Raw genomic sequence first — 113,629 nt, forward strand, 5'->3', positions numbered from 1 at the left:
TTCATCGCCTCTCGCCCCGAGCTGCTCCACATCCGCACCCGGCGTCGCTCACCCGGCCAGAACGGCGTGCGGGAACGGGCATTCGGATCGCTGAAGTACGAGCACCTCTACCGGATGGAGATCGACGACGGGCAGACCCTCGCCGCCGAGGCCGAGCGCTACCGGCACGTGTTCAACCACATCCGCCCCCACGAGGCACTCGGCATGCAACGACCGATCGAGATCCACCAGCAAGATCAACAAGCACAACTTTCATCCAAGAAAACTGAGCCAGATTCTTGACGCGGGACAGCCACGAAACAGACCATCGAACGTCGCCAACGCAAGCTCCTCGAAGCCCACTACAACGACGCGATCCCCATCGACATGCTCCGAGCCGAACAGAAACGCCTCGACACCGAACTGTCCGCCACCAACCGCAGCCTCAGCAACCTCACCGCCGATATTGCCGAAGCCGACGAACTCATCGCGATCGCCCTCGACATCGCCCAGCACGCCGGAAACACCTATCGGCAAGCCTCCGAACACATCCGCCGCATGTTCAACCAGCTCCTCTTCGACAAGCTCCTCGTCACCACCGACGACAACGGTCAGCACCACGTCGAGGCAACCTCCCGGGCGCCATTCGACGTCATCTACAGCCCAGACACCCGAGCACTCGTCCACGAGGCACGACACACACAGCACGACGCCACCCCCGACGGCACGGGGCAAACGAAAAAGCCCGCCGAAACCGACGGGCCCTCCCTGGACATACTGTCCGATCAGTTCATTGCTCATGTCGAGGGTTCGAGTAAGAGCATCATGGTGGAGCTGACGGGACTCGAACCCGTGACCCCCACACTGCCAGTGTGGTGCGCTACCAGCTGCGCCACAGCCCCTTGCTGGTGGTCATACCGTACAGCACGCCGCTTTCGGTGATCTCGCCGGGGGCCTCGAAATGCGCCGAGGTGGCATCCGGGGCGATCGCGACGTGCGCGTGCCGCGCTCCTTTGTGCCGAGGCGGCATCCGGGGCGGCGATGACGGGCGTGGGGGCTTTGCACCGAGGCGGCGTCCGACCGCGATCACGACGGCCGGGGCCAGTGTCGCCCGACGTGCTGCTCGATGGCGTCGTTGAGCCGGCGCAGCAGCTCGGCGAACGTCGCGCGGTCGGTCTCGCTCCAATCCGCGATGAGCCCGGCAAGCGCGGCGCGGCTGGCCTCCCGCTCCTCGCGCAGCGTGCGCTCCCCGTGGTCGGTGATCTGGTACTTGCGCGCCAACCCGCCCGCAGGGTCGGGGATCCGGACCGCGTAGTTCTCCCGCAGCAGAGCCGCGGTCTGCCGGTTGAGCGTCGACGCATCCAGGCCGGTCACCGCCGTCAGCTCCCGGATGCTCGACGGCCCACGCGCCTGCAGGATGCTCAGCAGGCTGTACGCGCTGTGGTCGAGCACCCCGCCGGTGCGCCGCGTCCGACCGGGCAGGCCGGCCAGATGACGGCCGAAAATCATCGACTCGTACTCGATCACCGCGATCGCTTTGTCGTCCACGTCACAGAGCATAGAGCGATGTGCATCATGCACGAGTTGTGTATCATGCACATGTTTGCGCCAGGCACTGTCGCCCGTGGCGATCTCACCACTTCCGTCCTTGCGAGGAGCTTCGTGTCCGAGCCTGCGTTCGTGCGTGCGCGCAAGTCGGTACGCCCGAATGTGCTCGTCGGCCTGCTTGCGGTGACGGGCACCGTCGTGGCGATGATGCAGACCCTCGTGGTGCCGCTGGTCGCTTCGCTTCCCAAGATCTTTCACGCACCGGCCAGCGACACGTCCTGGATCATCACCATCACGCTGCTCGTGGGCGCCGTGTCGACCCCCGTCGCGGGCAAGCTCGCCGACATGTACGGCAAGAAGCGGATGCTGCTGGCGTGCCTGATTCCGCTCATCATGGGCTCGGTGCTGTGCGCACTGGCCACCACCGTGCCGGTGATGGTGGCGGGCCGGGGCTTGCAGGGGATGGCCATGGGCATCATCCCGCTGGGCATCTCGATGCTGCACGACCTGCTGCCGGAGGACCGTCGCCCCGCCGCGATCTCGCTGATGAGCTCCTCGCTCGGCATCGGCGGCGCGATCGGCCTGCCGTTCTCCGCGGCGGTCGCCCAGTTCGCCTCGTGGCGGATGCTGCTGTGGCTGATCGTGGCGTTCGCCGCGGTGATGTTCGTGCTCGTCGCCTGGCTGGTCCCGCCACCGTCCAGGGGAATCGACCGCCGTCGGTTCGACTTCGTCGGAGCGGTCGGCCTCGGCTGCGGCCTCATCGCGCTCCTGCTGCCGATCTCCCGGGGCGCCGAGTGGGGCTGGACGTCCACGCTGGTGGTCGGCCTGTTCGCCGCCGCGGTGGTCATCCTGCTGGTGTGGGCCTGGTGGGAGCTGCGCGCCTCCGCGCCGCTGGTGGACCTGCGCGCCACGGGCAAGCCGGTCGTCCTGCTGACCAACCTGACGTCCATCCTGGTCGGCTTCGCCATGTACAGCCAGATGCTGATCATTCCGCAGCTGCTGCAGATGCCCGCCGCGACCGGCTACGGGCAGGGTTTGAGCATGCTCGCCATGGGCTTGTGGATCGCGCCGGGCGGGTTGGCCATGTCCATCATGTCGCCCGTCGGCGCGCGCATCACCAAGCGATTCGGCCCGAAGATCACGCTCGCCATCGGCGCCACCGTTCTGGCCGTCGCCTACGCGACACTGGCGCTCGTCATGAGCTCGTTGGCCGGCCTGGTGATCGGCGCGTTCGTCGCCAGCTGCGGTGTGGGGCTCGCCTACGGCGCCATGCCCACCCTGATCCTCGGCGCGGTGCCTGCGCACGAGAAGGCGTCGGCGAACGGCCTGAACACTCTCATGCGCTCGATCGGCACGTCGACGTCATCGGCGGTCATCGGTGTCGTGCTGGCGAACCTCACCATCAGCGTGGGCGGCTACCAGGTGCCGAGCGCAACCGGGTTCCTGGTGAGTTTCCTGATCGGATGCGGTGTCGCCGCTCTCGCTGCGGTGCTTGCGTTGGTGATCCCGGCACGGAAGCCGACCCGCCGTCGCGTCGAGGGCGCCCTGCCCGAGGAGAGCCAACTCGCGGCGGCCTGAGCTCAGCCCAGCCGGTCCAGCCAGCCCGGTTCACTGACGTCGATGCGCCCGTCCGGGCCGATCACGGTCGGGGTGACGAACTCGGGGATTTCCTTGCGTGCGGTCGCGAACGACTGGTCCAGCTCACGGTGGTAGGTCCGCTTGGCGACGCAGTCGGCGAACTTCCCGCCCAGCCCCAGCTTGCTGCCCAGCTCGGTCAACTGACCCTTGTCCCAGCCGCGCTTGCCTTCCTCCGGTTGGTTGGCGAACAGGCTGTCGTGGAACGGGGTGAACTTGCCTTCGTCGGCCGCGCACAGCGCCGCGTTGGCCGCGTCCATCGAGTAGCCGGGCGGATCGGACGCCTCTACGAGCATCGGCACCATGTGCCGGCGGACCCGCAGCTCGCCTGCCTGCACCCGATCGGCGATCTTCTTCCCGTCCCGCTCGTGGAACTGGCCGCACGCCGGACAAAGGAAATCGGCATAGATGTCGATGGTGATCGGCGCCTTCGCGTCCCCGACCACCACCACGGCGCCGTCGCGTGACTCGGGCACCTCGTCGCTGCGGACCACCGGGATCGCGCGGCCCTCGGTGGCGTTCTTGTCCGCGTAGTACCAGAGCGCAGCGAGAACGATCAGCGCGACGGCCGCCGCAACCGCGGTGATGGTCAAGGCGACTTTGCGAACTCGGGCTCGGTCGGGCTGGGGTGGTGCGCCGGTGGCGGACTTGCGTGTCCGAGTGGCTTGGGTCGCCCGCTGCGCGGCCAGCTCCCGCCGCCTGCGGCGTTCGGCTCGTTCGGCTCCGCCCATCGTCTTCGTTCGCTCCTGTCGATCGTGACCGACGTCGACATTCCTGCCGCCGTGGCACCCGAGATGCTCAGTAACCCGGTCGAGGCTCATCTAGGCTATGGGGCCGCGCGTGTGGGCTGTGTGGGAGGTGCAGTGCGGCGTTCCGGGGCGTTGGCGGCAGTGGCCGTGCTGATCTGCACGGCGCTGTCCGGTTGCACGCCCTCCGCTGCGGAGGACTCCGTGGTGACCAAGGCGGCGGACACCGGGACGCTGGTCATCGGCACGCGCTTCACCCAGCCAGGCCTGTCCGAACGCACGCTGGACGGCCGCTTCGTCGGCTTCGACATCGACGTGGGCCGGTTCGTCGCCGCCGAGCTCGGCGTGGACCCGGACGACATCACGTGGCGCGACGTGGTGGCCGCCGAGCGCGAGGAAGTGCTCACCTCGGGCGCGGTCGACATGGTGATCAGCACGTTCTCCATCACGGCGGAGCGCAAGAAGAACGTGCTGTTCGCCGGGCCGTACTTCGTCACCGGCCAGTCGCTCATGGTGCGGAAGAAGACCACCGACATCACCGGGCCGAGCTCGCTGGACGGCAAGAAGCTCTGCTCGGTGACCGGCACGACGTCGGCAGAGGAAGTCAAGGCGCGCTTCGCCAAGCGGGTCACATTGGTCGAGTACCCGCGCGAGCCGGACTGTGTGACCGCGCTGCTCGCCGGCCTGGTCGACGCGGTCACCACCGATGAAGCGATCCTGGCCGGCTACGTCGCCGAGCACCCCGAGCTGCTGAAGATCGTCGGCAAGCAGTTCTCCGTCGAGCGCTACGGCATCGGCCTGCCGAAGGGCGACGTCGACGGGCGGCGCGCGGTCAACGCCGCGCTGCAGGAGATGATCGACACCGGCGAGTGGCGGGCGTCGGTGCAGAAGCACTTCGGCGGCAGCGGCATCCGTGTGTCCAACCCGCCGCCGATCACCGAGCGTTGATCAGTCCGCGTTCTCCAGGCGGTTGAGCACGTCCTCCCGGATGCGCTGCTGGTTCTGCCTGACCACGTCGGTGACGAACTCGTCCACGCGCGGGTCGGCCAACACCTCGAGCACGACGCGCAGCGTCGTCTCGATCATGGCGCGCGTGATGCGATCGGAGAACGGCAGCATGGCCAGCCGCCCGGTGGTCGGATCCTCGTTGAGCTTCTCGACCACCAGCTGCTCGAGCTCGTCGGAGTTCTCCCGCAGTGCCGCGGCCAGGCCGAGCGGGATGTTGCCGGTCTCGACCACCTTGACCACTTCGTCGAGCACCATCAGAATCACCGGGCGCTTGATGGCCTCCACCACCGGATCGGTGAGTTGATCGACCAACCGGTTGGTGAAGCGCTCGCCGAACACCCGGTAGACGAGCCGCGCGACCCGGACCGCGACGACGATGACCCGCAGCAGCCGGAAGCTGCGCACCGCCGGGTTGGCGATCGGGATCATCCCGATCACCTCGTACCAGTGGCTGAGCGGATACATCGGCTGCCAGCCGGTTTTGCGCCAGCGCCAGACGAACTCCACCGCGAAGATCGCGCAAATGGTCGTGTCGACCACGAACACCCAGGTGGCGCCGGCGTTGGTTCGGTCGATCACCGTGACGTAGAGCAGCAGGCCGACGGACAGCACGGACAGCACGAGCATCGCGACGTCGACGAAGTCCAGCGGCCGTTCCCACACGGCTTGCGACCGCTTGCGCTTGTCCGCCGTGCGGGTCCGCCGGATCTTGGCTTCCTGCTCGTCGGCGGCCGTGGCCGCCGGATCGGACTCGGTGGCGGTCATGACGCAACCACTTCCGCCAGGCCGGTGCGGCGGTGACGCGTCGCGAGTGCACGGAGCGGCCGGTGTGTCATGAGCCACAGCCTATTGCCGCTTCGGTCGATCAGCGCGCAGAACGAACGGCCGGACGCGAGGTCCGAGGTGGGACTGGCGGGCCGGGCGAGGTGGTACGGACAGGCATGGTTCAGCGCCGGCATGACAACGACCCGCCGCTGGGGGTGGGGGGAAAAGCGGCGGGTCGTTGGGGGTGGTGCGGGATGTTGGTCTGCGGTTGTGCGGGGACGCTCGGTCAGTTCACGTCGAGCGTGCCGGACTTCGAGCCGGTCGTCGGGTCGGGCTCCTCGTCCGGGGCCACGCTGGACGAGCTCTCCGGTGCCGAGGTGGTGCCCAGTACGCCACCCAGCAGGCCGGTCACGCCCTCGACCGTCTTGCCGAGGGTGTCGGTGACACCGCCGACGAGGCCGCCGACCGGGTTGCGCGGCTTCGGCTTGCTCTGTGGCGGCTGCTGCGGCTGGGTCTCCTTCGGCGGGGAGGTCGGCTCCGGGGCCTCCGGCGCCGGCTGCGTGGTGCCGGTGTCCCCGTCCGCCTGGCCGCCGGGCTGCTGACCCTGCGCGGTGTCCGGCGCCTGATGCGAGCCGGCCGCGCCGGTCTTCGGGGCCGGGGCGCCTCCGCCACCGGGCTGCTGCGTGGCGCTGCCCGGGGTGGCGCCGCCCTGGTGGGACTGGTCCACGTCCTGTCGGCCCGCTGCGGGGGCGGGCGTCTTCTCGCTGCTGGCCCGCTTCAACTGCGTGGAGCTGGGGGCGGTGCTGCCGCCATCGGCGGGCGACGTACCCGCCTGGGTACCGTCACCGCCCGGCGCTGCCGAGTTGGACGTGGGTGCCGAGCCGCTCGGGCTCAGCGCGATCAGACCGGCGATGGTCAGACCGGACAAGGCGGCGACGCCGGCCATCGCGGCGACCTTGTGCCCGCGCTTGTTCGCGGGGCGCTCCTCGTCCTCGGGGCTCGGCAGCTCCTGCGGAGCGGCGGCGAGCGTCTCACCTTCGTCGACCAGTCCGTCGATGCGGACTCCCTCACGGCGCAACAGGTCGGTGACCGGGGTGAGCGCCTGTGGGCGCCGTTCGGGCGCAGCCCACGGGTAGTCCTCGGTGGGGGTGCGCTCGCGGTCGATCAGTTCGGCGACCGTGACGTAGTCGCGTCGGGGCATATCGGGCGGGGTGTCCGACACGGTGAAAACCTCTCTCCGGGCCGTCGGGGGCCGACCCAGTGGCTGTTACCGTTTCGTTGCTTCGTCCGCGGCGATACTACTCGTCTGGGTGAAAGACGGAAGAGGTTTGGGGAACAATTCTCTACGCAAGGTCGTCGTAGCTGTCCGTGCACACCCTCATTGAGACGAGTTGATCTCTCTTCGCGCGAGGCCGTACGCGGACAGTTACCAAAGAATCTTCGCCGCACTTGTTGTTGTGCCGGAGCTTTTCCGGCCAAGCAAGATCATCTTCGGATGACGCCCGGACGCGGTCTCGGGCCGGAGCGCCGACGGCTCAGCGCAGACCGAGCCGCCGGAGCACGTCACGAGCCATCGTGAAACGCATCACTCTCGCCAGCATCTTGCTCTTCACCGGCGAGTACGGGTACCACGTCGGCTCGGAGCGGGGCGCCACCCGCGCGCTCACGATGGACTGCGGACGGCAGTACTTCCGGATGCCTGCCGCGCCCCCGTTGCGGAAGCCCACTCCGGACTGTTTCCACCCCGCCTGCGGGACGGGCAGGGCGAACAGGTTGGTGAACATGTCGTTGATGTTCACCGAACCCGCCTCCAGCCGCCGGGCCACCTGCTCGGCGCGTGCGGTGTTCGTGCTCCAGACTGTCGCCGACAGTCCGTAGCTGGAGTCGTTGGCCAGGCGCACCGCTTCGTCGACGTCGTCCACCTTCATGATCGGCAGCGTCGGACCGAAGGTCTCTTCGCGCATGCACGTCATGCCGTGGTGCACGTCGACCAGTACCGTCGGCTCGTAGAACGTGCCGCCTTCCGCGCGCTTGCCGCCGGTGAGCGCTTTGGCGCCGTTGTTCAACGCATCCTCGACATGCCGCTCCACGACGGCCAGTTGGTTCTCGTTGGCCAGCGACCCCACGTCGAAGCGGTAGCTCTGGTCATCCCGCCCCTGACGGAGCGTCCGCACCTTGTCGACGACCTTCGCCACGAAGTCGTCGTAGACCGGCGCGAGGACGTAGACGCGTTCGACCGACGTGCACATCTGGCCCGAGTTGCACATGGCGCCCCACACCGCGGCGTTGGCGGCTCGGTCGACGTCGGCGTCGTCCAGCACCAGCATGGCGTCCTTGCCGCCGAGTTCCAGGCTGAACGGGACGAGCCGCTCGGCCGCCCGGGCGCCGATGATCCGTCCGGTCCGGGTCGAGCCGGTGAACTGCACGTAGTCGACGTTGTCCACCACGGCCGCGCCCGTCGGCCCGTGCCCGGTCACGCAGGCGAACACCGGCGGGGCGCCGATCTCCGCCCAACCCGCGACGGCTTGTCTGGTCACCAGCGGGGTGAACTCGGACGGCTTCACCATGACGGCGGCCCCTGCCGCCAGCGCGGGCACGCCGTCCATCAGCGCCAACGCCAGCGGAAAGTTCCACGGCGTGATGATCCCGACCAGCGGATACGGCCGCAGCAGCACCTGCGACCGCTTGGTCATCGTGATCGCGTTGTGTGGCCGCGGCGTCTCCTCGGCGAGGAACCGGGCGCCGTTCTTGGTGTAGTAGTTGATCACCTCGACGACGTACGGGACCTCGATGGTCGCCTCGAACCACGGCTTGCCGGTCTCCGACTGCAGCGTCTTGCCCAGCGCGGTTTCGTTGTCCAGCAGCCAGTCGCGGTAACGCCGCAGCCAGCGGGCCCGACCGGGGAAACCGATCGCTTCCCACTCGGTTTGCGCTTCGCGCAACTCCTGCGCCGTGGCGGCAACGTCGTGCGGGCCCTGCTCGGGCACCTCCGCGAGGGGCGTGCCGTCGGCGGGCGATCGAACGGTGAACATCGCGGTCATGACGACTGCTCCTGGCCGGCGATGCGCTGGTGGTACCGGGCCCGGGCGACCGGGTCGGACTCGGTGAACATGACGTCGAGCTTCATCCAGCGGCCCAGCGCGAATTTCGCGCGCGTGGGCAGCAGGGACATCGAGGCCAGCATGACCCCGGCGGATTTCGGCACGACGACCTTCGGGCGGTCGTGCACCACCGCGTCGACCACGGCCGCGGCGACATCCTCCGGGTTCACGGTGGTGAGGCGCTCCATCGAGCGGGGGACGTTCGCCCCTGCGGACAGCTCGGTGCGCACCACCGCGGGCAGCACCATCGAGATGCCGACCGGGCCGTCGTGCAGCTCGCCCCACAGCGCTTCGGTGAAGCCGACGACGCCGTGCTTGGTGGCGCAGTAGGTCGCCAGCCCGGGATAACCGGTCACGCCGGCCAGCGAGGCGATGTTGACCAGGTGCCCGCTGCCGCGCTGCAGAAACCTGGTGACCGCAAGCTTGCTGCCGGTGATCACACCGCGCAGGTTGATGTCGAGCTGCCGGTCGGTCATCCGCTCGGCTTCGTCGACGTGCAGGCCGGTCGGCATGATCCCGGCGTTGTTCACCAGCACGTCGACCGGCGCGTCGAACGCGGCGTCCGCTTCGTCGAGGAACCGGGCGAACGAGTCGCGGTCGGTGACGTCCAGCGGCAGCCCGGTGACCTGTGCGCCCGGCCGGGCACCCAGTTCGACCGCGGTCTTGCTCGCCAGTTCGTCGTCGATGTCACCGATGACGACCGCGGCGCCCTGGTCCAGGAAGGCCGCTGCGGTGGCCTTGCCGATGCCCCGCGCGCCCCCGGTGATCGCGACTACCTTGCCCGCAAGTGAAACCGTCCTGGAAGCCATGGCCTCTCCTTCGTCCCGACAACCCGCACACCGGTCGAGTATGAGCCGCATCACGCCGACCGAGCTTGAGCTGACCGGCCAGATCGCCTCGGTGGTGTTGTACGTTCTGGCCCAAACACCCGTCGTCGTGCGAAGGGGATCGGTATGCGCGAACTAGCCCGCCCGGAAGCCGACGTGCAGGCGTGGATCGAGACCTTCGCCGGCGACATGCTCAAGGTCGACGAACTCGAGGCGCTGGTCGGGCAGCTCAACCGGGAACTGCTCAACGAAGTGCCGCAGCTGGCCGAAGAGCCGGACGTGCTGCGCGATCTGCAGGCGAGCACCGGGGCGTTGATCGCGCACCTGTTGGCCGAGATGGCCAAAGACCCGGCGAGCGAGTTCGAGTTCCCGCCACCCGCGGTGGAATTCGCGCGCACGCTGGCCCGGCACGGGCACGACGTCGGGCAGTTGATGCGGCTGTACCGGATCGGGCAGCGCGTGTTCTGGCGCAAGGTGATGCACAGCGTCGCCGACCAGATCGACGACGGCGACCTGCGGATGCGGGTGCTGACGTTCCTGTGGGAGCAGTCCAGCCGGGTGCTCGACCACAACCTCGACGTCCTGGCCGCCGCGCACGGGGAGGAATCCGAGCGGCGGATGCGCGGCGCACTGGCTCGCCGGACCGAGACGGTGCAGGCCATCCTGCGCGGTGACCAGCTGTCCGCCGACGAGGCCACGGTTCGGCTCGGCCACAACGTGCGCCGCTGGCAGACCGCCCTGGTGGTGTGGGCGGGCGACGCAGGCGGGATCGACACCAGCGAGCGTCTCGAGTCGGTCGCCGTCGAAGCGGCCGCCGCGGTGGACGCGCCCCGGCCGCTGACCATTCGCGCCGACGCCCACACCGTGTGGGCATGGTTGGCCACCGGGCCCGCCCCCACGCTCGCCGCCATCGGGGAGATCGCCGCTCTGCGGGTCGACCGGGGCCTCCGCATCGCGGTCGGCATGCCTGCGCTCGGTGTGCCGGGCCTGCGGAGCAGTCACCGCGAAGCGCTCCGGGCGCAACGTGTGGTCACCCGCCTCGCGGACCCACCGCAAGTGACGCTCTACACCGACGTCGAGGTGCTGAGCTGCCTGTCCGAGGACGAAGAAGCCATGCGTGCACTCGTTCGACGGGAGCTGGGCCAGCTCGCCCGGCCCGGCGTGCTGGAGGCACGGCTCCGGCAGACCGCGCTGGCTTACCTGCGGGTGGGCGGCAGCGCCCGCCGCGCGGCCACCGAGCTCGGGCTGCACAAGAACACCGTGCTGTACCGGTTGCGGCAGATCGAGCAGGTGCTCGGCAGGTCGCTGACCGAGCGGAGGTTGCCGACCGAACTGGCGCTGATGCTCGCCGAGGCCTACCAAGGCCGCGTCCTCACCGGTTGATCAGCCGATACCATTCCCCGAGTGACCAGGCAGCTCAAGGACCCGGCAGCACGGCAGCGGATCGTCGACGCGGCATGGCGGCTGGTGTCGTCGAACGGTGTGTCGGCGGCGACGATGCGCGCCATCGCACTGGAGGCCGGCGTGTCGACCGGCGCGGTCACCCATTACTTCGACGACAAGGCCGAAGTGATGACCGCGGTGATCCGGGCCAACACCAAGCGGATCGCCCGCCGGGTCAACGAGGCCAGGCACGGCAAGCGCGGGCTCGCCGCGGTGGAGGCGGTGGCCGAGACACTGCTGCCGCTGGACGACGAGATGCAGGAGTGCTGGATGGTGCTCATCTCGTTCTGGGGCCATCCCGCCGCGGCCCGGTTCCTCAAGGAAGAAGGCTCGTCGCTGGGGTTCGAGGCGATCCGGCAGGTGATCACCACGCTCCTGGAGCAGGCCGCCGACCAGGGCGAGCTGCCGTCCGACGTGGACGTGAAGCACGAGGCGGAGCGCATCGTGGCGTTGCTGTGCGGCATCGGCCTCATCGCCGGTGGTTTCGAGGAGTCGCGCGAGTCGAGCCGCAGGCGAGCCCGGCGCATGCTCGACGAGCTGATCGCCGACATGCGAGCCTGACATGCCTGGCACGGTGGTGATCACTGGAGGCAGTCGCGGAATCGGGGCGGCGACCGCGATGCTGGCCGCCCGACGTGGCTGGCACGTGGCGTTGAGCTACCGCGAACGACCGGACGCCGCCCGCCAGGTCGTGCAGCGTTGCGAACAGGCCGGCGTGCGGGCGCTGGCGGTCCAGGCGGACGTCGCGGATGCCGACGACGTCCAGCGTTTGTTCGACACCGTAGGAGACGAACTCGGGGCGCCGAACGCGCTGGTGAACAACGCAGGCATCGTCGGCCCCCGGCAGCGGCTCGAGGACTTCGCCACCGAGCGCATCGAGCGGGTCGTAGCCGTCAACCTCGTCGGCACGATTCTGTGTACGCGGGCAGCCGTGCGGCGGATGTCCGTGCGGCACGGCGGGTCGGGCGGCGCGATCGTCAATGTGTCATCCCGCGCCGCCGTGCTGGGTAGTGCCAACGAGTACGTCGACTACGCGGCCGCGAAGGCGGGTGTCGACACGCTCACGGTCGGCTTGTCGCGTGAGCTCGCCGAGGACGGCATCCGCGTCAATGCGGTCCGGCCAGGCTTGATCGACACCGAGATCCACGCGCCGGGGCGCCTCGAGCGGCTCAGCCGCACGTCGCCGCTGGGCAGGCCGGGAAAGGCGGAAGAGGTCGCGGCCGCGATCCTGTGGCTGCTGTCCGACGAGGCCAGCTACACCACGGGCGCGCTGGTCGACGTCGGCGGCGGCTGGTGAGCGGGGCCGCTCGGCACTGAGGCCCCGCGGTGGTTGGTGGGCGGCTCTGATCGGCGCAGAGATCGGTGGCCGGTGGCGCTCCGCTGATCGCTGAGGCCCCGCGGTGACCGGCGGGCGCCTGCACTGATCGCTGAGTCCATCGGTCCTGGTGGTCAAGGACCTTTCTCCCTGCCGCGCACGGGCTACGTACTCCCATCCTGAGTACCTCACACGCAGCACGAATGACTCAGCGATGACGCCGACGAATGCCCTTCCCGACGCGGCGGCGCCCACCACGGACGTGGGCGCGCGGCGACGGCTGGGCATGCTCGCGCTGGCCACTGTGGGCTTCGCGGTGAATTTCTGGGCGTGGTCGCTGCTGTCCCCGCTGGGGCCGCTGCTCAAGGACATGCTGACCCTCAGCGCGTTCGAGCAGGCCCTGGTCGTCGCCGTACCGGTGATCGTCGGCTCGCTCGGCCGCATCCCGGTCGGCGCGCTGACCGACCGGTTCGGCGGGCGGGTGATGTTTTGTGCGATGAGCGCGTTGACCGTCCTGCCGGTCCTGTTCATCGGCCTCGGCGGCTACCGGTCCCTGACCGGACTGCTGGTCGGTGGCTTCTTCCTCGGCATCGGTGGAGCCGTGTTCGCGGTCGGCATCCCGTTCGTATCGGCCTGGTTCCCGCCGTCCCGGCGCGGCCTCGCGCTCGGCGTGTACGGAGCAGGCATGGGCGGGACGGCGGTCGGCGCGCTGACCACCGTGCATCTGGTCGAAGGCTGGGGGATGGCCACGCCGTTCCTGCTCACCGCAGGCATGCTGGCGCTGTTTGCCCTGCTCGCAGCCCTGTTCTTGCGAGACGCACCGGGTCGCTCGATTCCGCGCGAACCGTTCCTGCGGTGGCTGTCCGGCACGCTCCGGCTGACTGTGACATGGCAAGCCTCGGTTCTCTACGCGGTCCTCTTCGGCGGCTACGTCGCGTTCTCCGTCTACCTGCCCGCCTACCTCGGCACCGCCTACGACCTGCCCCAGGCGGACGCGTCGGGCCGGATGGCCGGGTTCGTCGTTCTCGCCGTCGTGATGCGGCCGATCGGCGGCTGGTTGTCGGACGCCTTCGGTCCCGTCCGTGTCCTCGTCGCCGCGCTGCTGGTGGTCGCCGCAGGAGCCGTCGCGCAGTCGTTCACGCCCCCACTGATGCCGCTGGGGACGATCGCCTTCCTCGGCATGGCTGCCGCGTTGGGGACCGGGTCCGGTGCGGTGTTCGCGCTGGTCGCGTTGCTGGCGCCGGCGAACAGGGTCGGTTCGGTCACGGGCGTCGTCGGGGCAGCGGGCGGACTCGGTGGGTTCGTGCCTCCGCTGCTCATGGGCGGCCTCTACGGCGCTTTCGGTTCGTACGCGCTAGGGCTGGCGGCACTGGCCGTCGTCGCTCTTGGACTGTTACTACTGACGATCACTGCCGTGCGTCGCGCGGTGCAGGCACGTCAACGATGACGGAGGGAGCCGGTCGATGACCATGGAGTCCGACCTGACCGATGCGCTGATCCGCACCCGCAGGTTCTTCACTCGCGCGAAGGTCTCCGACGACTTGCGGGTGGTGGAGAAGACGGGTGGGCGGCAGGCCGATGCCTTCTACCGCGACCGATGGAGCCACGACAAGGTCGTCCGTTCCACGCACGGCGTCAACTGCACCGGCTCGTGCTCGTGGAAGGTCTACGTCAAGGACGGGATCATCACCTGGGAGTCGCAGCAGACGGACTATCCGTCGGTCGGTCCGGATCGGCCGGAGTACGAGCCGCGCGGGTGTCCACGGGGAGCGGCGTTCTCCTGGTACACCTACTCGCCGACGCGGGTCAGGTACCCGTACGTTCGCGGTGTCCTGCTCGAGATGTATCGCGAGGCGAAGGCCCGCACCGGCGACCCTGTTCTGGCCTGGGCCGACATCGTTTCCGACCCGCGGCGTGCGCGGCAGTACAAATCCGCACGCGGCAGGGGTGGTCTGGTCCGCGCGTCCTGGGACGAGGCGTGCGAACTCATCGCCGCAGCTCACGTGCACACGATCAAGACGTTCGGCCCGGACCGGGTGGCTGGTTTCTCCCCGATCCCGGCGATGTCGATCGTGTCGCACGCATCCGGCGCGCGGTTCGTGTCGCTGCTCGGCGGCGTGATGCTGTCCTTCTACGACTGGTACGCCGACCTGCCGGTGGCCTCGCCCCAGGTGTTCGGTGACCAGACGGACGTGCCGGAGTCGGGGGACTGGTGGGACGCCGGATACCTGATCATGTGGGGCTCGAACGTCCCGGTGACCCGAACCCCGGACGCGCACTGGATGACCGAGGCGCGGTACCGCGGGCAGAAGGTGGTCGTCGTCTCGCCGGACTACGCCGACAACACCAAGTTCGCCGACGAATGGTTGCCCGCCAAGCCGGGCACCGACGGCGCGCTCGCGATGGCCATGGGCCACGTCGTCCTGCGTGAATTCTTCGTCGACCGGCAGGTCCCGTACTTCGCCGAGTACGTCAAGCAGTTCACCGACCTGCCGTTCCTGATCAGGCTGGACCACGACGGCGACGGTTACCGGCCGGGCAAGTTCCTCACCGCCGCCGACCTCGGCGAGGAGTCCGAGCACGCGGAGTTCAAAACGGTCGTCTGCGATGCGGACGGTGAACCACGAGTCCCGAACGGTTCGCTCGGGTTCCGGTACGGAGAGCAGGGCGCGGGACGCTGGAACCTCGAGCTGGATGACATCGACCCACAGCTGAGCCTGTACGGCAGCGAGCCGGTCGAGGTGCAGCTACGGCGCTTCGACACCGACGGCGAACTGCAGCGCGGCGTCCCGGCCCGGCGGATAGGCAAGTACCTGGTCACCACGGTGTTCGACCTGCTGCTGGCGCAGTACGGTGTGCATCGCGCGGGCCTGCCGGGGAAGTGGCCGACCGGATACGACGACCCTGAGCCGTACACGCCGGCCTGGCAGGAACCGATCACCGGAGTGCCCGCGCGAGCCGCTGCCCGCGTCGCGCGCGAGTTCGCGACCAACGCCGAGCAGTCCCGCGGGCGCTCGATGATCCTGATGGGGGCGGGCACCAACCACTGGTTCCACTCCGACACGATCTACCGCGCGTTCCTCGCGCTGACCACGCTCACCGGTTGCCAAGGCGTCAACGGCGGCGGCTGGGCACACTACGTCGGCCAGGAGAAGTGCCGCCCGCTCACCGGATGGTCGCAACTGGCCTTCGGGCTGGACTGGGTACGGCCGCCGCGGCAGATGATCCAGACCGCGTACTGGTACCTGCACACCGACCAGTTCCGCTACGACCAGGTGCCCGCCGGGGCCCTCGCCGGGCTGCGAGCCGACAGTCCGCTGGCGAACAAGACCACGGCGGACCTCATCGCCCAAGCCGCCCGGCTCGGCTGGATGCCGTCGTATCCGACGTTCGACCGCAACCCGCTCGATCTCGCCGACGAAGCGGAGGCGTCCGGTCTGCCGGTCGCGGACTACGTCGTCGGCGAGCTGCGGGCCGATCGGTTGCGCTTCGCCTGCGAGGACCCCGACGCGCCGGAGAACTTCCCCCGCGTGCTGTCGGTATGGCGCGCCAACCTGCTCGGCTCGTCGGCGAAAGGCAGCGAGTACTTCCTCAAGCACTTGCTCGGTACCGATTCGTCGCTGCGGGCCGGGGAAGCGCCGGAGAGCGTGCGGCCCCGGGACGTGACGTGGCGGGACGAAGCGCCGATCGGCAAGCTCGACCTCCTGCTCACGCTCGACTTCCGGATGACGTCCACGACGATGTTGTCCGACGTCGTGCTCCCCGCGGCCACCTGGTACGAGAAGCACGACCTGAACACCACGGACATGCACCCGTTCGTTCATTCGTTCAACCCCGCGATCGCGCCGCCCTGGCAGACCCGCACCGACTGGGCCGCGTTCGGCGCCATCGCGCGAGCATTCAGCAAGCTCGCGAAGCGCCACCTCGGCGTCCGCCGGGATGTCGTCGCCACCCCGCTGCTGCACGACACCCCGGACGAGCTGGCCACCCCGCGCGGCGTCGTCCGCGACTGGCGAGCCGGGGAGTGCGAGCCGATCCCCGGAGTGACGATGCCCAGGCTGACCGTGGTCGAGCGCGACTACGGCGCCATCGGCGACAAATGGGCGGCACTCGGCCCGCTGGCCGACACCGCGGGCGCCACCACCAAAGGTGTCACGTTCGACCTCACCCGCGAAGTCGACTACCTGCGCCGTAAGAACGGCGCCGTCCGCGGCGGCCCAGCGGACGGACGGCCTTCGCTGGCGCGCGAGCTGCACGCATGCGAGGCGGTCCTGGCGTTGTCCGGCACGACCAACGGACGCCTGGCGACGCAGGGCTTCCACACGCTCGAGCAGCGCACCGGCACCCAGCTGGCCGACCTGGCCGCCGAACACGAAGGCAAGCGGATCACCTTCGCCGACACTCAGGCCGCCCCGACCCCGGTCATCACCTCGCCGGAGTGGTCCGGTTCGGAGAGCGGCGGCCGCCGGTACTCGCCGTTCACGATCAACACCGAGCGCCGCAAGCCGTGGCACACGCTCACCGGCAGGCAGCACTTCTATCTCGACCACGACTGGATCGCCGAACTCGGCGAGCAGCTGCCGGTGTTCCGACCACCGTTGGACATGACCGCGCTGTTCACCGAACCGCCCATCGGCGACGTCTCCGAGCTCGGCCTCGCGGTGCGCTACCTGACACCCCACTCGAAGTGGTCGATCCACTCCGAGTATCAGGACAACCTGTTCATGCTCAGCCTGTCCCGCGGTGGGCCGACCATCTGGCTGTCCACTGTGGACGCGGCCAAGATCGGCGTGGCGGACAACGACTGGATCGAGGCGGTCAACCGCAACGGCGTGGTGGTCGCCCGCGCCGTCGTCTCCCACCGCATGCCGGAGGGCACGGTGTTCATGTATCACGCCCAGGACCGGCTCATCGACGTGCCGCGCAGCGAGACATCGGGCAAGCGCGGTGGCATCCACAACGCGCTGACCAGGTTGCTGATCAAACCGTCGCACCTGATCGGCGGCTACGCGCAGCTGTCGTTCGCGTTCAACTACCTCGGACCGACCGGCAACCAACGCGACGAGGTCACCATCATTCGTCGCCGCGCCCAGGAGGTGCAGTACTGATGCGGGTAATGGCGCAGATGGCCATGGTGATGAACCTGGACAAGTGCATCGGGTGTCACACCTGCAGCGTGACCTGCAAACAGGCCTGGACGAACCGCTCCGGGGTCGAATACGTCTGGTTCAACAACGTCGAGACCCGGCCGGGGCAAGGCTATCCGCGCCGCTACGAGGACCAGGAACGCTGGCGCGGCGGCTGGGAGCTGACCAAGCGCGGCAAGCTGCGGCTCAAAGGCGGCGGCCGGGTCCGCAAGCTGCTCACCATCTTCGCCAATCCGAAGCTGCCCGGCATCGACGAGTACTACGAGCCGTGGACCTACGACTACGAGAGCCTGACCAACGCGCCGCTGCAGGAACACAGCCCGGTCGCCCGGCCGAAATCGCTGATCCGCAAGGGCAAGGACACCAAGATCACCTGGTCGGCCAACTGGGACGACGACCTGGGCGGCTCGGCCGAACACGGCGAGCAGGACCCGATCGTGCAGAAGATCGGCGACAAGGTTCGCTTCGAGTTCGAGCGGACGTTCATGTTCTATCTGCCGCGCATCTGCGAGCACTGCCTCAACCCGTCGTGCGCGGCGTCCTGCCCCTCTGGCGCGATCTACAAGCGCAGCGAGGACGGCATCGTGCTGGTCGACCAGGACCGTTGTCGCGGGTGGCGGATGTGCGTGTCCGGGTGCCCGTACAAGAAGGTCTACTTCAACCACCGCACCGGCAAGGCGGAGAAGTGCACGTTCTGTTTTCCGCGTGTCGAGGTCGGGCTGCCCACCGTGTGCGCGGAGACGTGCGTCGGGCGGCTGCGCTACATCGGCCTGGTCCTCTACGACGTGGATCGGGTTTCGGAAGCGGCGGCGACGCCGGACGAACAGGATCTGTACGACGCCCAGCGCGCGGTCTTCCTGGACCCGCACGACCCCGAAGTGGTGCGGGCAGCCGAGCGTGACGGCATCCCGTTCGACTGGATCGAGGCCGCGCAGCGCTCGCCCATCTACCCGCTGATCAACACCTACCGGGTCGCGCTGCCGCTGCATCCGGAATACCGCACGCTGCCGATGGTCTGGTACGTGCCACCGCTGTCCCCGGTGGTCGACGTCGTCCGGGACACCGGCCACGACGGCGAGGACCACGGCAACTTGTTCGCCGCCATCGAGGCGCTGCGCATTCCGGTCGAGTACCTCGCCGAACTGTTCACCGCAGGCGACGTGGCACCGGTCAACGGCGTCCTTCGGCGGCTGGCGGCGATGCGGTCGTACATGCGCGACATCAACCTCGGCCGCGAGCCCCGTGCCGAGATCCCGGCCACAGTGGGGATGACCGAAGAACAGATGTACGACATGTACCGGCTGCTCGCCCTGGCCAAGTACGACGAGCGGTACGTCATCCCACCCGCGCACGCCGAACAGGCGCACGGACTCGAGGAGCTGGCCACCGAATGCAGCCTGGACTACGAAGGCGGGCCGGGCATGATCGGTTCCGGTCCGTTCGGCGAATCGTCCGGCGGGCCGTCGCCCATCGCGGTGGAGAACTTCCGCATGCTCCGCGACCGGCAGCACGCCGACACGCCTGCCGCGCCGGTCGACAAGGGCAGCCGCGTCAACCTGTTGAACTGGGACGGCAAGGGGATGCCCGACGGGCTGTTCCCCCCGCGAAGGGACCGGTCATGATGACCTCGGCCGAGGAACGGACACGGGCGTGGCAGATCCAGTCCTTGCTCCTCAGTTATCCGGATCAGCATTTGCTGAACCGTCGGCCGCTGTTGCATGCGGCCGTCGCTACGTTGCCGAAACGCATCGCCGGCCCGCTGGAGCGCTTCCTCGACAGCCTGGACCGGACACCGTTGCCGAAGCTCGCGGCCGACTATGTCGCCACGTTCGACCATCACAAGCGCTTCAGTCTGTTCCTGACGTACTTCACCTACGGCGACACCCGCAAGCGTGGGATGGCGCTGCTGCGGTTCAAGCACGCTTACACCGCCGCCGGCCTGGACCTCGCCGGTGATGAGCTGCCCGATCATCTCGCCGTCGTGCTGGAATTCGCCTCCTGCGCCCCGGAGGCCGGTCGGCGCCTGCTCGTCGAACACCGAGCCGGGCTCGAGCTGCTCCGGCTCGGCTTGCACGAGGCTCGATCGCCGTGGGCAGACGTCATCGACTCCGTGACGGCCACACTGCCCGCGTTGACCAGGCGGGACCGGACAGCTGTCGCCCGCTTGGCGGCGACCGGTCCGGAGCAGGAGCAGGTCGGCCTCGATCCGTACGGGCGCGCGATCGCAAGGGGGAGCGCATGACACTCAGCCCCGTGGACGTGATCTTGTGGGTGGCTCTGCCGTACGTGTCCATCGCGATCTTCATCGGCGGCCACATCTGGCGCTACCGCTACGACAAGTTCGGCTGGACCACCCGCTCGTCGCAGCTGTACGAGAAGCGGCTGCTCAGGCTGGGCAGCCCGCTGTTCCATTTCGGGATTCTGTTCGTGGCCATCGGCCACGTCGTCGGCGTGTTGGTGCCCGCATCGTGGGTGGCAGCCCTCGGCATCGGCGAAGATCTCTACCATGTTCTGGCGGTCGCGGTCGGCGCCATCGCCGGGTTCTGCACGCTGACCGGTGCGGCCATTCTGATCTATCGGCGGCGCACCGTCGGGCCGGTGTTCTCGGCCACCACGGTCAACGACAAGATCATGTATCTGCTGCTGACGGCGACCATCGTGCTCGGCCTCGGCACGACGGTGCTGGGCAACCTCACCGGCACCCCGCACGACTACCGGGCAACCGTCTCGCCGTGGTTCCGGTCGATCTTCGCGCTCCAGCCGGACACCGAGCTCATCCTGGCCGCACCGCTCGGGTTCCAGTTGCACGTGCTGGCGGCATGGGTGCTGTTCGCTTTCTGGCCGTTCAGCCGCCTGGTGCACGTGTTCTCGTTCCCGGTCGGCTACCTGGCGCGACCGTACATCGTCTATCGCAGCCGTGACCCCGAACCGCGTAAGCCGCGGCGAGGCTGGGAACGCATCGGTTGACCTGGGACACGGCAGGGCAGGGGCGTGACTCGGCCGTGCGGAACGGTGGGCAGCCGTAGGGCGGTGTGGGCCGTGATCGGCTCGCGTGAAGTCCGGCTGCGCCGTGGCCCGGTCGTCCGGAACGGCCGTGGGGTGCCGTGACGCGGCGATCAGGCCAGGAGCTGCGCCGTGGCCCGGTCGTCCGGAACGGCCGTGGGGTGCCGTGACGCGGCGATCAGGCCAGGAGCTGCGCCGTGACCTGGTCGTCCGGAACGGCCGTGGGTCGCCGTGATCCGCTGATCAGAACGGCAGCGGCTTGGCGCCGAGCTTGTCGAGCATCGCCCGCATGACCTTGATCTCCGACCCCTGCGAGTCGATCATGCTCTGCGCCAGCGCCTGCACGGCGGGGATGCGGGCGTTCTCGGCCGCGTACTCGGCCATCTCCGTGCCGCCCTGGTGGTGTCGCAGCATCAGCTGCAAGAAGTAGATGTCGAACTCGCGCCCGCTGAGCTTGCGCAACTTGCGCATCTCGGCCTCGGTGGCCATGCCCGGCATCGGCACCTCGTCCGATTGCGCGTGGTGCTGCGACGAGCCGTGGCCGTGGCCGCCCTGCATCCAGGTCATCAGCTCACCAGGAGCCTGCGCCGGCGCGTCCCACAGGGTCAGCCAGCCCTGCATGCGGCCGATCTGCCCGTTCTGCGTGCTGGAGATGTCGTAGCCGAGCACCCGGACGTCGCGGGAGTGGCCGCGCAGCCGTGCGATGTCGCCCATCTCGACGGCCTGCCGGTGGTGGATCGACATGTCCTGGCAGAACCCGATGTCGACCGCGCTCGGCTTGAGGTCCTCGTCCACCGGGGCGCTGCCCGACCGCCCGATCAGCAAACCGACCGTGGCGCCGACCAGCAGCAACGTCAACGCGGCCGCGGAGAACACCAGGGTGCGAACCCACGCCGGGGTCGGCCGGGACTCCGCCGGCTCGTCGTCCAGCTCATCGGCTTGCGGGACATCGGCATCCCGCGCGTCGGCCGAATCCTGCTCGTCGTCCAGCTCGCGCCGGCCTTCCTGCTCGTCGTGCTCGTCGCTGGTCTCGCGCACCTGAACCGTCACTGCTCCTCGCCGCCGGCGCCCGGCTGGCCACCGGCCTCCGGCATCTGACCTTGCTGACCTTCGAAGGTCATCGGGGCTGCGTCCTTGCCCGGCTTGCTCGGGTCGAACTTCGGCGGGTTGTCCGGGTCGAAGCCCGGCGCGGGATCGCACGAGCCGTTCGGCTCCGGCGTCAGGTACTGGTTCTGCCGCAGCGCCGCGATGAAGTTGTCGATCCGCTGGTCGTCGGCGTCGGACACCTTCAACTGGTGCCCCCACGACTGCAGCGAGATCGGCGAGTCCATGTTCGGGTACGGGGACATGAGCATGTACGGCTTGTTCTTCACCCGCAGCTCGAGCTGCTGGCGCGTTTCGTCGTCGACCTTCTTCGGGTCGTAGGTGATCCAGATCGCGCCGTGCTCGAGCGCGTGCACCATGTGCTCGGTACGCACCGGCTCGGGGTAGATGTTGCCGTTGCACGTCGCCCAGACGATGTCGTGCGGGCCCCCGAACGGCGGCGTCTGGTCGTAGGCCACACGCTTCGGGGAGTTGACGTGACCGCGGTGCTTGTACTCCTTGATCACCACGCCGTCGATCTTTTTCGACGGGTCCTGGTTCTGCCTGCTCGGCGTGAACTGTTCGGCCGCGGTCTCCTCGCGGCTTTCCTGTTCCCGCTGGGGCGCGGACTTCACCAGGTAGTACCCGAACACCGCGGCGGCCAGCGCCAGCACCACCACGACGCCGATGATGGTGCCCCACGGCACCTCCCGGCGTTTCACGACGCCGGCGCGAGCGGCCCTGAGCGCGGTGGTGCCCTTGTTGCGCTTGTTCTTGTTCGTGCCGCTGGCCATAGGTGGTGCGTCCCCGTTCGCTCTTCTGCTGTCGTGACGTGCGTGCACGCGCCAGGGTAGCCCGCTGGTGTTCACCCGCTGTGAGGTGGCCGACCAGGCGCGGATCGGCCCGCGCCCGCCACATACACTCCACGAGTGACTCCCGCAGTGCTTGCCGACCTGGTTCGTTCGACCGCGACCGCGGTGTTGACCGAGCGTGGGGCAGACCCCGCGGTGCTGCCCGAGAAGGTCACCGTGGAGCGCCCACGCAACCCCGAGCACGGCGACTACGCGACCAACGTGGCCCTGCAGGTCGCGAAGAAGGCGGGTATGGCACCGCGCGACCTGGCGCAAGCCATCGCCGACCGGCTGGCCCAGGCCGACTCGGTGGCGTCGGCCGAGGTCGCGGGGCCGGGATTTCTCAACGTGCGGCTGGCCGCCGACGCGCAGGCGGAGCTCGTCAAGCAGGTGCTGACCGCGGGCGAACGCTACGGGCACGGCGACGCCTACGCGGGCGTGGAGATCAACCTGGAGTTCGTCTCGGCCAACCCGACGGGCCCGCTGCACCTCGGCGGCACCCGCTGGGCGGCGGTCGGTGACGTGCTCGGCCGGGTGCTGGCCGCGCAGGGCGCCAAGGTCACCCGCGAGTACTACTTCAACGACGCGGGCGCGCAGATCGACCGGTTCGTCGCCTCGCTGGTGGCTGCCGCCAAGGGCGAACCCGCACCGGAGGACGGCTACGCGGGCGCCTACATCTCCGAGATCGCCGCCGAGGTCGTCCGTCAGCAGCCGGACGTGCTGAGCCTGCCGGAATCCGAGCGCGACGAGACGTTCCGCAAGCTCGGCGTGCAGCTGATGTTCGACGAGATCAAGCGGAGCCTGCACGAGTTCGGCACCCACTTCGACGTGTTCTTCCACGAGGACTCGCTGCACCGCTCCGGCGCGGTCACCGACGTGGTGGAGCGGCTGAAGTCGTCGAACCTGCTCTACGCCAAGGACAACGCCTGGTGGATCCGCTCGAGCGAGTTCGGTGACGACAAGGACCGGGTGGTGATCAAGAGCGACGGCGCGCCCGCCTACATCGCCGCGGACATCGCCTACCTGCAGGACAAACTGTCCCGCGGGTTCGACCTGTGCATCTACATGCTCGGTGCCGACCACCACGGCTACATCGGGCGGCTCAAGGCGGCGGCGTCCGCGCTCGGCAAGGACCCCGAGGTCGTCGAGGTGATGATCGGCCAGCTGGTCAACCTGGTCTCGGGCGGCGAGCCGGTGCGGATGAGCAAGCGTGCGGGCACCGTGGTGACGATGGACGACCTGGTCGACGCGGTCGGTGTCGACGCGGCCCGCTACGAACTGACCCGCTACTCGGTCGACTCCAACATCGACGTGGACCTCGACCTGCTGCGCAAACACAGCAACGAGAACCCGGTCTACTACGTGCAGTACGCCCATGCCCGGCTGGCCTCGCTGCTGCGTAACGCCGCCGATCTCGGTATCGAGCTCACCGACGACGCCGGTGACGTCGAGTTGGGTTTGCTGGATCACCCGCGGGAGGGTGACCTCATCCGCACCATCGGGGAGTTTCCTACCGTGGTGAGACGGGCTGCCGAGTTGCGCGAACCGCACCGGATCGCCCGCTACCTGGAACAGCTGGCCAGCGCCTACCACAAGTTCTACGACGCATGCCGGGTGCTGCCCCAGGGTGACGAGTCGGCGACCCCGCTGACCCACGCCAGGCTCGCCCTGTGTGCTGCCGCGCGCCAGGTGCTGGCCAACGGCCTCGGACTGCTCGGCGTCAGCGCCCCGGAACGGATGTAAGGAAGTCATGGCTCACCCCGCAGGACCTCGGTACGCCGAGGTGTATCGGCACGCCGACACGGCGGGCGTACGCCCTGCCACCACCAGCGAGCTGGACCGGCTCTACCCCAAGGTCTGGCCGCGCAACACCTATCGCGCCCCGGACGGTGTGGTGCGGATCGCCGGTGTCGACGTGCGTGACCTCGCCGAACAGTACGGAACCCCGCTGTTCGTCATCGACGAAGCCGATTTCAAGTCCCGCTGCGCCGAGTACGCCGAGGCGTTCGAGGACCCGACGCTGGTGCACTACGCGGCCAAGGCGTTCTTGTGCGTCGAGGTGGCCAAGTGGGTGGCCGAGCGCGGCTTGTCGCTGGACGTGTGCAGCGGCGGTGAACTGGCGATCGCGCTGCGCGCGGGCTTTCCACCGGAGCGCATCGCCATGCACGGCAACAACAAGTCGGTCGCCGAGCTGACCGCCGCGGTCGAGGCCGGGGTCGGCACGATCGTGCTGGACTCGTTCCACGAGATCGCCCGGCTGCAGGCCGTCGCGTCCGAGGCGGGCGTGGTGCAGGACGTGCTGGTGCGCACCACGGTCGGCGTCGAAGCGCACACCCACGAGTTCATCGCCACCGCGCACGAGGACCAGAAGTTCGGCTTCTCGTTGCAGGCCGGTGACGCGGCCGAGGCGGTCCGCCGGGTGTTGGCCGCCGACGCGTTGCGGTTGCGTGGCCTGCACAGCCACATCGGCTCGCAGATCTTCGACACCGACGGTTTCGAGGTCGCCGCGCGGCGCGTCGTCGGGCTCATCGCCGACCTGCGCAAGGAGCACGGCGACGACATCCTCGAGCAGCTGGACGTGATCGACCTCGGCGGTGGCTTCGGGGTGGCCTACACCGACCGGGACAACCCGCCGCCTGCCGCCCAGATGGTCACGCAGCTGCGCAACATCGTGCGGCGCGAGTGCGAGTACGCCGGGCTGCCGGTGCCGCGCATCGCCTGTGAACCAGGTCGGGCCATCGCCGCGCCGGGCACCGTCACGCTGTACGAGGTCGGCACCATCAAGGACGTCGTCATCGGCGACAACGAGAGCCGCCGCTACGTCAGCATCGACGGCGGCATGAGCGACAACATCCGCACCGCGCTCTACGACGCGGTCTACGACTGCCGACTGGTGTCGCGGTCCAGCGGGGAAGGTGTCGACGGAGAGGCCGAGGCCGTGCTGTGCCGGGTGGTCGGCAAGCACTGCGAGTCCGGCGACATCGTGGTGCGGGACTGCTGGCTGCCGGACAATTTGGCGCCCGGTGACCTGCTTGCGGTCGCCGCGACCGGGGCATACAGCTACTCGATGGCCAGCAACTACAACCGGCTGCCGCGGCCGGCCGTGGTCGCGGTGCGCAACGGCACGTCGCGTCTGCTGCTGCGCCGGGAAACGGTTGACGACATGCTTCGCCTGGAGGCCCAGCCATGAGTGCGAACAAGCCGATCAAGGTCGCGCTGCTCGGGTGCGGCACGGTCGGCGGGGAAGTGGCCAGGTTGCTGACCGAGCAGTCCGGGGAACTGGCCGCCAGGGTCGGTGCGCCGATCGAACTGGCGGGCATCGCGGTGCGCAGGCCGGACAAGCACCCGGAACTGCCCGCCGAACTGCTGACCGACGACGCGCAGGCGCTGGTGGATTCCGATGTCGACGTCGTGGTCGAGCTGATCGGCGGCATCGAGCCGGTGCGCACGTGGCTGCTGTCCGCCCTCCGCCAGGGCAAGTCGGTGGTGACCGCGAACAAGGCACTGCTCGCCGAGAGCTCGGCGGAGCTGTCCGAAGCGGCCGACGCCACCGGGGCCGACCTGTACTTCGAGGCCGCCGTGGCCGGGGCGATCCCGCTGCTGCGGCCGTTGCGCGAGTCGCTGGCCGGTGACCGCATCACCAAGGTGATGGGCATCGTCAACGGCACCACGAACTTCATCCTGTCGGCCATGGACACCTCGGGCGCCAGCTACGCCGAGACGCTGGCCGAGGCCTCCCGCCTCGGGTACGCCGAAGCCGACCCGACCGCCGACGTCGACGGCTACGACGCCGCGGCGAAGGCGGCCATCCTGGCGTCGCTGGCGTTCCACACCCGCGTCACCGCGGCCGACGTGCACCGGGAAGGCATTGCCGACATCAGCTCGACGGACATCGCGGCGGCGCGGGCGCTGGGGCGCACGGTGAAGCTGCTGGCCATCTGCGAGCGGGTGGTCGACCCGGTCGACGGGTCGGAGTCGGTGTCGGCGCGCGTCTACCCGGCGATGATCCCGCGGACTCACCAGCTCGCGGGGGTCGGTGACGCCTTCAACGCGGTGTACGTGGAGGCCGACGCGGCAGGCGAGTTGATGTTCTTCGGGCAGGGAGCAGGCGGTGCCCCGACGGCGTCCGCCGTGCTCGGCGATCTGGTCGCGGTGGCCCGTAACCGGGTGATGGGCGGTCGCGGGCCGCGTGAGTCGGCGCACGCTGCGCTGCCCGTGCGGCCCATGGCCGAGACGCCGACCCGGTACCACATCAGCCTCGACGTGCAGGACAAGCCGGGTGTGCTGGCGCAGGTGGCGCATGTGTTCGCCGAACACGACGTCAGCATCGCCGCGGTACGGCAGCGCGACGCCGACGACACCGCGAGTCTGGTCATCGTCACGCACGCGGCCGCGGACTCCGCGCTGCAGGGCACCGTGCGGGACATCGAGCGGCTGCCCGTGGTGCACGAAGTGATCAGCGTGATGCGGGTGGAAGGTGAGGACGCATGAGCGCGCTCGGCATCATCGACGCCTACCGGGACCGGATCACCATCCCGGACGGCGCCGAGGTCATCACCCTCGGCGAGGGGAACACACCGCTGGTACCCGCGCCGCACATCTCCGAGCTGTCCGGGTGCGAGGTCTACCTGAAGGTCGAAGGCCTGAACCCGACCGGCTCGTTCAAGGACCGCGGCATGACCGTGGCGATCACGCACGCGCTGGCCGGCGGGGTCCAGGCCGTGCTGTGTGCCTCGACCGGCAACACGTCGGCCTCGGCCGCTGCCTACGCGGCTCGGGCGGGTCTGACCTGCGCGGTGCTCGTGCCGCAGGGCAAGATCGCCATGGGCAAGCTGGCGCAGGCGGTGCTGCACGGCGCGAAGATCCTGCAGATCGACGGCAACTTCGACGACTGCCTGGAGCTGGCGTCGAAAACGACCGCCGAGCACCCGATCATGCTGGTGAACTCGGTCAACCCGGTCCGGCTGGTCGGGCAGAAGACCGCCGCCTGGGAGATCTGCGACGTGCTGGGCCGGGCCCCGGACGTGCACTGCCTCCCGGTCGGCAACGCGGGCAACATCACCGCTTACTGGGCCGGCTACACCGAGTACGCCAAGGACGGCGTGGTCGACAGCACGCCGCGGATGTTCGGTTTCCAGGCGGCCGGAGCATCCCCGCTGGTGCGCGGGGAGCCGGTGGCGAACCCGGACACCGTCGCGACCGCGATCCGGGTCGGCAGCCCGGCGTCCTGGACCGGGGCCGTGGCCGCGCGCGACGAGTCCGGCGGGCTGTTCGAAGCAGTCACCGACGACCACATTCTGGAGGCCTACCGGCTACTGGCCGCCCGCGAAGGCGTGTTCGTCGAGCCGGCGTCGGCGACCGGTGTGGCCGGACTGCTGAAGGTCGCCGAGGACGGGCGCCTGCCGCGTGGCTCGCTGGTGGTCTGCACGGTCACCGGGCACGGCCTGAAGGACCCGGACACCGCACTCACCGGATGGGCGGACAGCAGTTCCGCGGGCCGGATCGAGGCGCTGCCGGTGGACGCCGACGCCGTCGCGAAAGCCTTGGATCTGTCGTGAGCGCGGTGCGAGTTCGCGTTCCGGCATCCACCGCGAACCTCGGCTCGGGATTCGACACGGTCGGGATGGCGCTGGCGCTCTACGACGTGGTCGAGGCGGAGATCGTCGACGACGGCCTGGACGTCGACATCGTCGACACCGGGGCGGGCGGTACGGACCAGCTTCCGCGGGACGAGAACCATCTCGTGGTGCGGGCCGTGCGGCACACCTCGGACCAGCTCGGGCTCAAGATCCCCGGCCTGCGCTTGACCTGCGCGAACGCCATCCCGCACGCCCGCGGTCTGGGCTCGTCGGCGGCCGCGGTGGTGGCGGGTGCGGCCGCCGCGTACGGGTTGGCGGGCCGACCGCTGGACCGGGACGCTGTGCTGCAACTGGCCGCCGGGTTCGAGGGGCACGCGGACAACGCCGGCGCCAGCCTGCTCGGTGGTGTCGTGATCACGTGGTTGGACGGCGAGACCTGGCAGGCGGCGCGGTTGGAGCCGCATCCCGGGGTGCGGCCGGTGCTTGCCGTCGCGGACGAGCAGTCGTCGACCGCGGCGACCCGTGACCTGCTTCCGGAGACCGTGCCGCACGCGGATGCGGCCCACGCCGCGGCGCGCGCGGCGCTCGGGGTGCACGCACTCACCGCCGATCCGAGCCTGCTGCTTCCCGGTACCGAGGACCGGTTGCACCAGCCGTACCGGGCGTCGGCCTATCCGAGGACGGATGCCCTGGTCAAGCAGCTGCGTCAGCGGGGGGTCGCCGCGACCGTGTCCGGCGCTGGGCCGTCCGTACTGGCGCTGACCAGCGACGGCAGGCTCCCCGACGACGTGGACACCGAGGGCTTCCGGGTCAAGGAGCTGGCCGTCGACCTCGGGGGAGTCACCGTCGCGACCGCGTAACGGATCGCGGAACCGCACGAAAACAGGAGAAACTCGGAAAACTTCCCGCGGCCTGGGAACAACTCACCGGGGGTGGTTGTTGCACCGGGTGATTGGGCAGTCTAGGCTCAGAGGCGTTCGATCACCGTGCGGGCTCATGCCGCACCAGGTGTAGACCTCTGGTTATCTGCCGGAGCGCATCATCTGTTCCATCCGCGTCCGTTTCATTTCGGGCTCGGTGACAGTTCTCGGTGCGGATGTCGTCACGCGGTGGCCGTTCTCGGCTTGTCCCTTCTGGGACGGGCACATTCAGTGCGTGCGCCGCCGCAGCGATACCCATCTCTGCCGGCCGTTCGCACGGGGGGTGCATGGGCTTGCCCCGTGAATTACAGACCGCTTTCGGCGCCTTCGGCGCGGGTGGCGTTTGCATCGGTGTCCACCACGCGGGCATCGGTCAGGAAGGACATGCGTGAGCAACACCGATCTTCTCAGCGGTGACGCGGAGAATCAGACTTCATCTTCTTCGGGGAGCGACAACGTGACGGTCGAGACCGCACCGCAGACCAGTGGCGAGGCGCCCGCGGCGCCCAAGAAGCGTTCCGGCGGGCTGTCCAGCATGGTGATCGCCGAACTGCGACAGCTCGCCGGAGAGCTGGGCATCACCGGAATCTCGGGCATGCGGAAAGGGGAGCTGATCGCCGCGATTCGTGAGCGGCAGGGCACCCCGGCGCGCGCCCGCAAGGCCAAGCAGCAGGACGAGACGCTGCCGTTGGACGGCGTCGAGGCCAAGTCGAACACCGCGAAGGCCGACGCCGAGCAGGCACCCAAGCAGCAGGGCGGCAAGGACAGCGGCAAGGACGGCGCGACCGACACCGCCGCGCCCGCCCAGGAGGCGGGCCAGCAGCAGGCCAAGGAATCCGGCCAGCAGTCCCGGCGCCGTCGCTCCCGCCAGCAGTCGGACCAGGGCCAGCAGGAGGCCCAGCAGCCCGCGGCGGCCCAGCAGCAGTCCTCCGGTGGCGACAAGGCCGCCGAGCAGGGCACCGGCGAGCGCCAGGAGCAGGGCGGCAAGGGTCGCGAGCAGCAGAACGAGCAGTCCGGCAACGGCCAGGGTCAGCGGGACGACCGCGACCAGTCCAACCGCCAGGGCGACCAGAGCAACCAGGGCAACCGCCAGAACGACCAGGGCAACCGGCAGGACGACGACCGGGGCGGCAGGCGCGGCAGGCGCTCGCGGGACCGCAGGCGCCGGGGCCGCAACAACGACGGCGGTGGCGGCGGCGAGACCGAGATCCGCGAGGACGACGTCCTGCTGCCCGTCGCGGGCATCCTGGACGTGCTGGACAACTACGCGTTCGTGCGCACGTCCGGCTACCTGGCGGGCCCGAACGACGTGTACGTCTCGCTGTCGCTGGTGCGCAAGTACGGCCTGCGCCGCGGTGACGCGATCACCGGTGTGGTGCGGCAGCCGCGCGAAGGCGAGCAGCAGCGGCAGAAGTTCAATCCGCTGGTGCGCGTCGACACCATCAACGGCCTGGAGCCGGACAAGGCCAAGAACCGGCCGGAGTTCCACAAGCTGACGCCGCTGTACCCGAACGAGCGGCTGCGCCTGGAGACCGAGCCGCACAAGCTGACCACCAGGGTGATCGACCTGATCATGCCGGTCGGCAAGGGCCAGCGTGCGCTGATCGTGTCCCCGCCCAAGGCGGGTAAGACCACGATCCTGCAGGACATCGCCAACGCCATCACCACCAACAACCCGGAGTGCTGGCTGATGGTGGTGCTGGTGGACGAGCGGCCGGAAGAGGTCACCGACATGCAGCGGAACGTCAAGGGCGAGGTCATCGCCTCGACGTTCGACCGTCCGCCGTCGGACCACACCACGGTCGCCGAGCTGTCCATCGAGCGCGCGAAGCGGCTCACCGAGCTGGGCCACGACGTGGTCGTGCTGCTCGACTCGATCACCCGGCTCGGCCGCGCCTACAACCTGGCGGCGCCGGCCAGCGGCCGGATCCTGTCCGGTGGTGTCGACTCGACCGCGCTGTACCCGCCGAAGCGGTTCCTCGGCGCGGCCCGCAACATCGAGAACGGCGGCTCGCTGACCATCTTCGCCACCGCGATGGTGGAGACCGGCTCGACCATGGACACCGTCATCTTCGAGGAGTTCAAGGGCACCGGTAACGCCGAGCTGAAGCTGGACCGCAAGATCGCCGAGCGGCGTGTCTTCCCGGCGGTGGACGTCAACCCGTCCGGTACCCGTAAGGAAGAGCTGCTGTTGTCGCCGGACGAGCTGGCGGTCACCGTCAAGCTGCACCGGGTGCTGCACGCGCTCGACTCGCAGCAGGCCATCGACCTGCTGCTGAGCAGGCTGCGCAAGACCAAGAACAACTACGAGTTCCTGATGCAGGTGGCCAAGACCGCGCCGGATCAGAACGGCGTCAACGGCGACTAGCACAGACGGGAATTTCGGACGGGCAGGCCGCGTTGATGACGTTGCCTGCCCGTCTGGCAGAATCGACGAGCACGAGTCCGGCCCCGCTTCACCTCATGCGGTTTCGAGGACCCGGGGCCATTTCAGAGAGGACACCATGAAGACCGGTATTCACCCCGAGTACGTGCCGACCCAGGTGGTCTGCAGCTGCGGCAACAGCTTCGTGACCCGCAGCACCAAGAAGTCGGGCCACATTCACGTCGAGGTCTGCTCCAACTGCCACCCGTTCTACACGGGCAAGCAGAAGATTCTGGACACCGGCGGCCGGGTGGCCCGGTTCGAGGCCCGTTACGGCAAGCGCAAGAAGTAATTTGGACGCCTCGTCCCTGCAAGGCTTGCTCGACGAGTACGCCGAGCTGGAACGGCAACTCGCCGACCCAGGCGTGCACGCCGATGCCGAGCGTGCCCGCAAACTGGGTCGGCGTTATGCCGAATTGACCCCGGTCGTCAAGACCTACAACGAGCTGGCCTCGGCCCAGGACGACCTGGCCGCCGCTCGCGAGCTGGCCGCCGAGGACAAGGGGTTCGCCGACGAGGCCGCCCAGCTGGAGAAGCGCATCGAGCAGCTGGAGTCCCGGCTCACCGAGCTGTTGCTGCCGCGTGACCCGTACGACGCGTCGGACGTGGTCATGGAGGTCAAGTCCGGTGAGGGTGGCGAGGAATCCGCGCTGTTCGCCGGCGATCTGCTGCGGATGTATCTGCGTTACGCCGAGCGGCAGGGCTGGAAGGCCACAATCCTCAACGCCACCGACACCGGCCTGGGCGGCTACAAGGACGTCACGCTGTCCATCAAGGGCAAGGGTGACGGTCCGGACGGGGTGTGGGCTCGACTGAAGTACGAAGGCGGTGTGCACCGCGTGCAGCGCGTGCCCGCCACCGAGTCGCAAGGTCGTATCCACACCTCGGCCGCGGGCGTTCTGGTGTATCCCGAGCCGGAAGAGGTCGAGGTCGAGATCGACCCGAACGACTTGAAGATCGACGTGTTCCGGTCGTCGGGGCCTGGCGGCCAGAGCGTGAACACCACCGACTCCGCCGTCCGCGTCACGCACCTGCCCACGGGCATCGTGGTGACCTGCCAGAACGAGAAGTCGCAGATTCAGAACCGGGCGCGGGCCATCCAGGTGCTGCAGGCCCGCCTGCAGGCGATGGCCGAGGAGGAAGCCGCGGCGAAGGCGGCCGACGCCCGCCGCTCGCAGGTGCGCACGGTCGACCGGTCCGAGCGCGTGCGGACGTACAACTTCCCGGAGAACCGGATCTCCGATCACCGGGTGAACTACAAGGCCTACAACCTCGACCAGGTGCTCGACGGGGATCTGAACGGCGTGCTGGACGCGCTGGCCGCGGCCGACCGGGCCGAGCGGCTGGCCGAACACTCCAAGGCGCAATCGACGCAGTAACGCGCAGCGATGCAAGTCGGCGCGGTTGTGGCGTCGCGGCAGAGCCAGGTGCAGCGACATCCTTTGGCAGCGGTCCGTCGCCTCTTTGGCGGCGGTCGCCCCAGGCGTTCTCCATCAGCACGCAGTCCGGGGCCTGCGGCGGTTCCTGTCCGGGTTCTGTCCCGCTGCCGGTTACGCTGGCGGAGTGAGACGGCAACCGTTGCGGCTGGCCATCCTGGAGGCCACCCGAATCTTCGAGGAGGCGGGCGTGCCGTCCCCGCGTGTCGACGCCGAACTCCTCGCGGCGCACGTCCTCGGCGTCGACCGAGGCAGCCTGCCGCTCATTCCGCTGGTCGACCCGCCGGTCATCGAAGCGCTGCGCGAGCTGGTGCAGCAACGCGCCAAGCGCGTCCCGCTCCAGCACCTCACCGGCGTGGCCACGATGGGCCGCATCGACGTGGCGGTCGGTCCGGGGGTGTTCGTCCCGCGCCCGGAGACCGAGCTGATGCTGCAGTGGGGCCTCGACCTGCTGGAAGGTCGCACCGGCCCGGTGGTGATGGACCTGTGCACGGGATCCGGCGCGCTCGCGCTCGCGCTGCAGCACGAGCGGCCCGACGCCCAGGTCTACGCGGTCGACAACGATCCCCAGGCGCTGGCGTGGGCGCGGCACAACGCGGATCGCCGCGTCGAAGCCGGCGACACCCCGATCAAGCTCTACTCCGGCGACGTCACCGACCCCCGGCTGTTCAGCGAGCTGGACGGCGTGGTGGACCTGGTGCTGTGCAACCCGCCGTACGTCCCGCCGAACGCCGACCTGCCGCCCGAGGTGCTCGACCACGATCCGCCGCAGGCGGTGTTCGCCGAGGACGGCGGCCTGGCCGTCATCCGGCACGTGGTCTCGGCCGCGGCGCGGCTGTTGGTGCCCGGCGGTGGTGTCGCCATCGAGCACGACGACAGCCACGCGTCAGCGGTCCCGGCGTTGCTCAAGACCCGTACGGTGCTCGGGGACGTGCGCGACCACCACGACCTTGCCGGGCGTCCTCGCTTCGCCACGGCCATCCGCGGCGCCGCCGACTGACGTCGAGCGGCCTATGGCGCTTGGGAATCAACTTCGAGCGACCTGTGACGCCTGGGACCTACCTCAAGCGGATCGGCGGTACCTGCCTCAGGCGGCCTGCGGTACCTGCGACCGGAGGAGATCCCGCACCCCGGTAGCGGCGACCCGTCCGGCGCGAGCCGCACCGATGGTGCTGGCCGACGGGCCGTAACCGACGAAGAACAGCCGCGGTTCGCGCACCGCGCGCGCATTCTCCACCGCGATACCACCCGCGGGTTCCCGCAGCCGCAGCGGCGCAAGGTGGTCCACGGCGGGGCGGAACCCGGTGGCCCACAGGATCACGTCGGCCCGGATGAACCGGCCGTCGTCCCAGGCCACCCCGTCCGGCGTGATGCGATCGAACATCGGCAGCCGCTCGAGCACGCCGCGTTCCTTGGCGTCCTTCACCTCGGGCGTCATGCCCAGCCCGGTGTAGCTGACGACGCTGCGCGGCGGACCACCGCGAGCGGTGTTGGCGGCTACCGCCGCCTCGACCTTGCGGCCCCAGTTCTCGTCGAACTTGCCGATGTCGCGCCACTCCGGCGGTCGACGCGTCACCCAGGTCGTGCTCGTGACCTGGGAGATCTCCGCAAGTTGCTGGGTCGCCGACGCCCCACCGCCGACGACCACGACGTGCTTGCCGGCGAACGCCTCCTTGCCCGGATAAGCCGAGCTGTGCAGCTGCCGGCCACGGAACGTCTCCCGGCCCGGGTAGTACGGCAGGAACGGCTTGTCCCACGTCCCGGTCGCATTCACCACGGCGCGAGCTCGCCAGGTCCCCGCGGACGACTCCACCACGAGCCGCTCACCGTCGTCCCGGACGGCGCTCACGTGGACCGGCCGGCGCACGTTCAGATCGAACGTTCGCTCGTAGCGGGCGAAGTACTCGGACACGACCTCGGACGCGGGGCGCGAGGCGTCCTGCACCTCCAGCGGCATCCCGGGCAGATCGTGCACGCGGTGCGCGGTCGACAACGTCAGCGAGGGCCAGCGGAACTGCCAGGCGCCACCGGGCGCGGGGGAGTGGTCCAGCACCACGTAGGAGATGCCGAACTTGCGCAGGAAGTACGCGGTCGACAGACCGGCCTGGCCGCCGCCGATCATCACGGCGTCGATGGTCGTCGCGCTGTCGGTGCCCTCGTTCACATCTAATACAACGCCGAACACCCCCAGGCCCTTCCGTGAGCTGGATCGCGCTCGGTCTAGGCTCACCGGAGTGAGCCAGGTGTACGACTGCGCGTTGCGCCAGGAGCGCGCCGATGGCCTTGCGGCGGCCGCCGCTGCCGTGCGCTCCGCGCGACTGGTGGTGTTGCCGACCGACACGGTCTACGGAATCGGCTGCGATGCGTTCGACGGGGCTGCGGTGCGTTCGTTGCTGGCGGCCAAGCGGCGCGGCCCGGACATGCCGGTCGGTGTGCTCGTCGGATCCTGGTCGACCATCGAGGGCCTGGTGCTCAGCGTGCCGAAGCAGGCCTACACGCTGATCGAAGCGTTCTGGCCGGGTGACCTGTCGTTGGTGCTCGAGCACGCGCCGAGCCTGTCCTGGGACCTGGGCAACACCCGCGGCACGGTGATGCTGCGGATGCCGCTGCACCCGGTCGCCCTCGAACTGTTGCGCGAGGTCGGCCCGATGGCGGTCAGCAGCGCCAACCGTTCCGGGGAACGCCCGGCCACCACGGCCGCGGAAGCCGTCGAGCAGTTCGGTGACGACGTCGCGGTGTATCTCGATGGCGGGCCGTCCGGCGAAGCCGTGCCGTCCACGATCGTCGACTTGACCGGCGACGAGCCCGTCGTGCTGCGGACCGGTTCGGTCAGCGTGGCGGCGGTGTCCGAGGCGCTCGGCACCCAGGTGCAGGTCGCAGGCTGAACGTATGGCCACGGTCACCGTCCCCATCCGCGAGTACGTGCTCGTGGCGTTGATCACAGCCGCGATCACGTTCCTGCTCACCGGCCTCGCCCGGGCGTTCGCCATGAAGGTCGGGGCGATGGCCTACCCGCGGGCGCGCGACGTGCACGCCAAGCCGATGCCGTACATGGGTGGCCTGGCCATGTACGCGGGTGTCGTCGGCGGCATGTTCCTGGCCCATCAGCTGCCGGTGCTGCGCGCGTCGTTCGAGTACTCGCTCGACCCGATCGGCGTGCTGGTCGGCGGCGGGTTGATCGTGCTGATCGGCGCGCTGGACGACCGCTTCGACCTGGACGCGTGGACCAAGCTCGCCGGGCAGGTCACGTGCGCGGGCCTGCTGGTGCTGTTCGGCGTGCAGTGGAACACGTTCTGGGTGCCGTGGGGCGGCACCGCCGACGACTTCGGCAGCTACCTGATCCTGGACGAGAACCAAGGCAGCCTGCTCGTCGTGCTGCTGGTCGTCACCATGGTCAACGCGATGAACTTCGTCGACGGCCTGGACGGCCTCGCGGCGGGCCTCGGCATGATCACCGCGGCGGCCATCTGCGTGTTCTCCCTCGGCCTGCTCGCCCAGCCGGAAAGCAACATCGACAGCTACCCGCCAGCGCTGATCGCCGCGACGCTGGCGGGGGCCTGCCTCGGCTTCCTGCCGCACAACTTCCAGCCCGCTCGGCTGTTCATGGGCGACTCCGGGTCGATGCTCATCGGGCTGATGCTGGCCGCCGCCAGCACGTCGGCGTCCGGCAGGTTGTCCCCGGAGCAGTACAACGGCACCGACGTCATCGCGCTGCTGTCACCGGTCATCGTCGTGCTGGCCGTGCTGTTCATCCCGCTGCTGGACCTCGGCATGGCGGTGATCCGCCGCACCCGGCAGGGCCTGAGCCCGATGCACGCCGACAAGATGCACCTGCACCACCGTCTGCTGCAGCTCGGCCACTCGCAACGCCGGGCGGTGCTGCTGATCTACATGTGGGCTGCGCTGCTGGCTTTCGGCGCGGTGGCGCTGACGCTGTTCGACGCCGTCGTCGTCGCCTGGGTGTTCGCCGGAGGTCTGCTGGTGGCGGCCCTGATTTCCCTGGTGCCTAGACTGAGAGACGGTCGATCCGCCAAGGCGGCGGCTTCGCGCCGAACGAGCCAGGGGCAGTGATCGAGAGTGACTGAAGAAAGCAAGCAGTACGCCGAGACGCAGAGCGAGGCCGTCCGCGCCTATGCCACCGCCGTCGTGCGTACCGCCCTCGTGCCCTGCCTCGCGATCGGCGCCCTCGCCCTGGTGTTGGGGACGGTCTTCGCCGGTTTGCCGGGCCTGGCCGGGTCCGCGGTCGGCGCGGTGCTGGCAATCGGTTCGTCGCTGGCCACCGTCGGCTTGATTCGCGCCGTCGCCGATCAGCCGGCGCGCTCGATCATGTCCGCCCTGCTGGGCAGTTTCATGTGCAAGGTCTTCGTGCTCTTGCTGGTCGGCCTGGCCTTGCGGGACGCTTCCTGGCTGGAGCCGTACGCCCTCGGTTTGACCGTGGCGGCCTTGGTCGTGGCCTGGGCCGGGCTCGAGGTGCTCGCTTGGCGTAAGACTCAGATCCTGGCGGTCTTGACCAGCTGAGATAGTGACTCTCGGTGCGCGAAGCCGAGAAGGAGTACGCCCGTACGGCGGCGGCAACCCCCCCTGATAGGCTCACCGCGTTGGTGACGCTTGGGGGCCGGGCCACATCAAGTCTGGCCGGTCGTCGGCGTCGCTCAGCTATCAAGTAAGTTCACGAACGTTCATGACGATTCCCCTGTCGCCCGAGCGGCGGTCAGGAGAACCGGAAGGAGCCCGGGTTGGGCGCGCTGGTACTGGCAGAGCCGTTCTCGCCACCATCTGCCGAGTCGTTCAATCTGCCGCCCATATTTGGCGGCGTGACCAAGCCGATGGTGCTGGTCGTGCTGTCGACGGTGATCATCTCGGCGTACCTGTTGCTGGCCACGCGGCGCCTGTCGGTGGTGCCGTCGAAGGGCCAGTTCGCCGCGGAATCGCTCTACAACGTGGGCCGCAACACCCTCGCACGCGAGCAGATCGGGTCCCAGGACTTCATGCGGTTCGTGCCGCTGATCTTCAGCCTGTTCATCTTCGTCCTGGTGAACAACATCTACGGCATCATCCCGATCCTGCAGTTCCCGACCATGTCGCACATCGGCTTCGCGCTGGCGCTGTCGGTGTTGGTGGTCTACCCGACGTACCACTATGCGGGCATTCGCAAGTTCGGCCTCGGCGGCTATCTGAAGAACCAGCTGTTCCCGCCCGGAGCGCCGGGGCCGGTCTACATCCTGTTGGCCCCGATCGAGTTCTTCACGAAGTTCATCGTCAACCCGCTCACGCTGGCCATCCGTGTTTTTGCCGCGATGTTCGCCGGGCACCTGCTCATCATGCTCTTCGCCCTCGCCGGCACGCACCTGCTGCTCGAAGGCGAGGGCGTGGTGAAGGCGATCTCCGCCTTCTCCCTCGGGGGAGCCGTCCTGGTGACGTTCCTGGAAGCGCTGATCCAGACCATCCAGGCCTACATCTTCGCCCTGCTGTCCGCGAGCTACATCGGCACGGCATTGGCGGATGCGCACTAACCGACCGTGGCTCGAATGAGCCAGCAGTGACACCAGTGACACCACTGACAACAGCTAGACCCGAAAAAGTTGGGAAAGGGAATACATCGTGAGTTCCGTCGTTCTTGCTCAGCAGGCCGCCGAGACGTCCATCAACTCCGGCCTTGCCGTGATCGGCTACGGCCTTGGCGCCATCGGAGCCGGGATCGGCGTCGGGATGATCTTCTCCTCGGTCATCAACGGCACCGCCCGTCAGCCGGAGGCCGGTGGCCGCCTGCTTGGCACCGCGTTCACCACCTTCGCACTGGTCGAGGTGCTCGCGCTGCTGGGCTTCGTCCTGTTCTTCCTGGTCTGAGTAGGCCGAAGATCCACGCCACTGAGGAGGCGACATGACAACGGCGAGCTACATCGCGGCGGAGTACAACCCGGTGCTCCCGCCGGTTGAAGAGATTATCGTCGGCTTCGTCGCGTTCTTGCTGCTGCTGTTCGTCATCTGGAAATTCGTCACGCCGCGCTTCGAGAAGATGTACGCCGAACGCACTGCGCAGATCGAAGGCGGCATCGAGAAGGCGGAGAAGGCCCAGGCGGAGGCTGAGCGGGCGCTCAACCAGTACAACGCTCAACTGGCCGAGGCCCGTGCCGAAGCGGCGAAGATCCGGGACGACGCCCGGCTGGAAGCCGAGCGGATCAAGGCCGAGCTGGAAGCGGAGGCCAGGGAGAGCGCGGCGCGCATCGTGGCCCAGGGCGAGACGGCGTTGCAGGCCCAGCGGGCTCAAATCGTCGCGGAGCTGCGGGCCGAGGTCGGCCGCAACGCGATCGAGTTGGCCAACCGCATCGTCGGCGAGTCGCTCGAGGACGAAGCACGGCGCCGGCGCACCGTGGACCGCTTCCTCGCAGATCTCGACGCGGCTCAGGCCAGGAACTAGACGAGGGACCCAGCAAAAGTGACAGCCGTGAACGCAGCACCCCCCATGCGGGCAGCCAGCAGGCAGGCATTGGCGGAGGCCGAGCAGACCCTGGAGTCGTTGCTCGGCGCGGCGGAGGCCGACCCGACAGCGGTCGGCTCCGAGTTGGACGCCTTTGCCCGGCTGCTGTCGTCCGAGGTCTCGTTGCGCCGAGCGCTCGCCGACGCCTCGTCGTCGGCTCAGGCCCGGTCAGGTCTGGTGGGCGGGCTGCTTGAGGGCGAGGTGAGCGCGCCGAGCCTGCAGGCGCTGCAGGCCGTGGTGTCCCAGCGTTGGTCCTCGCCCCGCGAACTGGTTGACGGGGTGCGGGTGCTGGCGGCGACGGCGTTGCTGATTGGGGCCGAGCGCGCAGGCGAACTCGCCACGGTCGAGTCGGAGCTGTTCGCCATCGGACGGCTGCTGGACAACCAGCCGGAGCTGGAAACGGCGCTGGGCAATCGCGCCAGCACGCCCGCCGAGCGGCAGGAGCTGATGCGCGCTGTGCTCGGCGACCGGGTGAACGAGGTGGCCCGGTTGCTGGCGGAGCAAGCCGTGGCCGAGCCCCGCCGAGGTGGGGCCCAGCGTTCCCTGGACGCGCTGGTGGAGCTCGCCGCCGCGCGACGGGAGCGTTCGGTCGCGCACGTGGCGACTGCTGTCCCGCTCACCGAGGAGCAGCAGGCCCAGTTGGCGAGGAAACTCGACAACATCTACGGCAGGCCGATCGCCCTGCACATCGAGGTGGACCCCGGGGTGCTCGGCGGAGTCGTGATCCGGGTTGGTGACGAGGTCATCGACGGCAGCGCGGCGGGCCAGATCCGCGCACTGCGCGCGCAGCTGGGTCACTAGCCCGGCGCATAGTTACTTGCATACAGCCACAGACAAGAAGTGAGAGCGGGAACTTTCATGGCGGAGCTGACGATCTCCTCGGACGAGATCCGCAGTGCGATCGAGAACTACGTCTCGAGTTACTCCCCGGACACCAGCCGGGAAGAGGTCGGGGTCGTCGTCGACGCGGGTGACGGCATCGCGCACGTCGAGGGCCTGCCTTCGGCGATGGCCAACGAGCTGCTGGAGTTCCCCGGCGGCGTGCTGGGTGTCGCTCTGAACCTGGACCCTCGCGAGCTGGGTGTCGCCATCCTCGGTGACTTCGAGTCGGTCGAGGAAGGCCAGGAGGTCAAGCGCACCGGGCAGATTCTGTCGGTGCCGGTGGGGGATGCGTTCCTCGGCCGTGTGATCAACCCGCTCGGCGAGCCGATCGACGGTCTCGGCGAGATCGAGGCCACCGGCCGTCGCGCCCTCGAGCTGCAGGCGGCCTCGGTGGTGGAGCGGCAGCCGGTGTCCGAGCCGCTGCAGACCGGTATCACCGCGATCGACGCGATGACCCCGATCGGCCGCGGTCAGCGCCAGCTGATCATCGGTGACCGCAAGACCGGTAAGACGTCGGTCTGCGTCGACACGATCATCAACCAGAAGGCCAACTGGGAGACCGGCGACCCGAAGAAGCAGGTCCGCTGCATCTACGTCGCCGTCGGCCAGAAGGGCTCGACGATCGCGGGCGTGAAGAAGACGCTGGAGGACCACGGTGCGATGGAGTACACCACCATCGTGGCCGCCCCGGCGTCCGACTCGGCGGGCTTCAAGTGGCTGGCCCCGTACTCCGGCTCGGCGCTCGGCCAGCACTGGATGTACGAGGGCAAGCACGTCCTGATCATCTTCGACGACCTGACCAAGCAGGCCGAGGCCTACCGCGCCATCTCGCTGCTGCTGCGTCGTCCGCCGGGCCGCGAGGCGTTCCCCGGTGACGTCTTCTACTTGCACTCGCGTCTGCTGGAGCGCTGCGCGAAGCTGTCCGACGAGCTGGGTGGCGGCTCGCTGACCGGTCTGCCGATCATCGAGACCAAGGCCAACGACGTGTCGGCCTACATCCCGACGAACGTCATCTCGATCACCGACGGCCAGTGCTTCTTCCAGTCGGACCTGTTCAACTCGGGTCAGCGGCCGGCCATCGACGTCGGTATCTCGGTGTCCCGAGTCGGTGGTGACGCGCAGGTCAAGGCGATGAAGGACGTGGCGGGTTCGCTGCGTATCGACCTGTCGCAGTACCGCGAGCTGGAGGCGTTCGCGGCATTCGCCTCCGACCTGGACGACGCGTCGAAGCGCCAGCTGGAGCGTGGTGCCCGGCTGTACGAGGTGCTCAAGCAGCGCGAGTACTCGCCGATCCCGGTCGAGGAGCAGGTGGTGACCGTGTACCTGGGCACCAACGGGCACTTCGACGACGTGCCGGTGGAGGACGTCCGTCGCTTCAACGCCGAGCTGGTCGAGCACGTGCGACACAAGCACGACGGCATCCTGGCGGAGATCCGCGACACCGGTAAGTGGACCGACGAGAACGCCGCGCGCCTGGTCGAGGTCACCAAGGAGTTCAAGAAGGGCTTCGTGACCTCGGAAGGCACTCCGTTGGTGGAGGCCGAGGCCGAGGCGATGGACGAGGACAAGGTCGGGCAGGAGACCGTGAAGGTCGCCAAGCCCGCGCCGAAGTGATGGAAGACGGTGGCATGCGTGGCATCGACGGTGCGGCGCAGAGGACGGTGAGCTAGATGGGCGCGCAACTTCGCGAACTCCGTGCCAGGGTCAAGGCGACCAAGTCCATCGGCAAGATCACCAAGGCGATGGAGCTGATCGCCACCTCGCGCATCGCCAAGGCACAGGCCAGGGTCGAGGCGGCTCGGCCGTACAACTCGGAGATCACCAACGTGCTCTCCGAGCTGGCGACGGCCGCGACGACGCTGGACAACCCGCTGCTGACCGAGCGGGAGAACCCGCGTCGGGCGGCCGTGCTGGTGGTCACCAGTGACAAGGGCCTCTGCGGTGGGTACAACGCCAACGTGCTGCGCACCACCGAGGAGCTGCTGTCGCTGCTGCGTGAGCAGGGCAAGGAGCCGGTGCTGTTCGTCATCGGCGGCAAGGGCCTGAACTACTACCGCTTCCGCAACCGCGACGTGGCCGGAAGCTGGAGCGGGTTCTCCGACCAGCCGCAGTACGTGCACGCCCGCGAGGCAGGCGAGACGCTGATCAACCTGTTCCTCGCCGGCGCGGACGACGAGGGTGACAGCGCGGGGGCCGACGGCATTCTCGGCGTCGACGAGCTGCACATCGTCTACACCGAGTTCCGCAGCATGCTCACCCAGACGCCGGTGGCCAAGCGGATCGCTCCGCTGGAGGTCGAGTACGTCGAGGAGGGCGAAGCCACGTCGGCGCCCGAGCTGCGGTCGGTCTACGATTTCGAACCGAACGCGGAGACGCTGCTCGACGCCCTGTTGCCCAAGTACATCAACACCAGGATCTATGCGGCCTTGCTGGAGTCGGCGGCCTCCGAGCTCGCGGCCAGGCGGACTGCGATGAAGGCGGCATCGGACAACGCCAACGAGCTGGTCGAGTCCCTGACCAGGGAGATGAACCAGGCTCGCCAGGCCCAGATCACCCAGGAGATCAGCGAAATCGTCGGCGGCGCGGACGCGCTGGCCGCAGCAGGAAGTGATGAGTGAGATGACCACCACTGCAGACACCGCAGCCAAGACCGAAGGCGCCGTAGGGCGGATCGTCTCCGTCACCGGCCCCGTCGTCGACGTCGAGTTCCCGCGCGGGCAGGTCCCCGGGATCTACAACGCGTTGAAGGTCGAGGTCGAGTTCGAAGAGCTGCGCAAGACCGTCACGCTCGAGGTGGCCCAGCACCTGGGTGACAACATGGTGCGCACCATTTCGCTGCAGCCGCAGGACGGCCTGGTCCGCGGCGCCCCGGTGCGCGACACCGGTGGCCCGATCTCGGTGCCGGTCGGCGACAAGGTCAAGGGCCACGTGTACAACGCGCTCGGCGAGTGCCTGGACCAGCCGGGCTACGGCGACGACCTGGAGCGGTGGAGCATCCACCGGGAGCCGCCGGCGTTCGACCAGCTCGAGGGCAGCACCAAGATCCTGGAGACCGGTCTGAAGGTCATCGACCTGCTCACCCCGTACGTGCAGGGTGGCAAGATCGGTCTGTTCGGTGGTGCCGGTGTGGGCAAGACGGTGCTGATCAAGGAAATGATCACCCGTGTGGCCAAGAACTTCGGTGGTACCTCGGTGTTCGCCGGCGTCGGTGAGCGCACCCGTGAGGGCACCGACCTGTTCCTCGAGCTGAGCGAGGACGGCACGATCAACGACACCGCGCTGGTGTTCGGTCAGATGGACGAGCCGCCGGGTACCCGTATGCGGGTGGCGCTGTCCGCGCTGACCATGGCGGAGTACTTCCGCGACGTGCAGAACCAGGACGTGCTGCTGTTCATCGACAACATCTTCCGGTTCACCCAGGCCGGTTCCGAGGTGTCCACGCTGCTCGGCCGGATGCCGTCCGCGGTGGGTTACCAGCCGACGCTGGCCGACGAGATGGGTGTGCTGCAGGAGCGGATCACCTCGACCAAGGGCCGGTCGATCACCTCGATGCAGGCGATCTACGTGCCCGCGGACGACTACACCGACCCGGCGCCTGCGACCACGTTCGCCCACCTGGACGCCACCACCGAGCTGTCCCGGTCGGTGTTCCAGAAGGGCATTTTCCCGGCGGTCGACCCGCTCGCGTCCACCTCGACGATCCTCGAGCCGGGCATCGTCGGTGAGGAGCACTACCGGGTCGCGTCCGAGGTCATCCGGATCCTGCAGAAGTACAAGGAGCTGCAGGACATCATCGCCATCCTCGGTATGGACGAACTGTCCGAGGAGGACAAGCTCACGGTGAACCGGGCTCGCCGGATCGAGCGGTTCCTGTCGCAGAACATGCTGGTCGCGGAGACGTTCACCGGTATCCCCGGGTCGACGGTGCCGCTGACCGAGACGATCGAGGCGTTCGACAAGATCAGCAAGGGCGAGTTCGACCACTACCCGGAGCAGGCGTTCCTGGGCATCGGTGGCCTGGAGGACCTGGAGAAGAAGTACCACGAGCTGACCAAGAAGTGAGGCTCGAGGTGACCGAAGGCCGCACCAAGTACACTCGGCCGACCTGGCCGGTGAGTCACGAGGAGTTGCAGTGGCGGAGATGACCGTCGAGCTGGTCGCCGTCGAGCGGCGGCTGTGGTCGGGCAAGGGGACGTTCGTCGTCGCCCAGACCACGGAGGGCGAGATCGGCATCATGCCCGGCCACGAGCCGATGCTCGGTCAGCTGGTCGAAGGCGGCGTAGTGTCGATCACCAGCACGGACGGCGAGCACGTCGGCGCGGCGGTGCACGGCGGTTTCTTGTCCGTGACGGCCGACTCGGTACGAGTGCTGGCGGAATCGGCCGAACTCGGTGACGAGATCGACGTCGACCAGGCGCGGCAGCAGCTGAGCTCCGCCGAGGACGAGACCGAGCGGGCCAGAGCGCAAGCCCGATTGCGCGCCGCTGGGCACAAGGCCTGAGGTGACAGCAGGGCGGGGACGGTCGTGAGCATCTCAACGGTGGTCATCGGTCTCCTCGCCCTGGTGGGTGTCGTCCTGGTGTGGGGCGCGTGGCGCTGGCACAAGATCCGCACGAGCGGTGGCATCACCGTGGCGTTGCGCTGGCGGATGCGCCACGACGGCGACATCGCAGGCTGGCACCTGGGCATCGGCCGGTACCGCGGTGAGCAGTTCCTGTGGTTTCGCGTAATGAGCTTGCGCAACGGGCCGGACCGGGTGCTCAGCCGGGAGGATCTGCACATCACGGAGCGACGGAAGCCGTCGAAGGAGGAGTCGTACACCCTCCCCGCCGCGGCGACCGTGTTGCGCTGCAAGTCGACCGAGGGCATGGAGATCGAGATCGCCATGGGCCCTGGGGCGCTCACCGGCTTCCTGTCGTGGCTGGAGTCGGCGCCACCGGGGCACCAGGTTCCGTGGGCTTCCTGAGCAGATGAGACGGTCCCGGGCTCGCGACGTTCGTGGGCCCGGGACCGCGCGTTCGTGGTGGTCGGCTGCCGTGGTCCTGCGCCCCGAGCCTGCCGGTTCACCGCATCCGCTGCTAGCTCTCCTCGCCGCCCGGTTTCCACAGCACGTCGCCGTCCGGGTTGGCCACCCTGGCCAGGATGAACAGCAGATCGGACAGCCGGTTCAAGTACCTGATCGCGAGCTGATTCGTGGTGTCCTGCTCGGCTTCCCACAGCAGCCACGCGGACCGCTCCGCCCGCCGCGCCGTGGTGCGCGCCTGGTGCAGCAGCGCGGCCCCGGGCGTCCCGCCGGGAAGGATGAACGACCTCAGCTTCTCCAGCCGCTCGTTGAACTCGTCGCACCAGCCCTCGAGCCGCTCGATGTAGCTCTCGGTGATCCGCAACGGCGGGTACTTCGGGTTCTCCGTCACCGGCGTGCTCAGGTCCGCGCCGACGTCGAACAGGTCGTTCTGGACCTTCTTGAGCACCGACGCGATGTCGTCGGGCAGCTGGCCGAGCGCCAGCGCGACACCGATGACCGAGTTGGTCTCGTCGACATCGGCGTAGGCACCGATGCGGGGAGAGGCCTTCGGTACGCGCGTGCCGTCGCCGAGCGCCGTGGTCCCTGAGTCGCCGACGCGGGTGTACACCCGGTTGATCCGCACTGCCATGTCTCGACCTTAGCCGGACGTGCTGTGGCGAGCGCTGTGCTCGTCATCACTGCTGGTTACGCCCTATTGGGAAAATTTCGCCCTTGCTTCGGTCACGGTGTGTGGAATGGTCACCAGCGTCGAGGGCACCAAGGACGAAGGGGGCTTGCTCATGTCTGCCCGCCGCACCATCGGTGTGACGTGTGCCGCCCTGGTGGCGGCTGTCGCCGTGATCGCCGGGCTGGTTTCCGCGGCCTGGCTGCCCTCCGCGGACGCCGCGGAGTGGCCTTTGGTCAAGGAGGGACACCGTGGGCCCGACGTCACCACGGTGCAGTACCTGGTGACGGCGCACGGACACCCGACCGATCCCGACGGCCAGTTCGGCCCGAACACCGCGGCAGCCGTGACGGCGTTCCAGCAGGCCAAGGGGCTCGGCGCGGACGGCATGGTCGGCAACGAGACCTGGCCGGCGCTGGTGATCGACCTCGCCGAAGGTGCCGACGCTCCGGATGCGGTCAACGCGGCGAAGGTGCAGCTCAACAAACACGGAGGCCGGCTCGCTCTCGACGGCGTCTTCGACGCCGCGATGGCCGACGCGGTGCGAACCTTCCAGTCCGAACACGGCATGGAAGCCACTGGCGTGATCGATGCAGGGACCTGGCATGCGTTGGTGTCCAGCGCGGTGGGTGACTACTCGTTGCCGATTGCCCGCGAGACGCTGCCGCGCGACGAGTACGACGACCCGCACCACGACTATCCGGCCGTCGACCTGCCGGTGGGCGAGGGAACACCGGTGCTGGCGATCAACGGTGGCGAAGCGACCCCGGTCAACGACTCCAGCTGCGGATACGGCGTGGTCATCCAGGCCGACGACGGTGACCGTTACAGCTACTGCCACTTCCGCAGCCCCGCACTCGTGAGCGGTCCGGTCGCCACCGGGCAGCACATCGGCGACTCCGGCAACACGGGCAACTCCACCGGACCGCACCTGCACGTCGGGATCCGTCGCGACGGTGTCTCGGTGTGCCCGCAGCCGCTCCTGCTGGCAATCTACGACGGGGTCGCACCGCCACCGATCGCCGAGCTGCCGACCAGTGGGTGTTTCTACTGAGGCGTCCCCCATTGCGCGGCCGCCGGAGCGCGCGGGGCATGATGGCCTCGTGAGTGAGCATTTCGACGTCTATGGCGGCGCACGCCTCGAGGGTGAGGTGGAGGTCGTCGGTGCGAAGAACAGCGTGCTGAAGCTGATGGCCGCCGCGTTGCTGGCCGAAGGCACCACGACCATCACCAACTGTCCCGAGATCCTGGACGTCCCGTTGATGGCGGACGTGCTGCGCAGTGTCGGCTGCGAAGTCGAGCTGAGCGGGGACACCGCCCGCATCACCACGCCCGCGGAGTTGTCGCACCGGGCGGACACGCCCGCGATGGGCAAGCTGCGCGCGTCGGTGTGTGTGCTCGGGCCGCTGGTCGGAAGGCTCAAGCGGGCGGTCGTTGCGCTGCCCGGCGGGGACGCGATCGGTTCCCGGCCGCTGGACATGCACCAGAACGGTCTGCGCAAGCTCGGCGCCACCACCGAGATCGCGCACGGCTGTGTGGTGGCCGAGGCGGAGGGTTTGCACGGCGCGCAGATCTGGCTGGACTTCCCGAGCGTGGGCGCCACCGAGAACATCTTGATGGCCGCGGTCCTGGCCAAAGGGACGACGGTGATCGACAACGCGGCGCGCGAGCCGGAGATCGTCGACCTGTGCCAGATGCTGCAGCAGATGGGCGCGCAGATCGAAGGCGCGGGCACCTCCATCCTCACCGTCCACGGTGTCGACTCGCTGCAACCGACCACGCACCGCGTGGTCGGTGACCGGATCGTCGGTGCGACGTGGGGTTTCGCTGCTGCGATCACCCGGGGAGACGTCACCGTGCGGGGTGTCGATCCGCACCATCTCGACCTGGTGCTGGAGAAGCTGCGGCTGGCCGGCGCGGATGTCACGCCGCTCGACGACGGTTTCCGGGTCGTGCAGCACGACCGGCCGAAGGCGGTCGACTTCGTGACCTTGCCGTACCCGGGGTTCGCCACCGACCTGCAACCGTTCGCCGTGGCGCTGTCGGCGATCTCCGAAGGCACGTCGATGATCACCGAGAACGTCTACGAGGCGCGGTTCAGGTTCATCGACGAGATGAAGCGGCTGGGTGCGGACGCCCGCACGGACGGCCACCACGCCGTCGTTCGGGGCGTCGAGCGGCTCTCCAGCGCGCCGGTGTGGGCGTCGGACATCCGAGCCGGGGCGGGCCTGGTGCTGGCCGGGCTGGTAGCCGACGGGGTCACCGAGGTCTGGGACGTCTTCCACATCGACCGCGGCTACCCGCACTTCGTGGAGAACCTCAACCGGCTGGGGGCTCGGGTCGAGCGGGTGCCGACCGCGCCCGAGCGTCGGTAGCTATTCGGTGGCCAGGGCGACACCGAAACCGATCAGGGCGGTGCCGGTGACGGCGTCGATGGCGCGCCGGACGCGCGTACGGGAGATCCAACTGCGGACCTTGTGCACGCCGATCAGCACGGCGAGCTGCCACGTGACGCCCGCCGCCACCACGGTGTAGGCGAGTACCAGGGCGTCCAGGGTGGTCGCGGTGGCCGGGTCGAGGAACTGCGGCAGCACCGACAGGAAGAAGACCAGCACCTTCGGGTTGGTGATGTTGGTCAGGAAGCCTTCGGTCCACCGCCGCCACAAACGCGCACTCTTCTGCTGAACGTCGACGGTGGCGTAGTCGCCGCGCTTGGCCGCGCGGAAGGCCTGGAAGCCGAGGTAGCACAGGTAGACGACCCCGGACCAGCGGATGACCTCGAACACCACGTGGTACCGGACCACGAACGCGCCGAGACCGAGGCCGACGGCGGTGCCCTGGATGAGGCATCCGGTGGTGATGCCGAAGATCGTGGCCAGCCCGGCCCGGAAGCCGCCTGCCAGCCCGTTCTTCAGCACGACCAGCGTGTCCGGCCCCGGTGCCAACGCGATGAGCAGCGCGAACACCAGGAAAGTGGTGTAGTCGCTCCAGGTCATGAATCCACGTTAACCGGGCGACCACCGGTGAAGCTGGAGATTTTCGGCCGTCTACGTCACACCGCCTGCCGCGGACGACTACGGATTTCGCCACGAGTGGTCCCATGGGCTGTAGGGCTTGGCCAGGTGCGCGTCGGTCGTCTCGCGCTGTCGTTGCCAGAAGTAGGCGACTGCGCCGATCTCGGCAGCGTGGGTGTTTCCACCCCTGGAGAGTGACCAGCACAACTGCGGGGAATGGTTACTGCTGAGTACGCTGAGCGGAACCACCGGGAGGTCTGACGATGCCGTTTCCTGCCGACCGTGAGCGTGACCGTCCCTGGGTCATGCGGACTTACGCTGGTCATTCGTCGGCGGCCGCGTCCAACGCGCTGTACCGCAAGAACCTGGAGAAGGGCCAGACCGGTCTGTCGGTGGCCTTCGACCTGCCGACCCAGACCGGCTACGACCCCGATCATCCGCTCGCGCGCGGCGAGGTCGGCAAGGTCGGCGTGCCGATCGCGCACATCGGCGACATGCGCCAGCTGTTCGACGGCATCCCGCTTGCCGAGGCCAACACGTCGATGACGATCAACGCCCCGGCCATGTGGCTGCTGGCGTTGTACGTGACCGTGGCCAAGGAGCAGGCCGCCGAGTCCGGCCAGGACCCCGACGAGGTGCTGGCGAAGCTGGCCGGGACCACGCAGAACGACATCATCAAGGAATACCTGTCCCGCGGGACCTACATCTTCCCGCCCGGCCCGAGCCTGCGGCTGATCACCGACGTGATCACGTGGACGGTGCACAACATCCCGAAGTGGAACCCGATCAACATCTGCAGCTATCACCTGCAGGAGGCCGGGGCGACCCCGACGCAGGAGGTCGCGTACGCGTTGTGCACGGCCATCGCGGTGCTGGACGCGGTGCGTGACTCGGGGCAGGTGAGCGAAGCGGACATGACGCGCGTGGTCTCGCGCATCTCGTTCTTCGTCAACGCCGGTGTCCGGTTCATCGAGGAGATGTGCAAGATGCGGGCGTTCGTCCAGCTCTGGGACGAGCTGACCCGCGAGCGCTACGGCATCACCGACCCCAAGGCGCGCCGGTTCCGTTACGGCGTGCAGGTCAACTCGCTCGGGCTGACCGAGGTGCAGCCGGAGAACAACGTGCAGCGCATCGTGCTGGAGATGCTCGCGGTGACGCTGTCCCGGGACGCACGCGCCCGCGCGGTGCAGCTGCCCGCCTGGAACGAGGCGCTCGGTCTGCCCCGGCCGTGGGATCAGCAGTGGGCGCTGCGGATGCAGCAGGTGCTGGCCTACGAGACGGACCTGCTCGAGTACGAGGACATCTTCGACGGCTCCAAGGTCATCCAGGCCCGCGTCGACGAGATCGTCGAAGGCGCCCGCGAGGAGATCAAGCGGGTGCAGGAGATGGGCGGCGCGGTCGCGGCCGTGGAGAACGGCTACATGAAGGGCGAGCTGGTCGCCTCGCTCGGCGAGTACCGCCGCCGGATGGAGTCCGGCGACCAAGTGCTGGTCGGGGTGAACAAGTTCAACACCACCGAGCCGTCGCCGCTGCAGGCGGAAGGCGCACAGGCGATCGAGACGGTCGACCCGGCGGTGGAGAAGCAGGCCATCGCCGCCGTGCAGCAGTGGCGGGCGGAACGGGACAACGCGGCCGCAGAAGCGGCGCTGGACAAGCTGAAGGCGACGGCTCGGACGTCGGAGAACCTGTTCGAGGCGACGTTGGAGTGCGCCGCTGCGGGCGTGACGACAGGGGAGTGGGCCGGAGCCCTGCGGGAGATCTTCGGCGAGTACCGGGCGCCGACCGGTGTCTCGGCCACCAGCGCGGCAGGCGGCGGTGATCTGGCCGAGCTGGCGGCAGTGCGGGAACGCGTGCGCACGACCGGCGAAGAGCTCGGCGAGCGGCTGCGCATCTTGGTGGGCAAGCCAGGGCTGGACGGGCACTCCAACGGTGCCGAGCAGGTCGCCGTGCGCGCTCGCGACGCCGGTTTCGAGGTGATCTACCAGGGCATCCGCCTGACACCGGAACAGATCGTCGCGGCCGCCGTGCAGGAAGGCGTGCACGTGGTCGGGCTCTCGGTGCTGTCCGGCTCGCACCTGGAGGTTGTCCCGGAGGTCATCGACGGCCTGCGAGCCGCTGGAGCGGACGACATCCCGGTGGTCGTGGGTGGCATCATCCCGGCCGACGACGCGGCGCTGTTGCGCGAGCGGGGTGTTGCTCGGGTCTTCACGCCGAAGGACTACGAGCTCACCGGGATCATGGACGAGATCGTGACGGTCATCCGCCAGGCGCGCGGCCTCTGAAATTCCCGGCAGCACCATTTCGGCCGGCATTTCGGTGCCGCGACGCGCATTGTGCGGCAATGCGTTCGCGGGTGCCGAAATGTTCGATTTGCGCGCTTGGTCGCCGTCGCGGCGACTCACCGCTCCCTGGCGTGGAACAACCCTCCCGAAGGCCTGACGAGCGCTTATCGGCGCGCGTCGGGCGACGGAATCCTGGGGTTTCCGGTGGGAAAGCACCCGCCGGACGCGGCGAGCTGTTCGGCGTTTCTCCCCGAGATCACTACTCCGAAAGGCGACTGCTGCGCAATCGTAACTTAGCGGAGGGTTACCACTCTTTCCGCAGGTCGGGGCGCTGTTAGCCCCTGTGAGTGAATTGCCGCTCTTTACCAATTGTCGAGGATTGGTTGAGCCGAGCACGGGGCTCGCCCTAGGTTGAGAGCGCGCGGGTGTGCGGCAAACCACCCGCTACGGCGTTGTGACGAGGGAGCGACACGATGAGCGGTGGCTGGACGAGACGGGACTTCTTCCGACGGACGGGGGCAATGGGTGTGGTCGCCCTCGGAGGGCCCGCCGTACTGTCCGCCTGTGGCGTCGGGGGCGGCGGCGGAGACAAGCCTGAGGGGGTTGGTGCCGCAGCGGTGACCTTCGAGGAAGCGAAGAAGACCAAGAACATCAAGGTCGGCTTCGCCAACGAGGCGCCGTGGGCCTTCATGGACGAGAAGGGCGAGCTCACCGGCTACGCCCCGGCCGTGGCCCGTGAGGTGCTGAAGAAGCTCGGCATCGACCACGTCGAGGGCGAGGTCACCGAGTTCGACAGCTTGATCGACAACGCGCGGGCCAAAAAGTACGCGTTCGTGGCCGCGGGCATGTCCATCAAGCCGGACCGGTGCAAGAACTCCGACTTCGCCGTGCCGGACTACCAGGTCGGGTCCGCGTTCCTGGTGCCGAAGGGCAATCCGAAGAACATCACGCGGTTCGAGGACATCAAGGGCGCGAAGGTCAAGATCGCCACGCTCGGCGGTGCGGTGGAGAACCAGTTCGCCAAGGACGCCGGCGTGCCGAGCAGCCAGATCGAGCCGATGCCCAAGCAGGACGACATCCTGCGGGCCGTGCAGGCGGGTGACGTCTACGGCGCCGCGATCCTGGACGTCACCGCGGCGTGGCTGGTCAAGAACAACCCGGACGCCGGACTCGAGGTGACCGAGTCGTTCCAGGCAGGCGACAAGCCCGAGGTGGGCACGTTCAACTTCCGCCTGGACGACGACGAGTTCCGCGAGGCGTTCAACAAGGAACTGATCGAGCTGCACAAGTCCGGCCGCTGGCTGGAACTGGTGGAGCCGTTCGGTTTGACCGAGGCCAACGACACCTACCCCGATCTGGCCACTGAGGAGAAGGTCGACGAGTACTGCGGCAAGTAAGTAGATCGGATACTCCCGGTGGAGAACTTCTCGATCTATCTGGAACGTGTCCTCGAAGGACTTCCGGCGACTTTGTGGGCAACGGGTGGCGGTATCGCGCTGACCATCGTGTTGTCGTTCCTCGCGGGAATCGCGCTGCTCTCGCCGTCGCGCACGGTGCGCGGGCTGGTGCGTATTTACGTGGAGGGATTCCGGGGCAGCTCGGAAGTCGTCCAGTTGTTCTTCTTCGCCGTCGCGTTGGCCATTTTCTTCGGCCTGCCGTGGAATCAGACCGCGGAGGGCTTGTTGCTGATCGGCATCATCGTCCTCGGTCTGAACCACGGCGCCTACGGTGCGGAGATCGTGCGCGGTGCCGTGCAGTCGGTGCCGAAGGCGCAGCGGGAAGGCGCCATCGCGCTGAACTTCACGCCGGTGCAGCGCATGTGGCGGATCATCCTGCCGCAGGCGGTGGTGGAGATGCTGCCGCCGTTCAACAACCTGTTCATCCAGTTGTTGAAGGGCACGGCGCTGCTGAGCTTCATCACTGTGCCGGAGATGTTCCAGAAGGCTGACGAGCTGCGCGCGGTGCCGTCGTTCGCCAACGACCTGTGGATCATCTATCTGATCCTGCTGGTGATCTACATGCTGCTGGCCGTGGTGATCACACTCGTGATGCGCTGGCTGGAGTCGCTGGCCGCGCGGCGCGTCGGGCGTTCGGTGCCGAGCAGGGAGAAGGCACTGGCCAGAGGGGCGGCGGCCTGATGAGCAAGTGGGATTGGGAGCGTTTCTGGGACGCCTGGCCGTACGTGCTGGACGGGCTGTGGGTCACCATCCAGTTCACGCTGCTCGGCTCGATCGTCGCCTACATCCTGGGCTTGATCTTCGCGATCATCCGCCAGCTGCGCATTCCGGTCGTCGACCAGGTGCTGTGGGCGTTCATCGAGTTCGTGCGCAGCACCCCGCTGCTGGTGCAGGTGTTCTTCCTGTACTGGGTGATCCGTCCGGAAGTGATGCAGGGCATCGAAGCGGACACGCAGAAGATCATCGTCGGTACGTTCGCGCTCGGCGTGCACTACGCGTGCTACACGTCCGAGGTCTACCGGGCAGGCATCGAGGCGGTGCCGAGAGGCCAATGGGAAGCCGCCACCGCGCTGAGTCTGCCGCGGCGGCGAGTCTGGACCGGGGTGATCCTGCCGCAGGCCGTGCCGCGGGTGCTTCCGGCGCTGGGCAATTACACGATTGCCATGTTCAAGGAAGTGCCGTTGCTGTCGGCCATCTCGGTATTCGACATCGTCTACCAGGTGAAGACCGAGTACGCGGCGAGTCAAGGTGGCGCAGGTCCCGAAGCGTGGGCGGCTGCGGGCTTGACGTTCTTGGCCCTCAGTTATCCCTGTGCAATTCTGGTTCGAAGGTTGGAGCGTCGTGTCGGAACCGTCTGAGACCAACAACGAGATGATCCGGTTCGAGAACGTGGTCAAACGCTTCGGCTCGAACACGGTTCTCGAGGATCTGAACTTCACGGTGGCGCCGGGTGAATTCGTCACGCTGATCGGGCCGAGCGGTTCCGGTAAGACGACCATCCTGCGGCTGGTGATGACGTTGGAGAAGGTGTCGGAAGGCACCATCTACGTCGACGGCAAGCCGCTGTCGCACATGCCCAAGGGTGGCAAGCTCGTCCCGGCGGACGAGAAGTACCTGCGCGAGGCCCGCAAGTCGATCGGCATGGTGTTCCAGCAGTTCAACCTGTTCCCGAACATGAACGTGCTGCGCAACGTCACCGAGGGGCCGATCCGCAGCCTGGGACAGTCGCGGGACGAGGCCGAGAAGAAGGCGAAAGACCTGCTGGAGCTGGTCGGCCTGACGGACAAGATCGACGCGCGGCCGACCCAGCTGTCCGGTGGTCAGCAGCAGCGGGTGGCCATCGCCCGTGCGCTGGCGATGGAGCCGAAGGTGCTGTTGCTGGACGAGGTCACCTCGGCGCTCGACCCCGAGCTGGTCACCGGTGTGCTGCACCTGCTCAAGGACATCGCCAACTCGACGGACATCACGTTCCTGTGCGTGACGCACGAGATGCAGTTCGCGCGGGACGTGTCCGACCGGGTGATGATGTTCGACGGCGGGCAGATCGTGGAGGACGGGCACCCGGAGAAGATCTTCACCGACCCGGACCACGACCGGACGCGGGAGTTCCTGCAGGCGGTGCTCGACCGGGCCTGAGACAAGACGAGGGGAGCGGCGGTGCCCTCGAGGTGCCGCCGCTCCTCGCGTTCTGTGTGCTCGGCGATCCGGCGCGCGTGCCCGCGACTCGGTGTGCGCGTGCTGGTGGCTCGGCGTGCGCGTGCTGGGCGGATCCGGCGTGCTCGGCGATCCGGCGTACGCGTGCTGGGCGACTCGGCGCGGGCATTCCGTGCGGTCCCGGCCGGCGCCGCGAGCTACCTGGCGACGCGGAACTGTTCGAACTGCTCCTCGGTGAGCCGGACCCAGGTGGCCTCGGCGTGCGCGAGGACCTCGCCGTCGTCGGACCAGATCGCCGAACCGGAGTGCCGCTTGCGGCCGTCCGCCGAACGGAGCCATCCCGCGGCGACCAGGCGTTCCCCGGCCGTGGGCAAGCGCCGGATCCGTGCGGTCAGCTGTCCCAGCACGTGCGGAGCGGTCTCGTAGGTCGGGTCGTGGTACCAGCACAGACCGCTCGGACAGTCGAGCGCGGCCCAGACGTAACGCGGGTCGAGCGTGCCCGCCGGCCCGGCCAGCGACTCTTGCGGTTGCCACGGCCACGCCACGAGCAGATCGCGTGACGTCCTGCCGGGGAACAACCGCAGTCCTTCGCCTTCGGCCCTGGCCGGGCCGCACGTGAAGCAGCTGGGGAACGGGTGCTGGTCCTGGTACGCCTTGACGTCGAACTCCGCCGCGGCCTGCTCCGCTTCTTCGTACGTGACCGGCTCCGGCAGATCCTCGGCGGGCTCGCCCGGCCGGGCCTGGGCGACCACCGTGTCGCCGTCCAGCAGCTCGGCACCCTCGTCGGTGGCCACCAGGCGGAGCGTCCGGTCCAGTGGTGGCGGCCGCAGCAGGCGAACCTGCGCCGGACCATCGATCGCGGTGGCGGCGACACCGCAGGTGTAGCCACCGTTGCCCGAGGCTTGCGGCCCGTGGAAGCGCCGCTCGATCCGAACCTGCATGATGCCGGATCCTACCGGGGTTCGGGTATTGCCGGGCGTGAGTTGGCCCGCGCAGCCACGACAGCACTGGGTTGTCCGCGGCTCGGCCTGCCCTCGACTCGGTGGGCGCCTGCCCTCGACTCGGCGAACGCTGGGGCCCTCACCTCGCCGCGCCCTTCGAGGATCCGGTCCGCTGTCGAGCGATCGATCGTCCGGGCTGTCGGTTGATCGATCGGGCAACCGCACGGCACCGAACGCATGCCGGGCTACCGCGCGATCGCTTTCCCCTCGCTGAGGTACCGCTCACCCGCACGGATCTCCTGCAGCGCGGCAACCAGCGCACTGAGTACGCGCAAGTCCTCCGCGTGGTGTCGCTCGATCACGTGCGTCAGCATCTCGGCCGCCAATGCCAGCTCGCGGCGATCGTCGTCGGTGACCATCGCGCATCCCTTCCGCCGCCGACTGCTCGGCTCCTGCGGGTCGTCTTCTCGATGAGCGGGCGAACCGGTTCGTCTCGCCTCGATGGTAAGCCGCGACCCCGACATCGCGGCGGCGACGCGCTCAAGGGCGTGGCGGTGACTCGATCAGCCACTAACGTAATGGTCATGGCTGGTTACGAGCACCTGACCGTGGACAGATCCGACGCCACGGTGACCATCACCATGCGGCGTCCGGCCAAGCGCAACGCGCTGTCGACGCAGCACCTCGAGGAGTTGTTGCGCGCGTTCACCGAGACTGCGCAGACGGATGCCACCGGGGTCGTCCTGGCCGCCGAAGGCCCGGTCTTCTCCGCGGGGCACGACTTCGCCGAGGTGGCGTCGCTGGACACCGACGGGGTGCGCGGGCTGCTCGAGCTGTGCACCCGGCTGATGACCACGTTGCACACCGTGCCGCAGGTGGTGATCGCCCGTGTGCACGGCCTGGCGACGGCGGCGGGTTGTCAGCTGGTCGCGTCGTGCGATCTGGCAGTCGCGGCGGAGTCCGCGGGATTCGCGCTGCCCGGCGGCAAGGGTGGCTGGTTCTGCCACACGCCCGCGGTCCCGGTGGCTCGGTCGATCGGCCGCAAACGGTTGATGGAGATGGCGCTGACCGGGGACCCCGTCGACGCCCGGACGGCCGAGCAGTGGGGTCTGGTCAACCGGGTCGTTCCGGACGACGAACTGGATGCCGCGGTCGCCGAGCTGCTGGCCAGGGCGACGCGGGGCAGCCGGGCGAGCAAGGCGCTCGGCAAGCGCACCTTGTACGAGCAGCTCGACCGGCCGGAGGACGAGGCCTACGAGCTGGCCGTGCGCGTGATGGCGGAGTCGGCCGGGCTGCCCGGCGCGAAAGAAGGAATGGCGGCGTTCCTGGCCAAACGGCCCCCGCGGTGGCCAGACTGAGCGCCTCGCCACCATCGATCGGCGTTCCGACAGGCACCGACAAGGAGGTCGCATGCTGCCGCGCGGACGCTCCGATGTCGCCGCCACGTTGCGTCGCGCGCACAAGCTGTCGCGAGCGCTGCGTGGCGGCCTGACCGGAGAAGGCGCCTTCACCGCGGCCCGGCATGCCCGGAAGCTGCTCAATGCGCGCGCCGTCGGGTTGTCCGGGCTGGACGGGGTGATCGCGTGGTCGGGTTCTCCGCGGCACGCCGAGCAGGCGCAGGCGATGGTCAACGACGTGCTGCACGACGAAAGCCATGGCGGGCACGCCGAGCTGACCGCGTTGCCGCTGGACGTCGCCGACGAGATCGCGGGCGCGATCGTGGTCGAGGGCGATGCCGGCAACGCGGACGTGCACGAGGTCGCGGTGCTCATTTCGGAAGCGCTCGAGCGGGCCAAGCTGGAGGCCACCGCCGAGCAGGCGCTGCAGTCCGAGTTGCGCGCGTTGCGGGCGGAGATCTCGCCGCATTTCGTCTATAACGCGTTGACGGTGATCGCATCACTCGTGCGTAGCGATCCGGACCGCTCCCGCGAGCTGATGCTGGACTTCGCCGACTACATCCGCTACAGCCTGGCCAGGCACGGCGAGTACACGACGGTGGCGGACGAGTTCCACGCCATCGAGACCTACCTGGCGCTGCAGCGCGCGGTGCTCGGGGACCGGCTTCGGGTACAGGTGCGGGTGGCCCCGGACGTGCTGGCCGTCCCGCTACCGTGCTTGGTGCTCCAGCCGTTGGTGGAGAACGCCATCAGGCACGGCATCGAGCCGAGCGGTGAGCCCGGCACGGTGCAGGTGCACGGCGAGGCGGAGGGCAACGACTGTGTCATCAGCGTGGAGGACGACGGCGTGGGTATGGAGCCGGAGAAGGCCGAACGGATACTCGCGGGCAAAGGATCGCCGGACAGCGTGGGCCTGTCCAACGTCGATCGCCGGCTGCGGACCGTCTACGGCCCGTGGTACGGACTGGTCGTGGAGACCGCGCCGGGCGCAGGCTCGCGGGTGATCGTGCGCGTCCCGCTGTTCCAACCGGGTGTGTTGCCGTCATGAAGTCCCTCAGCAAACCGCTGAAGGTGCTGGCGGTCGACGACGTGCCCGCCGCGCTGGCCGACATCGAGCAGTTGCTGCGCGATGCGCCGGAGGTCGGCGAGGTCAAGGGCGCGGGCGACCCGATCGCCGCGCTGAAGATGATCCAGAGCGAACAGTTCGACGCGGTCTTTTTGGACATCTCGATGCCCGGGCTGGACGGGCTCGAGCTGGCGTCGCTGTTGGCCAAGCTCAACGAACCGCCGGTGATCGTGTTCGTCACCGCCTACGACGGGCACGCGGTGACCGCCTACGGCATCGGCGCGGTGGACTACCTGCTCAAACCCGTGCGCGCCGAGCGGCTGTCCGCGGCACTGGCCAAGGTCGTCAAGATGTTGCCGTCGTCGGCCGAAGGGCCGGTCACCCAACCGGATGCGATGGCCGCGCTGCCCGTCGAGAGCGGCGGACGGACGCGCTACGTCCGCCGTAGTGATGTCGCTTTCGTGGAGGCGCACGGCGATCATGTCCGGCTGCACACGGCGGCCGGGGTGCACGCGGTGCGGATGCCGATCTCGCGGCTGGAGCAGTACTGGGAGGGCACCGGGTTCGTGCGTACCCACCGCAGCTTCCTGGTGTCGCTGAAGGCCATCAAGGAGTTGCGCAGCGACTCGGTGGGCGGGCTGCTGGCTCACACCGAGGTCGGTGACGTGCCGGTCAGCCGACGGCACGCCAGGGACCTGCGGGAGCGTCTGTTGCAGGCGGCGCGGGCGGCGGAGCTGGACCAACCACGCGGACGGGACTGACGCCATGGCCAAACGTGTTGCGGTGATGAGCCCGCAAACCCGGCTGGCCCACTCGCGGCGCAGGCTGCGCGGTCGCTGGCGGATGCCACGGCTGGACCCGGACGACGCCGAGCGCGCGCAACGCAACTACCGCATGCAGCGGCGGCGCGGGATCGCCTCTTTGGTGTTGATCTTCGCGATGCTGCTCGGGCTTCCGCTGCTGCTGAGGGTCGCGCCGTGGCTGACCGAGCTGCGGGTGTGGGCCATCCCGGTGTCCTGGCTGGTGCTCGCGGTGCTGCCGTATCCGCTGATGAGCTGGCTGGCCGCGTGGCAGCTGCGCCGGGCCGAACGGATCGAGGACCGCTGATGGTGCCCGCGCTGGCGGTTGCCGCCGTCATCGGCGTGACGCTGTTCATCGGCCTGCGTGGTGTTGCGGCGATGCGCACCACCTCGGACTTCCTGGTCGCCTCGCGCCGGGTGACGCCGCTGCTCAACGCGTGCGCGGTGTCCGGGGAGTACCTGTCGGCGGCATCGTTCCTCGGGGTTGCCGGCCTGGTGTTGAAGAACGGGATGGGTGCGCTGTGGTACCCGGTCGGGTTCGCCGCGGGCTACATCCTGATGCTGGTGCTGGTCGCGGCCCCGATGCGTCGATCAGGTGCGTTGACCGTGCCCGACTTCGCCGAGGCCAGGTTGGCGTCGCCGCCGCTGCGCAAGCTTGCCGCGGTCGTGGTGCTGGTGATCGGTGCGCTCTATCTGGTCCCGCAGTTCCGCACCGCGGGCCTGGTGCTGTCGGTCGTCAGTGCCACGCCCTACTGGCTCGGCGTCGCGCTGGCGGGCGGCGCCGTGGCGGCCACCCTGGCGCTCGGCGGCATGCGTGCGGCCACCTACGTGCAGGCGTTCCAGTTCGTCCTGAAGCTGCTGCTGTTCATCATCCCGGCCATCTGGTTGCTGGCCAGTGTCAGCGACGACGTGCGCGACAAGGCCCTCAACCCGGAGGAGTTCACTCACTTCGAGCGCGACACCACGGTGACCTTCCGGGTGGACGCCACGCTGGAACCAGGCGGGTTCGTCCCGGCGGGAAGCCGGATGGAATTCCCGGCGGGCTCACAGGTCCCGCAGGTCGTGGGCGCGACTCCACCAGGTGGTGATGCGTGGCAGCTGCCGCTGCTGGACCTGAACGGCGCGGGTTATCCGCTGCTCGGCACGCTGGCGGTGCTGATCGCCACGTCGCTGGGCACCATGGGCCTGCCGCACGTGATCATGCGTTTCCACACCAGCCCGGACGGCCGCGCGGCCCGCCGGACGGCCGCGATCACCGTCGGCCTGCTCGGGATCTTCTATTTGTTCCCGGGCATCTACGGCGTCCTGGGCCGGGTGCTGGTGCCGCATCTGTACCTGTCCGGTGCCGCCGATACCGCGGTGGTGGCGATGCCGCTGCAAGTCGATGACGGGTGGCGCGGCACGCTGTTCACCACACTGCTCACCGCGGGAGCCTTCGCTGCCTTCCTGGCCACCTCACTCGGCCTGCTGCTGGCCGTGTCCGGCGCCATCGCGCACGACTTGTCGCCGGGCGGCCTCGGCCGGCTGCGGATCACCGTGCTCGCGGCCGCCGCCGCGGTCGTGGTGCTCGCACTGTTCGCCGCGCCACTGGACGCCGGATTGCTGGTCACTTGGGGCTTCACCGTGGCGGCGTCGACGTTCTCGCCACTGCTCGTGCTGGGCATCTGGTGGCCGAAGCTCACCGCGGCGGGCGCGATCTGGGGTGTCTCGGTCGGCCTGTTGTCGTCCACCGCGGCCATCGCCGTCACCCTGTTCGGGCCGCCGTTGTCGGGTGTGCTGGCGATCTTGACCACCCAGCCGGCGCCGTGGACGGTGCCGCTGGCCGCCATCACCATGGTCGTCGTGTCGCTGCGGGGCCGTCCGCCCGCGTGGGCGATGACCGCGATGCTGCGTTTGCACCTGGACGAAGCGCGCGAACCGATGTTCCAACCGCGCCGCGGTGACCGTTCGGCTTGGTACGCCCGCCGCTTGTCGACCGTTCGTCGTAGGCTGCGACGGCCTGGCCGGTGATCATTCCACCAGAACCGTCGGCCTCCTTACCGTGTCCTGCGACACATTTCACGGAGGTCGACGATGACAACCACCGAACGGCAACTCGAGCCCCATGAGTGGGAACGAGTGCACCAAAGTGCGGAATTCGCCACGCTGCGACGCAAACTGCGATCGTTCGTCTTTCCCATGACCGGCCTGTTCCTGGCCTGGTATCTGCTCTACGTGCTGCTGGCGGACTACGCACCGGAGTTCATGTCGACCGAGGTGTTCGGCCACGTCAACGTCGGCTTGCTGTTCGGCCTCGGCCAGTTCGTCTCCACGTTCGTCATCACCGCGCTGTACGTGCGGCACGCGAACAGGCACCTGGACCCGGTGGCCGACAAGCTGCGCGGTGAGCTCGAGGAGGTGGCCTCGCGATGAGCGCCAACACCCTGTTCCTTGCCCAGGACACCCTGGAGAGCAGCAACCCGGTGCTGAACATGGCCATCTTCGGCCTGTTCGTCGCCATCACGCTGGTCATCGTCGTGCGGGCCAGCCGCAGCACCCGAACCGCCTCGGACTACTACGCCGCGGGCCGCGCGTTCACCGGTCCGCAGAACGGCATCGCCATCTCCGGTGACTACCTGTCGGCGGCGTCCTTCCTCGGTATCGCGGGCGCAATCGCGGTGTACGGCTACGACGGGTTCCTGTATTCGATCGGGTTCCTGGTCGCGTGGCTGGTTGCGCTGCTGCTGGTCGCCGAGCTGCTGCGGAACACCGGCAAGTTCACCCTCGGTGACGTGCTGGCCTTCCGCATGCGGCAGCGCCCGGTCCGGGCCGCGGCGGCCACGTCGACGCTGGCGGTCAGCTTCTTCTACCTGCTGGCCCAGATGGCGGGCGCGGGCATCCTGGTCGCCCTGCTGCTGGGCATCACCGACAGCGCGGGCCAGTCGCTGGTCATCGCCGTGGTCGGCGTCGTGATGATCATCTACGTGCTGGTCGGCGGCATGAAGGGCACCACGTGGGTGCAGATCATCAAGGCGGTGCTGCTGATCGCCGGTGCCGCGGTGATGACGGTGTGGGTGCTCGGCAAGTACGGGTTCAACCTGTCCGACGTGCTCGGCGGCTCGGCGGCGAAGAACGGGGACGCGGTCCTGCACCCGGGCGCCAAGTACGGCAAGACCGAGTTGTCCAAGATCGACTTCATCTCGCTGAGCCTGGCGCTGGTGCTGGGCACCGCGGGTCTGCCGCACGTGCTGATGCGGTTCTACACCGTGCCCACCGCCAAGGAGGCGCGGCGCTCGGTGGTGTGGGCGATCGTGCTGATCGGCCTGTTCTACCTGTTCACGCTGGTGCTGGGCTACGGCGCCGGTGCGATCGTGGGCGCCGACGTGATCTCCGGCGCGCCGGGCGGAGAGAACGCCGCCGCGCCGATGCTGGCCGAAGCGCTCGGCGGCCCGGTCCTGCTGGGCATCATCGCCGCGATCGCGTTCGCCACCATCCTCGCCGTCGTGGCGGGCCTGACCATCACGGCTTCGGCGTCGTTCGCACACGACATCTACGCCAACGTGATCAAGAAGGGCGCGGTCGACTCGAAGGAGTCCGAGGTGCGCGTCGCCCGGATCACCGCGGTGGTGATCGGTGCCCTGGCCATCGTCGGCGGCATCCTGGCCCGCGAGCAGAACGTGGCGTTCCTGGTCGCGCTGGCGTTCGCGGTCGCCGCATCGGCCAACCTGCCGACCATCGTGTACTCGCTGTTCTGGCGCCGGTTCAACACCAAGGGGGCACTGTTCAGCATCTACGGCGGGTTGATCGTGACGATCACGCTGATCGTCTTCTCCCCGGCAGTGTCCGGTAAGACCAAGGAGAACCCGGACACCGGCGAGCTGGAGTCGGCGTCGATGCTGCCGCTCGGCGTGGACTTCTCCTGGTTCCCGCTGGAGAACCCGGGGCTGGTCTCGATCCCGGTGTCGTTCTTCCTCGGCTGGCTCGGCACGATGCTGTCCAAGGAACACGACTCGGAGAAGTTCGCCGAGATGGAGGTGCGCTCGCTCACCGGCGCGGGTGCGGAGAAGGCCACCAGCCACTGACGGCTCGGTGTCTTGCCGACGGTGCGGCGTCAGCGGTTTCGACCGCCGGCGCCGCACCGTGTCATTGTCCTTGTCTGCGTTCGTGCAGTAGCAGCAGTGCGTAGCCGGCGATGCTCTGCGCATCGGTCACCCCGCCGTCACGGATCATCGCCTCGAACTCGGCGCGGCTGAACCAGGCGGCGCGCATGTCCTGTTCCTCGTGTTCCCGCTCCGGCTCGCCGACCGTGAGCTCGGTGGCCAGGAACACCCGGCCACGCTGACTGGACATGCCCGGCGCGACATCCAGCATCCCCAGTTCCTCCATCCGTCCGGCCCGCAACCCGGTCTCCTCCCGCAGCTCCCGGGCGGCCAGCTCGCCCGCGGGCAGTTCCGCCCGATCCGGCGCGGTGCCTTGCGGGAACTCCCACCGGCGCAGCCCGAGCGGGTAGCGGTACTGCTCGACCAAATGCAGCCGTCCGCGCTCGTCGAGCGGAATGATCAGCGCGAAGTCAGGCTTGTCCACGACGCCGTAGATGCCACGCGAGCCGTCCGGTCGCCGGATCGCGTCCTCCCGGACGGTCATCCAGCTGTTCGCGTAGACCTCCCGTGAGCCAAGTGTCTGCATGCGGTTAGCCTCGCACGGTGCGTCTTGTCATCGCCCGCTGCCAGGTCGACTACAACGGACGGCTGACCGCGCACCTGCCGATGGCTACCCGGCTGGTGCTGATCAAGGCCGACGGTTCGGTGTCCATTCACTCCGACGACCGCGCCTACAAGCCGTTGAACTGGATGAGCCCGCCGTGCTGGCTCACCGAGGACGGCGACACCTGGACGGTGCGCAACAAGAACGGTGAGCAACTGATCATCACCGTGGACGAAGTGCTGCACGACTCGGCGCACGAGCTGGGCGCGGAACCGGGTCTGGTCAAGGACGGCGTGGAGGCCCACCTGCAGGAGCTGCTCGCCGAGCACATCACCACGCTCGGCGAGGGCTACACACTGGTGCGCCGCGAGTACCCGACGGCGATCGGCCCGGTGGACATCCTGTGCCGGGACGCCGAGGGCGCCACGGTGGCGGTGGAGGTCAAGCGGCGCGGCGAACTGGACGGTGTCGAGCAGCTGACCCGCTACCTCGAACTGCTCAACCGTGACCCGCTGCTGGCCCCGGTCACCGGTGTGTTCGCCGCCCAGCAGATCAAACCGCAGGCCCGCACGCTGGCCGAGGATCGCGGCATCCGCTGCGTCACGCTGGACTACGACGCGCTGCGGGGCGCGGACAGCGACGACTTGCGGCTGTTCTGATCACCGCACGGCACACGTTGCCGGGTTGTGGTCACATCCGCCCGGTGGGGGCGCTAACGTGCATGCGTGCCTCAGTTGCGATCAATGACCATGGCTCGCCGCGTCGCCGCCCTGCTGGTGGCGCTGGCCGCGCCTGCGGTCTTGTCCGCGTGCGGCGGGGTCGATCTGGCGAAAGTCACCTACGACCGCACCACGGTGCCCCCGCAGCCCGGCAGTGGCGGTACCGGTCCGGTGCCGGAGGGCCAGGTCGACGTGCCCGAGCTGGCGGTGGAGAAGCTGCGCACGATCGACACGTGCGAGCTGCTGAAGGGTGAGGCGGTCACCCAGCTGGGCACGCCGGAGGAGCCGCGTGGTTCGCGTCCGGAGAACTGTTCGGTGACCGTGAGCGACCCGGCAGGCAAGGAACTGCATGTGTCCGTGCGCATCGGGGAGCGCGTCTACGACAGCCGCGATCGGGCGACCGGCGGGCTCGACGGGCTGCCGCTGTGGGAAACGCGGCAGGAAGACGCCTGCAACGAGACCGTGCTGACCGACGAGAGCGCCAAGATCGGCATCTCGCTGCTGGTGACCTATGCCGACGGCGAGCCGTGCGGCGCCGCGCGCAAAGCACTGGCCAAGATCATCCAGCGGTCGAAGTCCGACCCGCCGCACGTTCAGGTGCCGGACGGATCGTTGCGGGCCACCGACCCGTGCTCGGTGGTGCCCAGGAAGCTGGCCACCAGCATGCTCGGTCAGGGCTACAAGACCGACGCCACGCTGCTGTACAACTGCACGGCACGCAGCCAGGACCTGGACAAGGGGCAGATCGAGGTCGGGTTCGGGTTCTCGTATCCACCGCTGGAGAGCGGCGAGTCCAAGCGCGTGAAGCTGACCGGTTCGGTGCGGGCGATCCAGCGTTACTACACCCCGAACGTGGAGAGCTGCGAGATCGAGTGGGAGCACAAGAAGTTCTCCGGACCGACCGCGCGGGACGGTGAAACGGTCAAGGTCGAGTTCTCCAACCTCGGTGGGAAAGGCGACGCGCTGGACGCGTGCCGGAAGGCGAAGCAGGCGGCCAAGGCCGTGCTCGGTGAACTTCCCGGGAGGTGACGAGGGCCTCTGAGCTGTTGCGTCGCCTCACCCGCGCCGCGACGATACGCAGGAGTAACCCGAGCAGTGGAGGCATGCAGTGGCGCGTGAGTTCGCATCGGTCGGAGTAGTCGGGCTGGGCACCATGGGTGCCGGCATCGCGGAGGTGTTCGCGCGCAGCGGGCTGTCGGTCATCGGTGTGGAGGCCGATGACAACGGCGTGGCGCGCGCCCGCGAGCACATGGAGCACTCCACCGGCCGCGCGCTGGCCAGGGGCAAGATCGACGAGGCGACCAGGGAGGAGATCCTCGGCCGGATCCGCTACACCACGCAGCTGGACGACCTGGCCGAGGTCGACCTGGTGGTGGAGGCGATCCCGGAGCACCTGGACGCCAAGGCCGAGCTGTTCGCCACGCTGGACAAGGTCACCAGGCCAGACGTGATCCTGGCGTCGAACACTTCGTCGCTGTCCATCACCGAGATCGGCGTGCACACCCAGCGCCCCGGCAAGGTCGTCGGGATGCACTTCTTCAACCCGGCTCCGGTGCTCAAGCTGGTCGAGGTCGTCCGCACGGTGGTCACCGAGCAGGACGTGATCGACGACGTGGTGGCGCTGGCCAAGCGGATCGGCAAGACACCGGTGGTGATCGGTGACCGTGCCGGGTTCATCGCCAACGCGCTGCTGTTCGGTTACCTCAACCACGCGGTGCGGATGTTCGAGTCGAAGTACGCCACGCGCGAGGACCTGGACGCGGCGATGCGGTTCGGCTGCGGCTACCCGATGGGTCCGCTCCAGCTGCTGGACCTGATCGGCCTGGACACCGCCTACGAGATCCTCGACTCGATGTACCGGCAGTCGCGTGACCGCTTGCACGCGCCCGCCCCGCTGCTGAAGCAGATGGTTTCCGCCGGCCTGCTGGGCAGGAAGGTCGGCCGCGGCTTCTACACCTATGACCGGCCGGACTCCCCGAACGTCGTCGCCGACGACCTGACACCGAGTGCTACGCCGGACGAGCAGGCGCCGACCCGCCAGGTGCGCAAGGTCGGCGTGGTCGGCACCGGGACGATGGCGACCGGGATCGCCGAGGTTTTCGCCAAGTCCGGTTACGACGTGGTGTTGCGGGCGCGGAGCAAGGAGAAGGCGGAGGCGGCCGTCGGCAAGATCCGCAAGTCGCTGGACCGCGCGGTCAGCAAGGGCAAGCTGGCCGAGGACGAGGCGACCGCGGCGGCTGAGCGGATCACGCCGGTGGTGGAGTTCGCCGACCTCGCCGACGTGGATCTGGTGGTCGAGGCGATCGCCGAGGACCTGGAGATCAAGCGGCAGGTGTTCGCCGAGCTGGACGCGGTGGTGAAGGACGGCGCGGTGCTCGCCACGACCACGTCCTCGCTGCCGGTGGTGGAGTGCGCGGCGGCCACCAAGCGCCCTGCCGACGTGGTCGGCATGCACTTCTTCAACCCGGCGCCGGTGATGAAGCTGGTCGAGGTGGTCAGCACCATCAGCACCGCGTCCGACGTGGTGGCCACGGTCAACGCGGTGTGCCGCGACATCGGCAAGGTGGCGGTGAACTGCGCCGACCGCGCGGGCTTCATCGTCAACGCGCTGCTGTTCCCGTACTTGAACGACGCGGTGAAGATGCTGCAGGCGCACTACGCCGAGGCAGGCGACATCGACACCGCGATGAAGGTCGGCTGCAGCCTGCCGATGGGCCCGTTCGAGCTGCTGGACGTGGTCGGCCTGGACGTGGCGCTGGCCATCCAGCGGACGCTGTACTACGAGTTCCGCGAGGCCGGGTTCGCTCCCGCGCCGCTGCTGGAGCACCTGGTCACCGCAGGCCGACTCGGCCGCAAGACCGGCAAGGGCTTCTGGGAATACAACTGACGAGCCACCGCGCGGGCCCTGACCGATCCAGGGCCCGCGCGGTGATCAGCAGTCGAGGTCGAGGCAGGACCGGGACTCGGCGGCGTCGGTCTTCTCCACCTCGAGCGTGATCGCCCTGTCCGACTTCACCTTCGCCCCGGCCGCGGGATCCTGGCCGACGACGATCCAGTTGCGGTAATTGGCGGCGAATGCGTGCCCGTCCACCGGGAGCGGCACGACGTCGGTGAATCCCCTGTCGGTCAACTCGTCGTAGCTGACCTGAAGATTGGTGCCGGTCACCGACGGCATCGTGAGTGTCTCGGCCCCGGACTGCTCCGGCTCCGCGCTGATCTCCGGAGCCGAGGAAGCCTCAGCCTGCTCCGGCTCCGCGCTGATCTCCGGAGCCGACGGAGCCTCGTCCACCTCCACGGCGGCAGCGGGCTCCCGGTCGATCGGTTCGTCGCCGCTCAGCTGAGAGCAACCGCTCGTGATCACCGCGGCCAAGCCGAGAACCGCAACTGCGACGCGCATGCGCATGGTCATCTTCCCCTCGCGAAACTGTTCCCCAGCGGCCGGACCTCGCCGGCCTGACATCAACTGGTCGCTTCGGGGGCGCGATCGTTACGGCTGTTCGGCGTAGCGACGGAGTGATCTGCGTCCCGCTAGCCGCCGCAGCAGCAGCCACCACCACAACAGCCACCACCGGACGGCGCAGGCATCCGCGAGTCGGACGCCCCGGAGGCGGTGCCGGTCAACGCAACGGTGGTGAGGAGCTTGACGGTGTCGGTGTGTCCCTCCGGGCACACCGCGGGGTCGCCGGACTCACTCATCGGCCGGTTGAGCTCGAACGTCTCGGTGCATTCCCGGCAGCGGTAGGCGTAGGTCGGCATGCCGTCATTATCGCGCCCGCGACGCGCTCGCTGACAGGCTCGCGCTGTGGCACGCTCGCAGCGTGCTACCACGACCGGATGACACCGTCCCGCACCTGGCCGACGTCGTGCCCTCGGTGCTGGCCGCCATGGGCGCACGCGGCTTCGACTCCTACCTCGAACTGCCCGGTGACCGAGCAGGAGCGTGTGTGCTGCTCATCGACGGACTCGGCGCCGAGCTGCTGGACGCGCACGCCGAGGACGCCCCGGTGCTCAGCGAGCTTCGCGGGCACGACCGACGGGATCTGCACGTCGGTTTCCCGGCCACGACGGCGGCCGGGCTGGCCGCCATCGGCACCGGCTGCCGGTCCGGTGAACACGGCATGGTCGGCTACACGTTCCACCTCCCGGGCGCAGGCGTGATCAACGCACTGCGCTGGCGGCCGCACCCGGTGTCCGGCGCCGACGAGGACCTGCGCGCGGACTACCCACCGGAGCGGATGCAGCCCAAGCCGACCACGTTCCAGCAAGCGGAGTCCGCAGGCGTGACGGTCAACGTGATCTCCGGCGCGGAGTTCACCGGTTCCGGGTTGACCCGTGCGGTGCTGCGTGGCGGCCAGTACATCGGGGTGCATGCGCTGGGTGACCTGGCCGCCGAGGTCCGGACGACCATTCTCGGCGGCGGATTCTGCTACGGCTACCACGGCCAGCTCGACATGCTCGGACACCTGCACGGGCCGGGCTCGCTGCCGTGGCGGATGCAGCTGCGCCAGGTCGACCAGCTGGTCGAGTCGATCGTGGAGAGCCTGCCGCCCGGCGGGCTGCTGGCCGTCGTCGCCGATCACGGCATGGTGACCGTCGACGACCTCGTCGACATCGACGAGGACGACCTGCTGACCAGCGGGGTGCGGGCGATCGGTGGCGAAGCCCGGGCCCGTCACGTGTACGTCGAGCACGGAGCGGAGGAGGACGTGCTCGCCACCTGGCAGGAGAAGCTCGGCGAGCGGGCCTGGGTGGTCAGCAAGGACGAGGCCGTCGAGGCCGGGTGGTTCGGCGACCTGGTCGAGGATTACGTCGTCGACCGCATCGGCGACGTGATCGCCGCGGCCCGGGGTGGGACGGCCATCATCCGCCGGTCACACGAGCCGATGGAGTCCATGCTGATCGGCCACCACGGGTCACTGTCCACCGCCGAGCAACTGGTCCCGTTGGTGCTGGCTCACCGCTGACGCCGCAGCAGCACTTCGTCGAAGCCGTGCTGGCTGCGCTCCCGCCACACGGTGAAACCCAGCTTCTCGGCGACCCGCAGCGACGCGGCGTGCTGCGGGGTGGTGACGATCGACACCGGCACGTCCGGCATCTCCTGCTCCGCCCACTCCACCGCAGGGCGGGCGATCTCCGTCGCGTATCCCTGACCCCAATAGTTGCGGTGCAGGCGATAGGCCAGGTTCAGCACTCGTTCGCCGCCCTCGACGTGGTGCCGAACGCCGCCCATGCCGACGACGGCACCGTTGTCCGTGGCTTCGGCAAGCCAGTACGACAGCCCGTAGTCGTCCCAGTCCGCCACCCAGCCGGTGAACCGTTCCCGCACCTGCTCGGGCTGGAACGCCATCGGATCCCACTGATTGGCTTCTTCGTCGCGATACAACGCGACGACCTTGTCCTCGTCGGTCGGCCACAGCCGCCGTAGCAGCAGGCGTTCGGTACGGATCTCGGGCAGAACAGGGCTCACTCGAACGACGGTAGGCGCACTTCGGACACAATGGGGCCCATGACGGCCCGTGTGAGGGATTTGCCGCTGGTTTTGCTGCACGCTTTCCCGGTCGACGCGCGAATGTGGGACGGAGTGCGTGACCCGCTCGCCGCGCACACCCGGGTGATCACGCCCGATCAGCGCGGGCTCGGTCGCTCGCCGATGCCGCTGACCGACCGTGCCCCGTCGCTGGACGACGCGGCCAGGGACGTGGTCGTCCTGCTGGACAAGCTCGGCATCGACCGTGCCGTCGTCGGCGGCTGCTCGATGGGCGGCTACGTCACGATGGCCTTGCTGCGCATCGCGCCGGAGCGGGTCGGTGGCCTGGTCCTGATCGACACCAAGGCCGCCGCCGACGCCGAGGACGCCAAGGCGAACCGGCTGGCGATGGCCGACCGCGTCGAGTCGGAGGGCGTGGAGTTCCTGCCCGAGGCGATGATGACCAACCTGCTCGGCCGCACCACCCGCGAGCAGCGGCCGGAGATCGTCCGGACGGTGCGGGACCTGATCACCGATCAGCCGCCCGCCGGCGTCGCGTGGGCCCAGCGGGCGATGGCCGCCCGTCCCGACTCGTTCGAGACGCTGCGCTCGGCCGACGTGCCCGCCCTGGTCGTGGTCGGCGAGGAAGACGAACTGACCCGGGTCGACCAGGCCCGCACCATGGCCGAGACGTTGCCGGACGCCCGGCTGGAAGTCATCGCCGAGGCCGGGCACCTGTCCCCGCTGGAAGCGCCGAGGGCGGTCGCCGACGTGATCGCGAGCCTGTGGCGTTGACCTGCGGAATTGATGGAGTGACCAGGACAACTGTGATGTGGAGCCAGGTAGTGCTGGATCACATCGACGGCCCGGATAGGATCACGGCAGCTTCGTTCCCGGGGTTTGTGCCATTCCCGGTGTCCGAAGGTCCCCGAGTGACTGCAGGAGGCAGGCAGTGACGGCCGTAGCGCCCCAGCCGATCGCGACGCGTCCCCATCCGGCGAGCCCGCGCGTCAAGGGTTCGTACATGCTCAGCATGTTCCGGACCACCGACCCGAAGCAGCTGGGCATCATGTATCTGGTCGCGTCGTTCGCCTTCTTCATGGTCGGTGGCGCGATGGCGATGCTGATCCGCAGCGAGCTGGCGGTGCCAGGGCAGCAGTTCTTGTCGTCGGAGCAGTACAACCAGCTGTTCACCATGCACGGCACGATCATGCTGCTGCTGTACGCGACGCCGAGCGTGTTCGGCTTCGCCAACCTGGTGCTGCCGCTGCAGATCGGTGCGCCGGACGTGGCGTTCCCGCGGTTGAACGCGTTCTCGTTCTGGCTGTTCCTGTTCGGTGGTCTGGTCACCGTCTCCGGCTTCCTCACGCCGGGCGGCGCGGCGGACTTCGGCTGGTTCGCCTACGCCCCGCTGTCCAACGCGATCAACTCCCCGGGCGTCGGGGCCGACCTGTGGATCAGCGGTCTGATCGTCTCGGGTCTCGGCACCATCCTCGGTGCGGTCAACATGATCACCACCGTGGTGTGCATGCGCGCGCCCGGTATGACCATGTGGCGGATGCCGGTCTTCACGTGGAACATCGTCATCACCAGCCTGCTGGTGCTGATCGCGTTCCCGATCCTGACCGCGGCCCTGTTCGGCCTGCTGGTCGACCGGCACCTGGGGGGGCACGTGTTCGACCCGGCCAACGGTGGCGTGATCCTCTACCAGCACTTGTTCTGGTTCTTCGGCCACCCGGAGGTCTACATCATCGCGCTGCCGTTCTTCGGCATCGTCAGCGAGATCTTCCCGGTGTTCAGCCGCAAGCCGGTGTTCGGTTACAAGGGCCTGGTGCTGGCCACCATCGCCATCGCGGCGTTGTCGGTGGCGGTGTGGGCGCACCACATGTACGCCACCGGCGCGGTGCTGCTGCCGTTCTTCAGCTTCATGACGTTCCTCATCGCGGTGCCGACCGGTGTGAAGTTCTTCAACTGGATCGGCACGATGTGGAAGGGCAAGATCACCTTCGAGTCGCCGATGCTGTTCTCCATCGGCTTCCTGGCGACGTTCCTGCTCGGTGGTCTCACCGGCATCCTGCTGGCCGCCCCGGTGCTGAACTTCCACGTGTCGGACACCTACTTCGTGGTGGCGCACTTCCACTACGTGCTCTACGGCACGATCGTGTTCGCCACGTTCGCCGGCATCTACTTCTGGTTCCCGAAGTTCACCGGCCGGATGCTGGACGAGTCGCTGGCCAAGTGGCACTTCTGGCTGACGTTCTTCGGCTTCCACACCACGTTCCTGGTGCAGCACTGGCTGGGTAACGAGGGCATGCCGCGCCGGTACGTGGACTACCTGGAGTCGGACGGGTTCACCACGCTGAACTCCATCTCGACGATCGGTGCCTACATCCTGGGTGTCTCGACGCTGCCGTTCCTGTGGAACGTGTTCAAGTCCTACCGGTTCGGCGAGCGGGTCACCGTGGACGACCCGTGGGGTTACGGCAACTCGCTGGAGTGGGCCACCACGTGCCCGCCGCCGCGGCACAACTTCACCGAGCTGCCCAGGATCCGCTCCGAGCGGCCCGCGTTCGAGCTGCACTACCCGCACATGACCGAGCGGATCCACACCGAGAAGGAGGTCTCCTTCACCGGTAAGCCGCTGCACAACCGCCACCAGGCTCCGTCCGAGCAGATCGCGGAGGCCACCGCGACCGGCACGGCGACGCTGACGCTGGACGCCGAGCCGGAGCGGCGGGACGAGAACGATCCCGGCGAGAAGTGACGGAAGCGCCTCCTGGTCACACACCGGTCCTGATCACGGTCACCGGGCCGGACAAGCCCGGCGTCTCGTCGGTGTTGTTCGCCGCGCTGACCAAGCACGGCGTGCAGATCCTCGACGTCGAGCAGGTGGTGATCCGTGGGCAGCTGGTGCTGGGTGTCCTGGTCGCCACCCCGCGTGACCCGGAGGGCCTGCAGGAAGCGGTCGAGCAGGCCATGGCGACGCTGACCATGCAGGTCGCCGTGCGCATCGGCGACGAGATCGGCGAGGACCCGTTCGCCCAGGCGGCGCGCGGCTCCAGCCACGCCGCGGTGATCCTCGGGCATCCGGTGACGGCACGCGCGTTCGCCGCGGTGGCCGAGCGGCTGGCCGCCATCGGCGCGAACATCGACGCGATCCGCAGTGTGGCGGACTACCCGGTGACCGGGATCGAGCTGCACCTGTCGGTGAAACAGACCGGCCCGGATGCCGACGACGAGCTGCGCCGCGCGCTGGCCGACGTGGCCCGCTCGGCGGGTGTGGACATCGCCGTCGAGCCGGAGGGCTTGTCCCGCCGGGCCAAGCGGCTGGTGGTCTTCGACGTGGACTCCACGCTCATCCAGGGCGAGGTCATCGAGATGCTGGCCGACCACGCCGGGGTCCGCGAGCAGGTTGCCACCATCACCGACGCGGCCATGCACGGCGAGCTGGACTTCACCCAGTCCCTGCAGCGCCGGGTGGCGCTGTTGGCAGGCTTGCCGGAGACCGTGCTGAACGAGGTGGCCGAGCAGATCGAGCTGACGCCTGGCGCGCGGACCACGGTGCGCACGCTCAAGCGGCTCGGTTTCCGGTGTGGTGTCGTCTCCGGTGGGTTCGCGCAGGTCATCGAGCCGCTGGCGGAAGAGCTCGGGTTGGACTTCTACGCGGCGAACCGGCTGGAGGTCGTCGACGGGGTGTTGACCGGCCGCGTCGTGGGCGACGTGGTCGACCGTAAGGGCAAGGCCGAGGCGTTGAAGAAGTTCGCCGCCGAGTTCGGTATCCCGCTCGAGCAGTGTGTGGCCGTGGGCGACGGCGCCAACGACATCGACATGCTGTCCACCGCGGGCATGGGCGTGGCGTTCAACGCCAAGCCCGCGCTGAAGGAGGTCGCCGACGCCGCGCTGAACTACCCGTACCTGGATGCGGTGTTGTTCATGCTGGGCGTCACGCGCGCCGAGGTGGAGGCGGCCGACATCGCCGACGGCATCGAGCTCAGGAAACCCCCGACCTACCCCCTGCCGCCACAGTCATGACCGGCCCAGCATCCGTTCTCGCACCACTGCGGGCCCGCTACGCCTCCTGGCTGACGTTGTCGCAGGACGCCGTGGCGTCCTCGCGTGACGAGGATCCGTCGACCGTGCGCGCCATGCAGATGGTCATGCGGATCGAGCGGACGGAGCCGCCGAGGCGCACCGACGTGCTGGAGGCCGCGGCCGCCGCTGCCGTCGCCGTGTGCCTGGACCCGCGCAGCCAGCCGGGCGGGAATTGGCACGACGCCATCGCGAACTGGGTCTCCGGCCACATCCGGAAGGTGGCTCGACGGGCTCGTGGCGCGCACTGGGCCGCCGCCCAGGAGGTCCCTGGCCTGACCGTGGCGGTGGGAAGCGCGGAGGTCCGCGCGTTGGTGCCGGGCCTGGTAGCCGAGGTCCCGAAGGTGATCTCGCGCCTGCAGATCTCCGGATCGGACCTGCCACCGGACGACCCGGAGCCGCCCGAGGAGGGCAGTGGTCCGGTGCTGTGGGTCAACCCCGAAGTGCCGATGACCGTGGGCAAGGCGGCCGCGCAGGTCGGGCACGGCACCATGCTGCTGGCGACCGCGCTGGAACCGGAGCGGCTCGAGCAGTGGGCCGCCGACGGCTACCGCTGCATCGTGCGGACGCCGACCGTGGAGCGTTGGCGTGAGCTGCTGCCGAGCGCCGACCCAGCGGAGGCGTGGCAGCGACGGCGGGTGATCGCCGTGCGAGATGCCGGGTTCACCGAGATTGCGCCGGGCACGATCACCGTGCTCGCCGAGGATCCCGCTCGCTGACCGGCCGCGTCAGCAGGCGCTACTGCTTGGCCTCCCACACGACGTAGGCCTCGTCGGCGTCGGTGGTCATGGCCTCGATGAACCGCTCGTTGTCGAATCCGGGCAGCGTCTGCAGGCGTTCGATCAGCGCATCCGCCGCCGGATCCCCGCTCGGCACCGCGGTCCCGTTGCCGGAAGCGCCCGCGAGCATCAGGAAGACGTCTTCCTTCCACGGGCTTTCCGGGATCACTCGGATCACCACCGCGGTCAGTTCCTCCCAGGTGACCGCTTCTTGCGAGCCGTCGGCCAGCGTCCTGCGGACCCCGGTGTCGTCGACCGTGATCGAGCGCGACTGGGCGGTGCTCGGATCGTGAATCAACCGGATCTCCTTTGCGCGTTGATGCTCCACCGTAACGCCGCGTCACGAACGGGGCTGGTCCGGGGCATCGGGGGCGGCCGCGCAACCGGGTCAGGACTGCTCGGCTGCGGCGTCCAGCCTGCGCAGCGCAGCCCTGGCTACCTCGGCGTCGGTGGTCGGCCAGAACGGTGGGAGGGACGCCCGCAAGAAGCTCCCGTAGCGGGCGGTGGCCAGGCGGGAATCGAGTACCGCGACGACTCCGCGGTCGGACGTCGTGCGATGCAGACGACCGACGCCTTGGGCCAGCAGCAGCGCGGCGTGTGCGGCCGCGACGGTCACGAAGCCGTTGCCGCCGCGTGCCTCGACCGCACGTTGTCGGGCGGATTGCAGCGGGTCGTCGGGGCGCGGGAACGGGATGCGGTCGACGACCACCAGCTGCAACGACGGGCCCGGCACGTCGACGCCCTGCCACAGGGACAGAGTGCCGAACAGACAGGTCCGCGGGTCCTTGGCGAACTGACTCACCAGCAGGCCGGTGGCGTCGTCGCCCTGGCACAGGATGGGGTGGTCCACGCGCTCCCGCAGCTCCTCGGCGGCCTGTTTGGCCGCGCGCATGGAGGAGAACAGGCCGAGGGTCCGGCCGCCCGCCGCCTCCACCAGCCCGGTCAACTCGGTCAGCAGCGATTCGCTGAGCCCGTCGCGGCCCGGCGGGGGCAGGTGCTTGGCGACGTACAGGATCCCGTTGCGCGCGTAGTCGAATGGCGAGCCGACGTCGAGGCTGTGCCACCGCAGGCCGCCCTCGTCGGACGGCGGACGCTTCGCGGTCGCTGTGCCGGAGGTCTCCGCCTCGGCAGCAGCGTCCGACCCGGCGACCTTGGTCTCCTCCGGCAGGGGTGAGGAGTCCTGACGGGCGCGAGGGAGACCCCACTGCGCCGCGAGGGTGTCGAACGAGCCGCCCAGCGCCAGGGTCGCCGACGTCAGCACCGTGGTCCGGGTGTTGAACAGCTGCTCCCGCAGCAGGCCGGCAACCGACAGGGGCGCGACGTACAGCGACGGCGGACGAGAGCTGCCGACGGAATCCGGACGGTCGTGCGACCGCCACACGACGTCGCTGCGCACTGGAGCCTCGTCGTCGAACGCTTCGAGCACACGCACGGCCGTGTCGTGCACGTCGTCGAGCGCGGTCCGGGCAAGTTTGCGGGCAATCGCCTCGCCGGCATCCTCGCGCCGCTCCGGGCCCAGCGCGGTGAGGCAGGCGTGCGCGGCGTCGCGAATAGCGCGCAGTGCTCCGGCGAGCGGCTGCGGCAGGTCGTCCAGCCGCCCGCCCGGCACGTCCTCGAGCACCACGCTCAGGCCTTCGGAGGCCTCCATCAGCATGTCGGCCTGCTCACCGTCGACCAGCCTGCCGCTTCGCCGTGCCGCGGTGGCGACCATCCCCGCGGTGAGTTCGGCCGTCGCCGCCGACGTCACCCGGTCGACCAGGTCGTGGGCCTCGTCCACGATCACCAGGTCGTGTTCCGGCAGGATGTTGCGGCCTTGCAGCGCGTCCACGGCCAACAGCGCGTGGTTGGTCACCACCACGTCGGCCTGGCCTGCTTCGGCCCTGGCCTGCTCGACGAAGCACTCGTCGGCCACCGGGCACTTGGCCGCGCCCAGGCATTCCTTCGCGGTCACCGAAACCTGCCGCCAGGCCCGGTCGGAGACGCCGGGAACCACCTCGTCACGGTCGCCCGTGGTGGTCTCGGCGGCCCACTCGTGCAGCCGTTTGACCTCCTTGCCGGTGCGGCTCACCGTGAACGGGTCGAACAGGCCCGCGTCCTCCGGCTCCTCGGGCGCGCCGGATTGGATGCGGTGCACACACAGGTAGTTGCTGCGGCCCTTGACCAGAGCGAACACCGGCTCGCGGCCCAGCGGATCCTTGAGGGCCTTCGCCAACCGCGGCAGATCCCGGTCGACCAGCTGCCGCTGCAACGCGATGGTCGCGGTGGACACCACGACCGTCCGACCGGACTCCACGGCGTGCCGGATGGCAGGGACCAGGTAGGCCAGCGATTTCCCGGTCCCGGTACCCGCTTGCACCGCCAGGTGCTCACCGGTGGCGATCGCGTCGTTCACCGCCTCGGCCATGCGCACCTGGCCCGGCCGCGTCGTCCCGCCGATCGCGTCGACGGCCGTGGCGAGCAGGTCGGGGACGGAAGGCAGGCCGGTGGCCGTGGTCTCGGTCGGGGATGCCACGGCGATGACGGTACCCGTGCCGAGGCCGCCACACGTCCGGGTGGTGCAGGCGCGCCGCGGTTATTTCCGGCCTGCGCACGGTCGATGCTTGCAAGTGATGGTCACCAAGAGGGGATTCGCCATGTCTTCCAGCAAGCGCCGTCCGCTGTTCGTCCTGGCCGCGGCCACACTTCTGGCCACGGGTACGACCGGCGGATACGCCAGTGCTCTCGAGCCGGGAGCCAGCGGCTCCGGGTCGGTCGGTTCGGTCGACGTCACGATCGACGGGACGCCGGTGCAGCAGGACCCGATCGCGCCGTGCGACGTCGACGGGGTGCCCACCGACGAGTCGGACAAGGTCACGGTCGGCGACGTCGCGACGTTCTACGGCGGGGAGACGACGTGCACCCGCACGGAGGACGAGGAGGCCGAGGTGACGGTCTCCGGCGAGGCGTTCGTCACCGACGTGCTGCGCGACTGGGGCGGCCCGCGGATCCGGCTCAGCGGCTACGACGTGTCGTGCCGGACCAGCGCGAACGGCAGCTCAGGCATGGTCGAGCTGCGCGGCATCCGCGGCATCGAGGTGCCGGAGGAGATCGAGCCGAACCACACGATCACCATTCCGGGCGCCACCGCGGACGCGGCACCGATCGCCAAGGTGGTGCTGAACGAGTTCGTCACGCCGGAACCGCCGGACGGCTCGATGCGGCTCAACGCCATGCGGATCGAGTTGTACCCGGACGGGAACCCGGCAGGCAGCGGCAGCATCGTCGTGGGCTCCGTGGCCTGCGATCCGTTCGGAGGCTGACACCGACGCCGACCCGGCGCGGGCGGTGCTGACATGCACCGCCCGTGTCCGCGTGGCGCCGGCGGCAAGCACACCGAGCCCACGCTCGGCTGGTCAGGCACGAATGCGTTCCGCCAACTCGCCGGCACCCGTGCACGGGAGCCGCACCTAGCTCGCAATAGGCGGCAGCACCCCTCAGCTCAGGGACCACTCCGCATTACCGGCACGCGGCGGTCCGGCGGAGCTCAGCTCACCCGCGGGCTGCCGGTGAGCTCGACGCCTGCCTGCCGCAGCTCCTCCAGCGCCTTGTCCACCGTCTCCTGCGCGACCCCAGCGGTGTAGTCCAGGAGCACGCGCGTGCGGAAACCGGCCTTCGCGGCGTCCAGCGAGGTGGCGCGCACACAGTGGTCGGTGGCGATCCCGACCACGTCGACCCGGTCCACGCCGCGGGTCCGCAGCCACTCGTCCAACCGCTCTCCGGAGTCGGTGACGCCTTCGAAGCCGGAGTAGCCGTCGGAGTACTGGCCCTTGGAGAACACTTCGGTGATCGGTCCGACGTGCAGCGCCGGATGGAACGCCGCCCCCGCCGTGCCCGCGCGGCAGTGCGGCGGCCACGAGCGCACGTAGTCCGGGTTGTCGCTGAAGTGTGCGCCCGGATCGATGTGGTAGTCCCGGGTGGCCACCACGTGCTGGTAGTCGCCCTTGTTCGCCAGTGTGCGCGAGATGTCCTCGGCCACCGCGGCGCCGCCGTTCACGGCCAGTGCGCCGCCTTCGCAGAAGTCGTTCTGTACGTCAACGATGATCAACGCCGCACTCATCGCCCGCCGCCTTTCCGGGGAAGCACGACCGTCGGGATGGCCGGCTCGCCGTGGGACAACGTCAGGCCCTCCCACGGCAGGCTGACCAGCGCCCGGCGCAAGTGCTGTCTGCTGTCCTCCAGCGTAGGGAGATCCGGGGCAGGCTCACCACCGCGCATCAGCGGAATCGGCAGGGTCCGGTCGTGGGCGCCGGGCTCCGGCGGCTCGTGCGCGGGGTGGACGACTTCCTCGATCGCGGTCCCGGTGTCCTTGTGCCTGCGCAGCGCCGACTTGCGCCCGCCGTGCGACTCCTTGTTCAAGCTGCGCTTGGCGACCGGTTCCCCTTCGACCTCGACCAGCTTGTACACCATGTGCGCGGTCGGCGCCCCGGACCCGGTCACCACGGACGTGCCGACGCCGTAGGCGTCCACCGGCTCGGCGCGCAGCGCGGCGATGGCGTGCTCGTCCAGGTCGCCGGACACCACGATCCGGGTGTCGGTGTTGCCGAGCTGGTCCAGCTGGTCCCGAACCTGACGGGCGAGCACGCCGACGTCGCCGGAATCGATGCGCACCGCGCCCAGCTCCGGCCCGGCCACCCGGACCGCGGTCTCCACGCCGCGCGTGATGTCGTAGGTGTCGACCAGCAGCGTGGTGTCGGTGCCCTGCGTCTGGACCTGGGCGCGGAACGCTTCTTCCTCGCTGTCGTGCAGCAGCATGAAGGCGTGGGCCACGGTGCCGCGCGTCGGAATGCCGTACCGCCTGCCCGCCTCCAGGTTCGACGTCGCCGCGAACCCACCCAGGTACGCGGCGCGTGCAGCGGCCACGGCGGCCTGCTCGTGGGTACGCCGCCCACCCATCTCGATGATCGGCCTGCTGCCCGCCGCGGTGACCATGCGAGCGGCGGCGGACGCGACCGCGCTGTCGTGGTTGAGGATCGACAGCACCAGGGTCTCCAGCACCACGCCTTCGGCGAAGGTCGAGCGCACGGTGAGCACCGGCGAGCCGGGGAAGTACAGCTCGCCTTCCGGATAGCCGTCGATGTCGCCGGTGAACCGGTAGTTGGCCAGCCACTCCAGCGTCGGCTCCGGCACGATCGCGCTCGCGGCCAGGTGTTCCAGCTCGGCCTCGTCGAAGCGGAAGTTGGCGATCGCTTCCAGGACCCGCGTCGTGCCCGCGACCACGCCGTATCGCCTGCCGTCCGGCAACCGGCGTGCGAAGACCTCGAACACGCATTCCCGTTGTGCGCTGCCGTCGGCCAGCGCACTGGCCAACATGGTCAGTTCGTAGTGGTCGGTAAGCAGCGCTGTGCTGGCACCAGGGGCTGTCATGAGCCCACTTTAGGAACATCGACTCGGTGTTGCCTCATTCGTGGGCCGTGCCACCATAGAAGTATGTCCACACCAATGCCCGCGGCAATCGATCCGCAGGTTGATCCCGAGGTCGAGGAACTCGGCAAGACCGACAAACCGTGGCAGACCGTCGTGTGGAACGACCCGGTCAACCTGATGTCGTACGTGACCTACGTGTTCCAGAAGTTGTTCGGGTACAGCCGCGATCACGCCACCAAGCTGATGCTCGACGTGCACCACAAGGGCAAGGCCGTGGTGTCGTCGGGGTCGAAGGACAAGGTGGAGGGCGACGTCGCGAAGCTGCACGCGGCGGGTCTGTGGGCCACGATGCAGAAACCGTCGTAGGCGCCCGCGGTGAAGGCATGGAAGCGGCGTGGGGCCCGGGTGATCGCCGGGTTCGACCAGCAGGAGGCCGCGGTGTTGCGCGGCCTGGTCCGGCAGGTCGAGGACATGCTCCGGGCCCGCGCGGAGAGCGCACCGCAGGATGAGCTGGCCCAGCTGACCGGTATCAAGGCCGGGCCGTCCACGGCGCCGGACGACCCGGTGTTGCAGCGGCTGCTGCCGGACTTCTACCGGCTGGACGACGATCAGCCGAGCAGGCAGGACCAGGACGAGGTGGCCGCGCTGCGCTCGTTGCACGAGCCGGAGCTGGTCGAGGCGAAGCTCGGGGTCGCGGCCGTGGTGCTGGAGACGCTGTCCCCGCAGGGCGGTGAGGTGCGCCTGTCGCTCGAGCAGGCGGACGCGTGGTTGAGCGCGATCAACGACGTGCGGCTGGCCTTGGGCACGGCGCTGGACGTGCAGGAGGACATGCCCGACGAGCTGCCCGAGGACGATCCGCGCGCACCCCATCTCGGTGTCTACCACTGGCTGACCTATCTGCAGGAAAGCCTCGTCCAGGCGATGGCGGCATGACGACCGGTCCGCTCAACGCCATCACCGACGTGCCCGGCGTCCTGGTCGGCCATCACCACCGTTTCGAGGACGGCTGGGCGACCGGGACGACAGTGGTGCTCACGCCCGCGGGAGCCACCGGCGGCGTGGACCAGCGCGGTGGCGCGCCGGGCACGCGGGAGACGGACCTGCTGGCGCCGCAGAACCTGGTGCAGCAGGCGCACGGCGTGTGTCTGAGCGGCGGCAGCGCCTACGGGCTCGCGGCCGCCGACGGTGTCATGCGGTGGCTGGCCGAGCACGAGCACGGTTTCCCGGTCGGCAGCCAGCCGCACGAGGTCGTGCCGATCGTGCCCGCCGCGGTGATCTTCGACTTGCCCAACTCCGCGTGGGGCAACCGTCCGGACGCGGAGTTCGGCTACGCCGCGTGCCAGGCGGCCGCCGCGGGACCGGTCACCCAGGGGTGCGTGGGAGCAGGCGTCGGCGCCACCGTCGGTTCGCTCTCCGGCGGCGTCGGGACGGCCAGCCGGATCACCGCGGCAGGCTTCACCGTCGGTGCGCTGGCGGTGGTCAATGCCGCCGGTGAGGCGGTCGACTTCGCCACCGGACGTCCGTGGGCGGCCGATCACGAGCTGTCCGGCGAGTTCGGTGTGCCGGCGTGGCCGAACCGGCCGGCCCAGCAGCCGTCCGTACCGGACCCGCCGCTGAACACCACGATCGGTGTGGTGGCCACGGATGCGGAGCTGACCAAGGCGGAGTGTCACCGGCTGGCCATGTCGGCCCAGGACGGGCTGGCGCGGGCCGTCCGCCCTGCGCACTCGATGTTCGACGGCGACACCGTGTTCGCGCTGGCCACCGGCGATCGCGAGCTGACCAGCGCAACCGGCCCGTTCGCCCAGCAGACGCGCGCGGCGGTGCTGGACGAGCTGTGCGCGGCTGCCGCGGAGGCCTTCACCAGGGCGATCGTGCACGGCACGCTCCGCGCGAGTGCGCTGCCCGGCCGACCGGCTTACCGTGACTTGTGGCCCGGAGCGGTCAAGGACGGCCAGGAGTGATGTCCGCAACCTTGGCCGTCTCACCATTCGGACCAGTAACGTCCAAGTTCTAGGATCGATGCTGTGTTGCAGATTCGCCGCGAGCTCGTCGACAAGATCGTCGCCCACGCGCGGGCGGATCACCCCGACGAAGCGTGCGGGGTGATCGCGGGCCCGGCGGGCTCGGACGACCCCCAGCGGTTCATCCCCATGCTCAACGCCGCGCGTTCGCCGACGTTCTACGAATTCGATTCCGGTGATCTGCTGAAGCTGTACCGGGAGATGGACGAGCGGGACGAAGAGCCGGTGGTGATCTACCACTCGCACACCGCGACCGAGGCTTACCCGTCCCGCACCGACATCAAGCTGGCGGCGGAGCCGAATGCGCATTACGTCCTGGTGTCGACCAGGGACCCCGACGAGCACGAATTCCGTTCGTACCGCATCGTCGACGGTGTCGTCACCGAGGAGCCGGTCAGGATCATCGAGGCCGAGTCGGAGCCGACTCAGGCAGAACAGCGGAGGTAACCCAATGGCCGTCACCGTGTCCATTCCCACCATCCTGCGGTCGCACACCGGTGGGCAGAAGTCCGTCGAGGCCACGGGCGAAACCGTGCTCGAGGTGATCGACGACATCGAGTCGCGGCACAGCGGGATCAAGGCCCGGCTGGTGAAGGACGACAAGCTGCATCGCTTCATCAACGTCTACGTCAACGACGAGGACGTGCGGTTCGCCGGTGGGCTGGAGGCCAAGGTCTCCGACGGCGACACCGTCACGATCCTGCCCGCGGTGGCCGGCGGCTGATGGGACGCTACGCCAGCCTGCTGGACACCGTCGGCTCGACGCCGCTGGTCGGCCTGCCGCGGCTGTCGCCGGACACCGGTGACGGGCCGCCGGTGCGGTTGTGGGCGAAGCTGGAGGACTACAACCCGACCGGCTCGATCAAGGACCGGCCCGCGTTGGCGATGATCGAGGCTGCCGAGCGGGACGGCACCCTCCGCCGCGGCGCGACGATCCTGGAACCGACGTCCGGTAACACGGGCATCGCGCTGGCCATGGCCGCCAAGATCAAGGGCTACGGCCTGGTGTGCGTGATGCCGGAGAACACCTCCGAGGAGCGCAAGCAGCTGCTGCGGGCCTTCGGTGCGCGCATCGTGTACTCCCCGGCGGCCGGTGGGTCCAACGAGGCGGTCCGCCGGGCGAAGGAGCTGGCCGAGCAGAACCCGGACTGGGTGCTGCTGTATCAGTACGGCAACCCGGCCAATGTGCAGGCGCACTACGAGGGCACCGGGCCGGAGCTGTTGAAGGACCTGCCGGAGATCACCCACTTCGTGGCCGGGCTGGGCACGACCGGCACGTTGATCGGTGTCGGCCGCTATCTGCGCGAACACAAGCCGGACGTGCAGATCGTGGCGGCCGAGCCTCGGTACGGCGAGCTGGTCTACGGCCTGCGCAACCTCGACGAGGGGTTCGTGCCGGAGCTGTACGACGAGAGCGTGCTGACCGGCCGGTACTCCGTCGGTGCTTATGACGCGTTGCGCCGCACGCGGGAGCTGCTCGAGCTGGAGGGCATCTTCGCGGGCATTTCGACCGGTGCGGTGCTGCACGCGGCGCTGGCGGCGGCGGAGAAGGCCGTGCGGGCCGGTCAGCGCGCCGACATCGCGTTCGTGGTCGCCGATGCCGGGTGGAAGTATTTGTCCACCGGTGCCTACGCGGGTGCTCTGGACGAGGCGGCGGCCAAGCTGGACGGCCAACTCTGGGCCTGACGGCCACACGGGAGCCGAGGCGCCGGTCAAGCTGGACGGCCATCTCCGGGCGTGACGGCCACCCGGGAGCCGAGGCACCGGCTCGGCGGCCGAGCTCTGCCCGCTGAGTGCCCGACCTGACCCTGGCTCCGGTCGCCCGATTTCCGGGGTTTTCCCCGAGGACGAACCGGTCGGACGCTCGTAGCCTGGAGTCATGAGCACACCGCCGCTGCCAGGGACACCGAGCACGACCTCCGCCAAGCCGGTCGACAAGCGACGCCGGGTGCTGCCGCCGAACCCGAAAGCCGCGGCGCTCGTGGCGCTCGGGTTCACCGCCGTGCTGTACCTGGTGGAGCTGGTCGACGTCATCCTGCCTGCGAACCTGGACGCGGGCGGTATCGAGCCGCGCGAGGTCGACGGCCTGCTCGGGGTGGTGTTCTCTCCGCTGCTGCACGGCACATGGGAGCATCTGGCCGCCAACACCATCCCGGTGCTGCTGTTCGCCTTCCTGGCGATGGCGGGCGGCATCGGCCAATGGATCGCCGTCACGCTCACCATCTGGATCCTCGGCGGGCTGGGCGTGTGGCTGACCGGCGCCGACGGCACGGTGCACATCGGTGCGTCCGGGCTGGCGTTCGGCTGGCTGGCGTTCCTGCTGGTACGCGGCATCTTCAACCGGGCTCCGGGGCAGCTTGTCTTGGCGGTCGTGCTGTTCGTCCTCTACGGCGGGATGCTGTGGGGTGTGCTGCCAGGTGCGGCGAACGTGTCCTGGCAGGGGCACCTGTTCGGCGCACTGGCCGGTGTGCTCGCCGCCTGGCTGGCCGCGAAGGCCGACCGCTCCGTCGGCAAGTCCACGCCGACAGCGCCGCCGCTGCCGCCGGGTAACCTGGCGGCGTGAACCGAGCCGCTCCGATCGGGATCTTCGACTCAGGGGTCGGCGGGCTGACCGTGGCCCGCGCGGTGATGGATCAGCTTCCCGCAGAGCGACTCCGCTACATCGGCGACACCGCCAACGGCCCGTACGGACCGCTGCCGATCGCGCGGGTGCGCGAGCTGGCGTTGAGCAGGCTCGACGAGCTGGTCGACAGCGGTGTGAAAGCCCTGGTCATCGCGTGCAACACCGCGTCAGCGGCGTGCCTGCGGGATGCTCGGGAACGCTACGACGTGCCGGTGGTCGAGGTCGTCCTCCCGGCGGTCCGGCGTGCCGTAGCCGTCACCCACACCGGCCGGGTCGGTGTCATCGGCACGGAAGGCACCATCCGTTCACGCGCCTACGACGACGCGTTCCATGCCGCCAGCCACGTGCAGGTGACCAGCGTGGCGTGCCCGCGCTTCGTCGACTTCGTCGAGCGTGGACTGACCTCCGGCAGGCAGGTGCTCGGCCTGGCGCAGGGGTACCTCGAGCCACTGATCTCCGCCGATGTCGACACGCTGGTGCTGGGCTGCACCCACTACCCGTTCCTCACCGGCGTGCTGCAGATCGTCATGGGGGAGCAGGTCACGCTGGTCTCCAGCGCGGAGGAGACGGCCAAGGACGTGGTGCGGGTACTGACCGAGCACGACGCGCTGGCCGAGCCCGGGGACGAGCCGCCATCGCACGAATTCACCGCGACCGGGCCGGCGGAGCCGTTCCAGCGGCTGGCTCGCCGGTTCCTCGGCATCCCCGTGGGCCTCACCAGCGACGTGGTGTTCACCCCGTCACCGTAACGGCCCGTTCGCTTTCCGTGCCCGGCGTGGCAAGGTGTCTTGCATGCGGCTGACCATCCTGGGATGCGCGGGCAGCGTGCCGGGGCCCGGCACCAACGCCTCAGGCTACCTGCTCGAAGCCGACGACTTCACGCTGGCGCTGGACCTGGGCAACGGCACAGTGTCGGCGCTGCAGCAATTGCGGGACCCGTTCGATCTGGATGCCTTGCTGCTGTCCCATCTGCATCCGGATCACTGCGCGGACTTCGCCGCGCTGACGGTCATCCGGCGCTATCACCCGGAGCGGCCGGGAGCGGACCGGCGCCTCCCCGTCTACGGCCCGGCGGGTACCGAACAGCGCCTGGTCAACCTGTATGCGCCGAACGAGCGGGAGCGGGCCGAGACCGACCTGACCGACAGCTATTCGTTCGCGCCACTGCCGTCCGAACCGACGATGATCGGTCCGTTCGAGGTGCAAGCCATCGAGGTCTGTCATCCGACCCCGGCCTACGGCGTGCGGATCAGCTACGACGGCACCACGTTCGCCTACACCGGCGACACCGGAGTCTGCCCGTCCCTGGAGCGGCTCGCTGCGGGCGTGGACGTGCTGCTGGCGGAAGCGACGTGGACGGACGCGGACGACCGACCTCCGGGCATCCACCTCTCCGGCGCGGAAGCCGGGCAGCTGGCCGAGCGCGCCGGGGTGGGCAAGTTACTGATCACGCACATCGCCCCGTGGACCGACCCAGCCGCGATTCACGCCGAGGTCAAGGCCGCGTACACGGGACCGTCGGAGATCGTCGTTCAGGGTGCGAGCTATGAGTTGGCACAGCGCCGCTAGGGTGCAACACGTGGCACGAGCAGACGGCAGGGCAGACAACGAGCTTCGCAAGGTCACCATCACCCGCGGGTACCAGAAGTGGCCTGCGGGGTCGGTGCTGATCGACGTCGGTAACACGCGCGTGTTGTGCGCGGCCAGCGTCGTCGAGGGTGTGCCGAAGTGGCGCGCGGGCTCGGGTCTTGGCTGGGTCACCGCGGAGTACGCGATGCTGCCGTCGTCGACCAACACGCGTAGCGACCGCGAGTCGGTGAAGGGCAGGTTGGGCGGCCGCACCCACGAGATCTCCCGGCTCATCGGCCGCTCGCTGCGGGCTTGTATCGACCTGGCCGCCTTGGGCGAGAACACCATCATGATCGACTGCGACGTGCTGCAGGCCGACGGTGGCACGCGCACCGCGGCGATCACCGGCGCTTATGTCGCGTTGCACGACGCCATCACGTGGCTCGCGGCCGCCGACCGCCTGGTCGATCCGCAGCCGCTGGCCAGTGGCATCGCGGCGGTCAGCGTCGGGGTGGTGGACGGCCGGGTGCGGCTGGATCTGCCGTACGAGGAGGATTCGCGCGCCGAGGTCGACATGAACGTCGTCGCGACGGACTCCGGCACGCTCATCGAGGTGCAGGGCACCGCGGAGGGCGCCACGTTCACCCGGTCGACGCTCGACGCGATGTTGGACATGGCACTCGCGGGCTGTGCCGAGCTGAGCCGGATCCAGGCCGCTGCCCTGGCCGAGCCGTACCCCGGCGAATTGCCGGAGCCACCCGCCAAGCCGTCCGGCCGGGCGCAGAAGAAGGCAGCGAAGTCGAAGTGAGCGAACAGACCCGGCTGGTACTGGCCACCCGCAACGCGCACAAGCTGACCGAGTTGCGACGCATCCTCGCCGACGAGGGACTGGCAGGCATCACGGTGCTCGGGCTGGCCGACGTGCCGGACTTCCCCGAGTCACCGGAGAGCGAGGCCACGTTCGAAGGAAACGCGCTGATCAAGGCGCGGGACGCGGCGCGGGCGAGTGGTCTGCCCGCGGTCGCCGACGACTCCGGGCTGAGCGTCGATGCGCTCAACGGCATGCCGGGCGTGCTGTCGGCGCGCTGGTGCGGCCGCCACGGGGACGACCGGGCGAACCTCGAACTGGTGCTCGGACAGCTGGCGGACGTGCCGGACGAGCGTAGGGGAGCGGCCTTCGTCTGCGCCGCCGCCCTGGTGATGCCGGACGGCACCGAGACGGTGGTGCGCGGCGAATGGCCGGGCACGATCGTCCGCGAGCCGCGCGGCACCAACGGTTTCGGTTACGACCCGATCTTCGTGCCGGAGGGTTCGACGAGGACTTCCGCCGAGTTGGCGCCGGCCGAGAAGGACGCCCAGTCGCATCGTGGGCGGGCTCTGCGGGCGCTCCTGCCGTACCTGCGGAAGCTGGCGGGCTAGCGTCGCAGCCGGTGTTCCGGACTGACCTGCCGGTCAACGTGCCGGCAAGGTCTGCCGTGCTCAAGATCCGCCCGCGCGGGGCGGTGTTCCACCGGCTCAGCCCCGCCCCGCTGAGGTGGTGATCGGTCTGACCGGCCGGTCAACTGGGGCACGGGAAGCCGCGTGCTGCGGTGCCACGCGGGTCGATGACGTGATCCACCAGGCTGACCGCGTGCGCCGCCGTTCTCTGCCGGGCTGACCGGCCGGTCAGTGACCCGTCGAGAATGCTGCGGTGCCGCGGATCGAGATCGTGCAGCGCACCGCGGGGCTGGGTGTCGTCTGCCGGTCAGCCGGCCAGCTTGAGGTTCTTCAGCAGCATCGCCACGTGACCGGTGGCCCGGACGTTGTACCGAACCTCGGCCAGCGTGCCGTCCGGCGCAACCACGAACGTCGAGCGGATGACGCCCTGCACGACCTTTCCGTAGTTCTTCTTCTCGCCGAAGGCGCCCCATTCGCGCATGACCTTCTTGTCGGGGTCCGACAACAACGGGAAGGTCAGCTGCTGATTCTCCGCGAACTTGGCCAGCGCCTGCTGGCTGTCCGGTGAGATGCCCAGGACCTGGTAGCCGGCGTCGTTGAGCACCGCGAGGTTGTCCCGGAAGTCGCAGGCTTGCTTCGTGCAGCCGGGGGTGCCTGCGCGGGGGTAGAAGTAGACGATGACGTGCTGGCCGGCGTAGTCGGACAGGCTGACGTCCTTGCCGGTGCTGTCAGGCAGGGTGAAGTCGGGGGCCTTGTCGCCCACCGCGAGTTTCGCATTGGCCACGGCCCAACCCTAGCTCTCCACCGGACCGGAGAACTCGGCGGAGGCGCGCTGCTGCGGACCGACCCGAACACGCAGCCCGGCCTCCGACGGCCACTCCTTGCTGCCATAGGCCAGCAGGACGGTGACCGAACGGGCGGGTGGCAGCTTCGTGCTCACCCCACGCAGGCCCGGGTAGCCCTTGGTGGAGTCGATGATCTCCTTGCTCGCCGGGTGTCCGTTCACCGACGCCTCCAGCCGCAGGCGGCTCATGTCGTACGGCTCGTCCGTGCCGTTGTGCAAGGTGAGTTCGAACGACACGGCGTGGTCGAAGCGTGGGTTGGCCGTGACGCTCGGCTTGAACGCCTGCGGCGCCGAGACGGTCACCGACACCCCGCTCGGGTACGTGTAGGGGCGGCCGAACACCGGTGCCTGCGTGGTGGTCGGCGCCGGTGGACCACTGCCGCCGGACGACGTGGCCGAGGAGCTGCCGTTGGACGGATCACCCGCAGCGCCGGACTGGCACGCCGCGAGGCACAACGTGGCGGCCAGCGCGAGGCAAGCTGCGGCGAGTCTCCGCCGGGTGGTCACAGGTCGCTCCTTCAGCGGCCGCCCGAAGCGGCTCGGCAGGGGGAAGGTTCGGACGGGCTGTCCGCCCGCCGGTCCACTTTGATGCACGTGCACGTGCGAGCGCGACTAGATCCGCTGACCGAGTCGTAGCTGGTGTTGGGCTGTGGCCAAGCCGTAACCGCAGCGGCACGGGAGGTGATCGCGCTCACCATGAAACGGACAAAACCGGCTGGTCAGGCGGCAAGGGCGAACAACAAGATGAACAGGCCGAGGGTGAAGATCCACCCCACGAAGATCCAGCCGAAAGCGCGCCACGGCCGGACGACGCCGCTGTCGTCGCCCGGCACGTAGACACCGCGGTCCTCGAACCACTCCACGAGGTCGAGCACCCACCGTAACGGGTTGACCATACTCCGTAGCGTACCGAGGAAGATCCGAATCGCACAGCCCGCACAATCTCACCTGACCTGGGCATAAAAGGGCCCCCGGCGCCGAGGGGGGAGGGGGCACCGGGGGCGAAGTACCGGCCCTGGGGGTCGACCGGCACTACGAGAGACTACCCGATCTGCCCAGTATTCATGCCCTAGGGTTACCGAATCGCAAAAGCAGGCACACTTGCATGTGACCGTGCAGATAGGCCTGCAGGCGAAGAATTTCCCGTGCTCCTGCTCGTGACCTGGAGTTTTCGCAGCTCGCCGGGAAATCATTCGCCAATGACGCCCCTGCGGCGCCGCCAGGAATGTGACGAAGATCAAGTCGACCTCGGCCTGTATGGCGGTGTGTAGCCGGGCATGTCCGCGCGGTGAGGCCGAAGTCGGGGGGCCGTGAAAAACACGCACGCGAGGGGCCGGGTAGGCGGCTGGCGATCGCGTCGGCATGGGATGGATGCGCCTGCGGCCGCGTGAGTTGCGCCGGGAGCTGGGGAACGGTGCCCACGGCTGCGAGGAGTCGCGCCGGGTTAGGGATCGCGTTCGCGGGTACGTGAATCGCCGGGCGGGCTGGGGATCGCGTTCGCGGGTACGTGAGTCGCCAGGCGCTGGGAGACCGTGCGCACGGCTGTGTGAGTCGCGACGGCCGTGGATCGAGCTCGTGGCTTCGTGCGTCGTGCCGGGCGCTGACGGACGTCAGGGCTGGGACGCGAGTCGGCAGTGCGACTCAGACCGCGGGATCATGCGGGTGGCTGGGCGAGGGAGTCAAGGCCGGCCGATCGTGCCCGGGTGATGGTGTGACGCCGCGTGACCGGGACCCTGAAAGGTCGGCGGAGGAAGGAACTGACGAAGCAGTCGCCGAGGTGGCCGCCTGGTGCGACTTGGTCCGTGAGTGCGACCCGCGAAAAGGACTGTGGTGTTGGGCAGGCCCCCCAACCCTGCCCAACACCACAGGCCGACACACAGCCACTGCCGCTCGATCCCAGCTCCCCAACTGCAATCGATCGGCGGCCCCCGTCTCGGCCGCTGAACGCAGCCTCGCGCGCGTGCGGAAACACCTGAAGTGCGCCACGCTCCGTTCCGCGTAAAATGCCTGCTTGCAAGCTGTGGAAACGTTTTCCGGTCCGGAACGGTAGGGGCAGGTGACAGGTTCGGAACTGGCCACCACGCCCCGCGAGCGCTTCGCCGAACGGTTCGCTCTGCTCTATGCGGAAGCCGGCAATCCGCCGCTGAAAAAGGTCACCGAGTCGGTGCACCGCGCGCGGCGACTGGACGATCGTGGGCGTCCGGTGCGCGTGACGGGGCAGCGGGTCAGCGACTGGCGCCGCGGCCGGAACGTCCCTGCGCGCTTCGCCGGGTTGGCCGCCGTGCTCCAGGTCCTGATCGGGGAAGCCCGCAAACGCCGCGCCGAACCCGTACTCGAAGGACTCTACGACCTCGCCGCGTGGCAGGAACTCTGGCAGCAGGCGCTGGCCACCCCGATCAGCGCGAGCTCGGCACAGAAGACCGACAGCGCCGAGACTCCGGTGGCCGACGACAGCGTGTGCCCGTACCGGGGTCTTGCCCCGTTCCGGCAGTCCGACAGCAGCTGGTTCTTCGGACGCGAGCGCAGCACGCGGCAGCTCCTCGGCAAGCTGCGCCGGGCGGCCGAGGTCGGCGGGTTCGTCATGGTCGTCGGTGCCTCCGGCGCGGGTAAGTCGTCGCTGTTACGGGCCGGGCTCGGACCTTCCCTGGCGCCGCGCACGCTCAACGATGCGCAAACGGCAACGTGGCCGGTCGTGGCGATCACGCCTGGCCGCGCCCCGCTGCACGAGGTCGCGGAGGTGGTCGACGAGCTTGCCGAGCCCTTGCGCACCGCGAGCTCGGTACTCGACGAGGGCGGAGACCCCGCGACCGAGCAGTTCGTGGCCGAAGTCCGGTCCGCGGTGCGAGCGTTCGCCGAACGGACCGGCGGCCCGGGTGCCGGGGTCGTGCTCGTCGTCGACCAGCTGGAAGAACTGTTCACTCTGACCAAGGACGAGGACGAGCGGCTGCTGTTCCTCCGGGTGTTGCAGGCCGCATGTTCCCCGAGCCCCGGGTTTCGGGCCGAACCGGCGCCCGGTCTCGTCGTGATGGGCGTCCGCGCCGACTTCTACGACCGCTGTCTGCGTTATCCGGCGATCGTGGAAGCCACCCACGACCGGCAGCTGGCGCTCGGCGCGATGACCGCACAGGAGCTGCGCGACGCGGTCGTGCGGCCGGCGAAAGCCGTCGGCCTGCAGTTGGAACGCGGGCTGGTCGAGCTGATGCTGGCCGATCTCGGCGCCCAGGTCACCACGGCCACCCGCGGGCGGGCGACGGCAGGTTACGACGCCGGTGCGCTCCCGTTGCTGTCTCACGCGCTGCTGGCGACATGGCAGCGGCGCAGCAGCGGCAAGTTGACCATCGCTGGGTACCGGGCAGCGGGCGGCATTCACGGCGCGGTCGCCGCGACGGCCGAACGAACGTGGGAGTCACTGGACGCCGCCGAACAGGCTGCTGCCAGGCGGATCCTGTTGCATCTGGTGCAGGTCGGGGAGACCACGCGCGATGTACGCAGACGAGCGACCCGGGCCGAGCTCGTGGCAGGCCTCGACGATGCCAGCGCGGCGGAGCAGGCGCTCGAATCGCTTGCGGCCGCCCGGCTGGTGACATTGGACGCCGACTCGGTGGAGATCAGCCACGAGGCGCTGCTGGAAGCCTGGCCGCGGCTGCGCAGCTGGATCGACGACAACCGGGCCGAGAACCTGCTGCGGCAGCGGCTGGAAGCCGACGCGCAGGTGTGGGACGCACAAGGCCGAGATGCGTCGCTGCTGTACCGGGGCGCACGGCTGGAATCGGCCATGCGGCTGTCGCAGGACGAGCGGTCGGTGGACGCCACACCGGTGGCGCGGGCGTTCCTGGACGCGTCCGCCCGCAACGCGCGCCGCAACCGATGGGTTCGTCGCGGTGGTGTGGCGCTGGTGTGTGTCCTGGCGTTGATCGCGGCGACAGCTGCCGCGATTGCGATCGATCAGCGCAACGAGGCCGAGTACCAGCAGATCGTGGCCGCCTCGGACAACCTGCAGACGACCGATCCGTCACTGGCAGCGCAGTTGGCCATGGTCGCCCACCGTGAGCGGCCGGACGACCCCGCGGTCACCGGCCGGTTGCTGGCGATGCAGCACGCTCCGCTGGCCACGCCGCTGCGCGGTCACCGAGCGGCGGTGTATCTGGGCAAGTTCCGCCCCGACGGCAAGGTGCTGGCCACCGCGAGCGAGGACCGTACGGTGCAGCTGTGGCGGTTGCCGGACAAAGGCAGCCCTGTCCGGTTGGGCAAGCCGCTGACCGGTCACGACGGTTGGGTGGGCGTCGCGATCTTCACGCCGGACGGTCGCACGCTGGCCACCGCGGGCGAGGACGGCACCATCCGGATGTGGGACGTCACCAAGCCGGAGAAGGCCAAACCGCTCGGCACGCCGCTGGACGGCCGTCACGGCATCGTCTACATGATTCACTTCAGCCCCGACGGCAAGCTGATGGCGACCGCACATGGCGACGGCTCGGTCCGGATCTGGGACATGTCCGATCCCGCGCGGCCGCGGTGGAAGCAGGACCTGACCGGCCACACCAGGGCGGTTCGCTCGGTGGCGTTCTCCCCGGACGGCGAGTACTTGGTCAGCGGGAGCGACGATCACGACGCGCGGCTGTGGCGGATGAGCAACGGCAAGTTCTCGCAGCTCGGTGGCCCGCTGAAGGGTGCAGCCGACAAGGTGCACGCCACGGTGTTCAGTCCCGACGGACACACCCTGGCCGTCGCCGTGGAGGACGGCACCGTGCAGTTGTGGGACGTCAGCAAACCGAACCGACCCAAGCCGGTCGGTGGCCCGCTGTCCGGTCACGAAGGCCTGGTGTGGGAGTTGTCGTTCAGTCCGGACGGCCGCACGCTCGCCTCGGCCAGCTCGGACGGCACCGCGCGACTGTGGAACGTCGCACGCCCGGAGCGAGCCGGTCCGTTGGGGCGGCCGCTCGCCGCGGCAGGCGGCATCGTGTACGCGGTCGAGTTCAGCCCGGACGGCGAGCAGTTGCTCACCACCAGCGAGGACGGCGTCAGCAGGTTGTGGACCCTGCCGCCGCGGAGGCTGCCTGCGCATGCCGACGGGGTCGCCGCGGTCGCCGTGAGCCCGAACGGCAACCTGCTGGCGACCGGCGGAGCTGATCAGGTCGCCCAGCTGTGGCAGGTCGGACCCGATCGCCGGCCTCGGCCGGTGGGCCCGCCGCTGACCGGACCGCGCGGCGTCGTCGGCCACCTCGAGTTCCACCCGAACGGCAGGCTGCTCGCGGTCGGCAACGACGCCGAGGAGCTGCGCTTGTGGCGGGTCGACAAGCCGGGTTCGCCGAAACCGATCGGCGAACCGTTGGAGGGCAGCAGTGGCTACTTCAGCAAGGACGGGCGGGTGCTCGTCGTGGTCAACGGCAGCGTGCTTCGCCTGTACGACATCGCCGACCCCGCAAAGCCGACGTTGCTGAGCACGGTCGACACCGGGCAGGCGACGTACGTGACGTCCGTGGCGTTCAGCCCGAACAAGCCGGTGCTGGCCACCGGTGCGTTCGACAAGACGGTGTTGCTGTGGGACGTCAGCGACCCGGAGAAGCCGCGGCGCATCGGTAAGCCGTTGCAGGCCCACCGGGGGCCGGTGTGGGCGGTGCAGTTCCGGCCCGACGGGGAGGTACTGGCGACCGCGAGCGGCGATCGCACGGTGCGGCTGTGGGACGTGCGCCGGCCGGAACGGCCGACCGCGCTCGGCGAACCACTGCGCGGCCATACCGACGCGGTCACGACACTGGCCTTCGGGCCCGATGGCGATCGTCTGGTCACCGGTAGTTACGACAAGACGATCCGGATCTGGTCGGTGCGGGACCGCACGTCGACGTCGTTGCCCGGCCACACCGGGATCATCGAGGATGTGGCGATGACCGACGGCGGCGAGGCGTTGTCGGCCAGCAGCGACGGCACGGCTCGGCTGTGGGATCTGCGAGTTGCGCACAGCGCCCGGCGCATCTGTGACAAGACGGCGTCCGTGCTGACCGAGGCGGCGTGGGAACGGCACATTCCGTATCAGGACTACGACCCACCCTGCCGCTGAGAGCGGCGCGCGGCTCGGTGGCCGCCTGCGTTCGGGCAGTCCGACCGGTCCGTAGGACCATCACTCGAGCACAAGTACGCCCGGTCGAACTTTGTTGTTTAGTAGCCTGAGTTCATGTCGGTGTCCGCGCTTTCGGCGAGTAGCCAGAACTACTTGAAGGCGGTGTGGAGCCTCGGCGAATGGTCCGACGAACCCGTCACCGCGTCCACCCTGGCGGCTCGCGTCGGCGTGAAGCTGTCCACGGCGTCGGACGCCATCCGCAAGCTCACCGACCAGGGCTTGTTGGAGCACGCCCGGTACGGAGCGGTGACCCTGACGCCGGAAGGGCGCGCGCTGGCGGTGGCCATGGTGCGCAGGCATCGATTGATCGAGACGTTCCTGGTCGACGTGCTCGACTACGACTGGGATCAGGTGCACGACGAGGCCGAGACTCTCGAGCACGCGGTGTCGGACTTCCTCATCGAGCGGATCGACGAGAAGTTGGGGCATCCGGACCGGGATCCGCACGGTGATCCGATCCCGCGGGCCGACGGCACGGTGCAGAAGCCGCATGCGGTGCGGTTGAGCGAGTTCGGGCCGAACAAGCGGGCGCGAGTGGAACGGATCGCCGACGACGACCCCAGGCTGCTGCAGTTCTTGGCAGGCAACGCCATCGGCTACCGAACGGTCCTGCACACCCGGCCGCCCGCGCCGTTCTCCGACACGGTCGAGGTCGAGGTCGAGGCCACGGGTGCGATCCTGCCGCTCGGCCGGTCGGCCACCGACGCGGTGTGGGTATCCCCGGTGAGCTGATTCGGACCGATGCCGGCGGCCGCGGACGACGATCGATCCGACGACGGGGACGTCGACGGCCCCGCCCCAGCGCGATCGGAAGGTACGGGTGACCGCAACGACTTGGGTACCGACATCGCGATCGCACACGCCAACCGGCTGATCCACCACCAGCTGCATCCGGAGGAAGCGCTGCCGTCGGCAGGCGACATGGTCGAGGACGACATGCGCGGAGTTCTCGCGCACGGCCTCATGCAGATCGGGCGCGATCCGGTGGTCGTCGACTGGCTTGATCGCCCGCGCTCCGTTCCGGCCTGCGTGATTGCGTTCCTGCTCGGCGGTGTGCTGGTCAGCGCGTTGTACTTCTGGTTCGGCCTGCCTGGTGTGTTCGGCGCGGCTTTTCTGGTGGGTCCGATCTTCGGCGTGGGGGTCAGTCTGGTTCTCGCCCGGCTCATCGTCCGGCTGCGATACCGCGCACGGCTGCCGAAACCGAGAATCGACGGATTGACCGTGGCCTTTGCCTTCGTCGCGGGCTTGGTGGTCACCGTCTCGATCATCGCGACCGCGACCGGTTCGTGGATCACGCACTACCTGCTGGTGATGCCGATCCTGATCGTGATCCTCGTCGTGTGCATCACGCCGATGTACTACGTGGGAGTCAAGGACAGCTACGAGGCCGACTGAGCCGTGCTGACGGCACGAACGGCGTGCAGTCGGTGTCGCCTGCGCTGCTCGATCCGGGTGCCGAGGTACCCGACCACGAACACCAGGCCGTAGAACACCGCCATGCCCGCGCTGGTCGCCGCATCGAGCTCGTAGGCGATCCAGAATCCGGCGAGCGCGCCGCCTGCCGCGATCACCGCGGTGAGGGCGAACAGCACCGGTAGGCGTCTGCTGAGCAGGTACGCCGTGGCAGGCGGCACGATCATCAGCGCGATGACCAAGATCGCGCCCGCGGCGTGGAAGGCGGCTGTGACCGTCAGCGACACGACGAACATGAAGGCCGTGTTGACCAGGCCCACCCGGATACCGAGGCTGCCTGCGAACTGCGGGTCGAACGTGGTGACCTTCAGCCGCGAGTAGCCGGCGCCCAGGAACGCGCAGTTGAGGGCGAGAACCGCGAGCATCACGTACAAGTAGGTCGGCCCGATCGACACACCCCCGACGGTCAGCTGCTCCCACGCGGCGAGGTTGAGGTCTCCGACCAGCACGGCGTGCGTGTCCAGGTGGACGTTGGCGAACTTCGCCGTCACGAGGATGACCCCGGCGCTGAAGAGTGCGGGGAACACCAGGCCCTGCGGAGCATCGCCGGTGAGCAGCCCGGTGCGCCCGAGCCACTCGCTGCCCACGGCCACCACCAGCCCGGCGAGCGCCGCGCCGACGATCAGCAGCGGTGACTCCAGATCCTGGGTGAAGAAGTAGCCGACGACGATGCCGGGCAGGACGGCGTGGCTGATCGCGTCGACCAGCATGGAGTTCTTGCGCAGCACGATGAACGTTCCCGGTAACGCGCACGCCAGCGCCGTCACGACCGCGAGCAAGGCGGTACCGAGGACGAAGTTCATGCCGCCGATCCCTTTCCGGTCAGCTCACGCTTCAACGCGGCACGCGCGCGGCGTCGGGTCAGCACCGCGGTGACGATGCTGCGGCGCGGCGATGCCAGCAGCGAGACGAGAAAGAGCGCGAACAAGGTCAGCACGATGAGCGGTCCGGTCGGCACGTTGCCGAGCACGATGGACAGATACGCGCCGACGCCGCTGCCGAGCGCGCCGAACACCGCAGACAGCGTCACCATGCCGGGCAACGTCCGGGTCCACTGCCTGGCCGCGGCGGGCGGGGTGACGACGAACGCGACCATCAACACCAGCCCGACGGCCTTCACCCCGATGACCGTGGCGATGACGATCGTGGTGAACATCAGCGTGTCGATCGCGCGGGCGCTGAAGCCGAGGACACTGCTGTGGTCCGGGTCGAACGTGCGCAGCGCGAATTCCTTCCAGAACAGCAGCATCAGCGCGAGCGCGACCGCGCCTACGGTCAGGCTGGTGATGAGGTCGGCGATGGTGATCACCGAGGCGTTGCCGAACAGGTAGTCCTGGATGCCGCCCTTCCCGGGGAACTCGCCGTTGGCGATGATCCGCAACAGCAGCATGCCCGCGCCGAAGAAGATGGTCAGCGAGACGGCCATGGCGGTGTCGATGCTGATCTTGGACGTCCGGGCGACACCGTTGGCGAACAGCACGGCGATCGTTCCCACCACCACCGCTCCCGCGATGAGCCCGAGCATGTTGCGTCCGCCGGTGCCGGCGAGCAGGACGGCGGCAAGGAACGCCAGCAGCGTGCCGGGCAGCGCCGCGTGCGCGATGACGTCACTGATCAGCGACTGTTTCCGCAGGTAGGCGAAGCTGCCGAGGGCACCTGCGACGAACCCGATGGTGACCGTGCCGGCGAGCACCATCCGGTAGGTGTGGTTGGTGAAGAACTCGAGCAAGCTCATGAGACGAACTCGAGGAAGCTGTCGTCGTCGGCCGCGACGTCGTACGCGGTGCGAATGTTCTCCTTGGTGAAGGACTCCGCTGCCGGACCGGAGGAGACCACGCGCTGGTTGAGCAGGGTGACGTGGTCGCAGTACTCGCGCACGGTCACCAGGTCGTGGTGCACGATGACCACGGTCTTGCCCTGCTCGCGAAGCGCATGCAGGACCGCCACGATGGCTTGTTGGCTCTTGGCGTCGACGCCCTGGAACGGCTCGTCCATGAAGTACAGGTCGGGGGACTGCACCAGCGTGCGGGCCAGGAAGACGCGCTGGCGCTGGCCTCCGGAGAGCTCGCCGATCTGCCGCGACGCGAGGTCGGCGATGCCGGTCTGTTCCATCGCCGCCATCGCGCGGGCGCGTTCGGCCCGGCCCGGGCGACGCAACCATCCGAGGGAGCCGTAGGTGCCCATGAGCACCACGTCCTGCACGGTGGTGGGGAAGTCCCAGTCGACGGTGGCCGACTGGGGCATGTAGCCGACGCGTTGCCGCACGCGCGCCAGCGGCAGGCCGAAGAACTCGGTCCGGCCGGTCAGCGGTTTGACCAGGCCGAGCATCGCTTTGATCAGCGTCGACTTGCCCGCACCGTTCGGGCCGACGACGCCCATCACGACGCCACGCGGCACGAAGAGATCGACGTTGCGCAGCACGGGCTCGGCCCGGTATGCCACCGAGAGGTTCCTGGCGACACAGGCGAACTCCCCGTCCCGCCGCGCCGATGCACTCGTCATGCCGCTCCCTTCCCGAGGGCCGCTGCGACGGCGCGCGCGTTGTGGCGGAACACGCCGAGGTAGGTGTCGACACCGGGCTCGGCCCCGAGCGAGTCGGCGTAGAGCTCCGTGTCGGAGATCGTGGTCTCGAAGTCCAGCGCCCGCACGGCCTCCTGCAGGCTGGTGATCGCCTGCGGGTTCGCCTGGTTGTCCTGGAAGATCACCGGGATCCGGTACTCGGCGATCACGGCAGCCAGGTCGGACAGCTCCTCGGCGCTGAGCACCGCGGCGGTGGAGACGAAGTCGGTGGCGTGCACCTGCAGGTCGTAGGTCTTGCCGAAGTAGTTGAACGCGTCGTGGGCGGTGACGAGCATCCGCGGCTCGGGCACACCGGCCAGCAGTTTCTCTGCCTCGGCTGCCGCATCGGCGATCTCGGCCCGGTACTCCGCGGCGTTGCGTTGGTAGGCCTCCGCCCGTGCCGGATCGACCTCGCCGAGTTTGTCCGCCACGTGCCCGACCACCAGCGACCACGCGTCAGGGCTGTTCCAGATGTGCGGGTCGTGAAGTGGTTCGCCGTCGGCATCGGTCTCCGGCAAGGACAGCAGCTGCTCCTCGGGGAGCTGCTCGCCGACCGCGAGCTGCTTGTCACCGAGGCTGCGAAGCTGGTCGACCATGTGGGCTTCCAGATTCAGCCCGGTCCACAGCACCAGGTCGGCGTCGTGGATCTGCTCGATGTCTTTCGTCGACGGCTGATAGGTGTGCGGGTCGCCGCCGGGACCGACCATGGTCACCACGGTCGCCTCCGGAGCGATGTTCCGCACCGCGTCCGCCAGATAGCCGGTCGTCGCATAGACCGTGAGGCCATCGCGATCCTCCGCCGCGACGGCCGTGCAGCCCGCCAGCGCGAGCACCGCGCTCGCCACAGCGGCCAGTGCCGTCATGAGCCGGGAACGCACTGCCATGCGACGACCTCTCGATGCGGAGAACTCGTATGTTTGTGCCGCCGTAGTTGAATCGAGTCTAACAAGGAGAGCAGATTTTTCGCTGTGACGAAATTCGCTCGTGAGCTGCGGTGAATATGCGGGTAGCCGCGTGGTACGCGGGCGGGGAGGATGGGTGCGCGCCAGGTCGCGCAGTGAGAGCAAGTGCGGGAGGTGGGACTCGAACCCACACGTCCGAAGACACGGCGACCTAAACGCCGCGCGGCTGCCAATTACGCCACTCCCGCGTACGCTCCCCATGCTAGATCACCGCTCAACCACCCGGTGGTGGCCGGCCGACATGCGGTGTCACTGCCGAAGGCCGGTCGGGGGATGATCTAGCCTGACGTCTACCAGCGGTGGTACGAGCTGGGCACGAGCTGAGGAGGTTACGTGGTCCGCGACCAGGAAGCGATCGAGCGGGACATCGAGAAGGCGCGTGACGCGCTCGCGGAGACCCTGGATCAGCTCGGCACGAAAGCCAGCCCGAAGCGACTGGCCGACAACGCCAAGTCGTCCGTGCAGGCCAAGCTCGAGCAGCCGGCGGTCAAGTACTCGCTGATGGGTGTCGGCGCGCTGGTTGCCTTGCTGTTCTTGCGCAAGCTGTTCCGGCGGAAGAAGTAGGGCACAAGGCGACAGCGGCCTAAGTGCAGTCGTCCGCGCGGGCAGAGGGAGCGAACGACGGCAGCGCCTGCCGCCCGGCTCGTCGAATCGGCCAGCAGGCTGAGTGCGCCGCGCCGGCGATGCGGGCGGAGCGAATGCGCACTGATCGCAGTCCGCATGAGCGCAGCACGAACTGGCGGCACGTGCTCGTCGCCTGTGCTCACGGCGGGCGGGTGCCCGCCGCGGAAGTCTCAGGCCTGGTTGGCCGCCGCGGGAACAGCTTCCTCGGCCGACCCGGCGGGCTCAGGATGTTCCGACGAGTCGTCCTTGGGGGCCTGTTTGGCAGGCCGCTTGGCGGCCTTGGCCCGCTTCGGCTTCTTCGGCGTCTGCTTCGGCACCTCCGGCTTGGTGCCCTTCGCGGGCTGGGCCGGAACCGACGCCTCGGCCTCCTGCTTCTCCTCGGCCGGGGCCTCAGCTCCGGCTGGTTCGTCTTGAGCAGGTGGTTCCGGGGCCTCGTTCGCTGCGGTGCGACTCATCCGCGCCTCGATGTAGGCGGCGGTGAAGTCCAGTGCGCTGCCGTTGAGCAGGTGCACGACCGTGCGCCCCGGTTCGTCGGGGGCGAGCCGCTCGGCCAGTTGATCGGCCATGTCCCTGGCCGCGATGATGCCGGGCGCGTGCCCCGTGAGCGTCTTCCCCCTCCCGCTCACGGTGATCGTCCAGTCCGCATCATCCTGGACATATGTCGCGGTGATGGCCTCCATCGATCCCCACCCCCTTCATTCGTGCAGTGTGTGTCACTGTCGAGAGAGCTGCCGTCCGAATCCATGACGCGAAATGAGAAATAACCCGAACGGCCGACAGTCCCACTACTCCAAATGGCGGCCGCTTAACGTTACGCGCGGTTACTGCTACTGGTCGTGAACCGCGTACCCAGGCTGGACAGCCCACCCCAGATCACGCCCCACGCATAGTTTGTCGCTCGTTCGGGCGAAATGTCACGTTTGCGCTCACACCACGCGGCCATCCGCTCGCATCCACCGACCAAGATCTCGGCGGCGACCTCGAGGTCGTCCTCGGGTGCGTGCGGGGCGAAGCGGCGCAAGTGACGCATGTGCAGCTCGGTCTGCTGGCGGCGGATGGCCTCCACCTCTTCCGCCGCCGCGGGGCCCAGGACGCCCAGCTCGTGTCGTAGCAGTGCCCATGCCTGGCGTCGCTGGTCCATGAACTGGAAGTAGGCGAGCAGCCCGCGGCGAAGCGCGTCTTCCGCCGACGTCGCGGCCGCAAGTGCGCGTTCGGTGGCTTGGAGGAGTTCGGCCCTTGCCTGCCGGAGTGCGGCGAGAAGCAAGCCTTCCTTCGAATGGAAGTACTCGTACAGCATCGGCTTGGACACACCGACGCGTTCGGCGATGTCGTCCATCGACGCGGCGAGGTAGCCGTGCTCGGCGAACACCTGCACGGCGACCGCGATCATCTGCCGCTCGCGCTCGGCGCGCGGCACTCGCTTGCGCTTGCCGGTGGTGCTCACTCCAGCACTCTATCCAACCGAACTTACTTCCGGTAAGGTGGACTGCCGGTAACACCTAAATGCTCGACGACGAGACGGAGGCCGGCAGTGGGCGCGCAGGATATGGCGGAGGCCGGTGTGCAGGAGCGCACCACGGTAGTGATCGTGGGGACGGGTTTCTCCGGCCTGGGCATGGCCATCCAACTGCGCAAGGCGGGCAGGGACGACTTCATCATCCTGGAGAAGGCCGACGAGATCGGTGGCACGTGGCGGGACAACAGCTACCCCGGCTGTGCGTGCGACGTCCAGTCGCACATGTATTCCTTCTCGTTCGAGCAAAACCCCGACTGGTCGCGCTGGTTCTCCGGCCAGCAAGAAATCTTCGGCTACCTCAAGGGTTTGGTCGACAAGTACGGTCTGCGGCGATTCATCCGCTTCGGGCGGGAAATGGTCGGCGCGCAATGGGACGCGGCCGAAGGTGTCTGGACGGTTCAGGACGCGCAGGGCCGCAGCTATCAGGGGCGCTTTCTGGTCAGCGGAGTGGGAGCGCTGCACATTCCGAACATCCCCCATCTGGATGGCATCGAACGTTTCCAGGGCGAGGCTTTCCACTCCGCGAACTGGAATCACGACTACGACCTGAACGGCAAGCGCGTCGCGGTGATCGGAACCGGGGCGAGCGCGATTCAGTTCATCCCGCAGATCGCTCCGCGAGTGGCACAGCTGACGGTTTTCCAGCGGACGCCGCCGTGGGTGATGCCGAAGCCGGATCGACCCATACCGGGGTGGATGCGCACGGCGTTCCGGCGGGTTCCGGGCGCGCAGCGGTTGGTGCGCAACGCGCTCTACTGGTTCCTGGAGGCCCGGGTGCTGGGCTTCAACGGGCATCCGACGCTGCTGAAGCTGGCGTCGAAGATCGCCGAGCGGCAGATCGCCAAGCACATCAAGGATCCGCAACTGCGCGCCAAGCTCACCCCGAACTACGTGATGGGCTGCAAGCGGGTCCTGCAGTCGAACGACTATTACCCGGCGCTGGCCCGCGACAACGTCGACGTGGTGGACCAGGGCATCGCGCACGTGCGCGAGCACAGCATCGTCGACGGCGCCGGGGTCGAGCACGAGGTCGACGCGATCATCTACGGCACCGGGTTCCATGTCACCGACGCGTTCGACCACCTGGCGGTCGAGGGCGAGGACGGGCGCGACCTGGCCAAGGAGTGGGCCACGCACGGCATGCGGACGCACCGCGGGATCTGCGTCGAAGGTTTCCCGAACCTGTTCTTCCTGCTCGGGCCCAACACCGGCCTCGGGCACAACTCGGTGGTCTTCATGATCGAGTCGCAGGTCCGGTACGTGCTGGACGCCATCCGGTTGGTGGAGTCCTCGGATGCTCAGGCGCTGCGGGTGCGCCCGGAAGCGCAAGAGGCGTTCCAGCGGGAGATCCAACGCAAGCTGGCCAAGGGCGTGTGGAGTACCGGCGGATGCACCAGCTGGTATCTGGACTCACAAGGGGTCAACCGGACGATCTGGCCCGGGTTCACCTGGCGCTATTGGCTGCAGACCCGCTCGGTCGACCCGAGCGAGTTCGAGCTCGTCCAGCGGGTGCCGGCCGCGGCCCGCTGACCCTCAGCGGTGGCCGTCGCCGCCGACCGCCAGCTCGCGCAGCCGGTCGAGCAGGGTTTCGGGCGCCAGGCCGCACAGCTCGGCCATCTGCTCGACGGCCGCTTTGTTGAGGCAGATCTGGGTGCTGTGCCCGGGTTGCTCCAGGCGTCCGGCGGCCCACCGCTGTAGCGGGAGCAGATCCGGCTCGTCGACGCTCGCGACCTTGATGAGGTCGATCTGGACGTCCCCGGGCGCGGCCGCGAACACCGTCCGGTCGACGCGGGCCAGCAACTCGTGAGGTTGCTCACCCAGCGCTACGCAGATCTCCGCCAACCGGACGACAGAACACTGCCGGGTGCCCAGTTCGTATGTCGCCAGCGTCTGGAGCGAGATGTCGCTCTGAAGGTGCTGGTTGAGCTGCTTACGCGTCCAGCCGCGGCGTTTCCGCAGCAAGCGCAGCTCCTCACCCAGCGCCTGCTGGTAAAGCTCGCCATTCACCTGCACGCCGACGGGACGGATTCACCGGGCGGGCATGACGCGAAGACGACACAGGATTCTGTCGGTTACGCCAATCAGGTGGTGCTCGGTGGACCGAGGAGCGGGCGGGGCCGTGGGAGGAACCGGACAGTAGAGGTGCCCGCCGGTCCGCGGGCAAGCCGGGAGCGGCGAAGCCGAAGGGCGGCGGGCGGTGCCGCAGACTCCGGGCAGGCTCCTGGGAGCCACCGTGGGGACGACGCCGGGACGGTTCAGCGCCTTCGCATGGCCCGAAGAATCCGGTCGACGATCCCGCGCTGCCGCGAAGCCGGAAAGCAAGCTCGTTCCGCCGATCAGGCCTATGCCGTTGGCCTCCGAACCGGCCCCGTACGGGTCGCCATGGTCAGAGCCGCCGCGCGGCGACCCGGTACATCTCAATTCGTCAGTAGACGCAGCGGATCCCGTCCGCCGTGATCGGCTTCTCGTCGTCCTCCTGCTGGGGTTGCTGCGCGGGCCGCAGTGTCGCGTGCTGACTCGCGCCCTGTGGCTGGCTTCCACCACCGGTGGCGTCGCCGCCGCCGTCCTCCGGGTAGTCCGCGCCGATCAGCACGTGCACCTGGCCCGGGTTCAGCGCCTCGTCCTCCACCAGCTGGGCCGACACCGGCAGCGAGTCCACCACCATCTGGCCGAACTCCTTCTCGCCCGGCGCGTGCTTGACCACCGTGGTGTCCTGCGGCGGGATGTCGCCGGTCGTTCCGGACTTGAAGCCGAGGCCGCTGAGCTTGTCCATGACCCTGGCGGCCAGGCCGGTCACGCCGACCCCGTTCATCACGTCCACGGTCACCTGCGCGTGCTTCGGGTCCGGCTTGTTCTTGACCGGCTTCTTCACGCTGCCGGACAGGCTCGCGATGAACTCACGCACCTGCTGCGGGTCGACCTCGAGCGCCAAGCCGTCCTCCGGCGTGCTGATGTCACCGACCACCGGGATGGTGGTGAACTGCACCTGGCCACCGGACAGGCCGCTCATCTGTTTGGCGAAGTCGATGATGTCCCAGCCGTGGTTGAGCACCACCGACCGCTTCAGTGCCTTCGCCAGATCGGACAGCTTGCCGGGATCGGTCAGCGTGCCGCTCGAGATGGTCTTGCGGGCCAGGCCTGCCATGAACACCTGCTGACGCACCACCCGGTCCAGGTCGCCGCGCGGCAGGCCGTGCCGCTGCCGCACGAACGCCAGCGCCTTCACACCCGAGATGGTCTGTTTGCCCGCTTTGAAGTTCGCGCCGGACTTCTCGTCCTGCGTGGCCTCCTTCAGGCACACCTCGACGCCGCCGAGGGCCTGGGTGATCTCGTAGAAGCCGAGCAGGTTGACCGAGGCGTAGTTGTCGATCGTCCGCCCGGTGAGGTCCTCGACCGTCTTGATCAGCAGCTTCGCGCCTGCCTGGTTGGACTTGCGGAAGATGGTCCGCTCGTCGGTCTCGCCGGAGTCGCGCAGCTCGCGCGCGGTCACGTTCTTGGCGCGTCCGTAAGCGGAGTTCAGCTTGTGTTTGCCGTAGCCGTCGGCGATCTCCACGTAGGAGTCGCGGGGGAGGGAGATGGCCACCGCCTTGCTGCCGTCGTTGGGGATGTGCAGCAAGATCATCGTGTCGGTGTTGTTCTCGCCTTCGTCCTTGCCCGCCTTGAACTTCTTCAACAGGCTCTTGGGCAGCGTCTTCCCTTGAGTGTCCTGACGGCTGTCCATGCCGACCAGCAGGATGTCGCGCGAACCGTCGGCAGGCAGCGGGCCGGAGTCCCCGCCCGCGATGACGTCGACCGATTCCATGCCCGTGGTGAAGTTCTGCAGGCTCGCGTAGCCGTAGCCGGTGAACGCGATCACCAGGACCGAGACCAGCGCGACGATGATCTTGCCCGCCAGGGCCGGAACGTTGGGCGGAGTCGGCTTCTTCGCCGGTTGACGTCCCGCCGGCCTGCGCGGCGGCGCACCGCCTGCGCGACCGGCGGGTGGTCTACCCGATGGGTGTGGCCGCGGTGGTGTAGCCCGCGGGACAGGACGCGTCGCGTCACTGTGCCACGACGGTGGCAGCCTGCGTCCGCCGTCCGAGCGTGGCCTGTACGCCACAACTGCTCCCTTCGCCATCCCGTTGCCGGGCCCCGTGCATGAGACGCGCTGGGCCATTTCTGGGTTGTCCCGCTTGTCGCAGCGTCGCATACGCCAGGGCTCGCTCAGCGCAGGACGCGCGATTTGTGCGGTCACGGTAACGGGTGACGGGTTAGCCATCCGTAACCCGGGGGTATGTCTTCACGTTCGACCGGGTGAGCAACCCGATTGGTGCGAAAAACGTCACGAGGTGCCGGAAATGTCAGCAAAGCCGTACTTGTGCCGGGTGGCTGGCTCGGCCCGGGCGGCGAGCAACGGGAAATCAGTACCTTGCGGGAAATTCGGTACTGTCGCCGGCCAGCTGAACTTGATCTCTGCCTTGTTCCTTGGCCAGGTAAACCGCTGCGTCCGCGGCGTGCAGCAACGCGTCGACACTTCGGCCGTGCTGCGGATAAACGGCGACACCGATCGATGTGGTGCGGTCGGTGATGGTCACCGGTTCGCCGCGCTTGCCGCGCGTGGTGATGGACGACGTGGCCACGCGATGCCGGATCCGCTCGGCTGTGTGATACGCCTGCAGCGCGTCGACATCACTGATGAGCACCAGAAACTCCTCGCCACCGAACCGTCCGACCACGTCTTGCGGCCGGGTGACCTCGGTGAGCAGCTCCGCGACCCGGCGCAGCACGTCGTCGCCCGCCGGATGGCCGTAGGTGTCGTTGATGTCCTTGAAGTGGTCGAAGTCGATCATCAGTACGGCCAGCCCGCTCTCCGAGCGCACCGCGCGTTGGAACGTGCGATGCGCGGACTCGGTCCAGCCGCGCATGTTCAGCAGGCCGGTCTTCGGGTCGGTGCGGACGTCCGACTGCAGCTGATCGAGTTCGGCGAGCCGGTTGAACACCACGGTGACCACCGCCATGATCGCCACCGTCGGTGGCATGATCACCAGCAGGATCGCCGTGACCGCGCCGAGGCCGATGGTGACCGCCTCCAGCACGTTGTCCGCCTTCGTGCCCAGCGAGCTCTGCAGCGTCGGACGGCTGGTGTTCAGCGCGATGATGCTGCCCACGTAGAGGATCTGGACGCCCTCGTAGACCAGCGCGGCCACCACGAGGTACCCGAACTCGCTGATGAACTGCCACCCGCTCAGCAGACCCCAGTCCGTCGGATCCAGCGCCGTGTAGGCCAGGTGCGCGGTGGACGCGGCCAACGCGTGGGTGATCGACGAAAACAAAAAGTTGTGCGCAGGTCGGCGGGCGGAAAACCAGCGCTGGACACGCACCAATGCCACCAAGGCGATGATCAACGGGACGGGCAGAACAATCGCCGCGGGAAAGATCCACACCGCGGTCAGATCGATCAATACCCCGCGCAGTCCGCGATTTCTCCGACGCGCTTCCTGGCGGCGGGTCAATTGAATGTGAATTGTCGCCCCAGTGGCCAGGATCGCGAACTGGATCACGTCGATCGAGCGCACCGGTGGCGAATTGACGGATGTCACGGCAAGGACCGCGACGGCAATTGTTTCCGCGACCAGGAGAAAAACGATGAATCGTTTCGGTCGCTGCCACAGCAGCCACTGGCGGACGTGCCGTGGATAGCCGGCACGTTGCGCGGGGATGACCGGTGCCCCGTCGTCCGAGCGTGCTGGACAGGCCCCATGAGCGCCGCTCGCGGGGTGCTCGGCCGGAGCTCGCGACTGCGGCCGATGCCTCGATCCAGCCACTCGGTTACCTCCCGCTCCCGCCCGATGGTGAGCGGTGAGCTGCCCGGCGGGTGCCTATGAGAAACTCCGCTCGGCCTGTTGCCAGTATCATCTCACTGCGCGTGCACCGACAGTTCACAGGCCTGTAGCTTTCTGTCATGATGCTTGCCGAAACGCGTTGTTGTCGATCGGAGGTGACTACCTTGTCTGATCGTGACTTCTGATCACCGGTGATGATCAAGAAAAACCCCTTTGTGGACTGTGGAGGATTTCATGTCTGACCGCGACTTCTGATTCCGCGCCCCTGCCGAGTCGAAGCGAGTTGCTGTGTGGAAAGGACCCCCTGTGTACGACCGTGACTTCTGACTTAGCCGACGTCCGCAGCGACCTTGACGGCGCCGGGCCGCACCCGCTGACGGGCCCACGCCACGGCGACTGCGGTGGCGGCGAGGACCCCCAGCGCGCCGGCCAGTGCAACCGTGCCGGTCGCCGAACCGATCGCCGTGGCCACCACGCCGCCCAGCGCCACGCCGAGGCCTTGCGTCACCCGTAAGGCGGTCCGGAACAGGCCCATCACGGACCCTCGGACGTTGTTCGCCACCGAGCTGTTGACGGTCGCGGCGACGGTGAGGATGTACGCGCCGCTGGCGCCGGAGGCTGCCAACAGCAGCAGCGCGACCACCAGTGGCGGCTGCACCGCGAAGCCGAGCAGCGCCGCGGACGAGATGACCGCCAACGGCCCCATCAGGCGCAGCCGGGTCGCGGGCGAGGCGTAGTGCGAGAAAACGAACGCGCCGATGACGAAGCCGAGCGGGTCGGCGGCGAGCAGCCACCCGACCGCGACGTCCGGCTCGTCCATCTGCGCGGCGATCGGAGCGGCGAGGCCTTCGGGTACGACGGTCAGCCCGACCAGCAACGCCATGGCGAACAGGACGCGCAGATGCGGGTCGGACGCGGTGATGCGCGCTCCGGCGAACCAGCCGTCCTCCGGGCTGCCCGCGGCGGGCCGCCAGCGCACGGTGAGGTGGATGATGACCGCGGCGAGGACGAACGTGGCCGCGTCGATCGCCAGCGCCCACGGCACCCCGACCGCGGTGACCAGCAGCCCGCCTCCGGCCAGCCCGAGCAGCATCATCGTGTTGGTGGTGATGCCGCGCAGGTCCTGGCTGCGCAGGTACTCGGCGTCGTCGTCGAAGGCTTCCCGCGCGGTGGCGTTCTGCGCCGCATTCGTCGGTGCGGACAACATGGCCACGAAGAAGACCAGCGCGCACAACACCGGGAGCGGCATCCCGGGTATCACCATGATTCCGACCAGTGCCGCCTGGGCCAGGATGCACCAGATCAGCAGTGTGCGGCGGGGGAAGCGGTCGGCGAGCTGGGACAACCCCAGGCCACCGAACAGCGCGGGCAGGAACGTCATCGCGTAGACCACGGCCGACCACAGTGGCGAGGCGGTGCGCTGATACACCAAAATGGCCAAGGCGACCTTCGCGAGCTGGTCACCCGCGATGGACAGCGCCTCGGCCAGCCACAGGCCGCGGAACTCGCGGTTCGCGACGACGCGACTGAACCGCGGAATGGTGGTCTGCTTGCGCTCAGTTCTGCGCACAGACGCCATGCTCCCCTCGATGGTGGGCCGCGATCGTTGTGCACATAGGCAGAGACTTCCCTGTCGCGAGTATGACGAGCGGGGGCCGGCCGTGATCGACTCGTTGCCGCGCGACTCCACATAGTACAAGTCTGATGACGGTGTGTCACAAATTCTGTCGCTCCTACCGGTTCGGCTGTTACGCCGGACTGGTCGGGCGTGCGCACTCGGCCCGCTCCGCCGACCGCTCGCCGCTGGCCCGCTTATCCGTCCTGACCTGCGCAGGAGACTGAGGGCACGGGACCCATCAGGCGCCCCGCAGGCTCAGTGCGACGCGTCGCCATCGGCGAGATTGCGCGTCACGGCAGGCGAAGGAGCGGGACATGCAGCACGGGCAGAGCCGGAGTTGGCGGGCGAGCGAAGCACAACAAGTCGACGGTGCGGTCGCCGATGTCGAGCAGATGCTGGCAGGCAAAGCGGTCGTCGTCACCGGTGCGGGTCGTGGGCTGGGCGCGGAGTACGCCGTCCAGTCGGCCGAACACGGCGCGTCGGTGGTGGTCAACGACGTCGACGTGGACTGCGCGGAAGCGGTGGCGGAGCGCATTCGCGGTTTCGGCGGTCGCGTCGCGGTCAGCGGGCACGACGTCGGTGATCCGGAGCAGGCGACGGCGCTCGTGGCGATGTGTGCCGGTGAGTTCGGCCGGATCGACGGCTTGGTGAACAACGCCGGACTGAACTACGAGGCGGTGTCCTGGCAGGACGCCCCGGAGCCGGTCGCCGAGCTGATCCGGGTCAACGTGCTGGGCACCATCTACACCGGGACGGCCGCCGCCCAGGTGATGGCCGACTCCGGCGGCGGCAGGATCGTCAACATCTCGTCCGGGGCTTCGTTCGGGCAGCGCAAACTCGCCACGTACGCCGCGAGCAAAGGCGCTGTCGCATCACTGACCTACTCGTGGGCGCTGGACATGGAGGAGATCGGCGTCCAGGTCAACGCGGTGTGCCCGGTGGCGTACACGCGCATGGTCGAGGCCTCGTCGCGCCGGGCGACGATCATCCCGCCGGACCGCGGACCGGACCTGGTGGCGCCGCTCGTGGTGTTTCTGCTGTCGGATGCCGCCAAGGGCATCACCGGTCAGATGATCCGGTGCAACGGCGAACAGCTGCACGTGGTGGGGCAGCCGTATCTCAAGGAGCCGATCCTGCGGCGGGAGCGATGGAGCGCGGAGACAGTGCGCCGCGCGTTCGACGAGATCTTCGGTGCGCATCTCGAGCCGTACGGGTTGGAGAAGCGGTTGCCGCCGCGGCTGCGGGAACGGGTGGAGGCCCTGCAAACCGCGTGAGCCACTCCGGATCACGCCCGCCGGCGAGCCGATCGGGGGTCCGGTCAAGCAGCCGCGTGTGCCTCCTTGATCTTGTCGATGTCGATCTTCTGCATCGCCAGCATCGCCTCGGTCGCGGCGCGCGCCTTGGCCGGGTCGGGGTCGCTCAGGAGGCCGGGTAGCTCGGCGGGAATGACCTGCCAGGACACCCCGTACCGGTCGCGCAGCCAGCCGCACGCGGTCGGCGTGCCGCCGTCGAGCAACGCCTCCCACGTCGTGTCGATCTCCTCCTGGGTGGATCGCTCGAGGTAGATCGACGCGAAGTCGTTGGGCTGGAAGTTCGGGTTGCCGTTGAGGGCGGCGAACTGCTGACCGTCGAGGGTGAACCGCACTGCGAGCGCATTGCTGTCCGGATCACGCTGCACGTCGAGGATCCGGGAGTTCGGGACCACGGACACGTAGAACTCGGCCGCGTCCTCCGCGCCTTTGTCGAACCAGAGGAAGGTGGTCACGCTGCTCATGGCTGCTCCGTTCCGTCTCGGGCCGCGACGGTGCCGCGGCCACCTGCACGTCGGTGTAGACCGGGCAAGCGCGACATACTCATCGGAACGGTCGTCCGGCATGCCGGTGCGGGCGATTTCCGTTGGGCCATTCGCGTGTATTGCAGAACACGTCGGGGTCGTAAGCGCTGCGACCGTGATGGGCAGTGGCCGCTGCGGCGTCCGACGGCAGCAGCGGCGCCACGTGCCGACGGCATGAAAAAACCCCAGGCGCTCTGACCTGGGGTGATGGTGCGCCATCAGGGACTCGAACCCCGAACCCGCTGGTTAAGAGCCAGCTGCTCTGCCAATTGAGCTAATGGCGCTGGTGCCTCCGGCCGGTGACTCCGGCCCTCGTCGGCGACGTCAGAAAAGGTAGCACGCGCCGGTTCGGGTCCGCGCACAGGGGGTGCGACAAAGATATTCTCGGTGTTAGCAATAGTTGACCCAAGTCATGGGCAACCTCGTGCAGACTGAACACGTCTGAATGATCGTCGGGCCGAGGGCGCCCGTCAGGGGTTATGCGGGGATACAGACAGGCGGGGTAGTTACATGGTCAAGCGGGGTGCATCCACTCGACGCGAGCGGGCGTTCGTGCGGCGGGGAGCCGCGTTGTTCCTGGCTGCCGGATTGCTGCTCGCCGGATGTACAGCGGGCCCGTCCGAGGGCGGTGCGTCCAGCGGCGGGGGTAGCAAGCCGTCCGAGGCCGCCAAGCCGGAGCCGAAGCCGATCGCGCTGACGTTGACGCCGAAGCACAAGCAGAAGAACGTCGCGCCGGGCGAACCGGTCACGGTCAAGGCGGACAACGGCACGCTCACCAGCGTCACGCTGGTCAACCCGGACGGCAAGAAGGTCAAGGGCAAACTGTCGGCGGACAAGACCAAGTGGTCGTCGGCCGAGCCGCTGGGCTACGGCAAGCAGTACAAGCTCACCGCGCGCGGCGTCGGTGAGGACGGCGAGAAGACGGTCGAGCGCTCGACGTTCACCACGGTCCAGCCCAAGGGGCAGATCAGCGTGACGATGTCGGTGCCGGAAGGGCAGACCGTCGGTGTCGGCATGCCGATCTCGTTCCAGTTCTCCGCGCCGGTGCCGAACCGCAAGGCGGCCGAGCGTGCGCTGAAGATCACCACCAGCAAGAAGACCGAGGGCGGCTTCCACTGGTTCAACGACAGCTGGGTGGTCTGGCGGCCGAAGAAGTACTGGGAGCCGGGCACCAAGGTCCGGGTCAAGGCGGCCATCTACGGCAAGAACCTGGGTGACGGCATGTACGGCATGTCCGACGTGTCGTCGTCGATGAAGATCGGCCGCAAGCTCGTGGCGGTGGCCGACGGTAAGACCCACCGGCTGGTGGTCTACATCGACGGCAAGGCGGTCAAGAACATGCCGCAGGCGATGGGCAAGCCGGGGCACAACACCCCGGAAGGCACCTACACCGTCATGAGCGAGCACACCAACTACACGATGGACTCCAGCACCTACGGGGTGCCGGTGGACGCCGCCGAGGGTTACCGCACCACCGTGGAGATCGCGGTGCGGCTGTCCAACAGCGGCATCTTCTACCACTCGGCGCCGTGGTCGGTGTGGGCGCAGGGCAACACCAACGTCAGCCACGGCTGCATCAACCTGTCCACCGAGAACGCGCGCTGGCTGATGGATCAGACCAAGCCGGGCGACATCTTCATCGTGCGCAACTCGGACGGCCCGAAGCTCGAACCGACCGACGGGTGGAGCTTCTGGCAGATGTCGTGGAAGGAATGGCAGAAGGGCTCCGCGGACTAGGGGTCCGGTCGTCGGCGCTCTGATCAGCCACGCTACGATGTGGTGGCTGGCGCGATCACGACGCGCCGCGCGGTGGGTATAGCTCAGTTGGTAGAGCGCCTGGTTGTGGTCCAGGAGGGCGCGGGTTCAAGTCCCGTTATCCACCCCGGCAGAGTGAGGTCCGAACCGCACGAACGCGGTTCGGACCTCGCCTTTTTCGGTGGCTGTTCAGACGCCGGCCGCATGCGATGGCGCATCAGCCGGACGATGCGGCGCGACGATGATCTTGCCGTGCACACCGCCGGCCTCCGCATCGGCGTGGGCATCGCGAATGCGCTCGAGGGGATAGACGCGATCGACCACGGAACGTAGGGAGCCGCTCTCGGCGAGGTGCCGCAATTCGTCGAACAGTTCTGCCGTGGGACGCCCCAGGAAGAACCGGATGCGTCGACTGCCGAAGACGGCGGAGGCGGCGATGGCCAGCAGGCTGCGCCGTGGTCGATCGAGATCGAATGCGATCGCGACCATGCGTCCCGATCGAGTCAGTTTGCGACGCCAGCGCCCCAGTTGGGTGCCACGGGTGTCGAAGATGACGTCGAAGCGGTCGAGGTCGGCCGGCGACCGGTGGTAGTCGATCACTTCGTCCGCGCCGAGAGCACGGACGAAGGCGAAGCTGCGGGGGTGAGCGAGGGCGGTCACGTGCGCACCCAGGGCCTTGCTCACCTGCACCGCCACGCTACCGACTCCTCCCGCCGCGCCGCGGACCAGAACGCGTTCC

At 68.7% G+C, this 113,629-nt stretch carries 112 protein-coding genes and 4 tRNA genes (1 of these 116 cut by a window edge); 75 read left to right on the plus strand and 41 right to left on the minus strand.

Features of this window, described 5'->3' with window-relative positions:
- On the plus strand, nt 1–282 hold a 282-nt coding region (locus YWM_RS25600; RefSeq protein ID WP_156914680.1), incomplete at its 5' end, for an integrase core domain-containing protein.
- Here the strand turns inward: YWM_RS25600 and YWM_RS26090 are convergent.
- The 4 genes from YWM_RS26090 to YWM_RS0106895 all read right to left on the minus strand — a co-directional run bounded on the left by YWM_RS26090 (nt 253) and on the right by YWM_RS0106895 (nt 1,527).
- Entirely contained in the window at nt 253–780 is a 528-nt protein-coding gene (locus YWM_RS26090; protein ID WP_028850105.1) for a hypothetical protein, read from the minus strand. The genes YWM_RS25600 and YWM_RS26090 overlap by 30 nt on opposite strands.
- Before the next feature lie 25 nt (nt 781–805).
- A tRNA-Ala gene (locus YWM_RS0106885) sits at nt 806–881 on the minus strand.
- A complete protein-coding gene (locus tag YWM_RS26095) occupies nt 860–1,009 on the minus strand; it encodes a hypothetical protein (RefSeq protein ID WP_156914681.1) in 150 nt (49 codons plus the stop codon). The genes YWM_RS0106885 and YWM_RS26095 overlap by 22 nt, the downstream gene beginning before the upstream one ends.
- A 56-nt stretch (nt 1,010–1,065) precedes the next feature.
- Complete coding sequence (locus YWM_RS0106895; RefSeq protein ID WP_028850106.1) at nt 1,066–1,527, minus strand: MarR family winged helix-turn-helix transcriptional regulator; 462 nt, start codon at nt 1,525–1,527, stop codon at nt 1,066–1,068.
- Nucleotides 1,528–1,641: 114 nt separating this feature from the next.
- On the opposite strand from YWM_RS0106895, the gene YWM_RS0106900 reads away from it, so the two are divergent.
- Nucleotides 1,642–3,105: an MFS transporter gene (locus tag YWM_RS0106900; protein ID WP_245565948.1), complete on the plus strand. Its 1,464-nt coding sequence runs from the start codon at nt 1,642–1,644 to the stop codon at nt 3,103–3,105.
- Nucleotides 3,106–3,107: 2 nt separating this feature from the next.
- Here the strand turns inward: YWM_RS0106900 and YWM_RS0106905 are convergent, their stop codons facing one another.
- On the minus strand, nt 3,108–3,893 hold the full coding sequence (locus YWM_RS0106905; RefSeq protein WP_028850108.1) for a DsbA family protein: 786 nt from the start codon (nt 3,891–3,893) through the stop codon (nt 3,108–3,110).
- 132 nt (nt 3,894–4,025) lie between these two features.
- On the opposite strand from YWM_RS0106905, the gene YWM_RS0106910 reads away from it, so the two are divergent.
- A complete protein-coding gene (locus YWM_RS0106910; RefSeq protein ID WP_028850109.1) occupies nt 4,026–4,856 on the plus strand; it encodes a glutamate ABC transporter substrate-binding protein in 831 nt (276 codons plus the stop codon).
- On the opposite strand, the gene YWM_RS22515 is transcribed toward YWM_RS0106910, so the two are convergent.
- The 4 genes from YWM_RS22515 to YWM_RS0106930 all read right to left on the minus strand — a co-directional run bounded on the left by YWM_RS22515 (nt 4,857) and on the right by YWM_RS0106930 (nt 9,591).
- A complete protein-coding gene (locus tag YWM_RS22515) occupies nt 4,857–5,681 on the minus strand; it encodes an ion transporter (protein ID WP_245565949.1) in 825 nt (274 codons plus the stop codon). It lies immediately after the preceding gene.
- A gap of 286 nt (nt 5,682–5,967) precedes the next feature.
- On the minus strand, nt 5,968–6,903 hold the full coding sequence (locus YWM_RS0106920) for a hypothetical protein (protein WP_156914682.1): 936 nt from the start codon (nt 6,901–6,903) through the stop codon (nt 5,968–5,970).
- Nucleotides 6,904–7,216: 313 nt separating this feature from the next.
- Entirely contained in the window at nt 7,217–8,722 is a 1,506-nt protein-coding gene (locus YWM_RS0106925; RefSeq protein ID WP_028850111.1) for an aldehyde dehydrogenase family protein, read from the minus strand.
- Nucleotides 8,719–9,591, minus strand: coding sequence for an SDR family oxidoreductase (locus YWM_RS0106930; protein WP_028850112.1), 873 nt, complete (start codon nt 9,589–9,591; stop codon nt 8,719–8,721). Before YWM_RS0106930 ends, YWM_RS0106925 begins: the two co-directional genes overlap by 4 nt.
- Nucleotides 9,592–9,735: 144 nt before the next feature.
- Here YWM_RS0106930 and YWM_RS22520 point away from each other — a divergent pair, with 144 nt between their 5' ends.
- The 8 genes from YWM_RS22520 (at nt 9,736) to narI (ending at nt 20,481) form a co-directional block, all read left to right on the plus strand.
- Nucleotides 9,736–10,992 carry a PucR family transcriptional regulator gene (locus tag YWM_RS22520; RefSeq protein WP_052344642.1) on the plus strand — a complete coding sequence of 419 codons (1,257 nt, stop codon included), beginning with the start codon at nt 9,736–9,738 and terminating at the stop codon, nt 10,990–10,992.
- A gap of 21 nt (nt 10,993–11,013) precedes the next feature.
- Nucleotides 11,014–11,613: a TetR/AcrR family transcriptional regulator gene (locus YWM_RS25125; protein ID WP_052344643.1), complete on the plus strand. Its 600-nt coding sequence runs from the start codon at nt 11,014–11,016 to the stop codon at nt 11,611–11,613.
- Between the two features lies 1 nt (nt 11,614).
- Complete coding sequence (locus tag YWM_RS0106945) at nt 11,615–12,349, plus strand: SDR family oxidoreductase (RefSeq protein ID WP_028850113.1); 735 nt, start codon at nt 11,615–11,617, stop codon at nt 12,347–12,349.
- 232 nt (nt 12,350–12,581) lie between these two features.
- Entirely contained in the window at nt 12,582–13,814 is a 1,233-nt protein-coding gene (locus YWM_RS22530; RefSeq protein WP_043660051.1) for an MFS transporter, read from the plus strand.
- A gap of 22 nt (nt 13,815–13,836) precedes the next feature.
- The gene (locus YWM_RS0106955) at nt 13,837–17,475 is read left to right on the plus strand and encodes a nitrate reductase subunit alpha (RefSeq protein WP_028850114.1); all 3,639 of its coding nucleotides are present in this window, start codon (nt 13,837–13,839) and stop codon (nt 17,473–17,475) included.
- On the plus strand, nt 17,475–19,136 hold the full coding sequence (narH, locus tag YWM_RS22535; RefSeq protein ID WP_043660053.1) for a nitrate reductase subunit beta: 1,662 nt from the start codon (nt 17,475–17,477) through the stop codon (nt 19,134–19,136). Before YWM_RS0106955 ends, narH begins: the two co-directional genes overlap by 1 nt.
- Nucleotides 19,133–19,756 (plus strand): nitrate reductase molybdenum cofactor assembly chaperone, encoded by a 624-nt coding sequence (gene narJ, locus YWM_RS0106965; RefSeq protein ID WP_425426514.1) that lies wholly within the window; start codon nt 19,133–19,135, stop codon nt 19,754–19,756. Before narH ends, narJ begins: the two co-directional genes overlap by 4 nt.
- The gene (narI, locus tag YWM_RS0106970) at nt 19,753–20,481 is read left to right on the plus strand and encodes a respiratory nitrate reductase subunit gamma (RefSeq protein ID WP_028850116.1); all 729 of its coding nucleotides are present in this window, start codon (nt 19,753–19,755) and stop codon (nt 20,479–20,481) included. Before narJ ends, narI begins: the two co-directional genes overlap by 4 nt.
- Nucleotides 20,482–20,760: 279 nt before the next feature.
- On the opposite strand, the gene YWM_RS0106975 is transcribed toward narI, so the two are convergent.
- Nucleotides 20,761–21,567, minus strand: coding sequence for a DUF305 domain-containing protein (locus YWM_RS0106975; RefSeq protein ID WP_245565950.1), 807 nt, complete (start codon nt 21,565–21,567; stop codon nt 20,761–20,763).
- Nucleotides 21,564–22,394 (minus strand): thioredoxin-like domain-containing protein, encoded by an 831-nt coding sequence (locus YWM_RS0106980; protein WP_028850118.1) that lies wholly within the window; start codon nt 22,392–22,394, stop codon nt 21,564–21,566. The genes YWM_RS0106975 and YWM_RS0106980 overlap by 4 nt, the downstream gene beginning before the upstream one ends.
- Before the next feature lie 135 nt (nt 22,395–22,529).
- Here YWM_RS0106980 and argS point away from each other — a divergent pair, with 135 nt between their 5' ends.
- From argS to prmC, 9 genes are all read left to right on the plus strand, one after another.
- Complete coding sequence (gene argS, locus YWM_RS0106985) at nt 22,530–24,194, plus strand: arginine--tRNA ligase (RefSeq protein WP_028850119.1); 1,665 nt, start codon at nt 22,530–22,532, stop codon at nt 24,192–24,194.
- A gap of 7 nt (nt 24,195–24,201) precedes the next feature.
- The gene (lysA, locus tag YWM_RS0106990) at nt 24,202–25,641 is read left to right on the plus strand and encodes a diaminopimelate decarboxylase (RefSeq protein WP_028850120.1); all 1,440 of its coding nucleotides are present in this window, start codon (nt 24,202–24,204) and stop codon (nt 25,639–25,641) included.
- Nucleotides 25,638–26,942, plus strand: a complete 1,305-nt coding sequence (locus tag YWM_RS0106995; protein WP_028850121.1) for a homoserine dehydrogenase — start codon at nt 25,638–25,640, stop codon at nt 26,940–26,942. Before lysA ends, YWM_RS0106995 begins: the two co-directional genes overlap by 4 nt.
- The gene (gene thrC / locus YWM_RS0107000; protein ID WP_028850122.1) at nt 26,939–28,009 is read left to right on the plus strand and encodes a threonine synthase; all 1,071 of its coding nucleotides are present in this window, start codon (nt 26,939–26,941) and stop codon (nt 28,007–28,009) included. The genes YWM_RS0106995 and thrC overlap by 4 nt, the downstream gene beginning before the upstream one ends.
- The gene (gene thrB / locus YWM_RS0107005; protein WP_028850123.1) at nt 28,006–28,890 is read left to right on the plus strand and encodes a homoserine kinase; all 885 of its coding nucleotides are present in this window, start codon (nt 28,006–28,008) and stop codon (nt 28,888–28,890) included. The genes thrC and thrB overlap by 4 nt, the downstream gene beginning before the upstream one ends.
- A 448-nt stretch (nt 28,891–29,338) precedes the next feature.
- Nucleotides 29,339–31,318, plus strand: a complete 1,980-nt coding sequence (gene rho, locus YWM_RS0107015) for a transcription termination factor Rho (protein ID WP_028850124.1) — start codon at nt 29,339–29,341, stop codon at nt 31,316–31,318.
- A gap of 136 nt (nt 31,319–31,454) precedes the next feature.
- Complete coding sequence (rpmE, locus tag YWM_RS0107020; RefSeq protein WP_028850125.1) at nt 31,455–31,667, plus strand: 50S ribosomal protein L31; 213 nt, start codon at nt 31,455–31,457, stop codon at nt 31,665–31,667.
- Between the two features lies 1 nt (nt 31,668).
- Nucleotides 31,669–32,754, plus strand: a complete 1,086-nt coding sequence (gene prfA / locus YWM_RS0107025) for a peptide chain release factor 1 (RefSeq protein ID WP_028850126.1) — start codon at nt 31,669–31,671, stop codon at nt 32,752–32,754.
- A gap of 184 nt (nt 32,755–32,938) precedes the next feature.
- Nucleotides 32,939–33,811 carry a peptide chain release factor N(5)-glutamine methyltransferase gene (prmC, locus tag YWM_RS0107030; protein WP_028850127.1) on the plus strand — a complete coding sequence of 291 codons (873 nt, stop codon included), beginning with the start codon at nt 32,939–32,941 and terminating at the stop codon, nt 33,809–33,811.
- 87 nt (nt 33,812–33,898) lie between these two features.
- On the opposite strand, the gene YWM_RS0107035 is transcribed toward prmC, so the two are convergent.
- Nucleotides 33,899–34,933, minus strand: a complete 1,035-nt coding sequence (locus YWM_RS0107035; protein WP_043660135.1) for an NAD(P)-binding domain-containing protein — start codon at nt 34,931–34,933, stop codon at nt 33,899–33,901.
- Between the two features lie 112 nt (nt 34,934–35,045).
- On the opposite strand from YWM_RS0107035, the gene YWM_RS0107040 reads away from it, so the two are divergent.
- The 12 genes from YWM_RS0107040 (at nt 35,046) to YWM_RS0107095 (ending at nt 45,137) form a co-directional block, all read left to right on the plus strand.
- Nucleotides 35,046–35,696, plus strand: coding sequence for an L-threonylcarbamoyladenylate synthase (locus tag YWM_RS0107040; protein WP_028850129.1), 651 nt, complete (start codon nt 35,046–35,048; stop codon nt 35,694–35,696).
- Between the two features lie 4 nt (nt 35,697–35,700).
- Nucleotides 35,701–36,882, plus strand: coding sequence for a glycosyltransferase family 4 protein (locus YWM_RS0107045; RefSeq protein ID WP_028850130.1), 1,182 nt, complete (start codon nt 35,701–35,703; stop codon nt 36,880–36,882).
- Nucleotides 36,883–36,888: 6 nt separating this feature from the next.
- On the plus strand, nt 36,889–37,329 hold the full coding sequence (locus YWM_RS0107050) for a Cg1360 family ATP-synthase-associated protein (RefSeq protein ID WP_028850131.1): 441 nt from the start codon (nt 36,889–36,891) through the stop codon (nt 37,327–37,329).
- A gap of 218 nt (nt 37,330–37,547) precedes the next feature.
- Entirely contained in the window at nt 37,548–38,324 is a 777-nt protein-coding gene (gene atpB / locus YWM_RS0107055; protein WP_028850132.1) for a F0F1 ATP synthase subunit A, read from the plus strand.
- A gap of 88 nt (nt 38,325–38,412) precedes the next feature.
- Entirely contained in the window at nt 38,413–38,658 is a 246-nt protein-coding gene (locus YWM_RS0107060) for an ATP synthase subunit c family protein (RefSeq protein WP_028850133.1), read from the plus strand.
- A gap of 34 nt (nt 38,659–38,692) precedes the next feature.
- Nucleotides 38,693–39,229 carry a F0F1 ATP synthase subunit B gene (locus YWM_RS0107065; RefSeq protein ID WP_028850134.1) on the plus strand — a complete coding sequence of 179 codons (537 nt, stop codon included), beginning with the start codon at nt 38,693–38,695 and terminating at the stop codon, nt 39,227–39,229.
- 45 nt (nt 39,230–39,274) lie between these two features.
- On the plus strand, nt 39,275–40,090 hold the full coding sequence (locus YWM_RS0107070; protein WP_043660056.1) for a F0F1 ATP synthase subunit delta: 816 nt from the start codon (nt 39,275–39,277) through the stop codon (nt 40,088–40,090).
- 57 nt (nt 40,091–40,147) lie between these two features.
- A complete protein-coding gene (gene atpA / locus YWM_RS0107075) occupies nt 40,148–41,785 on the plus strand; it encodes a F0F1 ATP synthase subunit alpha (RefSeq protein WP_028850136.1) in 1,638 nt (545 codons plus the stop codon).
- Nucleotides 41,786–41,841: 56 nt separating this feature from the next.
- A complete protein-coding gene (locus YWM_RS0107080) occupies nt 41,842–42,789 on the plus strand; it encodes a F0F1 ATP synthase subunit gamma (RefSeq protein WP_028850137.1) in 948 nt (315 codons plus the stop codon).
- Nucleotide 42,790: 1 nt separating this feature from the next.
- Nucleotides 42,791–44,233, plus strand: a complete 1,443-nt coding sequence (gene atpD, locus YWM_RS0107085) for a F0F1 ATP synthase subunit beta (RefSeq protein WP_028850138.1) — start codon at nt 42,791–42,793, stop codon at nt 44,231–44,233.
- Between the two features lie 70 nt (nt 44,234–44,303).
- On the plus strand, nt 44,304–44,672 hold the full coding sequence (locus YWM_RS0107090; RefSeq protein ID WP_028850139.1) for a F0F1 ATP synthase subunit epsilon: 369 nt from the start codon (nt 44,304–44,306) through the stop codon (nt 44,670–44,672).
- Between the two features lie 24 nt (nt 44,673–44,696).
- Nucleotides 44,697–45,137 carry a DUF2550 domain-containing protein gene (locus YWM_RS0107095; protein ID WP_028850140.1) on the plus strand — a complete coding sequence of 147 codons (441 nt, stop codon included), beginning with the start codon at nt 44,697–44,699 and terminating at the stop codon, nt 45,135–45,137.
- A gap of 112 nt (nt 45,138–45,249) precedes the next feature.
- Here the strand turns inward: YWM_RS0107095 and YWM_RS0107100 are convergent, their stop codons facing one another.
- Nucleotides 45,250–45,825, minus strand: coding sequence for a cob(I)yrinic acid a,c-diamide adenosyltransferase (locus YWM_RS0107100; RefSeq protein ID WP_028850141.1), 576 nt, complete (start codon nt 45,823–45,825; stop codon nt 45,250–45,252).
- 106 nt (nt 45,826–45,931) lie between these two features.
- Between YWM_RS0107100 and YWM_RS0107105 the strand changes: the two genes are divergently transcribed.
- Together YWM_RS0107105 and murA are read left to right on the plus strand one after the other, a co-directional pair.
- Entirely contained in the window at nt 45,932–46,915 is a 984-nt protein-coding gene (locus YWM_RS0107105; protein ID WP_211232447.1) for a peptidoglycan-binding protein, read from the plus strand.
- Between the two features lie 49 nt (nt 46,916–46,964).
- Entirely contained in the window at nt 46,965–48,236 is a 1,272-nt protein-coding gene (murA, locus tag YWM_RS0107110) for a UDP-N-acetylglucosamine 1-carboxyvinyltransferase (RefSeq protein ID WP_028850143.1), read from the plus strand.
- On the opposite strand, the gene YWM_RS0107115 is transcribed toward murA, so the two are convergent.
- Complete coding sequence (locus YWM_RS0107115; RefSeq protein WP_028850144.1) at nt 48,237–48,857, minus strand: LysE family translocator; 621 nt, start codon at nt 48,855–48,857, stop codon at nt 48,237–48,239.
- Between the two features lie 323 nt (nt 48,858–49,180).
- Here YWM_RS0107115 and YWM_RS0107120 point away from each other — a divergent pair, with 323 nt between their 5' ends.
- The 5 genes from YWM_RS0107120 to ehuA all read left to right on the plus strand — a co-directional run bounded on the left by YWM_RS0107120 (nt 49,181) and on the right by ehuA (nt 54,750).
- Nucleotides 49,181–51,157, plus strand: coding sequence for a protein meaA (locus tag YWM_RS0107120; RefSeq protein ID WP_028850145.1), 1,977 nt, complete (start codon nt 49,181–49,183; stop codon nt 51,155–51,157).
- Between the two features lie 617 nt (nt 51,158–51,774).
- Nucleotides 51,775–52,554 (plus strand): ectoine/hydroxyectoine ABC transporter substrate-binding protein EhuB, encoded by a 780-nt coding sequence (gene ehuB / locus YWM_RS0107125; protein ID WP_052344644.1) that lies wholly within the window; start codon nt 51,775–51,777, stop codon nt 52,552–52,554.
- A gap of 18 nt (nt 52,555–52,572) precedes the next feature.
- Complete coding sequence (locus tag YWM_RS0107130; protein WP_028850147.1) at nt 52,573–53,295, plus strand: amino acid ABC transporter permease; 723 nt, start codon at nt 52,573–52,575, stop codon at nt 53,293–53,295.
- Nucleotides 53,295–53,972: an ectoine/hydroxyectoine ABC transporter permease subunit EhuD gene (gene ehuD / locus YWM_RS0107135; RefSeq protein ID WP_043660058.1), complete on the plus strand. Its 678-nt coding sequence runs from the start codon at nt 53,295–53,297 to the stop codon at nt 53,970–53,972. The genes YWM_RS0107130 and ehuD overlap by 1 nt, the downstream gene beginning before the upstream one ends.
- A gap of 13 nt (nt 53,973–53,985) precedes the next feature.
- A complete protein-coding gene (ehuA, locus tag YWM_RS0107140) occupies nt 53,986–54,750 on the plus strand; it encodes an ectoine/hydroxyectoine ABC transporter ATP-binding protein EhuA (protein ID WP_028850149.1) in 765 nt (254 codons plus the stop codon).
- A 215-nt stretch (nt 54,751–54,965) separates the two neighbouring features.
- Here ehuA and YWM_RS0107145 read toward each other — a convergent pair whose 3' ends face one another.
- Complete coding sequence (locus YWM_RS0107145; protein ID WP_052344645.1) at nt 54,966–55,709, minus strand: hotdog family protein; 744 nt, start codon at nt 55,707–55,709, stop codon at nt 54,966–54,968.
- A 245-nt stretch (nt 55,710–55,954) separates the two neighbouring features.
- The gene (locus tag YWM_RS26100) at nt 55,955–56,128 is read right to left on the minus strand and encodes a hypothetical protein (RefSeq protein ID WP_156914683.1); all 174 of its coding nucleotides are present in this window, start codon (nt 56,126–56,128) and stop codon (nt 55,955–55,957) included.
- Between the two features lie 165 nt (nt 56,129–56,293).
- On the opposite strand from YWM_RS26100, the gene YWM_RS0107155 reads away from it, so the two are divergent.
- The 7 genes from YWM_RS0107155 to YWM_RS0107185 all read left to right on the plus strand — a co-directional run bounded on the left by YWM_RS0107155 (nt 56,294) and on the right by YWM_RS0107185 (nt 63,033).
- Nucleotides 56,294–57,067, plus strand: a complete 774-nt coding sequence (locus YWM_RS0107155; RefSeq protein ID WP_028850151.1) for an enoyl-CoA hydratase-related protein — start codon at nt 56,294–56,296, stop codon at nt 57,065–57,067.
- A gap of 52 nt (nt 57,068–57,119) precedes the next feature.
- Nucleotides 57,120–58,154, plus strand: coding sequence for a sensor histidine kinase (locus YWM_RS0107160; RefSeq protein ID WP_043660060.1), 1,035 nt, complete (start codon nt 57,120–57,122; stop codon nt 58,152–58,154).
- Nucleotides 58,151–58,933, plus strand: coding sequence for a LytR/AlgR family response regulator transcription factor (locus tag YWM_RS0107165; protein ID WP_028850153.1), 783 nt, complete (start codon nt 58,151–58,153; stop codon nt 58,931–58,933). The genes YWM_RS0107160 and YWM_RS0107165 overlap by 4 nt, the downstream gene beginning before the upstream one ends.
- Nucleotides 58,934–58,937: 4 nt before the next feature.
- Complete coding sequence (locus YWM_RS0107170) at nt 58,938–59,279, plus strand: hypothetical protein (protein ID WP_028850154.1); 342 nt, start codon at nt 58,938–58,940, stop codon at nt 59,277–59,279.
- Nucleotides 59,279–60,982 carry a sodium/solute symporter gene (locus YWM_RS0107175; RefSeq protein ID WP_028850155.1) on the plus strand — a complete coding sequence of 568 codons (1,704 nt, stop codon included), beginning with the start codon at nt 59,279–59,281 and terminating at the stop codon, nt 60,980–60,982. The genes YWM_RS0107170 and YWM_RS0107175 overlap by 1 nt, the downstream gene beginning before the upstream one ends.
- 63 nt (nt 60,983–61,045) lie before the next feature.
- Nucleotides 61,046–61,384, plus strand: a complete 339-nt coding sequence (locus YWM_RS0107180; protein ID WP_028850156.1) for a DUF485 domain-containing protein — start codon at nt 61,046–61,048, stop codon at nt 61,382–61,384.
- Complete coding sequence (locus YWM_RS0107185) at nt 61,381–63,033, plus strand: solute symporter family protein (protein ID WP_245565951.1); 1,653 nt, start codon at nt 61,381–61,383, stop codon at nt 63,031–63,033. Before YWM_RS0107180 ends, YWM_RS0107185 begins: the two co-directional genes overlap by 4 nt.
- A gap of 61 nt (nt 63,034–63,094) precedes the next feature.
- On the opposite strand, the gene YWM_RS0107190 is transcribed toward YWM_RS0107185, so the two are convergent.
- A complete protein-coding gene (locus YWM_RS0107190) occupies nt 63,095–63,637 on the minus strand; it encodes an NUDIX domain-containing protein (protein WP_028850158.1) in 543 nt (180 codons plus the stop codon).
- A 17-nt stretch (nt 63,638–63,654) separates the two neighbouring features.
- On the opposite strand from YWM_RS0107190, the gene nucS reads away from it, so the two are divergent.
- The 3 genes from nucS to YWM_RS0107205 all read left to right on the plus strand — a co-directional run bounded on the left by nucS (nt 63,655) and on the right by YWM_RS0107205 (nt 67,261).
- Nucleotides 63,655–64,314, plus strand: a complete 660-nt coding sequence (nucS, locus tag YWM_RS0107195; protein WP_028850159.1) for an endonuclease NucS — start codon at nt 63,655–63,657, stop codon at nt 64,312–64,314.
- Between the two features lie 84 nt (nt 64,315–64,398).
- Nucleotides 64,399–65,403, plus strand: coding sequence for a hypothetical protein (locus YWM_RS22540; protein ID WP_043660062.1), 1,005 nt, complete (start codon nt 64,399–64,401; stop codon nt 65,401–65,403).
- A gap of 79 nt (nt 65,404–65,482) precedes the next feature.
- The gene (locus YWM_RS0107205) at nt 65,483–67,261 is read left to right on the plus strand and encodes a 3-hydroxyacyl-CoA dehydrogenase family protein (protein ID WP_028850160.1); all 1,779 of its coding nucleotides are present in this window, start codon (nt 65,483–65,485) and stop codon (nt 67,259–67,261) included.
- 45 nt (nt 67,262–67,306) lie between these two features.
- Here the strand turns inward: YWM_RS0107205 and YWM_RS25130 are convergent, their stop codons facing one another.
- Together YWM_RS25130 and YWM_RS0107215 are read right to left on the minus strand one after the other, a co-directional pair.
- Nucleotides 67,307–67,771, minus strand: coding sequence for a PASTA domain-containing protein (locus YWM_RS25130; RefSeq protein ID WP_169720966.1), 465 nt, complete (start codon nt 67,769–67,771; stop codon nt 67,307–67,309).
- Nucleotides 67,772–67,902: 131 nt separating this feature from the next.
- A complete protein-coding gene (locus YWM_RS0107215) occupies nt 67,903–68,130 on the minus strand; it encodes an FmdB family zinc ribbon protein (RefSeq protein ID WP_028850161.1) in 228 nt (75 codons plus the stop codon).
- Between the two features lie 62 nt (nt 68,131–68,192).
- Between YWM_RS0107215 and YWM_RS0107220 the strand changes: the two genes are divergently transcribed.
- A complete protein-coding gene (locus YWM_RS0107220) occupies nt 68,193–69,338 on the plus strand; it encodes an alkaline phosphatase family protein (protein ID WP_245565952.1) in 1,146 nt (381 codons plus the stop codon).
- Here YWM_RS0107220 and YWM_RS22550 read toward each other — a convergent pair.
- On the minus strand, nt 69,329–69,841 hold the full coding sequence (locus YWM_RS22550) for a GNAT family N-acetyltransferase (protein ID WP_043660065.1): 513 nt from the start codon (nt 69,839–69,841) through the stop codon (nt 69,329–69,331). The genes YWM_RS0107220 and YWM_RS22550 overlap by 10 nt on opposite strands.
- 51 nt (nt 69,842–69,892) lie before the next feature.
- On the opposite strand from YWM_RS22550, the gene YWM_RS0107230 reads away from it, so the two are divergent.
- The 4 genes from YWM_RS0107230 to YWM_RS0107245 all read left to right on the plus strand — a co-directional run bounded on the left by YWM_RS0107230 (nt 69,893) and on the right by YWM_RS0107245 (nt 74,649).
- Nucleotides 69,893–70,636 carry an alpha/beta fold hydrolase gene (locus YWM_RS0107230; RefSeq protein WP_028850163.1) on the plus strand — a complete coding sequence of 248 codons (744 nt, stop codon included), beginning with the start codon at nt 69,893–69,895 and terminating at the stop codon, nt 70,634–70,636.
- Between the two features lie 157 nt (nt 70,637–70,793).
- Nucleotides 70,794–72,605, plus strand: coding sequence for an aa3-type cytochrome oxidase subunit I (gene ctaD / locus YWM_RS22555; protein WP_084612237.1), 1,812 nt, complete (start codon nt 70,794–70,796; stop codon nt 72,603–72,605).
- Complete coding sequence (gene serB / locus YWM_RS0107240) at nt 72,602–73,873, plus strand: phosphoserine phosphatase SerB (RefSeq protein ID WP_043660067.1); 1,272 nt, start codon at nt 72,602–72,604, stop codon at nt 73,871–73,873. The genes ctaD and serB overlap by 4 nt, the downstream gene beginning before the upstream one ends.
- Nucleotides 73,870–74,649 (plus strand): peptidyl-tRNA hydrolase, encoded by a 780-nt coding sequence (locus YWM_RS0107245; RefSeq protein ID WP_028850165.1) that lies wholly within the window; start codon nt 73,870–73,872, stop codon nt 74,647–74,649. Before serB ends, YWM_RS0107245 begins: the two co-directional genes overlap by 4 nt.
- 19 nt (nt 74,650–74,668) lie before the next feature.
- Here the strand turns inward: YWM_RS0107245 and YWM_RS0107250 are convergent, their stop codons facing one another.
- Together YWM_RS0107250 and YWM_RS0107255 are read right to left on the minus strand one after the other, a co-directional pair.
- Nucleotides 74,669–75,007: a hypothetical protein gene (locus YWM_RS0107250; protein ID WP_028850166.1), complete on the minus strand. Its 339-nt coding sequence runs from the start codon at nt 75,005–75,007 to the stop codon at nt 74,669–74,671.
- A gap of 90 nt (nt 75,008–75,097) precedes the next feature.
- On the minus strand, nt 75,098–77,221 hold the full coding sequence (locus YWM_RS0107255; protein ID WP_245565953.1) for an ATP-dependent DNA helicase: 2,124 nt from the start codon (nt 77,219–77,221) through the stop codon (nt 75,098–75,100).
- 121 nt (nt 77,222–77,342) lie between these two features.
- Between YWM_RS0107255 and YWM_RS0107260 the strand changes: the two genes are divergently transcribed.
- Entirely contained in the window at nt 77,343–78,008 is a 666-nt protein-coding gene (locus YWM_RS0107260) for a choice-of-anchor P family protein (protein WP_156914685.1), read from the plus strand.
- Between the two features lie 224 nt (nt 78,009–78,232).
- Here YWM_RS0107260 and YWM_RS0107265 read toward each other — a convergent pair whose 3' ends face one another.
- Both YWM_RS0107265 and YWM_RS0107270 read right to left on the minus strand, forming a co-directional pair.
- Complete coding sequence (locus YWM_RS0107265) at nt 78,233–78,805, minus strand: nicotinamidase (RefSeq protein WP_028850169.1); 573 nt, start codon at nt 78,803–78,805, stop codon at nt 78,233–78,235.
- On the minus strand, nt 78,802–80,112 hold the full coding sequence (locus tag YWM_RS0107270) for a nicotinate phosphoribosyltransferase (protein ID WP_028850170.1): 1,311 nt from the start codon (nt 80,110–80,112) through the stop codon (nt 78,802–78,804). The genes YWM_RS0107265 and YWM_RS0107270 overlap by 4 nt, the downstream gene beginning before the upstream one ends.
- Nucleotides 80,113–80,175: 63 nt before the next feature.
- Between YWM_RS0107270 and clpS the strand changes: the two genes are divergently transcribed.
- From clpS to rdgB, 11 genes are all read left to right on the plus strand, one after another.
- The gene (clpS, locus tag YWM_RS0107275; RefSeq protein ID WP_028850171.1) at nt 80,176–80,478 is read left to right on the plus strand and encodes an ATP-dependent Clp protease adapter ClpS; all 303 of its coding nucleotides are present in this window, start codon (nt 80,176–80,178) and stop codon (nt 80,476–80,478) included.
- Nucleotides 80,479–80,487: 9 nt separating this feature from the next.
- Complete coding sequence (locus YWM_RS0107280; protein WP_028850172.1) at nt 80,488–81,045, plus strand: DUF2017 domain-containing protein; 558 nt, start codon at nt 80,488–80,490, stop codon at nt 81,043–81,045.
- Nucleotides 81,042–82,076 (plus strand): P1 family peptidase, encoded by a 1,035-nt coding sequence (locus tag YWM_RS0107285; protein ID WP_028850173.1) that lies wholly within the window; start codon nt 81,042–81,044, stop codon nt 82,074–82,076. The genes YWM_RS0107280 and YWM_RS0107285 overlap by 4 nt, the downstream gene beginning before the upstream one ends.
- A 63-nt stretch (nt 82,077–82,139) precedes the next feature.
- On the plus strand, nt 82,140–82,583 hold the full coding sequence (locus YWM_RS22560; RefSeq protein ID WP_052344648.1) for a M67 family metallopeptidase: 444 nt from the start codon (nt 82,140–82,142) through the stop codon (nt 82,581–82,583).
- Between the two features lie 4 nt (nt 82,584–82,587).
- The gene (locus YWM_RS0107295; protein ID WP_028850174.1) at nt 82,588–82,860 is read left to right on the plus strand and encodes a MoaD/ThiS family protein; all 273 of its coding nucleotides are present in this window, start codon (nt 82,588–82,590) and stop codon (nt 82,858–82,860) included.
- Nucleotides 82,860–83,822 (plus strand): PLP-dependent cysteine synthase family protein, encoded by a 963-nt coding sequence (locus YWM_RS0107300; RefSeq protein WP_028850175.1) that lies wholly within the window; start codon nt 82,860–82,862, stop codon nt 83,820–83,822. The genes YWM_RS0107295 and YWM_RS0107300 overlap by 1 nt, the downstream gene beginning before the upstream one ends.
- A 193-nt stretch (nt 83,823–84,015) precedes the next feature.
- Nucleotides 84,016–84,699: a rhomboid family intramembrane serine protease gene (locus YWM_RS0107305; RefSeq protein ID WP_211232448.1), complete on the plus strand. Its 684-nt coding sequence runs from the start codon at nt 84,016–84,018 to the stop codon at nt 84,697–84,699.
- Nucleotides 84,696–85,508, plus strand: a complete 813-nt coding sequence (murI, locus tag YWM_RS0107310) for a glutamate racemase (protein ID WP_028850177.1) — start codon at nt 84,696–84,698, stop codon at nt 85,506–85,508. The genes YWM_RS0107305 and murI overlap by 4 nt, the downstream gene beginning before the upstream one ends.
- 43 nt (nt 85,509–85,551) lie before the next feature.
- Nucleotides 85,552–86,328, plus strand: a complete 777-nt coding sequence (locus YWM_RS0107315) for an MBL fold metallo-hydrolase (RefSeq protein WP_028850178.1) — start codon at nt 85,552–85,554, stop codon at nt 86,326–86,328.
- Nucleotides 86,329–86,338: 10 nt separating this feature from the next.
- Complete coding sequence (rph, locus tag YWM_RS0107320; RefSeq protein WP_028850179.1) at nt 86,339–87,136, plus strand: ribonuclease PH; 798 nt, start codon at nt 86,339–86,341, stop codon at nt 87,134–87,136.
- Nucleotides 87,133–87,747: an RdgB/HAM1 family non-canonical purine NTP pyrophosphatase gene (gene rdgB, locus YWM_RS0107325; protein WP_028850180.1), complete on the plus strand. Its 615-nt coding sequence runs from the start codon at nt 87,133–87,135 to the stop codon at nt 87,745–87,747. Before rph ends, rdgB begins: the two co-directional genes overlap by 4 nt.
- A 325-nt stretch (nt 87,748–88,072) precedes the next feature.
- Here rdgB and bcp read toward each other — a convergent pair whose 3' ends face one another.
- The 3 genes from bcp to YWM_RS26400 form a co-directional block, all read right to left on the minus strand.
- The gene (gene bcp / locus YWM_RS0107330; RefSeq protein WP_028850181.1) at nt 88,073–88,549 is read right to left on the minus strand and encodes a thioredoxin-dependent thiol peroxidase; all 477 of its coding nucleotides are present in this window, start codon (nt 88,547–88,549) and stop codon (nt 88,073–88,075) included.
- A 9-nt stretch (nt 88,550–88,558) separates the two neighbouring features.
- A complete protein-coding gene (locus tag YWM_RS25135; protein WP_052344649.1) occupies nt 88,559–89,116 on the minus strand; it encodes a hypothetical protein in 558 nt (185 codons plus the stop codon).
- Between the two features lie 212 nt (nt 89,117–89,328).
- The gene (locus tag YWM_RS26400; RefSeq protein WP_169720967.1) at nt 89,329–89,505 is read right to left on the minus strand and encodes a hypothetical protein; all 177 of its coding nucleotides are present in this window, start codon (nt 89,503–89,505) and stop codon (nt 89,329–89,331) included.
- 1,160 nt (nt 89,506–90,665) lie between these two features.
- Here YWM_RS26400 and YWM_RS0107345 point away from each other — a divergent pair.
- The 3 genes from YWM_RS0107345 to YWM_RS0107355 all read left to right on the plus strand — a co-directional run bounded on the left by YWM_RS0107345 (nt 90,666) and on the right by YWM_RS0107355 (nt 96,122).
- Nucleotides 90,666–94,667, plus strand: coding sequence for a WD40 repeat domain-containing protein (locus YWM_RS0107345; protein WP_052344650.1), 4,002 nt, complete (start codon nt 90,666–90,668; stop codon nt 94,665–94,667).
- Nucleotides 94,668–94,781: 114 nt separating this feature from the next.
- Nucleotides 94,782–95,459 carry a metal-dependent transcriptional regulator gene (locus YWM_RS0107350; RefSeq protein ID WP_028850183.1) on the plus strand — a complete coding sequence of 226 codons (678 nt, stop codon included), beginning with the start codon at nt 94,782–94,784 and terminating at the stop codon, nt 95,457–95,459.
- A gap of 102 nt (nt 95,460–95,561) precedes the next feature.
- A complete protein-coding gene (locus tag YWM_RS0107355; protein ID WP_156914687.1) occupies nt 95,562–96,122 on the plus strand; it encodes a hypothetical protein in 561 nt (186 codons plus the stop codon).
- Here the strand turns inward: YWM_RS0107355 and YWM_RS0107360 are convergent.
- The 5 genes from YWM_RS0107360 to YWM_RS0107380 all read right to left on the minus strand — a co-directional run bounded on the left by YWM_RS0107360 (nt 96,107) and on the right by YWM_RS0107380 (nt 99,909).
- Entirely contained in the window at nt 96,107–97,003 is an 897-nt protein-coding gene (locus YWM_RS0107360; RefSeq protein WP_028850185.1) for a metal ABC transporter permease, read from the minus strand. The two genes, YWM_RS0107355 and YWM_RS0107360, sit on opposite strands and share 16 nt — an antisense overlap.
- A complete protein-coding gene (locus YWM_RS0107365) occupies nt 97,000–97,935 on the minus strand; it encodes a metal ABC transporter permease (RefSeq protein ID WP_028850186.1) in 936 nt (311 codons plus the stop codon). Before YWM_RS0107365 ends, YWM_RS0107360 begins: the two co-directional genes overlap by 4 nt.
- Nucleotides 97,932–98,702, minus strand: a complete 771-nt coding sequence (locus YWM_RS0107370) for a metal ABC transporter ATP-binding protein (RefSeq protein ID WP_028850187.1) — start codon at nt 98,700–98,702, stop codon at nt 97,932–97,934. The genes YWM_RS0107365 and YWM_RS0107370 overlap by 4 nt, the downstream gene beginning before the upstream one ends.
- A complete protein-coding gene (locus YWM_RS0107375; RefSeq protein WP_028850188.1) occupies nt 98,699–99,643 on the minus strand; it encodes a metal ABC transporter substrate-binding protein in 945 nt (314 codons plus the stop codon). The genes YWM_RS0107370 and YWM_RS0107375 overlap by 4 nt, the downstream gene beginning before the upstream one ends.
- A 184-nt stretch (nt 99,644–99,827) precedes the next feature.
- Nucleotides 99,828–99,909, minus strand: a tRNA-Leu gene (locus YWM_RS0107380).
- Nucleotides 99,910–100,054: 145 nt separating this feature from the next.
- Here YWM_RS0107380 and YWM_RS0107385 point away from each other — a divergent pair.
- The gene (locus YWM_RS0107385; RefSeq protein ID WP_028850189.1) at nt 100,055–100,285 is read left to right on the plus strand and encodes a DUF3618 domain-containing protein; all 231 of its coding nucleotides are present in this window, start codon (nt 100,055–100,057) and stop codon (nt 100,283–100,285) included.
- A gap of 230 nt (nt 100,286–100,515) precedes the next feature.
- On the opposite strand, the gene YWM_RS26780 is transcribed toward YWM_RS0107385, so the two are convergent.
- Nucleotides 100,516–101,025 (minus strand): NADH-quinone oxidoreductase subunit E, encoded by a 510-nt coding sequence (locus YWM_RS26780; RefSeq protein WP_245565954.1) that lies wholly within the window; start codon nt 101,023–101,025, stop codon nt 100,516–100,518.
- 131 nt (nt 101,026–101,156) lie between these two features.
- Nucleotides 101,157–101,789 (minus strand): TetR/AcrR family transcriptional regulator, encoded by a 633-nt coding sequence (locus tag YWM_RS22575; protein WP_052344651.1) that lies wholly within the window; start codon nt 101,787–101,789, stop codon nt 101,157–101,159.
- A 117-nt stretch (nt 101,790–101,906) separates the two neighbouring features.
- On the opposite strand from YWM_RS22575, the gene YWM_RS0107400 reads away from it, so the two are divergent.
- Nucleotides 101,907–103,391, plus strand: a complete 1,485-nt coding sequence (locus YWM_RS0107400) for a flavin-containing monooxygenase (RefSeq protein WP_028850190.1) — start codon at nt 101,907–101,909, stop codon at nt 103,389–103,391.
- 3 nt (nt 103,392–103,394) lie between these two features.
- Here YWM_RS0107400 and YWM_RS0107405 read toward each other — a convergent pair whose 3' ends face one another.
- The gene (locus YWM_RS0107405; RefSeq protein WP_028850191.1) at nt 103,395–103,874 is read right to left on the minus strand and encodes a helix-turn-helix domain-containing protein; all 480 of its coding nucleotides are present in this window, start codon (nt 103,872–103,874) and stop codon (nt 103,395–103,397) included.
- Between the two features lie 412 nt (nt 103,875–104,286).
- Complete coding sequence (locus YWM_RS0107410) at nt 104,287–105,960, minus strand: LCP family protein (RefSeq protein ID WP_043660071.1); 1,674 nt, start codon at nt 105,958–105,960, stop codon at nt 104,287–104,289.
- A 194-nt stretch (nt 105,961–106,154) separates the two neighbouring features.
- Here YWM_RS0107410 and YWM_RS27155 point away from each other — a divergent pair, with 194 nt between their 5' ends.
- The gene (locus YWM_RS27155) at nt 106,155–106,304 is read left to right on the plus strand and encodes a DUF6455 family protein (RefSeq protein ID WP_425426518.1); all 150 of its coding nucleotides are present in this window, start codon (nt 106,155–106,157) and stop codon (nt 106,302–106,304) included.
- Here the strand turns inward: YWM_RS27155 and YWM_RS22580 are convergent.
- Together YWM_RS22580 and YWM_RS0107420 are read right to left on the minus strand one after the other, a co-directional pair.
- Complete coding sequence (locus YWM_RS22580; RefSeq protein WP_043660154.1) at nt 106,262–107,512, minus strand: GGDEF domain-containing protein; 1,251 nt, start codon at nt 107,510–107,512, stop codon at nt 106,262–106,264. The genes YWM_RS27155 and YWM_RS22580 overlap by 43 nt on opposite strands.
- 499 nt (nt 107,513–108,011) lie before the next feature.
- Entirely contained in the window at nt 108,012–109,253 is a 1,242-nt protein-coding gene (locus tag YWM_RS0107420; protein ID WP_245565955.1) for an MFS transporter, read from the minus strand.
- Nucleotides 109,254–109,693: 440 nt separating this feature from the next.
- Between YWM_RS0107420 and YWM_RS0107425 the strand changes: the two genes are divergently transcribed.
- Nucleotides 109,694–110,575 carry an SDR family NAD(P)-dependent oxidoreductase gene (locus YWM_RS0107425; RefSeq protein ID WP_028850194.1) on the plus strand — a complete coding sequence of 294 codons (882 nt, stop codon included), beginning with the start codon at nt 109,694–109,696 and terminating at the stop codon, nt 110,573–110,575.
- Nucleotides 110,576–110,619: 44 nt separating this feature from the next.
- Here YWM_RS0107425 and YWM_RS0107430 read toward each other — a convergent pair whose 3' ends face one another.
- Nucleotides 110,620–111,075 carry a VOC family protein gene (locus tag YWM_RS0107430; protein ID WP_028850195.1) on the minus strand — a complete coding sequence of 152 codons (456 nt, stop codon included), beginning with the start codon at nt 111,073–111,075 and terminating at the stop codon, nt 110,620–110,622.
- 268 nt (nt 111,076–111,343) lie between these two features.
- A tRNA-Lys gene (locus tag YWM_RS0107435) sits at nt 111,344–111,419 on the minus strand.
- Nucleotides 111,420–111,645: 226 nt separating this feature from the next.
- Here YWM_RS0107435 and YWM_RS0107440 point away from each other — a divergent pair.
- A complete protein-coding gene (locus YWM_RS0107440) occupies nt 111,646–112,872 on the plus strand; it encodes a L,D-transpeptidase (RefSeq protein ID WP_028850196.1) in 1,227 nt (408 codons plus the stop codon).
- Between the two features lie 72 nt (nt 112,873–112,944).
- Nucleotides 112,945–113,017 (plus strand) — tRNA-His (locus tag YWM_RS0107445).
- Nucleotides 113,018–113,079: 62 nt separating this feature from the next.
- Here YWM_RS0107445 and YWM_RS22585 read toward each other — a convergent pair.
- Nucleotides 113,080–113,629, minus strand: partial view of an NAD(P)-dependent alcohol dehydrogenase gene (locus YWM_RS22585; RefSeq protein WP_245565956.1) — the 3' portion only. It continues 461 nt past the right edge of the window; 550 of the gene's 1,011 nt are visible here — the last part of the coding sequence; its start codon lies beyond the right edge, outside the window; the stop codon is at nt 113,080–113,082.

Source organism: Thermocrispum municipale DSM 44069 (genome assembly GCF_000427825.1).
GTDB classification, from domain to species: Bacteria; Actinomycetota; Actinomycetes; order Mycobacteriales; family Pseudonocardiaceae; genus Thermocrispum; species Thermocrispum municipale.

Bases quoted from the DNA above. Each gene is read 5' to 3' on its own strand.
- YWM_RS0107285 (WP_028850173.1), top strand. From the start codon at position 81,042: ATGACGACCGGTCCGCTCAACGCCATCACCGACGTGCCCGGCGTCCTG.
- YWM_RS0106905 (WP_028850108.1), bottom strand. From the start codon at position 3,893: ATGGGCGGAGCCGAACGAGCCGAACGCCGCAGGCGGCGGGAGCTGGCC.
- narI (WP_028850116.1), top strand. From the start codon at position 19,753: ATGACACTCAGCCCCGTGGACGTGATCTTGTGGGTGGCTCTGCCGTAC.
- YWM_RS0107350 (WP_028850183.1), top strand. From the start codon at position 94,782: ATGTCGGTGTCCGCGCTTTCGGCGAGTAGCCAGAACTACTTGAAGGCG.
- YWM_RS0107155 (WP_028850151.1), top strand. From the start codon at position 56,294: ATGGCTGGTTACGAGCACCTGACCGTGGACAGATCCGACGCCACGGTG.
- YWM_RS0107160 (WP_043660060.1), top strand. From the start codon at position 57,120: ATGCTGCCGCGCGGACGCTCCGATGTCGCCGCCACGTTGCGTCGCGCG.
- YWM_RS0107120 (WP_028850145.1), top strand. From the start codon at position 49,181: ATGCGGACTTACGCTGGTCATTCGTCGGCGGCCGCGTCCAACGCGCTG.
- YWM_RS22530 (WP_043660051.1), top strand. From the start codon at position 12,582: ATGACGCCGACGAATGCCCTTCCCGACGCGGCGGCGCCCACCACGGAC.
- YWM_RS0107295 (WP_028850174.1), top strand. From the start codon at position 82,588: ATGGCCGTCACCGTGTCCATTCCCACCATCCTGCGGTCGCACACCGGT.
- YWM_RS0107265 (WP_028850169.1), bottom strand. From the start codon at position 78,805: ATGAGTGCGGCGTTGATCATCGTTGACGTACAGAACGACTTCTGCGAA.
- YWM_RS0107170 (WP_028850154.1), top strand. From the start codon at position 58,938: ATGGCCAAACGTGTTGCGGTGATGAGCCCGCAAACCCGGCTGGCCCAC.
- thrC (WP_028850122.1), top strand. From the start codon at position 26,939: ATGAGCGCGCTCGGCATCATCGACGCCTACCGGGACCGGATCACCATC.
- YWM_RS25130 (WP_169720966.1), bottom strand. From the start codon at position 67,771: ATGCGCGTCGCAGTTGCGGTTCTCGGCTTGGCCGCGGTGATCACGAGC.
- YWM_RS0107080 (WP_028850137.1), top strand. From the start codon at position 41,842: ATGGGCGCGCAACTTCGCGAACTCCGTGCCAGGGTCAAGGCGACCAAG.
- YWM_RS0107105 (WP_211232447.1), top strand. From the start codon at position 45,932: ATGGTCACCAGCGTCGAGGGCACCAAGGACGAAGGGGGCTTGCTCATG.
- YWM_RS0107305 (WP_211232448.1), top strand. From the start codon at position 84,016: ATGAGCACACCGCCGCTGCCAGGGACACCGAGCACGACCTCCGCCAAG.
- YWM_RS0107315 (WP_028850178.1), top strand. From the start codon at position 85,552: ATGCGGCTGACCATCCTGGGATGCGCGGGCAGCGTGCCGGGGCCCGGC.
- YWM_RS0107300 (WP_028850175.1), top strand. From the start codon at position 82,860: ATGGGACGCTACGCCAGCCTGCTGGACACCGTCGGCTCGACGCCGCTG.
- YWM_RS0107260 (WP_156914685.1), top strand. From the start codon at position 77,343: ATGTCTTCCAGCAAGCGCCGTCCGCTGTTCGTCCTGGCCGCGGCCACA.
- YWM_RS0107175 (WP_028850155.1), top strand. From the start codon at position 59,279: ATGGTGCCCGCGCTGGCGGTTGCCGCCGTCATCGGCGTGACGCTGTTC.
- YWM_RS0106930 (WP_028850112.1), bottom strand. From the start codon at position 9,591: ATGGCTTCCAGGACGGTTTCACTTGCGGGCAAGGTAGTCGCGATCACC.
- YWM_RS0106980 (WP_028850118.1), bottom strand. From the start codon at position 22,394: ATGGCCAGCGGCACGAACAAGAACAAGCGCAACAAGGGCACCACCGCG.
- YWM_RS0107190 (WP_028850158.1), bottom strand. From the start codon at position 63,637: ATGCAGACACTTGGCTCACGGGAGGTCTACGCGAACAGCTGGATGACC.
- YWM_RS0107115 (WP_028850144.1), bottom strand. From the start codon at position 48,857: ATGACCTGGAGCGACTACACCACTTTCCTGGTGTTCGCGCTGCTCATC.
- YWM_RS0107430 (WP_028850195.1), bottom strand. From the start codon at position 111,075: ATGAGCAGCGTGACCACCTTCCTCTGGTTCGACAAAGGCGCGGAGGAC.
- YWM_RS0107070 (WP_043660056.1), top strand. From the start codon at position 39,275: ATGCGGGCAGCCAGCAGGCAGGCATTGGCGGAGGCCGAGCAGACCCTG.
- YWM_RS0106995 (WP_028850121.1), top strand. From the start codon at position 25,638: ATGAGTGCGAACAAGCCGATCAAGGTCGCGCTGCTCGGGTGCGGCACG.
- YWM_RS26100 (WP_156914683.1), bottom strand. From the start codon at position 56,128: ATGGTCACCGACGACGATCGCCGCGAGCTGGCATTGGCGGCCGAGATG.
- ehuD (WP_043660058.1), top strand. From the start codon at position 53,295: ATGAGCAAGTGGGATTGGGAGCGTTTCTGGGACGCCTGGCCGTACGTG.
- YWM_RS0107100 (WP_028850141.1), bottom strand. From the start codon at position 45,825: ATGGCAGTGCGGATCAACCGGGTGTACACCCGCGTCGGCGACTCAGGG.
- YWM_RS0107035 (WP_043660135.1), bottom strand. From the start codon at position 34,933: ATGATCGGCGGCGGCCAGGCCGGTCTGTCGACCGCGTACTTCCTGCGC.
- YWM_RS0107185 (WP_245565951.1), top strand. From the start codon at position 61,381: ATGAGCGCCAACACCCTGTTCCTTGCCCAGGACACCCTGGAGAGCAGC.
- YWM_RS22540 (WP_043660062.1), top strand. From the start codon at position 64,399: ATGACCATGGCTCGCCGCGTCGCCGCCCTGCTGGTGGCGCTGGCCGCG.
- YWM_RS0107440 (WP_028850196.1), top strand. From the start codon at position 111,646: ATGGTCAAGCGGGGTGCATCCACTCGACGCGAGCGGGCGTTCGTGCGG.
- YWM_RS0107215 (WP_028850161.1), bottom strand. From the start codon at position 68,130: ATGCCGACCTACGCCTACCGCTGCCGGGAATGCACCGAGACGTTCGAG.
- YWM_RS0107245 (WP_028850165.1), top strand. From the start codon at position 73,870: ATGACCGGCCCAGCATCCGTTCTCGCACCACTGCGGGCCCGCTACGCC.
- narH (WP_043660053.1), top strand. From the start codon at position 17,475: ATGCGGGTAATGGCGCAGATGGCCATGGTGATGAACCTGGACAAGTGC.
- YWM_RS0107165 (WP_028850153.1), top strand. From the start codon at position 58,151: ATGAAGTCCCTCAGCAAACCGCTGAAGGTGCTGGCGGTCGACGACGTG.
- YWM_RS22515 (WP_245565949.1), bottom strand. From the start codon at position 5,681: ATGACCGCCACCGAGTCCGATCCGGCGGCCACGGCCGCCGACGAGCAG.
- YWM_RS0107375 (WP_028850188.1), bottom strand. From the start codon at position 99,643: ATGGCAGTGCGTTCCCGGCTCATGACGGCACTGGCCGCTGTGGCGAGC.
- clpS (WP_028850171.1), top strand. From the start codon at position 80,176: ATGTCCACACCAATGCCCGCGGCAATCGATCCGCAGGTTGATCCCGAG.
- YWM_RS0107425 (WP_028850194.1), top strand. From the start codon at position 109,694: ATGCTGGCAGGCAAAGCGGTCGTCGTCACCGGTGCGGGTCGTGGGCTG.
- rpmE (WP_028850125.1), top strand. From the start codon at position 31,455: ATGAAGACCGGTATTCACCCCGAGTACGTGCCGACCCAGGTGGTCTGC.
- YWM_RS22520 (WP_052344642.1), top strand. From the start codon at position 9,736: ATGCGCGAACTAGCCCGCCCGGAAGCCGACGTGCAGGCGTGGATCGAG.
- YWM_RS0106955 (WP_028850114.1), top strand. From the start codon at position 13,837: ATGGAGTCCGACCTGACCGATGCGCTGATCCGCACCCGCAGGTTCTTC.
- lysA (WP_028850120.1), top strand. From the start codon at position 24,202: ATGGCTCACCCCGCAGGACCTCGGTACGCCGAGGTGTATCGGCACGCC.
- YWM_RS0107270 (WP_028850170.1), bottom strand. From the start codon at position 80,112: ATGACAGCCCCTGGTGCCAGCACAGCGCTGCTTACCGACCACTACGAA.
- YWM_RS26400 (WP_169720967.1), bottom strand. From the start codon at position 89,505: ATGGTCAACCCGTTACGGTGGGTGCTCGACCTCGTGGAGTGGTTCGAG.
- YWM_RS26780 (WP_245565954.1), bottom strand. From the start codon at position 101,025: ATGGAGGCCATCACCGCGACATATGTCCAGGATGATGCGGACTGGACG.
- YWM_RS0106925 (WP_028850111.1), bottom strand. From the start codon at position 8,722: ATGACCGCGATGTTCACCGTTCGATCGCCCGCCGACGGCACGCCCCTC.
- atpA (WP_028850136.1), top strand. From the start codon at position 40,148: ATGGCGGAGCTGACGATCTCCTCGGACGAGATCCGCAGTGCGATCGAG.
- YWM_RS0107045 (WP_028850130.1), top strand. From the start codon at position 35,701: ATGGCCACGGTCACCGTCCCCATCCGCGAGTACGTGCTCGTGGCGTTG.
- YWM_RS0107360 (WP_028850185.1), bottom strand. From the start codon at position 97,003: ATGAACTTCGTCCTCGGTACCGCCTTGCTCGCGGTCGTGACGGCGCTG.
- YWM_RS26090 (WP_028850105.1), bottom strand. From the start codon at position 780: ATGAGCAATGAACTGATCGGACAGTATGTCCAGGGAGGGCCCGTCGGT.
- YWM_RS0106945 (WP_028850113.1), top strand. From the start codon at position 11,615: ATGCCTGGCACGGTGGTGATCACTGGAGGCAGTCGCGGAATCGGGGCG.
- YWM_RS0107370 (WP_028850187.1), bottom strand. From the start codon at position 98,702: ATGACGAGTGCATCGGCGCGGCGGGACGGGGAGTTCGCCTGTGTCGCC.
- YWM_RS26095 (WP_156914681.1), bottom strand. From the start codon at position 1,009: ATGCCGCCTCGGCACAAAGGAGCGCGGCACGCGCACGTCGCGATCGCC.
- YWM_RS0107145 (WP_052344645.1), bottom strand. From the start codon at position 55,709: ATGCAGGTTCGGATCGAGCGGCGCTTCCACGGGCCGCAAGCCTCGGGC.
- ehuA (WP_028850149.1), top strand. From the start codon at position 53,986: ATGATCCGGTTCGAGAACGTGGTCAAACGCTTCGGCTCGAACACGGTT.
- YWM_RS0107065 (WP_028850134.1), top strand. From the start codon at position 38,693: ATGACAACGGCGAGCTACATCGCGGCGGAGTACAACCCGGTGCTCCCG.
- narJ (WP_425426514.1), top strand. From the start codon at position 19,133: ATGATGACCTCGGCCGAGGAACGGACACGGGCGTGGCAGATCCAGTCC.
- atpD (WP_028850138.1), top strand. From the start codon at position 42,791: ATGACCACCACTGCAGACACCGCAGCCAAGACCGAAGGCGCCGTAGGG.
- YWM_RS0107180 (WP_028850156.1), top strand. From the start codon at position 61,046: ATGACAACCACCGAACGGCAACTCGAGCCCCATGAGTGGGAACGAGTG.
- YWM_RS0107365 (WP_028850186.1), bottom strand. From the start codon at position 97,935: ATGAGCTTGCTCGAGTTCTTCACCAACCACACCTACCGGATGGTGCTC.